98 protein-coding genes, 2 tRNA genes and 1 riboswitch (2 of these 101 cut by a window edge) are annotated in these 115,049 nt (G+C 60.9%); of the genes, 43 read left to right on the top strand and 57 right to left on the bottom strand.

The genetic code is table 11. The features are described from left to right. The 13 genes from HNO86_RS02840 to ureC all read left to right on the top strand — a co-directional run. Positions 1-6: the end of an ABC transporter substrate-binding protein gene (locus HNO86_RS02840; RefSeq protein WP_175375513.1), read on the top strand. 942 nt of this gene lie to the left of the window's left edge; the window shows 6 of its 948 coding nt (coding positions 943-948); its start codon lies off the left edge, out of view; its stop codon occupies positions 4-6. Beyond that, positions 3-1,013: an iron ABC transporter permease gene (locus HNO86_RS02835; protein WP_175375512.1), complete on the top strand. Its 1,011-nt coding sequence runs from the start codon at positions 3-5 to the stop codon at positions 1,011-1,013. Before HNO86_RS02840 ends, HNO86_RS02835 begins: the two co-directional genes overlap by 4 nt. A 323-nt stretch (positions 1,014-1,336) precedes the next feature. Beyond that, a complete protein-coding gene (gene urtA, locus HNO86_RS02830; protein WP_175375511.1) occupies positions 1,337-2,602 on the top strand; it encodes an urea ABC transporter substrate-binding protein in 1,266 nt (421 codons plus the stop codon). A gap of 161 nt (positions 2,603-2,763) precedes the next feature. Continuing rightward, positions 2,764-4,266, top strand: a complete 1,503-nt coding sequence (urtB, locus tag HNO86_RS02825; RefSeq protein WP_175375510.1) for an urea ABC transporter permease subunit UrtB — start codon at positions 2,764-2,766, stop codon at positions 4,264-4,266. Next, positions 4,266-5,375 carry an urea ABC transporter permease subunit UrtC gene (gene urtC / locus HNO86_RS02820; RefSeq protein WP_175375509.1) on the top strand — a complete coding sequence of 370 codons (1,110 nt, stop codon included), beginning with the start codon at positions 4,266-4,268 and terminating at the stop codon, positions 5,373-5,375. Before urtB ends, urtC begins: the two co-directional genes overlap by 1 nt. Continuing rightward, positions 5,372-6,241, top strand: coding sequence for an urea ABC transporter ATP-binding protein UrtD (gene urtD, locus HNO86_RS02815; RefSeq protein WP_175375508.1), 870 nt, complete (start codon positions 5,372-5,374; stop codon positions 6,239-6,241). The genes urtC and urtD overlap by 4 nt, the downstream gene beginning before the upstream one ends. 140 nt (positions 6,242-6,381) lie before the next feature. Then, on the top strand, positions 6,382-7,080 hold the full coding sequence (gene urtE / locus HNO86_RS02810; RefSeq protein ID WP_175375507.1) for an urea ABC transporter ATP-binding subunit UrtE: 699 nt from the start codon (positions 6,382-6,384) through the stop codon (positions 7,078-7,080). 226 nt (positions 7,081-7,306) lie between these two features. Next, positions 7,307-8,146, top strand: coding sequence for an urease accessory protein UreD (locus HNO86_RS02805; RefSeq protein ID WP_175375506.1), 840 nt, complete (start codon positions 7,307-7,309; stop codon positions 8,144-8,146). Positions 8,147-8,349: 203 nt separating this feature from the next. Then, a complete protein-coding gene (gene ureA / locus HNO86_RS02800) occupies positions 8,350-8,652 on the top strand; it encodes an urease subunit gamma (RefSeq protein WP_175375505.1) in 303 nt (100 codons plus the stop codon). A 9-nt stretch (positions 8,653-8,661) separates the two neighbouring features. Beyond that, the gene (locus tag HNO86_RS02795; RefSeq protein ID WP_175375504.1) at positions 8,662-9,195 is read left to right on the top strand and encodes a GNAT family N-acetyltransferase; all 534 of its coding nucleotides are present in this window, start codon (positions 8,662-8,664) and stop codon (positions 9,193-9,195) included. Positions 9,196-9,201: 6 nt separating this feature from the next. Then, on the top strand, positions 9,202-9,735 hold the full coding sequence (locus HNO86_RS02790; RefSeq protein WP_175375503.1) for a GNAT family N-acetyltransferase: 534 nt from the start codon (positions 9,202-9,204) through the stop codon (positions 9,733-9,735). Beyond that, the gene (locus tag HNO86_RS02785) at positions 9,735-10,040 is read left to right on the top strand and encodes an urease subunit beta (protein WP_175375502.1); all 306 of its coding nucleotides are present in this window, start codon (positions 9,735-9,737) and stop codon (positions 10,038-10,040) included. Before HNO86_RS02790 ends, HNO86_RS02785 begins: the two co-directional genes overlap by 1 nt. Positions 10,041-10,188: 148 nt before the next feature. Then, positions 10,189-11,889, top strand: coding sequence for an urease subunit alpha (ureC, locus tag HNO86_RS02780; protein ID WP_175375501.1), 1,701 nt, complete (start codon positions 10,189-10,191; stop codon positions 11,887-11,889). A gap of 106 nt (positions 11,890-11,995) precedes the next feature. On the opposite strand, the gene HNO86_RS02775 is transcribed toward ureC, so the two are convergent. Both HNO86_RS02775 and HNO86_RS02770 read right to left on the bottom strand, forming a co-directional pair. Then, positions 11,996-17,128 (bottom strand): NEL-type E3 ubiquitin ligase domain-containing protein, encoded by a 5,133-nt coding sequence (locus HNO86_RS02775; RefSeq protein ID WP_175375500.1) that lies wholly within the window; start codon positions 17,126-17,128, stop codon positions 11,996-11,998. A gap of 123 nt (positions 17,129-17,251) precedes the next feature. Beyond that, positions 17,252-24,877, bottom strand: a complete 7,626-nt coding sequence (locus HNO86_RS02770) for an NEL-type E3 ubiquitin ligase domain-containing protein (RefSeq protein ID WP_175375499.1) — start codon at positions 24,875-24,877, stop codon at positions 17,252-17,254. 249 nt (positions 24,878-25,126) lie between these two features. Here HNO86_RS02770 and HNO86_RS02765 point away from each other — a divergent pair, with 249 nt between their 5' ends. Continuing rightward, positions 25,127-25,951 (top strand): RHS repeat-associated core domain-containing protein, encoded by an 825-nt coding sequence (locus tag HNO86_RS02765; RefSeq protein WP_175375498.1) that lies wholly within the window; start codon positions 25,127-25,129, stop codon positions 25,949-25,951. Between the two features lie 87 nt (positions 25,952-26,038). Here the strand turns inward: HNO86_RS02765 and HNO86_RS02760 are convergent, their stop codons facing one another. Continuing rightward, entirely contained in the window at positions 26,039-26,344 is a 306-nt protein-coding gene (locus HNO86_RS02760; RefSeq protein WP_175375497.1) for a chaperone modulator CbpM, read from the bottom strand. A 17-nt stretch (positions 26,345-26,361) separates the two neighbouring features. Next, on the bottom strand, positions 26,362-27,303 hold the full coding sequence (locus HNO86_RS02755) for a DnaJ C-terminal domain-containing protein (protein ID WP_175375496.1): 942 nt from the start codon (positions 27,301-27,303) through the stop codon (positions 26,362-26,364). 296 nt (positions 27,304-27,599) lie between these two features. Between HNO86_RS02755 and HNO86_RS02750 the strand changes: the two genes are divergently transcribed. Then, positions 27,600-28,865 carry an Hsp70 family protein gene (locus HNO86_RS02750; protein ID WP_175375495.1) on the top strand — a complete coding sequence of 422 codons (1,266 nt, stop codon included), beginning with the start codon at positions 27,600-27,602 and terminating at the stop codon, positions 28,863-28,865. Positions 28,866-28,992: 127 nt separating this feature from the next. Here HNO86_RS02750 and HNO86_RS02745 read toward each other — a convergent pair whose 3' ends face one another. The 3 genes from HNO86_RS02745 to HNO86_RS02735 all read right to left on the bottom strand — a co-directional run bounded on the left by HNO86_RS02745 (position 28,993) and on the right by HNO86_RS02735 (position 31,343). Beyond that, a complete protein-coding gene (locus tag HNO86_RS02745) occupies positions 28,993-30,006 on the bottom strand; it encodes an AI-2E family transporter (protein ID WP_175375494.1) in 1,014 nt (337 codons plus the stop codon). 172 nt (positions 30,007-30,178) lie between these two features. Then, on the bottom strand, positions 30,179-30,484 hold the full coding sequence (locus HNO86_RS02740) for a PsiF family protein (protein WP_175375493.1): 306 nt from the start codon (positions 30,482-30,484) through the stop codon (positions 30,179-30,181). 64 nt (positions 30,485-30,548) lie between these two features. Then, complete coding sequence (locus tag HNO86_RS02735; protein WP_175375492.1) at positions 30,549-31,343, bottom strand: helix-turn-helix transcriptional regulator; 795 nt, start codon at positions 31,341-31,343, stop codon at positions 30,549-30,551. Positions 31,344-31,439: 96 nt separating this feature from the next. On the opposite strand from HNO86_RS02735, the gene HNO86_RS02730 reads away from it, so the two are divergent. Continuing rightward, the gene (locus HNO86_RS02730; protein WP_175375491.1) at positions 31,440-32,327 is read left to right on the top strand and encodes a DMT family transporter; all 888 of its coding nucleotides are present in this window, start codon (positions 31,440-31,442) and stop codon (positions 32,325-32,327) included. A 77-nt stretch (positions 32,328-32,404) separates the two neighbouring features. Here HNO86_RS02730 and HNO86_RS02725 read toward each other — a convergent pair whose 3' ends face one another. The 3 genes from HNO86_RS02725 to HNO86_RS02715 form a co-directional block, all read right to left on the bottom strand. After that, positions 32,405-33,295, bottom strand: coding sequence for a triacylglycerol lipase (locus HNO86_RS02725; RefSeq protein ID WP_175375490.1), 891 nt, complete (start codon positions 33,293-33,295; stop codon positions 32,405-32,407). A gap of 107 nt (positions 33,296-33,402) precedes the next feature. Further along, positions 33,403-33,708, bottom strand: a complete 306-nt coding sequence (locus tag HNO86_RS02720; RefSeq protein WP_095192092.1) for a multidrug efflux SMR transporter — start codon at positions 33,706-33,708, stop codon at positions 33,403-33,405. Beyond that, entirely contained in the window at positions 33,709-34,347 is a 639-nt protein-coding gene (locus HNO86_RS02715) for an FMN-dependent NADH-azoreductase (RefSeq protein ID WP_175375489.1), read from the bottom strand. Between the two features lie 121 nt (positions 34,348-34,468). Here HNO86_RS02715 and HNO86_RS02710 point away from each other — a divergent pair, with 121 nt between their 5' ends. The 3 genes from HNO86_RS02710 to HNO86_RS02700 all read left to right on the top strand — a co-directional run bounded on the left by HNO86_RS02710 (position 34,469) and on the right by HNO86_RS02700 (position 37,088). After that, positions 34,469-35,404 carry a LysR substrate-binding domain-containing protein gene (locus HNO86_RS02710; protein WP_175375488.1) on the top strand — a complete coding sequence of 312 codons (936 nt, stop codon included), beginning with the start codon at positions 34,469-34,471 and terminating at the stop codon, positions 35,402-35,404. Positions 35,405-35,533: 129 nt separating this feature from the next. Then, positions 35,534-36,301 (top strand): hypothetical protein, encoded by a 768-nt coding sequence (locus HNO86_RS02705; protein ID WP_175375487.1) that lies wholly within the window; start codon positions 35,534-35,536, stop codon positions 36,299-36,301. Between the two features lie 76 nt (positions 36,302-36,377). Next, positions 36,378-37,088: a hypothetical protein gene (locus HNO86_RS02700; protein WP_175375486.1), complete on the top strand. Its 711-nt coding sequence runs from the start codon at positions 36,378-36,380 to the stop codon at positions 37,086-37,088. A 54-nt stretch (positions 37,089-37,142) separates the two neighbouring features. Here HNO86_RS02700 and HNO86_RS02695 read toward each other — a convergent pair whose 3' ends face one another. Then, positions 37,143-39,212, bottom strand: coding sequence for an AsmA family protein (locus HNO86_RS02695; protein WP_175375485.1), 2,070 nt, complete (start codon positions 39,210-39,212; stop codon positions 37,143-37,145). A gap of 385 nt (positions 39,213-39,597) precedes the next feature. Between HNO86_RS02695 and HNO86_RS02690 the strand changes: the two genes are divergently transcribed. From HNO86_RS02690 to HNO86_RS02660, 7 genes are all read left to right on the top strand, one after another. Then, on the top strand, positions 39,598-40,047 hold the full coding sequence (locus HNO86_RS02690) for a hypothetical protein (protein ID WP_175375484.1): 450 nt from the start codon (positions 39,598-39,600) through the stop codon (positions 40,045-40,047). 171 nt (positions 40,048-40,218) lie between these two features. Continuing rightward, positions 40,219-40,851, top strand: coding sequence for a TetR family transcriptional regulator (locus HNO86_RS02685; protein WP_175375483.1), 633 nt, complete (start codon positions 40,219-40,221; stop codon positions 40,849-40,851). A 289-nt stretch (positions 40,852-41,140) separates the two neighbouring features. Continuing rightward, entirely contained in the window at positions 41,141-41,641 is a 501-nt protein-coding gene (gene ureE, locus HNO86_RS02680) for an urease accessory protein UreE (RefSeq protein ID WP_175375482.1), read from the top strand. Beyond that, positions 41,638-42,312: an urease accessory protein UreF gene (locus HNO86_RS02675; protein ID WP_175375481.1), complete on the top strand. Its 675-nt coding sequence runs from the start codon at positions 41,638-41,640 to the stop codon at positions 42,310-42,312. The genes ureE and HNO86_RS02675 overlap by 4 nt, the downstream gene beginning before the upstream one ends. 21 nt (positions 42,313-42,333) lie before the next feature. Further along, positions 42,334-42,948, top strand: coding sequence for an urease accessory protein UreG (gene ureG, locus HNO86_RS02670; RefSeq protein WP_137807103.1), 615 nt, complete (start codon positions 42,334-42,336; stop codon positions 42,946-42,948). A gap of 29 nt (positions 42,949-42,977) precedes the next feature. After that, positions 42,978-43,550, top strand: coding sequence for a HupE/UreJ family protein (locus tag HNO86_RS02665; RefSeq protein ID WP_175375480.1), 573 nt, complete (start codon positions 42,978-42,980; stop codon positions 43,548-43,550). Positions 43,551-43,922: 372 nt separating this feature from the next. Further along, positions 43,923-45,056 (top strand): AGE family epimerase/isomerase, encoded by a 1,134-nt coding sequence (locus tag HNO86_RS02660; RefSeq protein WP_175375479.1) that lies wholly within the window; start codon positions 43,923-43,925, stop codon positions 45,054-45,056. Between the two features lie 96 nt (positions 45,057-45,152). Here the strand turns inward: HNO86_RS02660 and HNO86_RS02655 are convergent, their stop codons facing one another. Both HNO86_RS02655 and HNO86_RS02650 read right to left on the bottom strand, forming a co-directional pair. Further along, on the bottom strand, positions 45,153-45,923 hold the full coding sequence (locus tag HNO86_RS02655) for an SDR family oxidoreductase (RefSeq protein WP_175375478.1): 771 nt from the start codon (positions 45,921-45,923) through the stop codon (positions 45,153-45,155). A 385-nt stretch (positions 45,924-46,308) separates the two neighbouring features. Continuing rightward, a complete protein-coding gene (locus HNO86_RS02650; RefSeq protein WP_175375559.1) occupies positions 46,309-46,548 on the bottom strand; it encodes a hypothetical protein in 240 nt (79 codons plus the stop codon). 45 nt (positions 46,549-46,593) lie between these two features. Between HNO86_RS02650 and HNO86_RS02645 the strand changes: the two genes are divergently transcribed. After that, a complete protein-coding gene (locus HNO86_RS02645) occupies positions 46,594-46,791 on the top strand; it encodes a hypothetical protein (protein ID WP_175375477.1) in 198 nt (65 codons plus the stop codon). Between the two features lie 39 nt (positions 46,792-46,830). Here the strand turns inward: HNO86_RS02645 and HNO86_RS02640 are convergent, their stop codons facing one another. The 7 genes from HNO86_RS02640 to HNO86_RS02610 all read right to left on the bottom strand — a co-directional run bounded on the left by HNO86_RS02640 (position 46,831) and on the right by HNO86_RS02610 (position 55,142). Further along, entirely contained in the window at positions 46,831-47,547 is a 717-nt protein-coding gene (locus HNO86_RS02640; protein ID WP_175375476.1) for an ABC transporter ATP-binding protein, read from the bottom strand. Then, positions 47,544-48,416 carry an ABC transporter ATP-binding protein gene (locus HNO86_RS02635; protein WP_175375475.1) on the bottom strand — a complete coding sequence of 291 codons (873 nt, stop codon included), beginning with the start codon at positions 48,414-48,416 and terminating at the stop codon, positions 47,544-47,546. The genes HNO86_RS02640 and HNO86_RS02635 overlap by 4 nt, the downstream gene beginning before the upstream one ends. Beyond that, positions 48,413-49,696: a high-affinity branched-chain amino acid ABC transporter permease LivM gene (gene livM / locus HNO86_RS02630; RefSeq protein WP_175375474.1), complete on the bottom strand. Its 1,284-nt coding sequence runs from the start codon at positions 49,694-49,696 to the stop codon at positions 48,413-48,415. The genes HNO86_RS02635 and livM overlap by 4 nt, the downstream gene beginning before the upstream one ends. A gap of 3 nt (positions 49,697-49,699) precedes the next feature. Beyond that, positions 49,700-50,614, bottom strand: a complete 915-nt coding sequence (locus HNO86_RS02625) for a branched-chain amino acid ABC transporter permease LivH (protein ID WP_110966091.1) — start codon at positions 50,612-50,614, stop codon at positions 49,700-49,702. Between the two features lie 170 nt (positions 50,615-50,784). Continuing rightward, the gene (locus HNO86_RS02620; RefSeq protein ID WP_175375473.1) at positions 50,785-51,918 is read right to left on the bottom strand and encodes an ABC transporter substrate-binding protein; all 1,134 of its coding nucleotides are present in this window, start codon (positions 51,916-51,918) and stop codon (positions 50,785-50,787) included. A 363-nt stretch (positions 51,919-52,281) separates the two neighbouring features. Then, positions 52,282-53,565 (bottom strand): FAD-binding oxidoreductase, encoded by a 1,284-nt coding sequence (locus tag HNO86_RS02615; protein ID WP_175375472.1) that lies wholly within the window; start codon positions 53,563-53,565, stop codon positions 52,282-52,284. Between the two features lie 86 nt (positions 53,566-53,651). Next, positions 53,652-55,142 carry an aldehyde dehydrogenase family protein gene (locus HNO86_RS02610; protein WP_175375471.1) on the bottom strand — a complete coding sequence of 497 codons (1,491 nt, stop codon included), beginning with the start codon at positions 55,140-55,142 and terminating at the stop codon, positions 53,652-53,654. Positions 55,143-55,317: 175 nt separating this feature from the next. On the opposite strand from HNO86_RS02610, the gene HNO86_RS02605 reads away from it, so the two are divergent. The 3 genes from HNO86_RS02605 (at position 55,318) to nadE (ending at position 58,459) form a co-directional block, all read left to right on the top strand. Next, a complete protein-coding gene (locus tag HNO86_RS02605; RefSeq protein WP_175375470.1) occupies positions 55,318-56,223 on the top strand; it encodes a LysR family transcriptional regulator in 906 nt (301 codons plus the stop codon). 168 nt (positions 56,224-56,391) lie between these two features. Then, entirely contained in the window at positions 56,392-57,627 is a 1,236-nt protein-coding gene (pncB, locus tag HNO86_RS02600; RefSeq protein WP_175375469.1) for a nicotinate phosphoribosyltransferase, read from the top strand. A 4-nt stretch (positions 57,628-57,631) separates the two neighbouring features. Continuing rightward, entirely contained in the window at positions 57,632-58,459 is an 828-nt protein-coding gene (nadE, locus tag HNO86_RS02595; protein ID WP_175375468.1) for an ammonia-dependent NAD(+) synthetase, read from the top strand. Between the two features lie 152 nt (positions 58,460-58,611). Here nadE and azu read toward each other — a convergent pair whose 3' ends face one another. Next, positions 58,612-59,058: an azurin gene (azu, locus tag HNO86_RS02590; protein ID WP_175375467.1), complete on the bottom strand. Its 447-nt coding sequence runs from the start codon at positions 59,056-59,058 to the stop codon at positions 58,612-58,614. A 344-nt stretch (positions 59,059-59,402) separates the two neighbouring features. On the opposite strand from azu, the gene HNO86_RS02585 reads away from it, so the two are divergent. Then, positions 59,403-59,990 carry a TIGR00730 family Rossman fold protein gene (locus HNO86_RS02585; protein WP_175375466.1) on the top strand — a complete coding sequence of 196 codons (588 nt, stop codon included), beginning with the start codon at positions 59,403-59,405 and terminating at the stop codon, positions 59,988-59,990. A gap of 64 nt (positions 59,991-60,054) precedes the next feature. On the opposite strand, the gene HNO86_RS02580 is transcribed toward HNO86_RS02585, so the two are convergent. From HNO86_RS02580 to rnr, 8 genes are all read right to left on the bottom strand, one after another. After that, positions 60,055-62,361: a YgiQ family radical SAM protein gene (locus HNO86_RS02580; RefSeq protein WP_175375465.1), complete on the bottom strand. Its 2,307-nt coding sequence runs from the start codon at positions 62,359-62,361 to the stop codon at positions 60,055-60,057. Between the two features lie 189 nt (positions 62,362-62,550). Beyond that, positions 62,551-63,948 (bottom strand): replicative DNA helicase, encoded by a 1,398-nt coding sequence (gene dnaB / locus HNO86_RS02575; protein ID WP_175375464.1) that lies wholly within the window; start codon positions 63,946-63,948, stop codon positions 62,551-62,553. Between the two features lie 132 nt (positions 63,949-64,080). Further along, positions 64,081-64,527 carry a 50S ribosomal protein L9 gene (rplI, locus tag HNO86_RS02570; protein ID WP_175375463.1) on the bottom strand — a complete coding sequence of 149 codons (447 nt, stop codon included), beginning with the start codon at positions 64,525-64,527 and terminating at the stop codon, positions 64,081-64,083. Between the two features lie 21 nt (positions 64,528-64,548). Continuing rightward, positions 64,549-65,442 carry a hypothetical protein gene (locus tag HNO86_RS02565; RefSeq protein ID WP_175375462.1) on the bottom strand — a complete coding sequence of 298 codons (894 nt, stop codon included), beginning with the start codon at positions 65,440-65,442 and terminating at the stop codon, positions 64,549-64,551. 36 nt (positions 65,443-65,478) lie between these two features. Continuing rightward, positions 65,479-65,709, bottom strand: coding sequence for a 30S ribosomal protein S18 (gene rpsR / locus HNO86_RS02560; protein ID WP_002551829.1), 231 nt, complete (start codon positions 65,707-65,709; stop codon positions 65,479-65,481). Between the two features lie 28 nt (positions 65,710-65,737). Continuing rightward, positions 65,738-66,160, bottom strand: coding sequence for a 30S ribosomal protein S6 (gene rpsF / locus HNO86_RS02555; protein WP_003221133.1), 423 nt, complete (start codon positions 66,158-66,160; stop codon positions 65,738-65,740). Positions 66,161-66,434: 274 nt separating this feature from the next. Then, entirely contained in the window at positions 66,435-67,202 is a 768-nt protein-coding gene (gene rlmB, locus HNO86_RS02550) for a 23S rRNA (guanosine(2251)-2'-O)-methyltransferase RlmB (RefSeq protein WP_175375461.1), read from the bottom strand. Further along, positions 67,199-69,826, bottom strand: coding sequence for a ribonuclease R (gene rnr, locus HNO86_RS02545; RefSeq protein ID WP_175375460.1), 2,628 nt, complete (start codon positions 69,824-69,826; stop codon positions 67,199-67,201). The genes rlmB and rnr overlap by 4 nt, the downstream gene beginning before the upstream one ends. Positions 69,827-70,051: 225 nt before the next feature. Between rnr and HNO86_RS02540 the strand changes: the two genes are divergently transcribed. The 4 genes from HNO86_RS02540 (at position 70,052) to HNO86_RS02525 (ending at position 73,260) form a co-directional block, all read left to right on the top strand. Next, positions 70,052-70,138: transfer RNA gene (locus tag HNO86_RS02540), tRNA-Leu, on the top strand. A gap of 181 nt (positions 70,139-70,319) precedes the next feature. Beyond that, positions 70,320-70,406 (top strand) — tRNA-Leu (locus tag HNO86_RS02535). A gap of 281 nt (positions 70,407-70,687) precedes the next feature. Next, on the top strand, positions 70,688-71,698 hold the full coding sequence (locus HNO86_RS02530) for an iron ABC transporter substrate-binding protein (RefSeq protein WP_175375459.1): 1,011 nt from the start codon (positions 70,688-70,690) through the stop codon (positions 71,696-71,698). After that, positions 71,698-73,260, top strand: a complete 1,563-nt coding sequence (locus tag HNO86_RS02525; protein ID WP_175375458.1) for an iron ABC transporter permease — start codon at positions 71,698-71,700, stop codon at positions 73,258-73,260. The genes HNO86_RS02530 and HNO86_RS02525 overlap by 1 nt, the downstream gene beginning before the upstream one ends. Before the next feature lie 89 nt (positions 73,261-73,349). Here HNO86_RS02525 and HNO86_RS02520 read toward each other — a convergent pair whose 3' ends face one another. The 12 genes from HNO86_RS02520 to HNO86_RS02465 form a co-directional block, all read right to left on the bottom strand. Then, positions 73,350-75,284 (bottom strand): methyl-accepting chemotaxis protein, encoded by a 1,935-nt coding sequence (locus HNO86_RS02520; RefSeq protein WP_175375457.1) that lies wholly within the window; start codon positions 75,282-75,284, stop codon positions 73,350-73,352. 149 nt (positions 75,285-75,433) lie between these two features. Then, a complete protein-coding gene (locus tag HNO86_RS02515; RefSeq protein ID WP_175375456.1) occupies positions 75,434-76,726 on the bottom strand; it encodes an adenylosuccinate synthase in 1,293 nt (430 codons plus the stop codon). Between the two features lie 54 nt (positions 76,727-76,780). Then, on the bottom strand, positions 76,781-77,968 hold the full coding sequence (locus tag HNO86_RS02510; RefSeq protein WP_175375455.1) for an ATP phosphoribosyltransferase regulatory subunit: 1,188 nt from the start codon (positions 77,966-77,968) through the stop codon (positions 76,781-76,783). A 311-nt stretch (positions 77,969-78,279) separates the two neighbouring features. Continuing rightward, positions 78,280-79,149: a protease modulator HflC gene (gene hflC, locus HNO86_RS02505; RefSeq protein WP_095192129.1), complete on the bottom strand. Its 870-nt coding sequence runs from the start codon at positions 79,147-79,149 to the stop codon at positions 78,280-78,282. Continuing rightward, positions 79,149-80,327, bottom strand: coding sequence for an FtsH protease activity modulator HflK (gene hflK, locus HNO86_RS02500; RefSeq protein ID WP_175375454.1), 1,179 nt, complete (start codon positions 80,325-80,327; stop codon positions 79,149-79,151). Before hflK ends, hflC begins: the two co-directional genes overlap by 1 nt. 96 nt (positions 80,328-80,423) lie before the next feature. After that, positions 80,424-81,725: a ribosome rescue GTPase HflX gene (hflX, locus tag HNO86_RS02495; protein WP_175375453.1), complete on the bottom strand. Its 1,302-nt coding sequence runs from the start codon at positions 81,723-81,725 to the stop codon at positions 80,424-80,426. Between the two features lie 12 nt (positions 81,726-81,737). Continuing rightward, positions 81,738-81,998 carry an RNA chaperone Hfq gene (gene hfq, locus HNO86_RS02490; protein ID WP_110966069.1) on the bottom strand — a complete coding sequence of 87 codons (261 nt, stop codon included), beginning with the start codon at positions 81,996-81,998 and terminating at the stop codon, positions 81,738-81,740. Positions 81,999-82,092: 94 nt separating this feature from the next. Then, positions 82,093-83,064 (bottom strand): tRNA (adenosine(37)-N6)-dimethylallyltransferase MiaA, encoded by a 972-nt coding sequence (gene miaA / locus HNO86_RS02485; protein WP_175375452.1) that lies wholly within the window; start codon positions 83,062-83,064, stop codon positions 82,093-82,095. Then, positions 83,064-84,974: a DNA mismatch repair endonuclease MutL gene (gene mutL / locus HNO86_RS02480; RefSeq protein WP_175375451.1), complete on the bottom strand. Its 1,911-nt coding sequence runs from the start codon at positions 84,972-84,974 to the stop codon at positions 83,064-83,066. The genes miaA and mutL overlap by 1 nt, the downstream gene beginning before the upstream one ends. Then, on the bottom strand, positions 84,971-86,401 hold the full coding sequence (locus HNO86_RS02475) for an N-acetylmuramoyl-L-alanine amidase (RefSeq protein WP_175375450.1): 1,431 nt from the start codon (positions 86,399-86,401) through the stop codon (positions 84,971-84,973). Before HNO86_RS02475 ends, mutL begins: the two co-directional genes overlap by 4 nt. Beyond that, entirely contained in the window at positions 86,402-86,872 is a 471-nt protein-coding gene (gene tsaE, locus HNO86_RS02470) for a tRNA (adenosine(37)-N6)-threonylcarbamoyltransferase complex ATPase subunit type 1 TsaE (protein WP_175375449.1), read from the bottom strand. Beyond that, on the bottom strand, positions 86,860-88,359 hold the full coding sequence (locus HNO86_RS02465; RefSeq protein WP_175375448.1) for an NAD(P)H-hydrate dehydratase: 1,500 nt from the start codon (positions 88,357-88,359) through the stop codon (positions 86,860-86,862). Before HNO86_RS02465 ends, tsaE begins: the two co-directional genes overlap by 13 nt. 64 nt (positions 88,360-88,423) lie before the next feature. On the opposite strand from HNO86_RS02465, the gene queG reads away from it, so the two are divergent. After that, complete coding sequence (gene queG / locus HNO86_RS02460; RefSeq protein ID WP_175375447.1) at positions 88,424-89,488, top strand: tRNA epoxyqueuosine(34) reductase QueG; 1,065 nt, start codon at positions 88,424-88,426, stop codon at positions 89,486-89,488. Positions 89,489-89,517: 29 nt separating this feature from the next. On the opposite strand, the gene HNO86_RS02455 is transcribed toward queG, so the two are convergent. Further along, positions 89,518-90,129: a trimeric intracellular cation channel family protein gene (locus HNO86_RS02455; RefSeq protein WP_175375446.1), complete on the bottom strand. Its 612-nt coding sequence runs from the start codon at positions 90,127-90,129 to the stop codon at positions 89,518-89,520. A gap of 127 nt (positions 90,130-90,256) precedes the next feature. Further along, the gene (gene orn / locus HNO86_RS02450) at positions 90,257-90,799 is read right to left on the bottom strand and encodes an oligoribonuclease (RefSeq protein ID WP_175375445.1); all 543 of its coding nucleotides are present in this window, start codon (positions 90,797-90,799) and stop codon (positions 90,257-90,259) included. Positions 90,800-90,908: 109 nt separating this feature from the next. On the opposite strand from orn, the gene rsgA reads away from it, so the two are divergent. Continuing rightward, entirely contained in the window at positions 90,909-91,940 is a 1,032-nt protein-coding gene (gene rsgA, locus HNO86_RS02445; RefSeq protein ID WP_175375444.1) for a small ribosomal subunit biogenesis GTPase RsgA, read from the top strand. A gap of 106 nt (positions 91,941-92,046) precedes the next feature. On the opposite strand, the gene motB is transcribed toward rsgA, so the two are convergent. Together motB and motA are read right to left on the bottom strand one after the other, a co-directional pair. Continuing rightward, on the bottom strand, positions 92,047-93,075 hold the full coding sequence (gene motB / locus HNO86_RS02440) for a flagellar motor protein MotB (RefSeq protein WP_175375443.1): 1,029 nt from the start codon (positions 93,073-93,075) through the stop codon (positions 92,047-92,049). 162 nt (positions 93,076-93,237) lie between these two features. Further along, a complete protein-coding gene (gene motA / locus HNO86_RS02435; RefSeq protein WP_175375442.1) occupies positions 93,238-94,089 on the bottom strand; it encodes a flagellar motor stator protein MotA in 852 nt (283 codons plus the stop codon). A gap of 166 nt (positions 94,090-94,255) precedes the next feature. Here motA and HNO86_RS02430 point away from each other — a divergent pair, with 166 nt between their 5' ends. From HNO86_RS02430 to asd, 3 genes are read left to right on the top strand one after another with little or no spacing between them, the layout of a single operon-like run. Next, complete coding sequence (locus HNO86_RS02430) at positions 94,256-95,794, top strand: HDOD domain-containing protein (protein WP_175375441.1); 1,539 nt, start codon at positions 94,256-94,258, stop codon at positions 95,792-95,794. Positions 95,795-95,837: 43 nt separating this feature from the next. Continuing rightward, positions 95,838-96,653 (top strand): rhodanese-like domain-containing protein, encoded by an 816-nt coding sequence (locus tag HNO86_RS02425; RefSeq protein WP_175375440.1) that lies wholly within the window; start codon positions 95,838-95,840, stop codon positions 96,651-96,653. A 17-nt stretch (positions 96,654-96,670) separates the two neighbouring features. Then, on the top strand, positions 96,671-97,531 hold the full coding sequence (gene asd, locus HNO86_RS02420) for an archaetidylserine decarboxylase (RefSeq protein WP_175375439.1): 861 nt from the start codon (positions 96,671-96,673) through the stop codon (positions 97,529-97,531). A 63-nt stretch (positions 97,532-97,594) separates the two neighbouring features. On the opposite strand, the gene serB is transcribed toward asd, so the two are convergent. Then, complete coding sequence (gene serB, locus HNO86_RS02415; protein ID WP_175375438.1) at positions 97,595-98,809, bottom strand: phosphoserine phosphatase SerB; 1,215 nt, start codon at positions 98,807-98,809, stop codon at positions 97,595-97,597. Between the two features lie 135 nt (positions 98,810-98,944). Between serB and HNO86_RS02410 the strand changes: the two genes are divergently transcribed. Then, positions 98,945-100,426 carry an AhpA/YtjB family protein gene (locus tag HNO86_RS02410; RefSeq protein ID WP_175375437.1) on the top strand — a complete coding sequence of 494 codons (1,482 nt, stop codon included), beginning with the start codon at positions 98,945-98,947 and terminating at the stop codon, positions 100,424-100,426. Positions 100,427-100,786: 360 nt separating this feature from the next. On the opposite strand, the gene HNO86_RS02405 is transcribed toward HNO86_RS02410, so the two are convergent. The 9 genes from HNO86_RS02405 to HNO86_RS02365 form a co-directional block, all read right to left on the bottom strand. Next, on the bottom strand, positions 100,787-101,503 hold the full coding sequence (locus tag HNO86_RS02405; protein ID WP_175375436.1) for a membrane integrity-associated transporter subunit PqiC: 717 nt from the start codon (positions 101,501-101,503) through the stop codon (positions 100,787-100,789). A gap of 176 nt (positions 101,504-101,679) precedes the next feature. Then, positions 101,680-103,944 carry a DNA topoisomerase IV subunit A gene (gene parC, locus HNO86_RS02400; RefSeq protein ID WP_175375435.1) on the bottom strand — a complete coding sequence of 755 codons (2,265 nt, stop codon included), beginning with the start codon at positions 103,942-103,944 and terminating at the stop codon, positions 101,680-101,682. Between the two features lie 7 nt (positions 103,945-103,951). Further along, a complete protein-coding gene (locus HNO86_RS02395; RefSeq protein WP_175375434.1) occupies positions 103,952-104,476 on the bottom strand; it encodes a TIGR02281 family clan AA aspartic protease in 525 nt (174 codons plus the stop codon). Beyond that, entirely contained in the window at positions 104,473-105,462 is a 990-nt protein-coding gene (locus HNO86_RS02390) for an esterase-like activity of phytase family protein (RefSeq protein ID WP_175375433.1), read from the bottom strand. Before HNO86_RS02390 ends, HNO86_RS02395 begins: the two co-directional genes overlap by 4 nt. After that, complete coding sequence (gene parE, locus HNO86_RS02385) at positions 105,462-107,369, bottom strand: DNA topoisomerase IV subunit B (RefSeq protein ID WP_175375432.1); 1,908 nt, start codon at positions 107,367-107,369, stop codon at positions 105,462-105,464. The genes HNO86_RS02390 and parE overlap by 1 nt, the downstream gene beginning before the upstream one ends. 66 nt (positions 107,370-107,435) lie before the next feature. Further along, on the bottom strand, positions 107,436-108,044 hold the full coding sequence (locus tag HNO86_RS02380) for a YqiA/YcfP family alpha/beta fold hydrolase (protein ID WP_175375431.1): 609 nt from the start codon (positions 108,042-108,044) through the stop codon (positions 107,436-107,438). A gap of 155 nt (positions 108,045-108,199) precedes the next feature. Beyond that, complete coding sequence (gene cpdA, locus HNO86_RS02375) at positions 108,200-109,015, bottom strand: 3',5'-cyclic-AMP phosphodiesterase (RefSeq protein ID WP_175375558.1); 816 nt, start codon at positions 109,013-109,015, stop codon at positions 108,200-108,202. Positions 109,016-109,120: 105 nt separating this feature from the next. Next, positions 109,121-109,573 carry a DUF1249 domain-containing protein gene (locus tag HNO86_RS02370; RefSeq protein WP_175375430.1) on the bottom strand — a complete coding sequence of 151 codons (453 nt, stop codon included), beginning with the start codon at positions 109,571-109,573 and terminating at the stop codon, positions 109,121-109,123. Continuing rightward, on the bottom strand, positions 109,564-110,181 hold the full coding sequence (locus HNO86_RS02365; protein ID WP_175375429.1) for an NUDIX domain-containing protein: 618 nt from the start codon (positions 110,179-110,181) through the stop codon (positions 109,564-109,566). Before HNO86_RS02365 ends, HNO86_RS02370 begins: the two co-directional genes overlap by 10 nt. A gap of 221 nt (positions 110,182-110,402) precedes the next feature. On the opposite strand from HNO86_RS02365, the gene HNO86_RS02360 reads away from it, so the two are divergent. Further along, the gene (locus HNO86_RS02360; protein ID WP_175375428.1) at positions 110,403-111,149 is read left to right on the top strand and encodes an RsiV family protein; all 747 of its coding nucleotides are present in this window, start codon (positions 110,403-110,405) and stop codon (positions 111,147-111,149) included. Here HNO86_RS02360 and cytX read toward each other — a convergent pair. Together cytX and thiC are read right to left on the bottom strand one after the other, a co-directional pair. Further along, positions 111,118-112,410 (bottom strand): putative hydroxymethylpyrimidine transporter CytX, encoded by a 1,293-nt coding sequence (cytX, locus tag HNO86_RS02355; protein ID WP_175375427.1) that lies wholly within the window; start codon positions 112,408-112,410, stop codon positions 111,118-111,120. The genes HNO86_RS02360 and cytX overlap by 32 nt on opposite strands. A gap of 103 nt (positions 112,411-112,513) precedes the next feature. Further along, positions 112,514-114,403 (bottom strand): phosphomethylpyrimidine synthase ThiC, encoded by a 1,890-nt coding sequence (gene thiC / locus HNO86_RS02350; RefSeq protein ID WP_175375426.1) that lies wholly within the window; start codon positions 114,401-114,403, stop codon positions 112,514-112,516. Positions 114,404-114,566: 163 nt separating this feature from the next. Beyond that, positions 114,567-114,672: riboswitch (TPP riboswitch) on the bottom strand. Between the two features lie 193 nt (positions 114,673-114,865). Here thiC and HNO86_RS02345 point away from each other — a divergent pair. After that, positions 114,866-115,049 carry the beginning of a TolC family outer membrane protein gene (locus HNO86_RS02345; RefSeq protein ID WP_175375425.1) on the top strand. The gene runs 1,250 nt beyond the window's last position, so the window shows 184 of its 1,434 coding nt (coding positions 1-184); the start codon lies at positions 114,866-114,868; its stop codon lies beyond the right edge, outside the window.

Below are 115,049 nucleotides of genomic sequence, written 5' to 3'. Positions count from 1 at the left end.
GGATGATCGATCGTCGCTATACGTTGTTACTGATGGCCCTCGGCGCGCTGTTGCTGGTGTCGTGTGTGGTGTCGCTGGGTTTTGGTCCGGCGCGGGTGCCGGTGGACGTGGTCTGGCGAATACTGCTGCACAAGCTGTTCGGTTTCGGCGTGCCCGACTGGAGCGCCGGACAGGAGCACATTGTCTGGCTGATCCGTGTGCCGCGCATGCTGCTCGGTGCACTGGTCGGTGCCGGATTGGCGTTGATCGGTGCGGTGCTGCAAGCCGTAACGCGCAACCCGCTGGCTGATCCGCACTTGCTCGGCGTCACCTCTGGCGCGACCCTGGGCGCGGTGATCGTGGTGCTGCATGTGGGGGAAATCGTCGGCCTGCTGACCTTGCCCATCGCCGCCTTCATCGGTGCCCTGTTGAGCATGCTGATGGTATTGCTAATCGCCAGTCGCCATGGCCGCCTGGACAGTGATCGTCTGCTGCTATGCGGCGTGGCGGTGTCGTTCGTGATGATGGCGATTGCCAACCTGTTGCTGTTTCTCGGCGATCACCGCGCCAGCTCCGCGGTGATGTTCTGGATGCTCGGCGGTCTCGGGCTGGCGCGCTGGGAATTGCTCGCCGTACCGGCTGTCAGTGTATTGCTCGGCTTGGTCTTGCTGCTGGGTATGGCCAGGTCGTTGAACGCCTTGATGACGGGCGAACAGACGGCTGTGACGCTGGGGTTGAACGCTCGAACGGTGCGGTTGTGGGTGTTTGTGATTGCCTCGCTGATGACTGGAGTGCTTGTGTCCATCAGCGGCTCCATCGGTTTTGTCGGGCTGATGGTGCCGCATATTGCGCGGCGGCTGGTCGGAGCCGAACACCGTCGACTGCTGCCAGTGTGCGTATTGATCGGCAGCCTGTTTCTCGTTTGGGTAGACGTTGCCGCACGAACGATGATCGCCCCGGAAGACTTGCCCATCGGTGTTGCCACCGCCGCCATCGGCGGTCTGTTCTTCATCGGTCTGATGCGTCGCCGCTGATACATACGTCTCAGAACCTGTGGGAGCAGGCTTGTCCGCGATGAGGCCGGCATGTCCGACATCATCGTCACAGACCCACCGCCATCGCGGGCAAGCCCGCTCCCACAGGTTACATGCAAGCCGACAGATCTGCGCCCCAACGTGGCGCAGCGCGGCGCACCACTGCACCGACCTCGTCCCTTCATGGTGCGCCGCCCACCCGCACAACCGCTCTAAACCGGCACTTCAACACCTTCTCAAAACCGGGCACAGCCCTTGCTAAAGACCCTTCAGTCGTCCGCATCTGCCAACCAGAAAAATTAAACGTTCATGGAGATCGCACAATGAAGCGTCGCAGTTTGATCAAGGCTTTCACGCTCTCGGCCAGCATTGCCGCAATGGGGTTGACCTGGACTGTCCAGGCCGCCGAAACCATCAAGGTCGGGATTCTGCATTCGTTGTCCGGGACCATGGCGATCTCCGAAACGTCGCTCAAGGACATGGCCTTGATGACCATCGACGAGATCAACGCCAAGGGTGGCGTCAACGGCAAGATGCTGGAGCCTGTGGTCGTGGACCCGGCCTCGAACTGGCCGCTGTTCGCCGAGAAAAGCCGGCAGTTGCTGACCCAGGACAAGGTCGCGGTGGTGTTCGGTTGCTGGACCTCCGTGTCGCGCAAATCGGTGCTGCCGGTGTTCGAGGAACTCAACGGCCTGCTGTTCTACCCGGTGCAGTACGAAGGCGAAGAGATGTCGCCGAACGTGTTCTACACCGGCGCCGCGCCGAACCAGCAGGCTATCCCGGCCGTGGAATACCTGATGAGTGAGGAAGGCGGCGGCGCCAAGCGCTACTTCCTGCTGGGCACCGACTACGTCTACCCGCGCACCACCAACAAGATCCTGCGCTCGTTCCTGCATTCCAAGGGCGTGGCCGACAAGGACATCGAAGAGGTCTACACCCCGTTCGGCCACAGCGACTATCAAACCATCGTCGCCAACATCAAGAAGTTCTCGGCCGGCGGCAAGACCGCGGTCATCTCCACGGTCAACGGCGACTCCAACGTGCCGTTCTACAAAGAGCTGGCCAACCAGGGCCTGAAGGCCACAGACGTTCCGGTGGTGGCGTTCTCGGTGGGCGAAGAAGAACTGCGCGGCATCGACACCAAGCCGCTGGTGGGCAACCTTGCGGCGTGGAACTACTTCGAGTCGGTGGAGAATCCGGTGAACAAGAAGTTCGTCGATGACTGGAAGGCCTACGCGAAGAAACACAACCTGCCGGGCGCCGACAAAGCGGTGACCAACGATCCGATGGAAGCCACCTACGTGGGCATTCACATGTGGGCGCAGGCGGCGGAAAAAGCCAAGTCCACCGACGTCGACAAGGTCCGCGAAGCCCTCGCCGGCCAGACCTTCGCCGCCCCGTCGGGCTACACCCTGACCATGGACAAGACCAACCATCACCTGCACAAGCCGGTGATGATCGGCGAGATTCAGGCCGACGGTCAGTTCAACGTCGTCTGGCAGACCGAAGGGCCGCTGCGCGCCCAGCCGTGGAGCCCGTTCATCCCGGGTAACGACAAGAAGCCGGAGTATGCGGTGAAGAGCAACTGAGCCATTGGATGTCGGGTGTGAACACCGTGCTCATGCCCGACACAATTCCCTGTGGGAGCTGGCTTGCCAGCGATGGCATCACCTCGGTACATCAAACACACCGAGTCGCCTGCATCGCTGGCAAGCCAGCTCCCACAATGTCCGCGTCAAGGCGACTGTCTATGTCCACTGCCCTTTATCGCTTCATTCTTGCCATCGCACTTTTGCTGCCGATGGCCACTTTTGCGGGCGACGCCGAAGACTTCGTCGCCGCCAACCCCACCCAGCAAGCCAGACTCCTGGAAGCCTGGGCCGCACAACCCGACCCTGCGCGCATCGAACTGATCAACGCCCTGCAACAAGGCGAAATGACCGTCGATGGCCAGCCGAAAACCCTGCGTCTGAACAACCGCCTGCGCGGTCTGATCGACACTGCCCTGGCCAGCCACCAGTTGCTCGCCGCCGACGCCAAACTGCGTCTGGCCGCCGCGCAGCAATTGCAGAAAAGCGCGAAACCCGCGCAGCTGAAATTCCTCGACCGGCAACTCGCCGGCGAAACCGATGAAAACGTCCACGCCGCCCTGAGCCTGGCCCTGGCCAATCTGCAACTGGTGGACGCCGACCCGGCGATACGTCTTGCCGCCGTGCGCCTGCTCGGCGAAACCGGTGACCCGCTCGCCCGCACCCGCCTCGAAAGCCTGCTGGAACCCGGCGCCGAAACCGACGCCACTGTGCGCACCGCCGTGGAAACCAGCCTCGCCCAGGTCAAACGCAAACTGCTGATGGGCGAACTCCTCGGCCAGGCTTTCAGCGGCATGTCTCTGGGTTCGATCCTGTTGCTCGCCGCTCTGGGTCTGGCGATCACCTTCGGCCTGCTCGGGGTGATCAACATGGCCCACGGCGAGATGCTGATGCTCGGCGCCTACACAACCTACGTGGTGCAGCTGATGTTCCAGCGCTTCGCCCCACAGGCCATCGAGTTCTATCCGTTGATCGCGCTGCCCGTGGCGTTCTTCGTCACCGCCGCCATCGGCATGGCGCTGGAGCGCACGGTGATTCGTCACCTCTACGGTCGTCCCCTGGAAACCCTGCTCGCCACCTGGGGCATCAGCCTGATGCTGATTCAGCTGGTGCGCCTGGTGTTCGGCGCGCAGAACGTCGAGGTGGCCAACCCGGCGTGGCTGTCGGGCGGGATTCAGGTGCTGCCCAACCTGGTGCTGCCGTACAACCGCATCGTCATCATCGCCTTCGCCCTGTTTGTCGTGGTGCTGACCTGGCTGTTGCTGAACAAGACCCGCCTGGGCCTGAACGTGCGCGCGGTCACCCAGAACCGCAACATGGCCGCCTGCTGCGGCGTGCCCACCGGGCGCGTCGACATGCTCGCCTTCGGCCTCGGCTCGGGCATCGCCGGCCTCGGTGGCGTGGCGCTGAGCCAGATCGGCAACGTCGGCCCGGACCTCGGCCAGAGCTACATCATCGACTCGTTCCTGGTGGTGGTGCTCGGTGGTGTCGGTCAATTGGCCGGTAGCGTGTTCGCGGCCTTCGGGCTGGGCATCGCCAACAAGTTTCTCGAACCGCAGATCGGTGCCGTACTCGGCAAGATCCTCATCCTCGCGCTGATCATTCTGTTCATCCAGAAACGTCCGCAAGGTCTCTTCGCACTCAAGGGAAGGGTGATCGACTGATGAATCAGCCTCTATTGGTCACGGCCACGCAAAAGGCCGGCCCCAAAGTCACCATAGCCGTCGGCGTCGTAGTCCTCGCCTTGTTGCTGGCGTTGCCACTGCTGTCGCTGTTGCCGGCGGACAGCGCGCTGCATGTTTCGGCCTACACCCTGACGCTGGTGGGCAAGATCCTTTGTTATGCCATCGTCGCCCTGGCGCTGGACCTGGTCTGGGGATACGCAGGTCTCCTGTCCCTCGGCCACGGCCTGTTCTTCGCCCTCGGCGGTTACGCGATGGGCATGTACCTGATGCGCCAGGCGTCGGGCGATGGCTTGCCGGCGTTCATGACATTCCTGTCGTGGACCGAGTTGCCTTGGTACTGGACGGGTACCAGCAGCTTTCTCTGGGCCATGTGCCTGGTGGTCCTGGCACCGGGGTTGCTGGCGCTGGTGTTCGGTTTCTTCGCCTTCCGCTCGCGGATCAAGGGCGTGTATTTCTCGATCATGACTCAGGCCCTGACCTTCGCCGCAATGCTGCTGTTCTTTCGCAACGAGACCGGGTTTGGCGGTAACAACGGCTTCACCAATTTCCGCACGATTCTCGGCTTCGGCATCGCCGAACCGGGCACCCGCGCGGTGCTGTTCCTGGCCACGGTGTTGTTGCTGGTGACCAGCCTGTACATCGGCTGGCGTCTTGCACAGAGCAAGTTCGGCCGAGTGCTGACGGCCCTGCGCGACGCGGAGAATCGCCTGATGTTCTGCGGCTACGACCCGCGGGGCTTCAAGCTGTTCGTGTGGGTGTTGAGTGCGGTGTTGTGCGGTCTGGCCGGCGCGCTGTACGTGCCGCAGGTGGGCATCATCAACCCGAGTGAAATGTCACCGACCAACTCCATCGAAGCCGCCGTCTGGGTGGCACTCGGCGGTCGCGGCACCCTGATCGGGCCGCTGCTCGGCGCAGGCGTGGTCAACGGCATGAAGAGCTGGTTCACCGTGGCCTTCCCCGAATACTGGCTGTTCTTCCTCGGTGCGTTGTTCATCGTCGTGACCCTGTACCTGCCTAAAGGCGTGATCGGTCTGTTGAAAAAGCGGCCTTTGGAAAAGCGGCCTTTGGAAAAGAGAGGTGAACAATGAGAACCCTGGCCACCGGTGAGTTCATGCTCGAACCGGTCTTTTATCCACCGCAGCCGAACAAGGATGCGGGCAGCAGTCGCGATGCCATCGGCCTCGGCCAGCGCGTCGGTCCCGGCCTGGATACGCGTCACGGCACCATCCTGACCCTGGAAGACATCAGCGTCAGCTTCGACGGTTTCAAGGCGCTCAATGATTTGAACCTGTACATCGGCGTCGGCGAGCTGCGCTGCATCATCGGCCCCAATGGCGCAGGCAAGACCACACTGATGGACGTGATCACCGGCAAGACTCGCCCCAGCCAAGGCAAGGCCTGGTTCGGCGAAACCCTGGACCTGACGCAGATGAGCGAAGTGCAAATCGCTCAGGCCGGCATCGGCCGCAAGTTCCAGAAGCCAACGGTGTTCGAGGCCCTGAGCGTGTTCGAGAACTTGGAGCTGGCGCAGAAAACCGACAAGTCGGTGTGGGCCAGTCTGCGGGCTCGCCTGAGTGGTGAACAGAAAGATCGCATCAGCGACGTGCTGGAGACCATTCGCCTGGGCACCTCGGTCAATCGCCCGGCCGGCCTGCTCTCCCACGGGCAGAAGCAGTTCCTGGAAATCGGCATGTTGCTGATGCAGGACCCGCAACTGCTGCTGCTCGACGAACCGGTGGCAGGCATGACCGACGCCGAGACTGAATTCACCGCCGAGCTGTTCAAGTCCCTGGCGGGCAAGCATTCGCTGATGGTGGTGGAACACGACATGGGCTTCGTCGGCTCGATTGCCGACCACGTCACCGTGTTGCACCAGGGCAGCGTGCTGGCCGAAGGGTCGCTGGAACAGGTGCAGGACAATGAGCGGGTGATCGAGGTTTATCTCGGTCGCTGAGATTTGCGAACACAAAAACTGTGGGAGCTGGCTTGCCAGCGATGGGGCCGGCACCCGCAACATGAATGTTGGCTGATCCACCGCGATCGCTGGCAAGCCAGCTCCCACAGGGTTCTGCGTGGAACAGAAGGAATTTTGACATGCTGCAAGTCGAAAAACTGCACCAATACTACGGCGGAAGCCACATCCTGCGCGGCCTGAGCTTCGACGTGAAGGTCGGCGAAGTCACCTGCCTGCTCGGGCGCAACGGCGTGGGCAAGACCACCCTGCTCAAGTGCCTGATGGGCCTGTTGCCCGCCAGGGAAGGCGCGGTGAACTGGGAGGGCAAGCCTATCACCAGCTTCAAGCCACACCAACGGGTCCACGCCGGGATCGCCTACGTGCCCCAGGGCCGGGAAATCTTCGGCCGGCTGACCGTGGAAGAAAACCTGCTGATGGGCCTGTCGCGCTTTCCCGGCAGCGAAGCCAAGGAAGTCCCGGCCTTCATCTACGAGCTGTTCCCGGTGCTGCTGCAGATGAAACACCGACGCGGCGGCGACCTGTCCGGCGGCCAACAACAGCAACTCGCCATCGGCCGCGCACTGGCCAGCCGCCCGCGCCTGCTGATCCTTGATGAACCTACCGAGGGCATCCAGCCGTCGGTGATCAAGGAGATCGGCGCGGTGATCAAGAAACTCGCAGCCCGGGGCGACATGGCGATTCTGCTGGTGGAGCAGTTTTATGATTTCGCGGCGGAACTGGCTGACCAGTATCTGGTGATGTCCCGTGGTGAAATCGTGCAGCAGGGGCGTGGTGAAAACATGGAAACCGAGGGTGTGCGCGGGCTGGTCACGATCTAAGCTCGTGAACCATTTTGTTGCATCACACACCGCAAGACGCCTCGTTCTGGTGCACCCAAAGATCAGCAGCCATCCTCCCGCCCAAGCCAAACCACGATCCCTGTAGCAGCTGGCGAAGCCTTCGCAGCCGGACGCAGGCTTCGCCAGCTGCTACAAGGGCATTCGCATTCCGGCCTGCGGCATAGCCTTTGCAACCGCTCGAACAAGCCCACCACAAGCACTCACCATGACTCTTCCCGCTTCCGGCGCCTTGTTCACCCCCAGCTGGCACGCCGAGCTGGATCTGGGCTACGCCCGATTCGGCGACAGCACGCGTCCGGTTCAGCGTCGGCACAAGGGGCCGCTGCGGGTGCAGAAGCATCTGTATGCCGAAGGGCCCGAGGTGTGCCAGCACATCATCGTCCATCCGCCGGGCGGTATCGCCGGGGGTGATCGCCTGGACATTTCAGCCAGCGTCGGCCGCGACGCCTGGGCACAGATCACCAGCCCCGGCGCCGCCAAGTGGTATCGCGCCGCAAGCGCCGCGTATCAGCGCCTGGCCTTGAAAGTGGCGGCCGGTGCCACACTGGAATGGTTGCCTCAGGAGACGATCGTTTTCAGTGCAGCCCAGGCAGAGTTGCGCACCTGCATCGACCTTGAAGGCGATGCCCGGTTGTTCTATTGGGACGTGGTGGCCCTGGGTCGTCCGGCCAGCGGAGAACGCTTTGACAGCGGGCATTTTCAGGCACAGCTGGATATCCGCCGCAACGGTCGGTTGCTCTGGCATGAGCGTCAGCGCATTGTCGGCGGTGACGGGTTGCTCGACTCGCCCATTGGCCTGGACGGGCAGCCGGTGTTTGCGACCCTGTTGGTGACGGGCGAGATTGAGAGCGAACTGTTGGAACAGTGTCGTTCGCTGCCCAATGAGGTGCGTGGGGATCTGACTCAGTTGCCGGGGTTGCTGGTTGCCCGCTGCCTGGCCAGAGAGGCGCTGTTGGCGCGCGGCTGGTTGATTGAATTGTGGCGACTGCTCAGGCCGGCCCTGCTCGGCCGCGAAGCCGTCCCGCCGCGAATATGGAGCACCTGACATGCCGTTGCACACAATCGATGTAGCAGCTGGCGAAGCCTGCGTCCGGCTGCGAAGCAGCCGCAAAACATGAATGCGAGGTCTGCCTGAATCACCGCGTTGGCTGATTTCACGACTGCTTCGCAGCCGGACGCAGGCTTCGCCAGATGCTACAGAAAACGATTCGCTTACGATTTCTTATATGCCGAGATGGATTTTCAACGATGGACCTGACCCCACGTGAAAAAGACAAGCTGCTGATCTTCACCGCCGGCCTCGTGGCCGAGCGGCGGCTGGCTCGCGGTTTGAAGCTCAATTATCCGGAGGCCATGGCCTATATTTCCGCGGCGCTGCTCGAAGGCGCCCGTGACGGCCAGACCGTGGCCGAGCTGATGCACTACGGCACTACCCTGCTGGATCGCGATCAAGTAATGGAAGGCATCCCGGAAATGATCCCGGAGATCCAGGTCGAAGCCACCTTTCCCGACGGCACCAAACTGGTCACCGTCCATCAACCGATTGCCTGAGACACCCTCATGACCTACACCATCCGCGATGCCGTACCCGCCGATCTGCCGGCCCTGCGCGACATCTACAACGACGCCGTGCTCAACACCACCGCGATCTGGAACGAACAACCCGTGGACCTCGGCAACCGCCAGGCCTGGTTCGACGCCCGCCAGGCCCAGGCCTATCCGATCCTGGTGATCGTCGACGCTGAAAACACCGTGCTGGGCTACGCCTCCTTCGGCGACTGGCGGCCGTTCGAGGGCTTTCGCCACACGGTCGAGCACTCGGTCTACGTGCGCAGCGACCAGCGCGGCAACGGCCTGGGTCCCAAGCTGATGGACGTGCTGATCGAGCGCGCCAAAGGCTGCGGCAAACACGTGATGGTCGCCGCCATCGAAAGCGGCAACGCCGCGTCCATTCGCCTGCACGAGCGCATCGGTTTCATCACCACCGGGCAGATGCCGCAGGTCGGCATCAAGTTCGGTCGCTGGCTGGACCTGACCTTCATGCAACTGACCCTCAATCCTGGCGCCGAACCTCCACTGGCCAGCAAGGAGTGACACCCTATGAACCCCGCCCAACTGCGACGCGTCAATGTTGAAAGCTTTGCGCACTATCGTCAGGGTTTGATTGACCTGCTGCTCGATGCCGTCGGTTATGGCGCCAGCGTTGGCTTCATGGCCGATCTGGACGCCAACCAGGCCCATGCGTATTTCGATGAAGTCCAGGACAACCTGAAGAAAGGCCATGTGTTGCTTTGGGTGGTGGTCAAGGATGAACAGGTGCAGGCCAGCGTGCAGCTCGGTCTGTGCCAGAAAGCCAACGGCCTGAACCGTGCCGAAGTGCAGAAGATGCTGGTGCGCGAACACGCACGGCGCCGTGGCCTGGGTCAGCAGTTGATGGCGGCGCTGGAACAGGCGGCCCTGCAACACAAGCGCGGCATGCTCTATCTCGACACCGAGGCCGGCTCCCCCGCCGAAGATTTCTACAAGACGCTGGGCTACACCCGCGCCGGTGAAATCCCCGATTACGCCTGCGACCCCAACGGTCGCTACAAACCCACCGCGCTCTATTACAAGATTCTCCAGGGGGCCCATTGATGATTCCCGGTGAATATCAGATCCAGTCGGGCGACATCGAGCTCAATGCCGGCCGCCGCACCCTCAGCCTGACCGTCGCCAACAGTGGCGACCGGCCGATCCAGGTCGGTTCGCACTATCACTTTTTCGAAACCAACGACGCCCTGACGTTCGATCGCGCCGCCAGTCGCGGCATGCGCCTGAACATTCCCGCCGGCACCGCGGTGCGCTTCGAGCCGGGGCAGAGTCGGGAGGTGGAGCTGGTGGACCTGGCCGGGCATCGGCGGGTGTTCGGGTTTGCCGGGCGGGTCATGGGTGACCTTTAGGTTTTGCGTTGTCAGTACCGACCTCATCGCGGGCAAGCCCGCTCCCACAGTTGACCGCGCCCCCCTGTAGGAGCTGTCGAGCGCAGCGAGGCTGCGATAGCGAGTAATGCGAGCGGTCTCAAATTCAATTGAATCTCAAGGCGAACGAATGAAAATTTCCCGTCAAGCCTACGCCGACATGTACGGCCCCACCGTCGGTGACAAGGTTCGCCTGGCCGACACCGAGCTGTGGATCGAAGTCGAGAAGGACTTCACCACCTACGGCGAAGAAGTGAAATTCGGGGGTGGCAAAGTCATTCGCGATGGCCAGGGCCAGAGCCAGTTGCTCGCCGCCGAAGTGGTCGACACGCTGATCACCAACGCGCTGATCATCGATCACTGGGGCATCGTCAAGGCCGACGTCGGCCTGAAGGACGGGCGCATCGCGGCCATTGGCAAGGCCGGCAATCCGGACGTCCAGCCCAACGTGAACATCGCCATCGGCGCCAGCACCGAGGTCATCGCCGGAGAAGGCATGATCCTCACCGCTGGCGGCATCGACACACACATTCATTTCATCTGCCCGCAGCAGATCGAAGAAGCGCTGATGAGCGGCGTTACCACCATGATCGGCGGCGGCACGGGGCCGGCCACCGGCACCAACGCCACCACGTGCACCTCAGGCCCCTGGCACCTGGCGCGCATGCTCCAGGCCGCCGATGCGTTCCCGATGAACATCGGCCTGACCGGCAAGGGCAACGCCAGCCTGCCGGAGCCGCTGATCGAACAGGTCAAGGCTGGTGCCATCGGCCTCAAGCTCCACGAAGACTGGGGCACCACGCCGGCGAGCATCGACAATTGCCTGAGCGTGGCCGATCAATATGACGTGCAGGTCGCGATCCACACCGACACCCTCAACGAGTCCGGCTTCGTCGAGACCACCCTCGCCGCCTTCAAGGGCCGCACCATCCACACCTACCACACCGAGGGCGCGGGCGGCGGGCATGCCCCGGACATCATCAAGGCCTGTGGTTTTGCCAATGTGCTGCCGAGTTCGACCAACCCGACCCGGCCGTTCACCCGCAACACCATCGATGAACACCTGGACATGCTGATGGTCTGCCACCACCTGGACCCCAGCATTGCCGAAGACGTGGCTTTTGCCGAAAGCCGCATTCGCCGCGAGACGATTGCCGCCGAAGACATCCTGCATGACCTCGGCGCGTTCTCGATGATCAGCTCCGACAGCCAAGCCATGGGCCGCGTCGGCGAGGTCATCACCCGCACCTGGCAGACCGCCGACAAGATGAAAAAGCAGCGCGGTCCGCTACCAGGCGATGGCGCTGGCAATGACAACTTCCGCGCCAAACGCTACATCGCCAAATACACCATCAACCCGGCGATCACCCACGGCATCAGCCATGAAGTGGGCTCGGTCGAGGTGGGGAAATGGGCGGATCTGGTGCTGTGGCGGCCGGCGTTTTTCGGGGTCAAGCCGACGCTGATTCTCAAGGGCGGGGCCATTGCGGCCAGCCTGATGGGAGACGCCAACGCTTCGATTCCGACACCGCAACCGGTGCACTACCGTCCGATGTTCGCCAGTTACGGCGGCTCGCTGCACGCCACCAGCCTGACGTTCATCAGCCAGGCGGCGCAGGAAGCGGGATTGGCCGAAGCCCTGGGTTTGAAGAAGAAAATCGCTGTGGTCAAAGGCTGCCGCGAAGTGCGGAAAACCGATTTGATCCACAACGATTATTTGCCGAGTATCGACGTCGATCCGCAGACCTATCAGGTTAAGGCCGACGGTGTTCTGCTGTGGTGCGAACCGGCGCAAACGCTGCCGATGGCGCAGCGTTACTTCCTGTTCTGACAGATCGGCCCCTTGTCAGCGAGCCTGCTCGCAATGGACTCATGGACAACACGTTGAGCCTGAAGGTAATCGTTGCCATTAACGTCCATCGCGAGCCAGTGCTTTCCTACAGATTGGCGCGCTGCAAGGCTTCACCGGTCAACTTGGCAATCAGCGCCTTTTCCTGCGCGGCGATCGCCTCCATCTCGGCAAAATACTGCGCATCACTCATGACTACCCCTGGCTTCACTTCGCTGTCAGGCTTGCCCAGAAGTTTTGCCAGCCGGACAACTTCCGAGCGCCAATGAATTTTTTGCACGCTCGACTCGCTGTCCAGCCAGGCTTGTTGCGCTGCCTGCAAGTCCAATAGAGGCTCGCCTCTGGCGCGCAAGGCCGTGAACGCTTGCGAATGCTGTCGCTTGAGGTATTCAACCCAGAAGGGTTGCTCGATGAGTCGCTCCTGCAGCAGCGGCCCCTTTTCCTTTTCCAGCACTCGCTCATAGGCACTTGTGATCATCTCGTCGGTGACACCGTTTGCCCTGAACATCATGTCCCGGGATTGCCAGGGCAGTTCCAGGCGCTGCGCCAATTGAGTGGGATAGACCATATGAATTTCCACCTCATCAATGTCCTCCAGAGTCTGTCCCTGCGCATCCACGTGAGTGACCAGATAACCGTCTTCATCGAGCTCGGTAAACTGATGCCCCTGCGCCAACAGCTCGCTGATCCGCTCCCGAGCGACCTTGCCCAACTCGTCGAGACGCGATTTGCCCCGCGCCAATGTCACTAATCGGGTTTCCATTTCCTCCGCGCCCAAATCGTAGGCTTGAGAAATCAGAACCTCGACGCCCATGGCATTGAACAATTGCGCGCCCGCATCCACGCAGGTTGTTGGGGCGGCAGCCATTCTGAACAGCTTTTCCCTTAGAGCAGTGCTCGCCACCGCGGCTTCAACCATTGACCAGACCTTCCCACACAATTCGATTCGTGCCGCTTCATCGGAAGACTCCGAATCAGCAGACTGGTCGAGTTTTCTCAACTCATTGAAAAATGGCTCCGATCCGGGTTCACGCTCAAGGTCTGCCCAAGCATCCTGCTTTTCCTTCCATTGAGTCTCCGTCAGCCCCGTTTTCCAGAGCTGACTGTCAAATACGCCTTGGGGCGGAGAAGGTCGATCCGACTCGAATCCGACCGATTGGCGATAGTCTCTGATCCTGCGCAGATTTTCGGGGGAAATGGACTCGGATCCTTGGCTGATGAGCGTGCGCGCCAAGACTTCCGCTTCCTTTGATCCCAGCTCCGCCTCTGGGACGATTTCAAGCGTGTTGCCCCTCATATCCAGGTGCATTGTGCGACCCCTGGTCTGCTCAAACAGACCCTCGGGCCATGTATTGATTTCGGTATCGGCCAGCAAAACAAATTGCAAGTTGGGCATAAACCCGATGTCAGGAGGCAACTTCAAAGGATTTCCTTCGAGCGCCAGATATTCGAGTTGAGTCAGCTCGCTCAACTGGTCCACGGCGGGCTCGTCGAACTCGATCAAGTTGTCGGAGAGGTCCAGGTCGATCATGTGAACCATTCGCCCCAAGGGCTCAGGGATCTTTTTCAGTTCATTATCACTGAGGTTCAGCTTGCGCAAACGCTTGAAGTTCTTTAGAAAACCGTCCGCCTCGACAATGCCCGTACCCGATAGATTCACGTAGCTCACGTGATTGAAATTGGCCGACAACGCAGGCAATTCTGCGAGTTGGCCATGAAGGGGAGTGTCGGATAAATCGATGAACTGGCCCTGCCGCCTCCCGGTATTGTTCAGGTCCACCTTTCCCGTGTACCTCCACGCGTCATCGAGGGCCTTGATAATCGCCAGCCGTGCGCTCCGACGCTGGCGAAAAGCTGGCGTCAACCGTTCTTCTTCCGACACGCCCAATAGCTGCGTGTTGCTCCAGTTGTGCAGGGTACGCTTGAGTGACGCATATTCGCGCTCACGGTTTCTCAGATGCGTTTCGCGGCTGGCCCCCCAACTCGCAATACCCGCATCCATCTGCTCCTGCGTGGCTGTCGGGTACAGCTCACGAAAACGTTGCTCGAAACTCGGGCTCCATTTGCTCACGTCAGGATGATCACTCAACGGATATCCGATACGTTCGCCTGACAAGCGCTCGGGTACCCGGAAGAAAGGCTGTAGACGCGGTTGCATCTTCAACAGCGGACGTAGTTGATCACGGGTCAGTTGATGTTCAATGATCTTCGCCCTCAGTTGCGCACCCTGGCCGACATGGGGCAGCCCGATGGCCTCGCGCTGCTTGTCGGGCAATGCGTGTTGTATCGCGCAATAAAGGTCATCGGCGCCATGCAAGTGTTCGTCGCGAGCATTGCGCGTCTCATAGCGACCGTCGTTCATTCGCAGCAGCACTTTACGCTCACCGGGGTCATCTGCACCGACACTGGCACGCAGCTCACCGTCGATGCCACCCTCGCGTATCTCCAGGCGCGTGTCGTCCATCCAGCCCGGCACGTTTTTCAGCGTATTGAGTATCAGGATCTCGGTGTCCCTGTCGGTCATGCCGTCCAGGTACACCCCCTCATAGGCACGGGTCAGGCGCATCTGCTGCTGTAAACGGCGCGCACCTTCGGCAAGGCGCAATGGAACGCGCTTGTCGGTATTTAGAGTGACGAGCTCTGCAGGCGTCGCGTCGGCCAGCAACTCCTCGATCATTGATGCGGGCAAGCTGCCGAAATCTCGCTGCACTACCGCAACGGCCGCGTTGGCGGGTGGCTGTCGCTCGGCATAAAGGCTACGCATTATTCGCGCCCGGCCACTGATCGCCTGCGCTTGCAGTTTTTTTTGTAACGCAGTGATCTGTTCCTCAGGCGTTCTGGGTGTGTAGTGAGGCAGGAGCGATTTGATTTGCGCCTCGTTCAAGGAATCGACGATACGTTCAGGCAGTCGACCATTCATGAGATCGGAACGGGTGACCTTCAGGGTGTTTTGGGGTGAGGCTTCAGGGTTGCCGTACTTGACCGAAGGCCCGTTCAACCTGTCTCCCGAAAATGCTTCTATCGCTTTATCTGCCGGCCATCCCGGCAGTTCGACCGCCAGGGAAGCGGCAAAACCGCACAACGCGCTGGGCAGGGAGCCCTCACCAATCCCCTGAGCGACCTTCGCCGCATCAGCATGGGCCCTGAATCTCCTGATGGTGTCGAGCAGGATGGCCGGGACGGGTTCGCTTTCGACGTGCAAGCGGCGCAAGACGTCGTTTTCAACACCACTGACCTGCCGAATCCGTTCAAGCTCGGTATCGCTCAAACCCTCCACCATAGGACCGAGGCGGCGCATCAGGGTCGTATTACTCCAGCTCAGAGGCCGCTCCAGCTCGTGGCGCCAGGCGCCTTCGCCGTTGTGCGCAAGTTCCGGGGAATAGGCGCCAGGACGAGTCGGATGCTGGATTCGGTATTGCTCACTCACCGGATCCTGCTGGACAAGGTAGTGGTCCTTCTGAAGTGGCAACACCGTTTTCCCCTCGTGCGCATGCAAACCCAACTCGTTCGGGGTGGCCTGCGAGGGCAGGGTGACGGAAGCCTTGTAGGGTTCAAGATCGGGCTTCCACAGCTTCTGCTTACCATCGGCCAACGTGACCGGTTTGAGCTTGTCCACGACCGACGAGACATGGATCTGCGGCAGGATCCCCGCCCCGCCGCCGACAAATGCCACATTCAATGCAACGCTGGAAAAATGCGCCCACATCTCCTTTGGTTCGCCCCGTTCGTACGCCTCGATGCCCTCGAACGCGTCATCGCACATCTGTGCGGCACCGACCGTCAACATGATCGGACCCAACCCGGGGACCACAAAGGCAGCGAGGTTGAACACGTTGGTGACTGCGTCCATATAACTTTCCAGCCGGGCCGTACGGGCATCGCGGTCCTCGTCTTCGGTCGGTACCGCAATGGCCCGCGCATCAGCGTACAGTTTGGCGACAGCCCGTTGACGCAGCTGCTGCCACAGATCGCCTTCGATGGAGGCCCCGCCCACAGGCAAGTTTACGGGCTTGGATTGCAGGGGATAGTCAGACTGGGGAGTGAGTCCGGAAGGCTGATACAGCGTGTTGAACTGCGAGAAAAAAACACCCTGTTGCCGCATCGGTATGAACCGGCTGAAGAAGCGTCGATAGTCACCCTTGTGCAAGCGGGCCACCAGATCGGCTACGAAGTCGGCGCTGGAGGCGTATTCCTTCAAGGGTTGCTGCGGATCATTGGGCAAGTAGACGGCCAGACGCTCGACACGATCGGAGCTCTCGCGGTCAGGCCCGATCAACAATGGTCCAACCAGCTCGATGCCGAAGACCTTCAATGCCTCGAACTTCACCTGCTTGCCGTCCAGTGTCCCGCCACTGCCGCTGGCAATTAATTGTTTGAGCATCTGGCTCATGTCGGCACTGATACCGGACTCGACTTTAGAACCAGCCTTGGTTGCAAACTGTTGGCTGGCCAGTTCAGTGGCCATTGCCAGTTGCTGGCGATGGTGCTCCTGCAGTTGCTGCTCCAGCGATTCGCGCGCTGTGGTGTCCTTGGGCTGCACGATTTCTTCAATGTGTGCTTGATATTTCTTCCCCAGGTCGAGGGTACGGCAAAGCCTGGCAAAGTCGTGGGGAGCAATGGGCCGGGCATTGGACCTGAGCGATTCGAACGTTGGAATGACGTCGCCGTCGTAGCTATCCCAGTCGGTGATGATCTGACAATCATTGCAGCGCAGCGGCTGTTCTTCGTCTGGAGTGAAATTGGCCAGGGCCGCCTCGAGCAAGGAAATGCCTCGATATTCCACATTCAGGCTTTGATCAAGTTGCTGGTCCAATACAAGGAAACCATACAAATCGTCCCTGCTTTTGGGTGCGTATTTGCGGGCAAGAAATACATTTCTGACGTCCAGGTCCTGCTTGAATCGCTCTTTGATTGCGGCTTTGAGCAGCGGCTCGGCAAACTCAAAAACATCCTGGATACGGCCCAGCCGGGCGTCGATCTGATTCAAGGTCTCGCGAAAACGCGTGTGCTGTTCTCCCAGAGCTGTCTTTTGCTCGGGCGTCGCCGTCCGATACCAGGCTGGAAGTTGCATTTCGTGGCTGCCCAGCTCCGCCTGGCGCTGGGTCGAGGCTTGGGAAAACCAGGCGGGGATGCGGTCTTTGAGGAAGTCGTAGTGAACGCCACGAAGGTCGCTGTTGAATGCGCCCTCGGGCTTTGAAGGGAGTTGAGGATTATTGGTCATGACGGGTCATCCGTGACTGATTGGAGCACTCAACCTAACGAACGACACCGACAAATAAACCTAGATATGTACCGCCTCCGTCAAAGATGCCCGACGCCCTATGCGCGACGTCGGGCATCACGATTAACGCGTAGGGCCTCCCGTCATTTCTCTTGATGGACCGGGTCGTTGTGCATCAGGTCTGCCAGGCGTGATTGCCCCGGTCTCTCGTCGAGACAGTTCAATCAGTTTCTGATTACGCTCGACAGTGACATCAATTCCCAACATTTCCATGGCTTGTACATAGTCCTGACCACCAATGTCTTCATGCTCATCTTCGACGCGACTTTGCTTTTCAGCAATGTTTCGCTCAAGGGCACTGAATTCGTCGGGGTATTTTTCCTTGAGGTATTGCACCCAGTAGTCTCGATGGATGAGGTCCTCATAAAACGCCTCGCCATTTTCCAGCTCCATGATCTTCGCGCGTGCCTCTCTCAGGGTTTCCCCGCTGATTGGCCGACCGAAAACCATGTTCCTGGGTTGCCCCGGAAGTTCCAGCCCGTCGCTCCATCCACGGGTCAACCCCAAACGATATTCCAGGCGCACCTCCGCCGGATCAGACCCCGTGCGCAGCGCTGCATTGGCCAGCCTCTCGGCTTGGTCGAGCCGAAACAGCTGCCGGGACAACCGCAGCAAGGCGATGCCTTTCTGATCCAGGCGACCGTCTGCGACACCTCGCAAGGCGTTGTGCTCGAACACCTTGACCTCCAGGTTGCTGAACGTAAGGATCCGCCCATCCACACACGTCCCATGGGAGCTGGCCTGGGCAAACAGGGTTTGCCTGAGTTCGGTGTCACCTGTCGCCGCGCTCACCACATCCCACATCCGTCGGGTCAGATCGGCGCGCGCCAATCTGAATTCGCCGGTATCTTGCAGCCGTGCCAACAAATGGAAAAACGCCGTATTGTCCGGTTCATCCCGAAGTTGGTTCCAAAGGATTCGGTGACTGGCCTGCAGCTCGGGCTCGAGCATTTGCAGCCATGGCTCGACTCGTTCAGGCCCGGCCTCCACCTCACCGATCACCTCGTCAGGCAATACAGCTGCAGGCTCATGTTCATCTTCACTTGAGCTTGCACTATCAATTTCGCTGTCGCTGGCCAGATAGTCGATCTGGTCACGGAGCTCTGCGTCGCTATATCCCATCCACCGTGGGGCACCGAGGGTGTCCATGTAATCGCTGATTCGCTCGAGGTCACTTCGCGACAATTGATTGCCGCTCAGGTCCATGTTCTCCATCAGCGTATTGTGCTGCTCGTTGAAGATATCTTCAGGAATCGATGCGATCCGATTGTCACTGAGATTCAATGTGCGCAGATGCCTGGCCTGCAGAGTTCCCTCCGGACATTCGGTCAGCTCATTGTTGCGCAAATCCAGCTCCTCGAGATGCGGCAGTGAATTGACATCGAAGGTTTGCAGATCGTTTTGTCTCAGATCCAGCGAGCGTAGATGGTCCAGTGATCCCAGGGATGAATACAAAGGCTCGGGATCGGCAAAACCACAGGCACTCAAGTCCAGCCGCTCGAGCTGCACCATGTCGCCGATTGCCTGCGGAAGGGCACGTAATTGCTGACCGCCGAGCTCCAGCACGCGCACATTGGCAAAAGCCCGCAGGAAACCGTTGGAACCTTGTTCGGTGATACGGGTGCCGGTGAGGATCAATTCCCGTACATGAGGGAATTGCACCGGTAATTCAGGCAGATCGCCCAGTTGCAGGCCATTGAATGAGAGGCCACGGTCAGCGACGCCGTCCCAACGCGCCGCCCCTTCGATCCAGCATTCAAGGACTCGCCGCGACGCCAGTCCCCGTGTGTGCGAAGACACAACCCAGCCCGATCCCCGGGACTCGCGAATAAACATCCAACTGTTGAGCTGTCGCGTCAGGGTTTCCAGAGTCCGATGCCAGCCGCCGATTCGCTCACTGATCACCTCATCACTTGCTCCCCGGGCACGCATTTGTTCAATGGCTTGCGAGGCCTCATTGTCAGTGAAACCGGGGTCTATCTGCTGCAAACGTCGGGCGAGCCAGGCCAGGCCTTCTCCCGCCGGCACTTCCTGGGGCATTGGCAAAAGACGCTGGGCGATTGAGCTCGCCGTCTCCTGGGGTGGAAAGAGCGGGGATTCGGTTTCCATCGCAAAACGCTCAAGTGTTCCGGGGAGCAATCCCCTTGCCAGCTCTATCCGCCCACGGGCCGAGCTCAAGGCCGTTAGCGCTTGCGGGGTCAAAGGTGCGCCGGTGAGATTGACATTCAGAATCAGCTCGTCCCTTGCCAGCACCGACTCAGGTAATGCAGTGATCCGGGTGTTGCTCAACTTCAGCCAAGTCAGACCTGGCAGGTTTTCGGCACCGGTGGGCCAGGCGCTCAAGTTCGTTCCGCTGAGGTTCAACGTCTTGAGTTGCCCCATTGCGCTGACATCCAGGTGCTCCAGTGGTGCATAGCGCAAATCCAGGTGTTGCAGCACAGGCAGATCACCAGGTGTGATCGGCGAGTCCATCAGGTTGCTGTTGCTCAGATCCAGCGTTTGAGTCTGACTGAAGCGACCCACGAAACGCCGAACCTGTTCGACAGGTGCGCGCAAACCTGACAGGCGTAATGTGTTGACATGGGAGAACCCGTCACCGGGAAGATCCGGAAGCTCGTTGAACCGTATCCCGGACAGATCAAGTACCGTGGAATGAGACGTAGAGCCATAGCGCCCCATAAGCCCCTCATCCAACGCTGTCTTGTACTCATAAAGCGAATTCATCCGCCGATCGAACTGTTTGAAACGCGCCCGGTTCGTTCCCTCCACCCAGGATTTCCAGAACGGTTGTGCGGCGATCGAATCACGCAGCAGATCGCCTTCTTCCAGCGCCAATACACGCAAGCGGGCACTTTCGATCATCGGCGCGGTGACCCCGGCGATACCGCGAAACTGCATGGTGCGCGATTGCCAGGGCAGGTCCAGCCCACCCTCTTCCTGCGGCTTTGCCAATTCGGTGGTAAACGCAAGGTGGACCTCGACGACATCAATGGAGCCCGTCACGTCGCCATCGGCATTCACTCGACGGAACTGTTCGCCGTTGGCGATACGTTCAGCAATATGTTGCTCGGCAATTCGCTCGATTTCGTCCAGGCGCGATTTGCCCTTGGCCAGTTCGACCAGCTCGGCCTCGATCAATCCCGGATTTGCCAAACCGTAGGCCTCTTGGACCAACACCTTCATGCCCAGGACATTGAACAGTTGCGTCGCGCCATCGACACACTGGGTTCGCGCCACCGACTCGGCGAAAATCGTGGTGCGCAATTCGCTGTCCTTCGCCATGGCTTCCAGCATTCGCCAGACCTTGGCGGTCAGCTCTTGTCGATAGCGGCCACCGGCCTGGAAATCGGCGGATTGCGTCAGGCCCCTGATTTCATCGAAAAACGACTCGGAGTTGTATTCATCCTCGACCGCATCCCAGATCTTCTGCCTCTGCTGCCATTGCTCCGGCATACCCTCGCCCCATTTGACGCTGTCCAGAGTTCCTCGGGGTGGATAGGCGCGGTCGGGGTCCAGGCCGACCGACTCGGAGTACCTTCTGAGCGTGTTCAGATTCTCGGGTGATATCCAATGCGGTTCGCGGCTCAGCAGCGTGCGGGCCAGCAATTCGGCCTGGGCCGAGCCAGGCTCGACATCCGGTATGTGACTGATGGGGTTGAGTCGAAGGTTGAGCTGTATGTTGCGAGGACGAGTTTGCGCGAACAGACCTGTTGGCCACCCATCGATACCGGTGTTCTCCAGGCTCAGCGTGTGCAAGTGGGGCATTTGACTGATATCGGGTAGCAGTCGCAGCGGATTGTCCCTGAGCACCAACGATCCGAGACGGGTCAGCCCGCGCAAGCCTGACAGGTCTGGAGGAGTCAGTTCGATACTGTTGTCAGTGAGCACCAGATCCTCCAGGTAGCGCATGACACTGATTGACGGCGGCAAACGGTCCAGCAGATTGCCACTGAGATCCAGAAAGCGCAGGCCGCGGAAGGGTTCCAGAAAATGCGCCTGGCTGGAGAGCAGATCGGTTCGGCGCATGCTCAGCGAGGTCACGTGATCGAAATTGGCGGTCAGCCTGGGCAAACTGGCGATGTGCCGACTCATCGTGTGCCCGTCGAGGTCGAGCCTTTGCGGCCTTACAATGCCAGGCACGTCGAGCCCCCGCGGCCCCGTCCTTTGCCAGCATTGTTTGAGCGCATTATAGAGCCGCTGCCTGGAGTGGATTTCAATTGCGGCACTCACATCGCCATACCGTTGGCTTAGTGCGGAGTTCACCCAACGCTTGAGGGAAAGTTCGAACTGGACGAATTCGTCCTCCAGCGCCTTCAAGCGTTCCTGGGCCTGAGCGCCGAATCCATCTATCAGCGAATTCAATTCTGCTTGCGAACAACTCGGATACATCCAGCCCAAGCGTTGCTCAATTGTCTCCCGGCTCATCCGCCGCGCGTACCCAGGCATGCCGCCGCGAAGCCGCATACGTTCGGGGTCATAGGCCAATTTACGGTTGGGATGCTGCTCGAGGATCGATGCGAAGCGCTCATGACTCAGTGGCGAGCGCTGCAGCGCCTGTTTGAGTTTTTCACCTTCATAAATCTCGAACCCAAGAGCCTCGCGCTCGCTGTCCGGCAAAGCATGCAACAAGGCATCGTAAAAGCTGTCGGCGCCGTGCAGATGCAGCCCTTGCTCATCCCTTGCCCGATAAAGGCCTCGCCCATCACTGATCAGGACTTTGCGAATCGGAGCGTTTTCGGCACCGACACTGGCCAACAGTTCGCCGTCGAATGTAGAAGCCCTGACTTCCAGACGAAGGCCGCGGGACCAGCCGGGCATGACAGCCAGCGACTCGAGTTCCAGGCGGCGGGTATCGGTGTCGGCTATGGCCTCCAGATAGAGGCCTTCGTATGCCCGACTCAAACGCAAACGAGCTCGTGCCGCTTCGCCCCGCTCATAAAGGCTCAGTGGAACCCGCCGCTTTTGCGACAGACGCCTGAGTTCATCAGCGTTGGCATCGCGCATCATTTCTTCGGCAACCGCCACGGGCAGCTTCGGGTAGCCCTCACGCAGCAACTGCACGTGAGCATCGCCGGAAACGTCCTGTTGGTTGTAAAGCGTCTCGAAGGAGCGTTGGCGATTCGCATCGGCGCAGTCCGCCAGACGCTTGCGCAACTCGCTTATCCGTACTTGCCGGTCGCTGGAGATGCCTTGGCCGAGCAGCTCATGGATCTCTTGTTCATTGAAGTGCTCAATCACCCGTTGCGGCAGCAGCCCGTTGCGCAGTTCGGCACGGGTCAGCTTGATCTGTCGTTCAGGCTGTACCTGGGCATGACTGAAGTTTCGGGATGCGCCTTCCAGCGCTGGACCGTCGAACAGCACGATGGCACGCAACTCGGGCCAGCGAGGCAATTCGATCATGTATTGCGCAGCGGCGTTTTCCAGCGCCTCGGGAATCCGGTTTGCCTGTATCTGTTGTCCCAGTTCGCCGGCCTGGGCATAAAGTTTGAAGCGGCTCAGAGTATCGACCAGTTGAGCGGGCGGTGTTTCATGCTCCACATGCATCCTGCGCAGGGAATTTTCATGTACGCCACTGGCAGTCAACACCTGCTCGAGGGACTCATCGGACACCGTATCCGTCATCGCCCCCAGACGCCTTAGCACTTGGCTCTTGTCCCACCCCAGCGGCTGGTCGATTTCAGTTTTCCAGCTACCGGCGCCGTTATGTTCCACCAGGGGCTGATAAGCGCCTGGACGGTCCGGATGCTTGAGGCGGTGCAAGCCGGTCTCCGGGTCTGTCGCCACCACATAGTGCCTGTCTTCGAGGCGCAGTATGTTCTTGCCCTCATGCCGGTGAAGTCCCAGTGCATCTGGCTGCGATGCAGGTCGCAGGACCACCGGATGTTCGTACGGCGTGAGGTCGGGGTTCCAGAGTCGCTCCTTGCCATCGACCATCACGGGTTTGAGGTTTTCCATGAAGGGAGAAATGGCCAGAGGCGCCTTGGGAATGGCATGCCCCGCGCCCATGAGGGCCAATTGCGCGAAATTGATCAGCACACCATTGACGCAGGACGCAGCTTCGTCCTTATCGCCCTTGCTCCAATCCTCGATGCCTTCAGCCAGCTCCGCCAGCATCTGCGCAACCATGATGCCCAGCACCGCTTCGCCCAATCCGGGGACCAGCATCGCGCCGAAGCTGAACAGGTTCCAGCCGACGTCCAGGTAGCTGGCCAAGCGTTTCCAGCGCGTGGTCGCATCTTCATCGCCAGTGGGCACGGCAATGCAACGGGCGTCACGCATTATCTTGTCTCGACGCTCTTTGAACAGCTCGGTCCAGAGATTGCCGCTCCTGACATTGGTGATGGGTTCTGCGTTGGGATTCTCGATCGCGGTTTCACGCCACCATGGCCCCATGTCGAGCGGTGCGCGCTGATGCCAGGTCATGGTCTTGAGTCGCTCGTTGACCCTCGAAAAAAAATGCCCTTTATCTTTCTGCGCCACGAAACGGCTGAAAAAAGCCTGGTATTGCGGGTCGCGCAGCTGGCTGATCAAGGTCTTCATGAAATCGGCCAGCGAGGCATATTCCCTTAGCGGATGGTCGGGGTCATCCGGCACGTAGGCGATCAGCGGGCCGCTCAATCGGCTTTGTTTATAAATATCGTCCTTGCGCAGCATTTCATCGACAACGCCCGCGGGGCCGTTGGCGAAGAAAGCCTGGATCAACTTGAACTGGTCATATTCACGACCGGGCAGCGACGGGATGCGCCGGGACCAATCTGTCCAGAACTCAACGCTCTTTGGCGTCAAGTCATCGATGGCCTGCTTCATTGCCGACGCCTCACCCACAGCGCTGAACAACACGATTGAAGTCAGACGAAACCCCATCAGCGACAATCGGTGGCTGTGCAGTGGCGCACCATGGAAACGAATATTTTTGTTTTCCTGGATGACCTCCTGCAATCGGTCAAAGGCGTGGGCAGAGATGTCGCCTTTGAGACGCGCGATCAATGCCGATAACTTGAAGGCAGCTTTTTCACTGGCCTGCGCGCGCTGTTGCAATTGCCATTTTGCAACGGTGTCCGTTGGTTCCAGCTTGTTCTTGAGGTGTGTTTGATACTGCCCGCCGATATCCAGCCTGCGGCAAACACTGGCGAATTTTTCCGGGGTGATGGCGTTGACGCGCTTGGGGCTTGTCTGGGGAGTATTGCGAAAGACACCGGAGCCACTTCTGAACGCGCCCTCCAGGGTTTCCGTTTCTTCAAAGTTATGTATAGCGGCAGCCAGTAATGAACTTTGCCGAATACGGCTGGCACCCGTGTCGATGCCGAAAATAATGCGATCCGGAATATAAAGATGCAGGGAAAGTGAGCGGGGATCTTCGTAAGTATTGAAGTTCGCTTGCAAAGCTGTCGCGAGCAACGGCTTGGCGAAAGCATCGATATCGTGTTCCAGGCCGGTCAGCAGCTCATCGACAGCACCTTGCAAGCGCCAGTGGTCGTCGATCAACGCCTTCAAGCGCTGCCGATCCACTGCCGACGCCCTGAAGTACCACTCAGGCATTTTTGCCTGCTGATTCAACAGTGACTCAAGGAGGGCCGGCGGCGCATTTCTTACTGCATCCGGAATGGCCTTCGATACACGTAGTTCATGAACACTCTTTTGAGCTCTGGAGGGGGTAATCGTCGAGCTGCTTCCTTGCAAATCAGACATGGTTCAAACCTTCAAATGGATACGGAGGTCGATAGACTAATCATGCGCTGACAAGCAATGGATATATGCCTCTACCACCCCTGAACGGTGCTTCGTGTATCCCTCCTGCCGCAGGTTTACAGCTGATTTAAAGGATGCGCTCTGTACAGGAGCCGTCTATCGGGGGGCTATCTGTTCTGCTAGTACCCGAAACACGGCATCGAGAGCAGACTGGGGCTGGATCAAATTTCTGCGCTGGATGACCTGGACATGTCTCGTACTTTACTGCTGGCTGCCGACCACCAAAATTCAATACTTGCTGAACTTGCTGCAAGCCAGCCCAATTCCATCGCTTACGCCGCTTATGGGGGAGAGTCCGCACCACAGGCGATTGCCACACACTTGGGGTTCAATGGCCAATTATGCGAAAGGAAGATCGGCTGGTATTTGCTGGGAAAGGGCTATCGGGCTTACAACCCGATTTTGATGCGGTTTCATAGCCCGGACGGTTGGAGTCCGTTTGGGAGCGGTGGACGGAATGCGTATATGTATTGCGCAGGGGATCCGAGGAATTTTACGGATCCGACGGGGCATATGCTTAGCAAAGTCAAACTATTGCTTAAACCGAAGAAAGCTTTAACTGGAGCAGCGAGTACTTCCAGCTTAAGTCCGCTCACTTCCAACGCCGCAGAAATGGCTACTTCAGCCCCACCCCAGACCATACCAGCGCTCGCTAGAGAAACTCACACAAAGCCCATTGTGACCGAAAGCCACTTCATCGACTACGGCCCTTGGCGTGAAACTCCTCTTCCGATTCCGTCAAAGAAAGCTCCTCGTTTTAATGACACTGGTGGACAAGTCAGTATCCTCAGTCCCAATCAGACTCCAGGTAAGCCTTCGAATTATCATGAAGCATGGAAAAGTCAGCCATTTAAATTTCCTTACGCTCCTGTTCCCCCAAGTAGAACACTAAAAAGTGGCGCCACGCGTGAGTACTATGTGACGTACGACGCGAATGGGAATCCAACGCAGAGCAGCGTTCAGAAAATGACTCTGCCCCAACTACAGAGCGGAATCCGAGCCGCAAAGAAGTAGCCCCGAAAATCCGAATCATCAATGATGACGACCAAATTGTCTGCATTCACGGGCAACCGGCTCTAGGAGTAGCAGTGTTGTTAGACGCTACTCCACCACCAACCGCCCCAACCGCTGCTTCAACATCCGATTCTCCGCCCTTAACTGCTGGACCTCTTCCAAAAGGTCCAGCGCCAGGGCAACCCCTTCCCAGTCCAGCTCCAGATCGTTGCGCAGCTTGGCGGCGCGTTTGGCCAGGGCCAGTTCGTAATCGGTGAAGCGCCAGTCCTTGGGCACTGTCCCCTGAGGTTCGAGGATGCCGTGCTCGACGATTTCGATCACGTAGACGTCCGACAGGTCGGTCGCCTCACAGAATTCTGTCAGGTCCAGTTGAACGATCAGGGGTGTGCTCATGATGGGCTACTCCGGATTCAGAAATTTTCTCTCGGGTCGAAGGCGGCTTTCTTTGCCAGCTCCTGCCACAGGGCCTTGATGTCATCGTCGGATTTTTTCGGCATGACGGCCTTCAGCTGCACGAACAGATACCCGCGCTCACCTGCCTTGTTCATCAAGCCATGGCCCTTGGCGCGCATGCGCTGGCCGTTCTGGCTGCCGGCGGGGACCTTGAGGTTGATCTTGCCGGTCAGGGTCGGCACCGCCACTTCAGTACCCAGGGCCAATTCCCACGGTGCCAGCGGCAGCGTGATGATCAGGTTTTCGCCTTCGACGTCGAATTTCGGGTGCGGCGCAAAGCGAATGGTCAGATACAGGTCGCCATTGGCGCCACCGCCAACCCCCGGCGCGCCCTGCCCTTTGAGGCGGATGCGTTCGCCGTCGCTCACCCCGGCGGGGATTTTCACGTTCAGGCTTTTAGGCGTGTTGCTGACGTGCTGGCCCGCCGCGTTGTACTGCGGTACCTGGAAGGTGACCTTCTTCGATTCGTTCGACAGGGTTTCCTCGAGGAATACCCCCAGTTCCATTTCCACGTCCTGGCCTTTGCGCCCGGTGCTGCGACGCGACTGTCCGCCACCAAAGCCGGGGCCACGGTTACCGAAAATGGAACTGAAGAAATCCGAGAAATCGCCCGTGTCCTGACCGCCACCAAAACCACCTCGGCTCTGCCAGCCCGGTGGCCCCTGGAACGGTTGGCCATGCTGGCCATAGCGGCGCAGGTCATCGTATTCGGCGCGCTTGTCGGCACTTTTCAGCGCTTCATAGGCTTCCGAGGCGTCCTTGAACTTGGCTTCGGCGTCCTTTTCCTTGCTGACGTCGGGGTGGTATTTGCGCGCCAGCTTGCGATAGGCCGCCTTGATCGCCTTGTCGTCGGCTGTCGGTTCCACACCGAGTATCTTGTAATAGTCTTTGAAGTCCATCGCGGGAATCACCATCCGTTATCGAAATCGCGCCACCTGCCACAGCATGCGCCTGTTGGGCACGCAGAAGTTGACCGATCTCAGGATTGTGACCGGGCAGCGCATCAGAAGTTTATCGGCAGCAGGCAGGACGACTTGCGTTCGCCCGGGGCTGGCCGGTTGATGCAGGGTAGTTTGGGGGTGATGGCACATCTTTCAAGGCGTTGAGCGGCAAGATTTAGCGGATAACCGGCCTTCGATTCTGCGCCGCACTGACATACACTGCGCGGCCGTTTTTTAACCGGAACCTGAAAGACATGAAAAACGCCTCCCCAGCCCGTGCCTGCGGTATCGACTTCGGCACGTCCAACTCCACCGTCGGCTGGCTTCGCCCCGGCATGGAAACGCTGATTGCGCTGGAGGATGACAAGATCACCCTGCCGTCGGTGGTCTTCTTCAACCTCGAAGAACGCCGCCCGGTCTACGGCCGTCTGGCGCTGCACGAGTACCTGGAAGGCTACGAAGGCCGCCTGATGCGCTCGCTCAAGAGCCTGCTGGGTTCCAAGCTGATCAAGCACGACACCAGCGTGTTGGGCACGGCGATGCCGTTCAAGGATCTGCTGGGCCTGTTCATCGGCCAGCTCAAGAGCCGCGCCGAAGCCACCGCCGGTCGGGAATTCGAACAAGTGGTGCTGGGCCGCCCGGTGTTTTTCGTCGACGAGGACCCGGTGGCCGACAAGGAAGCCGAAGACACCCTGGTGGAAGTGGCGCGCAAGATCGGCTTCAAGGACGTCTCGTTCCAGTACGAACCGATCGCGGCGGCATTCGACTATGAATCGACCATCGAGAAGGAGGAGCTGGTCCTGATCGTCGACATCGGCGGTGGTACGTCCGACTTCTCGCTGGTGCGCCTGTCGCCCGAGCGTCGGACCGTGGCCAACCGTCAGGACGACATCCTGGCCACCGGCGGCGTGCACATCGGCGGTACCGACTTCGACAAGCAGCTGAGCCTGCAGGGCCTGATGCCGCTGTTCGGCTACGGCAGCCGGATGAAGAGCGGCGCCTTCATGCCCACCAGCCACCACATGAACCTGGCGACCTGGCACACCATCAACTCGGTGTACTCGCAGAAGTCGCAGCTGGCCCTGGGCAGCATGCGCTACGACATCGAGGACACCGGCGGCATCGATCGCCTGTTCAAGCTGATCGAACAGCGCGCCGGGCACTGGCTGGCGATGCTGGTGGAAGAAACCAAGATCGAGCTGACCTACTCAGACGTCCGTCAGGTGCCGTTGGACCGCATCGAGCCGGGCCTGAGCGTGGACCTGAGCCGCGCGCTGTTCGAATCGGCCATCGAGAACCTGCTCGAACGCGTGCGCAACAGCGTCAGCCAGCTGCTGACCGATGCCAATGTCGGCTTCGATCAGGTGGATACGGTGTTCTTCACCGGCGGTTCGAGCGGGATTCCGGCGCTGCGCAACAGTGTGTCGGCGATGTTGCCGAATGCTCGGCATGTCGAAGGGAATATCTTCGGCAGCATTGGTAGCGGACTGGCGATTGAGGCGGCGAAGCGTTATGGTTGAGGAGCAGTTGCGAGCTTCAAGCTAAAAGCTAAAAGCTAAAAGCTAAAAGCTGCAAGTAAGAGCGAAGGCAGACCGCATTTGCTCTTGCCTCTACTTGCAGCTTGCAGCTCGCAGCTCGCATCTCCCCCTATACCATCCCCACCTGCTTCAACTCACTCTTCAGATACGCGTAGTAAATCGGCCCCGCCACCACCCCCGGCAAGCCGAACGCCGCTTCGAACACCAGCATCGCCAGCAGCAACTCCCACGACTTGGCACTGATCTGCCCGCCGACGATGCGCGCGTTGAGGAAGTATTCGACCTTGTGGATCACGATCAGGTAACCCAGCGCCGCCACCGCCACCCAGATCGACAGCGAGAGGCCGACGATGGTGATCAGGGTGTTGGACATCAGGTTGCCGATCACCGGCAGCAGGCCGAGCAGGAAGGTCAGGACGATCAGGGTCTTGGTCAGCGGCAGCTTGATGCCGAACATCGGCAGCACCACCGCCAAGAAGATCCCGGTGAAGGCGGTGTTGAGCAGGGAAATCTTGATCTGCGCGAAGACGATATTGCGAAAGGCCTGGACCAGCAGGTGCAGGCGGTCGAACAGCGCGGCGGCCAGCGGCTTGCGCTTGGTCAGGTCCGGCACGCGCTGCAGGGCGATGATCGCGCCGAGCACCATGCCGATCAGCAGCGTCACGAACATGTGCGCCACGTCCTTGCCCACCAGCTGCAAGTCGCTCAGGTGCTTGCTCATCCACTCACCGATCGCCACCCGGAACTCCGCGGCGCTGGCCGGCAGGTAGGCGTCGATGAACGGCGGCAACTGACTGCGGGCGCGGTCGACCACGTGCATGAATTTGTCCAGGGATGCGCCGGGGTTTTCCGCTTCGTGCAGCAGGAAGCTGAAGGCGCCAGCGAAGATCAGGGTCAGCACACTGACCACCAGGGTCCCCAGCAACGCCACCGCCAGCCAGCGCGCACGCCGGCCTTCGATCAGCCGCTGCAATTGCGGGGTGAGCATGTTGACCAGCTCGAACACCAGCAACCCGGCCAGCAGGCTGGGCAACAAGCGCAGGGGGATCACCAGCAGCAGTCCGCCAAAAATGATGATCCAGCTGATCACCAGCAATACATGACGTTGAGAAAACGTTGGCATACAGCCTCAAAACGAACAGCGTAAAAGGATTGGCAGTCTGCCAGCGTTCCGGTGATGAAGCGAGCGCATGAAAACGCGATCGGCGGCGCGCCGAAAAGATCGCAGCCTGCGGCAGCTCCTACAGGGATCGCGTTCTCATGTAGGAGCTGCCGAAGGCTGCGATCTTTTGACTTTATTTTTTCTTGAGGCAATCACTCATGAACGCCTTGCGCTCATCGCCCTTGAGGGCTTTGGTCGCGGCGTCGGCGTTGCAGGTCTTCATTTTTTCCTGCTGCGGAGTCAGGGCCTTGGCGTCGTTGGCTGCCGGAGCCGCTTTGAGGCAGTTGCTCATGAAGGCTTTGCGTTCATCGCCCTTGAGGCTTTTTGCGGTGGCGTCGGCATTGCAGGTGGTCATCTTGTTCTGTTGTTCAGTGGCGGCGAAGCCCTGGGAGCAGAGCAGCAACCCGATCATCAACAAAGGGACACGCAGCATCTTCATGGAGTTTTCTCCTTGTCGCCGCACCGAGGGGGACGGCCATGCTGTGGAGTGTAGACAAAGCCTGTTACACCTTCCTGCTGTCCAGATGGCTGCGTCGATACTGCTCCGGCGTGCACCCGGCCTGACGCTGGAACATCGCGATAAAGGCCGAACCGGTGCTGTAGCCCATGTCGAAGGCGATTTCCTGAATGCTGCGCGGGCTGTCCAGCGCCTCGATGGCGGCGAGAAAGCGCAGGCGCTGGCGCCACTCACCGAAGCTCATGCCCAGCTCGCGGACAAACTGCCGCGCCAGAGTGCGTTCGCTCACATAAATCCGCGCCGCCCAATCCGCCAACGGCCGGTTATCCCCGGGCTCGTTCTGCAGGGCTTCGAGAATCCCCAGCAGGCCAGGACTGCTGGCGTAGGGCAGATAGCACTCGTGCATGGGCGCCTGTTGCAACTGGTCCACCAGCACCTGGGCCAGACGCCGGTCCGCGTCCCGCTCGGGCACTTTTACATCCCGGGCGGCGAAATCCTTGAGGATGGCCTTGAGAATGTCGTTGATGGCCAGCGTACAGGCCTGGGGCGGCAGATCGCGGCAGAGCGACGGCGCCAGACAGACCGCGCGGTAGTTCACCGGTTCGTTGATGTAGAAACTGTGCTCGGTCTCGGGCGGCACCCACACCGCGTATTGCGGCGGCGACAAGTAACGGCTGCCACCGATTTCCATGTGCAGCACGCCATGGGCCACATATTCCAGGGTCCCCCAGGGGTGGCGATGGGGCGAGGCAAAGCGGTGCGCGTCAAAATCGGCGTAGCGGAAGTACACCGGGGCGGGCAATTCGCTGAAGCTCAGAAGGTCGACGTGTTGGCTGGTCATGCTGTCCGAAATCAGGGGCGGGTTGTCTGGATCGAAGTATAGGCCTGTAACCGGACAAGGGATAATTGCCCCTCATTAACGTTCTGGTTTTTCCCGATGCAATACGCATATCCCCTGCTGGCCATCCTTATCTGGGCCGGCAACACCGTCGTCACCAAAATGTCGGCCGGCTCGATCTTCCCCGCGCAGATCGGTTTCTACCGCTGGCTGCTCGCCGGACTGCTGTTCACGCCCTTCATGCTTAAACCGGTGACTGCCCATTGGGCGGTGATTCGCCCCAACCTTGGCAAGGTGTTCATCCTTGGCGTGCTGGGCATGGCGGTCTATCAGAGTCTGGCGTACTTCGCCGCCGGCCTGACTTCGGCCACCAACATGGGGATCATCCTGTCGCTGATGCCGTTGATGTCGCTGGCCATGGCGATCATCAGCCTCGGCCAGCGCCTGACCGCCGGCGCGCTGGTCGGTGCGGTGCTGTCGTTGATCGGGGTGTTGGTGGTGGTCTCGTCCGGCAGCCTCGCGCTGTTGCTGGAGCACGGGGTGAACCTGGGCGACGCGATGATGCTGATCGCCACACTGGCCTACGCGGTCTACAGCACCCTGTTGAAAAAATGGCATCTGAAGTTGCCCAAGCTGGTGCTGCTGTATCTGCAGATACTGGTGGCGGTACTGGTGTTGTTTCCGCTGTTTGTCCTCTCACCGAAAACCGGCCTGACGGCGCAAAACATTCCGCTGGTGCTGTATGCCTGCCTGTTGGCCTCGATGCTCGCACCGCTGGCGTGGATGCAGGCGGTGGTGCGCCTGGGGCCGAGCCGGACCACGCTGTTTTTCAACCTCCTGCCGGTGATGACGGCGCTGATTGCGGCGCTGGTGCTGCGCGAGCAGTTGGCGATGTATCACCTGGTGGGCGGGGTCCTGACCTTGGGTGGGGTGATTGTTTCGGAGCGGTGGACCACCGTGTTGGGTCGCAAGATTAGCGTTGCCTGAAGCAGAAAAGATCGCAGCCTTCGGCCGCTCCTGCACCGATCAATGCAGGAGCGGCCGAAGGCTGCGATCTTTTGATCTTACAAACCGGCCGCCTTGAGCCGGGCCCCATGCTCGACAAACAACCGAATCGGCTCCGCCCCCTTCCCCACCAACCCCAGCGACTGATTGACGATGTCGAAATGGTCCAGCGGGTATTCATCGCCAATCACCGTCCCCAAATGCGAGCTGTAGCGCCCGACCATCCCGTCGCAATGCCCCGCTTCGCGCACGAAGGTCCTGGCGAACAACCGGCAACTGCGGCTGGTGCCATCGAGCAGGTTGCGTCCGCGGTTGGTCTTGCCCGGTTGCAAGGTGCCCGACCAGGAGTAATAGCGCACGCCATTGACTTGCGGCGGCCCATGCCCGCCCCAAGTCTGCGGCAGCCCCTGTGGATAACGTTGATTGAACAGCGCCACCCCTTCGGTGGTGAGCGAATGGTGGGAAGCGTGAATATCCACCGGCAGCTTCGGACCGCGATAACCGGTTTCCAGCAGGCTCATCAGCGCCGCAATCATCCGGATCAGAACGCTCAGCAGCCGACCTCGCACACTGTCATGGGGATAGTGGGTGTGCAGGTAATCGGCGAGCTCCGAACCGTGATTCGGTCCCGCCACCGAGGTCACCGACGCCACTCGGTCCGGTCGCTTGGCCGCCGCATAACGCGCCGTCAGCGCGCCCTGGCTGTGACCGATCAGGTTGACCTTTTCGGCCCCGGTCTCACGCAGGATTTCCTCGATCCGCGCCAGCAATTGCTCGCCGCGCACCTCGCTGGAATGCACAGGCGAGACCTGCACCGCGAACACCCGCGCACCGTCCCGGCGCAGCGCCGGGATGATCCCGTACCAGTACGGATAGAGCAGCACCCGGACAAACCCGAGCATTCCCGGGACCAGCACCAGCGGGTAACGCGTGGCCGAACCGTGCGACATGGGCGGACTTCCTTGTGATCGAAGGCTGGAGCAAGGCGCGATGCAGGACCTGCGCCAAGCATCACCAGCGAAGATGACAACTCGACGACCAGTCTAGGCCATCCGCCTCACTTCAAACCCACGACGCCCGCCACGATCAATCCCACCGACAGCAATTTGACCGCGCTCAGGCTTTCCCCCAGCAGCGCGAAGCCGAGAAACACCGTGCCCAGCGAACCGATGGCGGTCCAGATCGGGTAGGCGATGCTCACCGGCAACTCGCGCATGGCCAGGGTCAGGAAGTACACCCCGCCCACGGCCGCCACCACCGTGATCAGCGACGGCCACAGGCGGGTGAAACCCTCGGCGTACTTCATGCCCATGGCGAAGGTGACTTCGAAGCCGGCGGCAATCAGAAGAAACAGCCAGGCCATCTAGAACTCCCTGGCCAGCGCGACCAGCCGTTGTTCAGCCTCGGCGGCGGACACCGCGAACGTGCGCGCCTCGGACTCTTCGCCCTCGGCGGCGACCACCGTGACATCGGTGATGCCGATGAAACCCAGCGCCGTGCGCAGCAATGGATCGGCATGGTTCATGGCTTCCAGTTCACCGCCCGGACCGAAACCGAAGCCGCCGCGACTGGTGACGATCAGCGCCTTTTTGCCGTGCACCAGCGGCTCGTACTGGGCCACGCCGTTGTCCAGGGTGTGATTGAACGTCAGGCCGATGCGCACGATCTGATCGATCCAGGCCTTCAAGCCGCTGGGCACGCTGAAGTTGTGCATGGGCGTGGAGATCACCAGCAGGTCGTGGCCCAACAACTCGCCGACCAGTTCGTCGCTGAACGCCAGATCTGCCTGCATCGAGAGCGGCCGCGCCTCGGGCTGTGGATAAAACGCCGCGGCCACGAACGCCTCGTTGACCGGCGCAATCAACGCCCGCCCGACTTCACGGCGGGTCAGCGACACCTTCGGATTGCGCGCCTGGAACGCCGACAAGAACGCTTCCGCCAACCGCCGCGAATGCGACCGCTCACCCCGTGGACTGGCATGAATCGCAAGAATCTTACTCATCTGTATCTCCTCAAGGACTAGACTGGAACCACTTGTGGTTTGCAGCTTGAGGCTCGCAGCCGCGTCCCAACAACTGATCAGAAATCAGTCAGGATGAATCCATTTCATCCATGGAGTGTTCATGTTTGCCTCACTGCCGCTGACCGCCCTGCGCGCCTTCGAATCGGCCTCGCGCCTGTTGAGCTTCAAGGCTGCCGCCGAAGAGCTGTCCGTGACCCCCACGGCGGTGTCCCATCAGATCCGTTCGCTGGAAACCTGGCTCGGCGTGCAGTTGTTCGAGCGCCTGCCACGCCAGGTGCGCCTGACCGAAGGCGGCGAGCGACTGTTCCACAGCCTGCACGGTGCTTTTCTGGAGGTGGCGCAAAGCGTCGACACCCTGCGCCCGCAACGCAGCGGTACCAGCCTGACGATTTCCACCACCGCGGCCTTCGCCGCCCTATGGCTCGTGCCGCGCCTGGGCCGTTTCTATGCCCGCCATCCGAACATCAGTCTGCGCCTGGACACTCATTGCGAAGTCATCGACTTGCATCAGGACGCCAGCGTCGACCTGGTGGTGCGCTACAGCCTGGATGACTACCCGAACCTGTATGGGCAATGCCTGTTCGATGAAACCTTCGGTGTTTATGGCTCACCGGAACAAGTGAGCCTGGCCGCCACGCGCGTGCCTACGCTGATCAGCGTGCGTTGGCACAACTCCAAACTCTATGCCCACGGCTGGGAGGCCTGGTGCGCGCAATCCGGCGAGACGTGGCTGAGCGCCCGGCCCGCCATGCGCGAATACGACGAGGAGCATTACGCCCTGCAAGCGGCGATTGCCGGGCAGGGTCTGGTGCTGGCGAGCAATATTCTGGTGTCGGACAACGTCGCCAGCGGCCTGCTGGTGCCCTATCGCGGCGACGTGCAGGTGGATGGCGCCGGATACAGCGCGCTGTGTGTACCGGGACGGGAGCGGCATCCACCGGTTCGGGCGTTTTTTGCGTGGTTGCAGGAAGAGACATCAATATCGGGGCAAGTTGCGTTAACCACCTCAACATTCCGACCTCGTCATATTACTTAAATAACACCCCACCGCTAACAACTTATCGATAACTCAAGTTACAAACATCGCTTTGATTTTTATCAGCACAAACTTACTCTAACTCCTACCAGTCACCCGACTGCATGCAAACACGTAAAGGAATACACCATGAACTTTGAACAACGGCTTGAATTTATTGACTCCCTGCCAGCACTGCCAAAAATAAACATGCCACGAGCATTTACCAGCGCCCCGCTTAATCAACCACCTCACGACCCCAGCAAGGCAACCGCCAGTGTAATGCCCGACACAATAAACACGTTTCTCCCAGGAGCCTCACAACAAATAATTGATGATGTGAATCTCTGCAAGCTAGTAATGAAGCACGCCGCCGACAGTAAATACGACGACAAAAAACAGAAAAAAGAATGGTTTCAAGAGTACGTAACTGGACTTTCAAAGATCGGCTGGGCTTTTCAGAATATGAGCAGCCAGGAATCCACCATCAGACGGGTCGGCTTGACGATGGATCAGGTTGCCTTTGAGATTGCTCGCAATTTGCTTACCGCTGACGCTGCCTCGATCTTGTCTAAAGTTGCGAAAGATGCTGTAGGCGCTGTCAAAGAAAGACCTCAAGCCATCTCTATCTTTAACCGTAACTACAAACTTGGCCTTGAAACCAATTTCGACATTTCGCCTGCCTGGGTCGATAACTACGGCCAGGCGAACATGGTCCTCAACTGCATCTCCCTTAATGCGCGGGAGAGCACTCGCGGGGTACTATTCTGGAAATCCACCACAAAGTCCACAACCGTACAAACCAGCGCAGTGCGGGTTTATCTGGACAACAGAACTTTCTCCGGGCTACGCGCCAAATTGATTAGCAAATATACCGACGCCGCCAATAAATTTATCGACAACCTTCCGGATTTTTAAAAAAATCAAAACAATTAAATCGGCAGGTACCTGCCGATTTAATTTTATCTGACTGCAGAAATCGAGCACAAACATCATGGAAACTTCAAATCACAAGACATACCTGGTCAACGGAAACATTGTTGTCTTTATTGGTACACATGACGAAAGTTTTGAAAAAGACATTTTGACCTCAACCCTTATCGGAGAACTCGTATCAAACTCAAAAAACATCCGCGACCCCGAAAAATCAATATCCGAATACGAAGCTTTGGTCGGAAGATTAGGCTGGGTTCAGAATAGCGAACGATTCAAGAAAATCGAATTTTTCAAAAAGAGCCTTTGGAACCTGGTGGATCTAAGTATAGGGACATCGCTGACCGAAAAAGAAAAACAGACGCTATATAAAGTTTTCTTGCAACTGAAAGAGCCGTCCTCCGAACCACTCGTTATCCAAACCATACTCGACAGATTGAACGCCAACATGATTGCCTTCAGTGATGAAACCAATGGCGCTTTCAAAATTGGAGAAACGATTGCTACATCGACACGACTGACCATTGTTCGAAATGACGCAAGTATCATTACAGTCCAGATCGCGTTCAAAACAAACAAAGGGATCAATATCGATATTCTGGATCAACCGCTTCTCAGCTCCATCAAAAACGGGAAGCCCAATATATGGACCTCGGTCAGTTCACTGGCCGCACGCGAGTACGAAAAGCACAGGGCCCTCGTCATAAAAAAAATCGGCAATCACATCCACACAAGTGTATTGCGCGTCCCAACACCTGATGGTGTAAGTTGACCCAATTAATCGCTCCCGGACTTGGCTTCGAGAGCGATCCCCTCCATACCTCTTTCAGTTCTTGACGGTCTTCGGCGCTTTCCCCGCCTTCATCTGCTCCAGCAACGGCGCGCACTGATTCGGCTCTCCCCCGCTCGGAGCCACCAGTGCCAGCAATCCGGCCGCCGGCGCGGCGATCACGCCCAGCGCCACCATCCCCGCCCCGCGCAACATCAACGGCACGGCTTTGACCCCCGCATCGGGCTTGATGAACTTGCCCCGCACGTACAGCGGCGAGCGCAACGAAATCAGGCGCCAGCCCTTGGATTCCGGGGTTACGGTCAAGTCCAGTTGCTCGGTCGCCATGTTGGCCGTGCCGTCGACGTAGATGATCGCGTTCTCGGTATCGAAGACAAACAGCCGCGTGGTCGCCAGGCCCGTCTTGATGTCGAAGTCGGCGGCAGCACAATTGATCTTCACTTCCTTGTCGCCAAAGATCTTGCCCACGACGTAGTTGCCGACGTTCAAACCGGCCAGCTCCATCAACTCGCGACTGATGGCGCCATCGTTGATCAGCATCTTCAGATTGCCGTTGGCGGTACCCAGCAGCTTGGCCACCGAGTTGCCGCGTCCGCTGATGTCGGCATCGCCGTTGAGCTCACCGAAACTGGTCTTCATCGGCTCGAAGGTGGGGAACAGCTGTTTGAGCTTGAAGCCCCGGGCGGTGAGTTTTGCGTGTCCCTCCAGCGGTTCGGTGTGGCCATTGAGGCGAATCTGCGAATCCAGCTTGCCGCCTGCCACGCCGAAACGCAGCGGTTCGAGGCTGAGCACGCCATCGGTGAGGACCAGGTGGGTATACAGATCGGTGAACGGCAGTTTTTCGCTGTGGACGATGCGTTTGCCGGTGAACTCGACGTCGGCGTCCATATCGCGCCAGCGTTCGGTCTTGAATTCCTCCACCGGCAACACCTTGTCCGCCGGTTGCTTGCTCTCGCCGCCGCGAGCCTTCTGCTTGGCGTTGGAGTCGGCACCGATCAACGGCGCGAGGTCGGCGAACAGCAGCTGATTGGACAGCAGCGCACCGCTGAGTTTTGGCCGCGGCTGGCTGGCGACATAGCTCAGGTTGCCGTGAATATCGCTGGAACCGATGGTGCCGTTGAACGCTTCATAGCGGAACACGGCGCCGCCCGGCTCATGCAGCTTGGCAATCAGGTGGCCGTCGGTGGCATAGGGCGGGGTGTCCGGCAGGGTCACGCCGGTCAGCGGGTAGAGATTGCCCAGGCTGGTACCGGCCAGCTTCAGGCGCAGGTCCAGAGCGCCTAGATTCAGCGGATCGGTCAGGGTGCCGGCCAGTTCGACGCTGGTGTCGGCGATCTTCACCTGGGCCTGCAACGGAAATGGCCGGGCTGCATCCTGCAAGGCCAACAGGCCGCCGATCTTGCCTTGGCCCGCCAGTTTCTGGCCGTGATACTGGCCTTTGACCTTCAGACCAAACGCATAGTCCTGAGGCGCGCCGCCCTTCTCCTGAGCGGTTTTCGCGGCCTTGTCGCCGACGATCTCGCTGAACGGAATGGGTTTGCCCAATGGATCGATCAGCACGTCCAGCCGGGTCTTCAGGTTCTGATCGTCAAGGGTGACATGGCCTTTGTCGAAGCCGATCGCGCCGATGTCCAGCACCCAGGGTGACGGCTCGGCATTGGGGTCTTTCGGGTCGAACTTGAATACCCAGTTGGCGCGCCCGTCCGCCAGACGTTGCAGCTCGGCATTGGGTTCGGTCAGGTCGATGCGCGGGATCACCACCCGCTGCGCCAGCAATGCCAGAGGCGAGATGCGCAGTTCCACACGCTTGAGCGTGGCCATGTTCGGCGCTTTCGACCAGTCCGGGTTGCCCAGACTCAAATCCTCGGCCACCACATGCGGCCACGGCACCCAGGCCCGCCAACCGCCCTCCTCCAGCTCGCGACGCCAGACTACCGAGAGGTTGCCGTTGATCGCGAACGGTCGGTGCAATTCCTCGGAAACCTTGGCGTTGAGGGGCGGTTTGATCCGGTTCCAATCGAAGAACACGATGAACAGCACCAGCACCGCCAGTACGACGACCAGGGTGCTGAAGGTCCAGGCGAGAATTTTACGAGTGCGCGTCATTGCACAGAACTCCTGATACGGCTGGGCGCCCCGACCAAGACGCCCATGAGAAACGCAGGGCCCGAACGGCCCGCCATGAAATCTACGACTGAAAAACGGCGCGCAGGTTTAATCGAAAGCGGCTTTTGGCGCAATCGAACGGTCGATTTCTGCTATGCCTGGCACCCGCAGCGTTACCGGCCCCGCACTTTTGTGCGGCACAAGTGAGTCGAAAATACCCACCTCGGTGCAAAATCGTCGGCCTGAAAGGCCCGGTTTAGAGCCTTCGCCGAGAACAATCAATTCCGTTGATTATTAACATTGCGTTTATGAACTTTTATATCGACTTCTCGGAGGTAACAATTTAACCGTCCCTACTTTATCGCCCTGTCACGGAGCACAGATCATGAAACGCCAATTACTGCTTAGTCTTTCCCTCTCTCTGCTGGCCAGCTCTGCCTTCGCACTGCCGGCCGCTGAACAGGCTACTCCGCAAGTCAAAGACAGCCACTCGGTATTCAGCCAGACCGTCGCCGCCGATGGTTCCGATCGCACTCCGGGTCAGACCCTGGCCGAAGGTGGCAACGATCGCCTGAAAGAAAAAGGCCTGATCGCTGAAGACGGCTACGACCAGACCAAAGGTTCTGTTGCCGCCGATGGCTCTGACCGCACCCCTGGTCAAACTCTGGCCGCCGACGGTTCCGATCGCACCCCCGGTCAAACCCTGGCCGCTGACGGTTCCGATCGCACCCCTGGTCAAACCCTGGCCGCTGACGGTTCCGATCGCACCCCTGGTCAAATCCTGGCCGAAGGTGGTGGTGACCGTGTGATTGAACGCAACAGTTCGATGAGCTAAGCCTGATGGCCGCCTTGAAAAAAAGCCCAATCCCCGGATTGGGCTTTTGATTTTCCGGCCTCCCCGGCCGTTCGATGCCTGACCTCCCCGCCTTTCCCTATCGTTGTTCGACGCCGGCAAAGCCTATTTGCTAGAGTGCGCCGCTCTCCTTTCTTAAGAAACGCCTTAGCGATGCTGCCCCGCGCTGAACAGAAACAACAAACTCGCGTCGCCCTGATGGACGCTGCCCGGCACCTGATGGAAGGTGGCCGCGGATTCGGCAGCCTGAGCCTGCGTGAAGTGGCGAAAACCGCCGGGATCGTCCCGACCGGTTTCTACCGGCATTTCGCCGACATGGACGAACTGGGCCTGGCGCTGGTCTGCGAGGTCGGCCAGACCTTCCGCGAAACCATTCGCCTGGTGCGCCACAACGAGTTTGTCATGGGCGGAATCATCGATGCGTCGGTGCGCATCTTTCTCGACGTGGTCAGCGCCAACCGCTCGCAGTTTCTGTTCCTGGCCCGGGAGCAGTACGGCGGCTCACTCCCCGTGCGTCTGGCCATTGGCCGCCTGCGGGAAAACATCAGCTCCGACCTTGCCGCCGACCTGTCGCTGATGCCCAAGCTGCAGCACCTGGACCACGCCGGCCTGAGCGTGATGGCGGATCTGATCGTCAAAAGCGTGTTCGCCACGTTGCCGGACATCATCGACCCGCCGGCCGAGGCGTTGCCGGAGCACCTGACACCCCAAGCGAAGATTACCCAGCAGTTGCGGTTTATCTTCATCGGGTTGAAGCACTGGCAAGGGCTCGGCAGCACCGAGTAAAACCTGCAGAACCACATTCCCATGTGGGAGCTGCCGAAGGCTGCGATCTTTTGATCTTGCTTTTGAACAATCAAAAGATCGCAGCCTCGTTTCACTCGACAGCTCCTGCACGGGGCATCGCAGTCGCTACAAAATGGTGCACCAGACGAAAAGCCTGCACCAATTCCAATCAGTTCCCACAGCCCTTTGAGCCCCTTCCCACGCTTCCGACGGCCATTTCCTACACCTCCCGCCGATTGGCGCGTCCCTTGCTCTAGCCTCTGCAACGTCCATTGCTGGAAGCTTTCCGATGCTGGTGATCCACCGCAGAATCGACCCTCAACCCGTCTGGGCCGCCGAGTTGCACTTGAACTTCGAAGCGCGGAGCAAAAGCCGTTTGCGCTGTTTCAGTGCCGAGGGCGAAGACGTCGGGTTGTTTTTGGAGCGCGGTCAGTCGCCGCTGTATGACGGCGAGTGCCTGCAAGCCGAAGACGGGCGCATCGTCCGCGTCTGTGCCCGCCCCGAACAGCTGCTGCACGTCACCTGCGCCAACGCCTTTGAACTGACCCGCGCGGCCTATCACCTGGGCAATCGCCACGTTGCCTTGCAGGTGGGCGATGGCTGGCTGCGCCTGCTCGACGATTACGTGCTCAAGGCCATGCTCGAACAGCTGGGCGCCAGCGCCGAATCCATCGAAGCGCCGTTCCAGCCGGAGCACGGCGCCTACGGCGGCGGTCACCACCATTCGCGCCACGGCGATGAAGATTTCAACTATCCACCCAAGCTGCACCAGTTCGGCGTGCGCCTGTGAACCCGGCCTGGGCGCTGCTGCGTCTGGCCAGTCCGCAATTGCCGATTGGCGGCTACAGCTATTCCCAGGGGCTGGAAATGGCGGTGGAAAACGGTCGCGTCCACGACACCGACAGCGCGCGACGCTGGATCAGCGATCAATTGCTGCTCAACCTCGCCCGCTTCGAAGCCCCGCTGCTGCTCGCCCATTGCCTGGCCGCGCAGGAAGAAAACTGGTGCGAACTGCTGCAGCGCTGCGAAGAGCACCGCGCCAGCCGGGAAACCCGTGAGCTGCATCTGGAGAGCCGGCAGATGGGCTACTCCCTGCAACAGTTGCTCAATGGCTTGCCGGAACTGGATGCCGCCGCCCGGGCCTTTCTCGCGCAACGCCCGGAGCCGCACCTGGCGCTGGGCTGGGCCCTGGCGGCCCGTGCCTGGCGGATCAGCCCGCAGGACGCGCTGGCCGCGTGGCTGTGGAGCTGGCTGGAAAACCAGCTGGCAGTGCTGATGAAAACCCTGCCACTGGGCCAGCAGGCCGCCCAGCGCCTGACCAGTGAATTGCTGCCGCTTCTGCAACAGGCACAGCTCAACGCAAGCGTTATCAACCCCGAACACATGGGCAGCGCCGTTTTCGGCCTGTCCCTGGCGTGCATGGCCCACGAGCGCCAGTACAGCCGCCTGTTTCGCTCATAAGTCCCCTGTCTGGAGAACCCCATGAACACACAACCCCTGCGCGTCGGCATCGGCGGCCCGGTCGGCTCCGGCAAGACCGCCCTGACCCTGGCCCTGTGCCTGGCCCTGCGCGAGCGCTACAACCTGGCCGTGGTGACCAACGATATCTACACCCGTGAAGACGCCGACTTTCTGGTGCGCAACCAGGCCCTGGCGCCGGAACGCATCATCGGCGTGGAAACCGGCGGTTGCCCGCACACGGCGATCCGAGAAGACGCCTCGATCAACCTGGAAGCCGTGGACCAACTGAACCGGCGCTTTCCGGGGCTGGACCTGATCCTGGTGGAGTCCGGGGGCGACAACCTGTCGGCGACCTTCAGCCCGGAACTGTCCGACCTGACCATCTATGTGATCGACGTGTCCGCCGGTGACAAGCTGCCGCGCAAGGGCGGCCCGGGGATCTGCAAATCCGATCTGCTGGTGATCAACAAGATCGACCTGGCGCCGCTGGTAGGCGCCTCCCTGACCCTGATGGACAGCGACACCACGCGCATGCGCAACGGCAAGCCGTTCGTCTTCAGCAACCAGAAAACCGGCCAGGGCCTGGAAGAGATCATCGCCTTCATCGAACGCCAGGGCCTGCTGACCGCCGCCTGAGCACCACTTATCAACAAGGAAGCTTATCCATGACACTCAAACGCATTCTCGGCGCCCTGGCCCTGCTGCTGACCCCCGCCCTCGCCTTCGCCCACCCGGGTCATGGCGACAACGGCCTGATCGCCGGCATCAGCCACCCGATCGGCGGGCTCGACCATTTGCTGGCAATGCTGGCGGTGGGCCTGTGGGCGGCGCAGCAGACAGGCGCGGCGCGCTGGGCGCTGCCGTGCACCTTCGTCGGCACCATGCTGCTGGGCGGGGTGCTGGGCTTTGAAGGGTTGAACCTGCCGGCGCTGGAAGGCGGGATCGCGGCGTCCGTGCTGGCCCTGGGGCTGGCGGTAGCGCTGGCGGTGCGTCCGCCGTTGAGCCTGGCGGTGGCCGCAACAGCGTTGTTTGCGCTGTTTCACGGTGTGGCCCATGGCCTGGAATTGCCGGACATGTCGAGCCCGTGGGCGTATGCGGCCGGGTTTGTGGCGGCGACGGCGGCGTTGCATGGGGCGGGTTATCTGCTGGTGCGGGTGTTGCCGCAAGCCGCTGCGCCGTTGGTGAGATTGGCGGGTGCGGCTTCGGCGGCGACTGGGGTGTGGTTGCTAGCGGGTTAGTTTTCCATCGTCTGAGATGGCCTCTTCGCGAGCAAGCCCGCTCCCACAGGTTTTGTGGTGAACACAAAATCTGTGATCCACATCGAACCAATGTAGGAGCGGAACCATAAGTTGCCGTTACCGAAGAAATGGATATGTACCCAAAAGCATCGCGAGCAGGCTCCCACAGTTGGTTCGGGTACATCCAAGGAAATCAGGTCGGCTGTCAGGCCGCCATCGCTGGCAAGCCAGCTCCCACATTGGACCTGTGAACACAAATCCAATGTGGGAGCGGGCTTGCTCGCGAAGACGGTATGACAGACACCGCCGATATCTGGCCGGTCTCTCTGCTAACATGTCGCGCAATCCACCCTGCCGTGACGACGCCAGCCAATGCCGCAAGCCTCCCGCTCCGCCTCCCAGCCTGAATTGACCGCCCTGTTCAGCGATGTGCAACAGCACTTCCTGAATGTGATCGTGCCGCTCTGGCAGGGTCCTGGCTGGAATGCCGACATGGCGTTGCCCCATGAGGCGCTGGATGCCGGGCATCAGCCACTGCCAGCCCAGCGTTATCGCGCCATGGCCTGTGCGCGGCAGCTGTATCTGTTTGCCAGCCTGATCGGCCAGGTGCCGGGCGCCGAAGAGCGCGCGGCGGCGCTGTTCCGCTCGTTGCAGCGGCATTTCCACGATGCCGAGCATGGCGGCTGGTTTTACAGCATCGACCCGCAGGGCGCGCCGCTGGACACCCGCAAAGATCTCTACACCCACGCCTTCATCCTGTTCGCCTGCGCTCACTACTGGGGCAAGGTCCGCGAGCCGCTGGTGGAATCGGTGCTCAACGCCAGCCTCGAAGTGATCGCCCAGCGTTTCGCCACCGACGACGGCCTCTACGAGGCCAGCCTCGACCGCGACTGGTCGTCCCTCGATAGCGGACCGCTGCAAAACCCCTTGATGCACCTGGCCGAAGCCTTCCTCGCCACCCTGTCCGTTCGCGAAGACTGCGCGGTGCAACGGGCGCTCGTCGAGTTATGCACAGGCATGCAGAAGCGTTTTATCGATCCGCAGAAAAGCGTATTGATGGAGAAGCCGCTGGGAGCTGTGGATAACTGGTTCGAACCGGGGCATCAGTTCGAATGGTATTTCCTGCTGGAGTCGTCCGATGTGCTGCGAGGTTCTGCGCTGCACGCATCCTTGGAGCGGGCGTTTGCCTTCACCGAGCAACAGGGTGTGGATAAACAGACCGGCGCGGTGCGGGCCATGCTCGATCTCGGTCCGCAAGGTGGTTCGCGGGATGCGACCCAGCGTATCTGGGCTCAGGCGGAGTACCTGCGGGCCTTGACCTTGCGTCCGGACAGCGAGGCGGCGGTATTGCGTCAGCTGCGCGCATTGCAGCAGCGTTCGCTGCATGCGGGGGGCTGGTATGAGTGCCGTGATGAGCATGGGGAAGTGAGCCGGCGCGACATGCCTTCGACCACGCCTTATCACCTGGCAACCTGTTATCGCGGGTTGGCCGATTATCTTCGCTGAATGACAGAAAGCATTCGCGGGCAAGCCTCGCTCCTACAGATTTCGTGTGAACACCTGTAGGAGCGAGGCTTGCCCGCGAATGGCCGTTATGCGGTCTTAAGCCTTGCCACCACTGCGATCAATCGCAAACCCGGCCCAGCTCTGGCTCACCGGCATCAACTCCAGGGTATTGATGTTGATGTGCGCCGGCGCATTGAGAATCCAGAAGATGGTGTCGGCGATGTCCTGCGGCTGGATCGGTTCGGCGCCGGCGTAGGTGGCGTTGTAACGCTCCTGGTCACCGCCGAAACGCACCAGCGAAAACTCGCTCTCGCACAGGCCCGGGTCGATGTTGCTGACCCGCACGCCGGTGCCTTGCAGATCGCAGCGCAGGCTCAGGGAGAACTGCTGGACGAAGGCCTTGGTCCCGCCATACACGTGGCTGCCCGGGTACGGATAGCTGCCGGCGACCGAGCCGACGTTGACGATACCGGCGCCACGACCGTGGGCGATCAGGCGCGGCAGCAGCAGGCGCGTGGCGTACATCAGGCCCTTGATGTTGGTGTCGACCATGGTGTCCCAGTCGTCCAGGCTGCACTTGGGCGCAGGGTCCGCTCCCAGGGCCAGGCCGGCATTGTTGATCAGCCCGCGCAGCTTGGCGAAGCTCGGCGGCAGGTTGGTAACGGCCTCTTCCATGGCCTTGCGGTCACGCACGTCCAGTACCAGGCCATGCACTTCGGTCTGCTTCGACAGCTCGGCGCACAGCGCGTTGAGGCGTTCCTCACGACGGCCGGTCAGCACCAGTTTCCAGCCAGCCTCGGCAAAACGACGGGCGCAGGCTTCACCAAAACCGGAAGTTGCGCCGGTGATAAACAGGGTGTTGGACATCGTGTTCTCCTTGCTTCGGCTGAGGAACAGCCATTGGAATGGACAATCAGGTGGAAGCATGCCCGGCTGGGCACTCACGGGCAACCACGTACACGTGCACGAGCTGCCGAAGGCTGCGATCTTTTGACTTTAAAGAGCAAGATCAAAAGATCGCAGCCTTCGGCAGCTTCTACACGGGGCGTGTCTGTACAAAAAACAACCAACACTCTGATAGGCAAGCCCGCCGAGGCCTGCAGCCGATTGCGCGCACGTTATCCACAAGCGAATCCACAGTCTCTGGGGGCAAGTGGAAAAGCTGCAAGCCGCTATCCACAAGGCTTTGCGCGGAGTTTGAAAACTTTTTTGCTTGACCCTCATCAACCTGCCGTGTAGCCCTTGGCGACTGTCATGACTGGACGGTCAAGGCGGCGATGGCCGCGAGCCAGTAACTGCGGCCTTCAGCGCGGTCTTTCCAGAGTTTAATCACAGACTTATCCACAGGCTTACCCACACCCGTTGGCGGTACTTTCGCCCTCAAGAAAAGGGTTGACAAAGCCGACCTGAAGACCGCCAAAATCGACTGATCAATAAATAACCACATCGCTGCAAGCCCCGGTTTTAAAGGCTCGCAGCCGAATGCCACCATGTTATTCACAGCCCGCTCCACAGCAAACGGGGACAAGTCAAAAGCGTGACAAAACAGCAGTTTGCAGCGGTTTTATGTCGCACTTCGGTAGCTGCGAAAATTTGTTTTCCACAATTGGCTTTACCTCACGCCATCACTCCTGTAGGAGCTGCCGCAGGCTGCGATCTTTTGACCTTGTTTTTAAAAGGCAACATCAAAAAATCGCAGCCTGCGGCAGCTCCTGCAAAAGCAAAAAAGCCCTGACGCTGTGAACGTCAGGGCTCTTTTGTTCAGCGCTAAGGCTTAGTGCCCGCCAAGATAGGCGTTACGCACATCCTCGTTCACCAGCAGCTCCTTGCCGGTACCACTCATGCGAATCTCGCCGTTGACCATTACATAGGCCCGGTCCGACAGCCTGAGCGCGTGGTTGGCGTTCTGCTCCACCAGAAAGATCGTCATGCCGGTCTTCGCCAGTTCCCGCAAGGTGGCGAAGATCTGTTTCACCACGATCGGCGCCAGGCCCAGGCTTGGCTCGTCGAGCAGCAACAGCTTCGGCCGGCTCATCAGGGCGCGGGCGATGGCGAGCATTTGCTGCTCGCCGCCGGACATGGTCATCGCACGCTGGTTGCGCCGCTCTTCGAGCCGCGGGAACAGCTGGAACATGCGCTGCATGTCTTCCTTGGCGTACTTGTCACCGATCGGGATGGTGCCCATCAGCAGGTTTTCCTCGACGGTCATGTCGGGGAACACCCGCCGCCCTTCCGGCGACTGCGCGATGCCGTTGGAAGCAATGTAGTGCGACGACTTGTGGGTAATGTTCACGCCCTGATAGACGATCTCCCCGTCCGCCGCCCGTGGCTGGCCGAAGATCGACATCAGCAGGGTCGACTTGCCGGCGCCGTTGGAGCCGATCAGGCTGACGGTTTCCCCTTCGTTGATGTGCAGCGAGACTTTCTTCAGGGCCTGGATCGGCCCGTAGAACACATCCAGCTCCTTGAGTTCGAGGATGGGTTTGCTCATACCACCTCCTCTTCGTCGGCGCCCAGGTAAGCGGCAATCACTTTCGGATCGTTGCGGATGTCGTCGGGACCGCCCTCGGCGATGACGACGCCGTGGTCCAGCACCACGATGTGGTCGGAAATGCTCATTACCATGCCCATGTCGTGTTCGATCAGCACCACGGTCAGATCGTGCTCGTCGCGCAGCAGCCGGATCATCGCGCTCAGCGCTTCGGTTTCCTGAGGGTTGAGGCCGGCGGCCGGTTCGTCCAGGCAGATGATCTGCGGACGGGTACACATGGCCCGGGCGATTTCCAGGCGACGCTGCTGACCGTAGGACAGTTCACCGGCCAGACGGTTGGCGCAGTCCACCAGGTCCACCACTTCCAACCAGTAGAAGGCGTGGTCCAGCGCATCGCTTTCGGCCTTGCGATAGCCCTTGGTGTTGAGGATGCCCGCCAGCATGTTGCGGTTGACCCACATGTGCTGGGCCACCAGCAGGTTTTCCAGCACCGACATTTCCTTGAACAGGCGAATGTTCTGGAAAGTCCGCGCCAGACCCGCACGGTTGACCAGATGGGTGCCGCCGAACGCCTTGTACCAGAGGCGACTGCCGAAGGATTTCGGCGAGACGAAGTCGGTCGGCTTGAACGATTCGCCCAACAGCTTGATGACGTTGGTCTGCTGGCCACGCAGGTTGAGTTCGATCTTGCCGCCGGAAGCCTTGTAGAAACCGGTCAGGCAGTTGAACACCGTGGTCTTGCCGGCGCCGTTGGGGCCGATCAGGGCGAAGATCGAGTTGCGTTTGACCTTCAGGCTGACGTCGTTCAGCGCCTTGATGCCGCCGAAGTGCATCATGAGTTTTTCGACGTTGAGTACGACTTCGCTCATGGCGCTACTCCTTTTCGCGGCGTCACACCGGTGCGGCTGATCCGAATCAGTCCGCGCGGTCGCCAGATCATCATCAGCACCATCAGCATCCCGAACAGCAGGACGCGGTATTCGGCAAAGCCACGCAGCAGCTCTGGAGCCACGGTCAGCACGAATGCGGCGATCACTACGCCGATGGTCGAACCCATGCCGCCCAGTACCACGATGGCCAGGATCAGTGCCGATTCGAAGAAGGTGAACGAGGTTGGGTTGACGAACCCCTGGTAGGTGGCGAAGAACACACCGGCCAGGCCCGCGGTCGATGCACCGATGGTGAACGCCGAGAGTTTGACCAGCACGTGGTTCAGGCCCATGGAGCGGCAGGCGATTTCATCTTCGCGCAGCGCTTCCCAGGCACGACCGACCGGCATCTTGACCAGACGGTGCTTGATGTACAGCACGGCCAGCACGACCAGGAACAACACCGCGTAGATGAAGTAGTACTTCACGTCGGGGTTGTAGGCGATACCGAAGAACTCGTGGAACGGAACCCCGCCGTCCTTGGCGCGCTTGCCAAACTCCAGGCCGAAGAAGGTCGGCAGTGGCGCCGGCATGCCGTTCGGGCCGCCGGTCAGCGACAGCCAGTTGTTGAGCACCAGACGAATGATTTCACCGAAGCCCAGGGTCACGATCGCCAGGTAGTCGCCGTGCAGACGCAGCACCGGGAAACCGAGGATGCAACCGGCAAGGCCGGCGGTGATCGCCGCCAGTGGCAGCACGGTCCAGAACCCCAGCCCCAGGTACTGATAACCGAGCGCCAGGCCGTAGGCACCGATGGCGTAGAACGCCACGTAACCCAGGTCGAGCAGACCGGCCAGGCCGACCACGATGTTCAGCCCCAGGCCCAGCAGCACGTAGATCAACCCGAGGATGACCACGCCCAACAGGTAGGAGTTGGAGAAGAACGGCAGCACGATGGCCACGACGATCATCAGCGGGATGATCCAGCGCAGACGTGATTTGTAATCCGGCGGCAGCACGTGCACGCCCGAGCCCGGGCTTTCGAAACTCTGGAGAATCTTTTCACCCTTGGCGGTCTGCAGGAACGTGCTCAGGACGAAACGACCGGCCATGACGATGGCGACGATCCAGGCCACCCGTGAGGTTTCCAAGTTGAAGCCGTAGCCGTCGAGCACGACGCCGACGATTGGCCCGAACACGATCAGGGCGATGAGGCCGGAGAGAATCGCATCAACCAGACTTTTTTTGAGATCAATGGTTTTTTTAGTGGTTGAAGACATCGCTTACACCTTCGACACGAGAGGACGGCCGAGCAGGCCTTGAGGCCGAAAGACCAGAACGAGAACCAGCAGCGAGAAGCTGAAGACGTCTTTGTAGTCCGAGTTGACCAGACCCGAGAACAGCGACTCGGAGATCCCCAGGATGATCCCGCCGAGCATGGCGCCAGGCAGCGAGCCGATCCCGCCGAGTACCGCGGCAGTGAAGGCCTTGATGCCGATGACGAAGCCCGCGTAGAAGTCGAACGTGCCGTAGTTCATGGTGATCAGCACGCCGGCCAGGGCCGCCATCGCTGCACCGATGATGAACACGTAGGAAATCACCCGGTCGGTGTTGATCCCCAGGATCGAGGCCATCTTGCGGTCTTGCTGGGTCGCGCGGCACATGCGGCCGAGCTTGGTGTACTTGATGATGTAGGTCAGCGCCGCCATGCCGGCAAATGCCGCGACCAGAATGAAGATCTTGGTGTAGGTCAACTGGACGAAGCCGGTGCCTACGTCGATGCGCCATGCGCCGGTCAACAGTGTCGGAACACCTTGCTGGCGAGCGCCCTGGGAGATCTGTGCATAGTTTTGCAGGATCAGCGAGATACCGATGGCGCTGATCAGCGGTGCCAGGCGGGTGGAGTTGCGCAGAGGTTTGTAGGCGATGCGTTCGATGACCCAGCCATAGACCCCGGTGACGACAATGGTGAACACCAGTGTGCCGAGCATCAGAAGAGGGAAGGATTCAATACCGAAGTAAGCCAGCAGTGCCAGACTGATTGCCGCGAGGTAAGCGGAAATCATGTAAACCTCGCCGTGGGCGAAGTTGATCATGCCAATGATGCCATAGACCATTGTGTAGCCGATGGCGATCAGGCCATAGACCGACCCGAGGGTCAGGCCGTTGACCAGTTGCTGCAGGAAAATACCATCCATAACGCAATCTCACGCATTTGAGAGACTGCACAGAAGCCGCTTGTGACGGACCGGGGTTCAGCCGCCGACGCAAGACGGTAGTGTGCAGCTCTACGAGAAAAGACAGGTACTGCACGGACATGTTTCAGGATTGCCCGGCGCGCAAGGCGCCGGGCAATCAGCAGGTCATGTCACTTCTGTTTTTCCAGTTGGTGGTATTTACCGTCCTTGTCCCATTGGTAGACCACGTAGTCGGAGACCTTCAGGTCGCCTTTGGCGTCCCAGGTCTTCTCGCCCATCACGGTTTTGACCGGGTTGGCTTTCAGCCACTTGGCAGCGTCTTCGCCCTTGTTGGATTTGGCACCATTGAAGGCGGCAGCGAGAGCCTGGACAGAAGCGTAGGCGTATAGGGTGTAGCCTTCAGGCTCGTAACCAGTCTTGCGGAACGTGTCCACCACGGCCTTGCTGTCCGGCAGCAGACGCGGGTCGGCGCCGAAGGTCATCAGCACGCCATCGACGTATTGCGGGCCGCCAGCGGTGGTCACCAGCTCGTCGGTCACGATGCCGTCGTCAGACATGAACTTCACATCTTTCAAGCCTTCGGTACGCAGTTGTTTGACCAGTGGACCGGCTTCCGGGTGCAGGCCACCGAAGTAGACCACGTCGGCGCCAGCGGCACGGATCTTGGTGACGATGGCGCTGAAGTCTTTCTCGCCGCGGGTCAGGCCTTCGTACAGCACGGGCTTGACGCCGCGTTTTTCCAGCTGTGCCTTGGTGGCGTCAGCCAGGCCCTGGCCGTAGGTGTCCTTGTCGTGCAGCACGACGACTTTCTTGCCCTTGAGCACGTCGACGATGTAGTCGCCGGCCACGATGCCTTGCTGGTCGTCACGTCCGCACATGCGGAACATGGCGCTCAGGCCGCGTTCGGTCACCTGTGGGTTGGTGGAACCTGGAGTGATGGCGATGATTCCGGCTTCGTCGTAGATTTCCGATGCGGGAATAGTGTTGGAAGAGCAGAAGTGACCGACAACGCCGGCGACTTTCTGGTTGGTCAGGTCTTTGGCGACCGTCACAGCCTGTTTAGGTTCGCAGGCGTCGTCGCCCTTGACCAGTACGATTTTTTCCCCGTTGACGCCGCCTGCCGCGTTGACCGCATCGGCCGCCGCCTGTGCACCCTTCATGTACTGCTCGCCAAATGCCGCGTTGGCGCCCGTCATTGGACCCGCTACGCCGATCTTGATGTCAGCCTGAGCAAACGCAGAAACACCCAACGCAGTAGCCACTGCGAGGGCCAAAAAGCCTTTTTTGTAAAACGTCTGGGACATGAGGTGGTGCTCCAAGGTTTTTTTTAATTGGCACTGCGACTTCACTGAATGCTCAGAGCAAGGGCCGTGCCATCGGTTTTTTATTCTTCAAAAAGTCGCTGCATTATTGTTTTTTCGACTGTTTCGGTCCCATTTTCATTGGGCGTGCAACCGTCTAAACCGCGGAAGGTGAAACCATTTATTTTTTGAGGCGCAACCCTGGTGCGCCATCATTGCAACCGCGGCACTAAACGACGTGCAACCAGCCTGTAACAACGCGCGTCACCGAACTGCACACTACCGGTGCGCAACTGCTACAACACGCACCACTACAGGCTAGTCGCTGCGCCGAAAAGCGCCGCTTTCAACAACGAATTTCGATCGTCAGATGACGATCCGCAAGCACTGGCCCGCGTGATACAGCGAGAAACCGGCCTCGTACAGACAACTGCGCAACCCTGCTCCCGTCAGGGGCTGCATCGGTGCGAAGGGAATCGGTAGCGCTTGAGGATTTTTGTTACACAAATAGTCGGCGAACGCCTTGCCGACCACTGTCCCGGTGGTCACGCCACGACCGTTGTACCCGGTAACTGCCACTATGCCCGGGGCCGGTTCGAACAGGCGCATCAGGTGATCGGGGGTGAATGCTATGCGCCCCGTCCAGGTGCATTCCCACTCCACCGGTTTCAGATACGGGAAGTAATGCTGCTGGACGCGGTCGGCCCAGGCCTTGAGGAACCAGGCCGGTTTCTGATTGCCGTTGCCCAGGCTGCCGAGCAACAGACGGCCATCCTTGTCGCGACGAATGCTGCTGAGCACCTGGCGGGTGTCCCAGGAACCCTGTCCGCCGGGCAGGATTTGTTGCGCGGCTTCTTCGGTCAGCGGCACCGAGGCCACTTGATAGTAATAACCGGGGAAGAAGTTGCGCTTGAGTTCGGTCCAGTCGCCTTCGGTGTAGGCGTTGGAGGCGATTACCACCTGCTCGGCCAGCACCGAACCCTGCTCGGTTTGCACCGACCAGCGCTGGCCCTGGCGTTCGAGCCGGGTCACCGGGGAATGGTCGAACACCTGAGCGCCCAGGCTTACAGCGGCCTTGGCCAGTCCGGTGACGTACCCCATCGGATTGAGGGTGCCGGCCCGGCGATCGAGCAGTGCGGCGGCAATTTTTTGGGTGCCCGTGGCTTGTTCACAGGCCTGGCCGGTCAACAGCTCCACCGGCGCGCCGCGACGCTTCCATTGTTCTTCACGACTGCGCAGATCGGCTTCGCCACGGGCGTTGTGCGCCATGTGCAGCGTGCCTTCGCGGCGCAGCTGGCAATCGATGTTGTATTTGTCGACCAGGCTGAACACCAGCGCCGGCGCCGCACCCAGCATGCTATTGAGCTGGCTGCCAACCGCCTTGCCAAACCCGGCTTCGATCTCGTCCGGCGGGATCCACATGCCGGCGTTGACCAGGCCGACGTTGCGCCCCGAACCGCCATGGCCGGCGCGATGGGCTTCCAGCACACAGACCGTCTTGCCCTGTTCCCGCAAATGCACCGCCGCCGACAGCCCGGTAAAACCGGCACCGATGACGCAGACATCGACCGTCAGCTCACCCTTGAGCGCCGCATTGTCGGGTCTTTGCGGCGTCAGTTTTTCCCACAGACACTCTTCGCGTAATGGCATGTTAGCTCCTGGGGAGCAGCTACAAGCCGCAAGCTACAAGCTGCAAGCCAACTGCTTGAAGCTTGTGGCTTGCAGCTTACGGCTGCTCAATCAAACGTAATGCCTTGTGCCAATGGCAGCTCGAGCGAATAGTTCACGGTGTTGGTCTGACGGCGCATGTACGCGCGCCATGCGTCGGAGCCGGATTCGCGGCCACCGCCGGTTTCTTTCTCGCCACCGAACGCACCGCCGATTTCCGCGCCGCTCGGGCCGATGTTGACGTTGGCGATGCCGCAGTCGCTGCCCACCGCCGACATGAACTGCTCGGCTTCACGCACGTCGGTGGTGAAGATGCACGAGGACAGGCCTTGCGGCACGGCGTTGTTCAGACGCAGCGCTTCCTTGAAATCGCTGTAGCCGACCACGTACAGGATCGGGGCGAAGGTTTCGTGGCAGACCACATCGCTCTGCTCCGGCATTTCGACGATGGCTGGCGCGACGTAGTAGGCGTTCGGGAATTTGTCTTCCAGCTGACGCTGACCGCCGAACACCCGGCCACCTTCGCTCAGGGCACGCTCCAGGGCGTCCTGCATGTTGTCGAAGCTTTGCTTGTCGATCAGCGGGCCGATCAGGTTGCCTTCCAGCGGATGGCCGATGCGCACCTTGGAATAGGCGGCCTTGAGGCGGGTGACGATCTCTTCCTTCACCGATTCGTGGGCGATCAGACGACGCAGGGTGGTGCAACGCTGGCCGGCGGTGCCGACGGCGCTGAACAGGATCGCGCGAACGGCCATGTCCAGGTCGGCGCTCGGGCCGAGGATCATCGCGTTGTTGCCGCCCAGTTCCAGAATGCTGCGGGCGAAGCGTGCAGCGACTTTCGGCGCCACTTCACGGCCCATGCGGGTGCTGCCGGTGGCGCTGATAAGGGCGACGCGCGGGTCATCGACCAGGGCTTCGCCGGCGTCGCGACCGCCAATGATCACTTGGCTCAGGTACGGCGGGGCATCGCTGAAGTTCTTCAGCACACGCTCGAACAGCGCCTGGCAGGCCAGCGCGGTCAGCGGGGTCTTTTCCGACGGTTTCCAGACCACCGGGTTGCCGCAGACCAGCGCCAGCGTGGTGTTCCAGGCCCAGACCGCCACCGGGAAGTTGAAGGCACTGATGACACCGACGACGCCCAGCGGATGCCAGGTTTCACGCATGTGGTGACCAGGACGCTCGGAGGCGATGGTCAGGCCGTACAGCTGGCGCGACAGGCCGACGGCGAAGTCGCAGATGTCGATCATTTCCTGAACTTCACCCAGGCCTTCCTGAGTGATCTTGCCGGCTTCCCAAGACACCAGCTCGCCCAGATCGGCCTTGTATTCGCGCAGGACTTCACCGAATTGACGCACCAGTTCGCCACGGCGCGGCGCCGGAACCTTGCGCCACTGTTCGAACGCATGATCCGCGCGACTGATGTGCTGCTCGACTTCAGCGGCGCCTTCCCAGTTCACGGCGGCGATGCGGCTGCCGTCGATGGGCGAATGCACAGGCACTTTGCCGTTCTGGTACAGGGCCGGGTTCACACCAAGACGATCAAGCAATGCGGCAACCATGGGTTACTCCTCAAGCAGAAAACGGTACGGGTGCAGTCGCGCATTCGCGACTGATCAGACCTGTAGTTTTAGCGCTCCCGAGGTTACTCAACAAACGACCATTAAGAGAGATATCATTCCGTTTATTCATGCTGTGCATTGCAGGCAATAAAGAGACAAGAACAAAGGACCGCCCATGCTGAACAAACGCTATCTGCCCTCGATCGCTGCGCTGCAGTGTTTCGAAGCCGTGACCCGGCATCTGAGCTTCACCCGGGCCGCCGAAGAGCTGAATCTGACCCAGAGCGCCGTCAGCAAGCAGGTGGCGCAATTGGAAGAGTTGTTGCAGCACTTGTTGTTCCGCCGGGTGCGCCGCCGCCTGCAAATGACCCCGGCCGGGGATTTGTACCTGGTGGAAGTCCGAAAAATCCTCACCCAGGTCGAGATGTCGACCCATTACCTGCGCTCCTACGGCGGCGAGACGGAAGTCCTGCGGGTTTCCACGCCCCCGACCTTCGGCGCCCGCTGGCTGGTGCCACGCCTCAAGGGCTGGCGCCTGCGTCACCCCTCGATTCATCTGGACCTGTGCAGCGAGCAGGAAGCGGACGACCTGCTGCAAGGGCGCAGCGACCTGGCGTTCTACTTCGGCCAGGGCTCACGGCCGGGCACCGAATGCCTGAAACTGTTCAGCGAGGAACTGGTGCCGGTCTGCTCCCCCGCCAGCCTGCCCGCCGAGCCCTTCACCGACCCGACGCAACTGGCCGACCTGGTCCTTTTGCAAAACGCCTCCCGCCCCCAGGCCTGGCATGACTGGTTCGACAATCAGGGCTACCACACCGAGCACAGCTACCACGGCCCACGCTTCGAAACCTTCTATATGTGTATCCGCGCCGCGCAGGTCGGCTGCGGCGTGGCGCTGCTGCCACGGTTCCTGGTGGAAGAGGAACTGGCCGAGGGCAAGCTGGTCATTCCATGGAAGCATGCAATGCCGAGCACCGACGCCTATTACCTGGCCTACCCGGAGCATTCGGCGGAAGTGCCGAAGGTGCGGGATTTCGTGAAGTGGATGTTGGAGCAGATCGATACACCTACCACCGTGTAGGAGCTGCCGAAGGCTGCGATCTTTTGATCTTGCTCTTTGAACAGAATTAAAAGATCGCAGCCTCGTTTCACTCGACAGCTCCTACAGGGCTTCGTCAGTACAAAAAACGCTGGCATTTCCCGGCACCGATATGCGCCACTATCGCTATTCAATGTGGAGACCCCCTTTATGAGCGAGAGTGTGTTTGCCGATCGCATCGTGCAGAACCTGCTCGACACCGACTTTTACAAGCTGACGATGATGCAGGCGGTGCTGCACAACTACCCCAACGTGGAAGTCGAATGGGAGTTTCGTTGCCGTAACAGCGAGGATTTGCGTCCGTACCTTCAGGAAATCCGCCTGCAGATCGAGCGCCTGGCCGAGTTGAGCCTGAGCGCCGATCAGTTGAGCTTCCTGGAGCGCATTACCTTTCTCAAGCCCGACTTCCTGCGCTTTCTCGGCCTGTTCCGCTTCAACCTGCGCTACATCCACACCGGCATCGAAAACGGCGAGCTGTTCATCCGCCTGCGTGGCCCGTGGCTGCATGTGATCCTGTTTGAAGTGCCGATCCTGGCCATGGTCAGCGAAGTGCGTAACCGCTATCGCCACAGCGAAATCGTCCTGGAGCAGGCCCGCGAACAGCTGTATCGCAAGTTCGACTGGCTGAGCGCCAACGCCAGCGCCGACGAGCTGTCCGAACTGCAGGTCGCCGATTTCGGCACCCGCCGTCGATTCTCCTACCGCGTGCAGGAAGAAGTGGTGAACGTGCTCAAACACGATTTCCCCGGACGCTTCGTCGGCACCAGCAACGTGCACCTGTCCCGGGAGCTGGACATGAAACCCCTGGGCACCATGGCCCACGAGTGGATCATGGCCCACCAGCAACTGGGGCCACGGCTGATCGACAGCCAGATTGCCGCCCTCGATTGCTGGGTTCGCGAGTACCGCGGCCTGCTGGGGATCGCCCTGACCGATTGCATCACCAGCGATGCGTTCCTGGGCGATTTCGACCTGTTTTTCGCCAAGCTCTTCGACGGTCTGCGCCACGACTCCGGCGATGCGGTGCTGTGGGCGGAAAAGGCCATCGCGCACTATCACAAGCTGGGCATCGACCCGATGAGCAAGACCCTGACCTTCTCCGACAGCCTGACGCTGCCCAAGGCCCTGGATATATTCCGTGCGCTACGGGGCCGGATCAATGTCAGCTTCGGTATCGGCACCAACCTGACGTGTGATATTCCGGGTGTCGAACCGATGAGCATCGTGCTTAAAATGACCGCCTGCAACGGTGCGCCCGTGGCCAAGATCTCCGACGAGCCCGGCAAGACGCACTGCAAAGACCCGAATTTCGTCGCCTATTTGCGACACGTTTTCCAAGTACCTGCCCCCCTTTCCGGCACATCCGGTCCATCTAGCAAGGAGTGAATTCATGCAAGCCGTACAGCGTGAGATTGCTGAGCAGCTCAAGGTTCAACCGCCGTTCGCCGACGAGGCCGCTCTGGAGGCGGAAGTCGCCCGGCGCATTACCTTCATTCAGGACTGCCTGGTCAACTCCGGGCTCAAGACTCTGGTGCTGGGCATCAGTGGCGGTGTCGATTCCCTGACCGCGGGCCTTTTGGCCCAGCGCGCCATGCGCGAACTGCGTCAACGCACGGGCGACGACAGCTACAAGTTCATCGCCGTGCGCCTGCCGTACGAAACCCAGTTCGATGAACACGACGCCCAGGCCTCGGTGGATTTCATCAAGCCCGATGAGCGCCACACTGTGAACATCGGCCCGTCGGTCAAGGCCCTGGCCAATGAAGTCGCGGCATTCGAAGGCAAACACGCGGTCTCGGTGGACTTCGTGCTCGGCAACACCAAGGCGCGCATGCGCATGGTCGCCCAGTACACCATCGCCGGCGCGACCCAGGGCCTGGTGATCGGCACCGACCACGCGGCGGAAGCGGTAATGGGCTTCTTCACCAAGTTTGGTGACGGCGCCTGCGACCTGGCACCGCTCAGCGGCCTGGTGAAAAACCAGGTCCGGGCGATCGCCCGCAGCTTCGGCGCGCCGGAATCGCTGGTGGAAAAAGTCCCGACCGCCGACCTGGAAGACCTGTCGCCAGGCAAACCGGACGAAGCCTCCCACGGCGTGACCTACGCCGAGATCGACGCCTTCCTGCACGGCAACCCGGTGCGCGAGGAAGCATTCAAGATCATTTGCGATACGTACAGAAAAACCCAGCACAAGCGCGTGATGCCGTTCGCGCCGTGAAGTGCTGACCTTTATGTAGGAGCTGCCGAAGGCTGCGATCTTTTGATCTTGTTTCTAAAAAATCAAAAGATCGCAGCCTCGTTTCACTCGACAGCTCCTACACGAGCAAAAAAAAGCGCCTGTAAGGGCGCTTTTTTATGACGACAATTCGATCACTTCAGCGTGACAGTGCCTTTCATCATCGAGATATGGCCCGGGAACGAGCAGAAGAAGCCGTATTTCTCGTTGGCATCGAGCTTGGACACATCGAAGGTCACCGAGTCTGTCTCCTTGGCACCGATGATCTTGGTGTGCGCGATGACGCGGGCGTCGCCGTCTTTCAGGTAGTTCTTGTCGATACCGGCGCCCAGGCCGTCAGTGGCGATTGGCTGCATGTCGGCTTCTTTGCTCAACACCCAGTTATGGCCCATGACGTTCTTCGGCAAGCTGCCGGAGTGGGTCAGTTCGACGGTGAAGGTTTTGCAGCTCTTGTCGATTTCAATGGCCTTCGTGTTGAAGGACATCTGGTCTGTGGAGTCAACGGTGACTTTGCACTCCGCAGCCATCAATTGGCTGCTGGCCAGTGTCAACAGGGATACCGCAACGAGTTTGGCAAACATGGTGAATCTCCAAGGCAGGGTTATCGGGAATTGCGAATGGACAGAAGACTGCCTGAAAACTTCGCAAGTTCATATGACCTGAATCAAAAATTGTATACAACTTTTGGGCTATAGCCCCCATCGAGACAATCTACCAGCCAGGTTTCTGCCCCGGACCTATGATCGAGCCATCATCACTGACTGGAGCTTTCGACATGTACCTCAACAGCCTGTTGTGCAGCCTGCTCGCCGCCTACGCCTGTGGCGCCAGCGGCACCTATGAAACGCCAAAACGGGAAGTTTAGTCCTTGGAGCGCGGTACGCATGCCTTTACTCTGTGGCCCTGATCGACCCTGGAGTAAGGCATGTCTTTAGCATCCGTTTGTGTATTTTGTGGGGCCAGCACCGGCACCCATCCGGCTTACCGTGAAGCAGCCGTGGCCCTGGGCCGCGCCTTGGCCGAACGCAAGATGACCCTGGTCTATGGCGGTGGCGCCGTGGGCCTGATGGGTATTGTGGCCGACGCCGCGCTGGCGGCCGGTGGCGAAGTGATCGGCATCATCCCGCAAAGCCTCAAGGACAAGGAAATCGGCCACAGCGGCCTGACCCGCCTGGAAGTGGTCGACGGCATGCACGCGCGCAAGGCGCGGATGGCCGAACTCAGCGACGCCTTCATCGCCCTGCCGGGTGGCCTGGGCACGCTGGAAGAATTATTCGAAGTCTGGACCTGGGGCCAGTTGGGATACCACGGCAAGCCGTTGGGCCTGCTGGAAGTGAACGGTTTCTACAGCAAACTCACCGGTTTTCTCGATCACATCGTCGAAGAAGGTTTCGTGCGCGGGGCGCATCGCGACATGCTGCAGGTGAGCGAATCGCCGCAGACGCTGCTGGATTCGCTGGAGAACTGGCGCCCGAGCGTCGCGCCGAAGTGGGTCGAGCAAAAGCCCGACTGAAGATTCCCCCTCCCCTGCAGGAGGCATTCCCACGCGGAGCGTGGGAACGATCAGGAGATGAGGCTTAGCGCGGCACCACCGGCTTGCGCCCGGCCTTCTGCCCTTTGCCGCCTTTGGCCGCTTCCTTGCGCTCCTTGGCCGCCTGCTGGTTGCGGGCGAATGCCGCCGCCTTGGCCTGTTCACGCTTGTCCCACGGGTTGCCGCCGTCGCTGGCGCGCGGTGGCAGGCCAGTGTGCTGGGTCAGGATCTTGGTGGTCTTTTCACCGGAAACCTTATGACTGCCAGCCGGCGTCGAGTTCTTGCGACGGGCGCTCTGGTAGCTGTCGGTCGACGGCTGATGCAGCGGGATCAGCTGGTTCTTGCCCGGGCCGATCAGGTCGCCGCGCCCCATGCGAGTCAAGGCTTCACGCAGCATCGGCCAGCCTTTCGGATCGTGATAACGCAGGAACGCCTTGTGCAGGCGACGCTGCTCTTCGCTCTTGACGATGGTCACCGGGTCGCTCTTGTAGGTGACCTTGCGCAGCGGGTTCTTGCCCGAGTGGTACATCGCGGTGGCGCTGGCCATCGGCGACGGGTAGAACGCCTGCACCTGGTCGGCACGGAAACCGTTGCCCTTGAGCCACAGCGCCAGGTTCATCATGTCTTCGTCGGTGGTGCCAGGGTGCGCGGCGATGAAGTACGGAATCAGGTACTGCTCTTTGCCCGCTTCCTTGGAGAACTTCTCGAACATGCGCTTGAACCGGTCATAGGTACCAATGCCCGGTTTCATCATCTGGTTGAGCGGACCTTCCTCGGTGTGTTCCGGGGCGATCTTCAGGTAACCACCGACGTGGTGGGTCACCAGCTCCTTCACATACTCCGGCGACTCGACCGCGAGGTCGTAACGCAGACCGGACGCGATCAGGATCTTCTTCACACCCGGCAAGGCGCGGGCGCTGCGATACAGCTGGATCAGCGAAGAGTGGTCGGTGTTCAGGTTCGGGCAGATGCCAGGGAACACGCACGACGGCTTGCGGCACGCGGATTCGATTTCCGGGCTCTTGCAGGCGATGCGATACATGTTCGCGGTCGGGCCGCCGAGGTCGGAAATCACGCCGGTAAAACCCGGGACCTTGTCGCGAATTTCTTCGATTTCGCGAATGATCGACTCTTCGGAACGGTTCTGGATGATCCGGCCTTCGTGCTCGGTGATCGAGCAGAAAGTGCAGCCACCGAAGCAGCCACGCATGATGTTCACCGAGAAACGGATCATGTCGTAGGCCGGGATTTTCTCCTTGCCATACGCAGGATGCGGAATACGCGCGTAAGGCATGCCGAACACGTAGTCCATTTCTTCGGTGGTCATCGGAATGGGCGGCGGGTTGAACCAGACGTCGACCTCACCATGCTTCTGCACCAGCGCACGGGCGTTACCCGGGTTGGTTTCCAGGTGCAGCACGCGGTTGGCGTGGGCGTAGAGCACCGGGTCGTTGCGGACCTTCTCTACCGACGGCAGACGGATCACGGTCTTGTCGCGGGTCATCTTCGGGCTTGCCAGGATCTGCACGACCTTGGCTTCCTGCGGGTCCTCAACCGGCCCCTTTTCCTGCTCGATGGCGCAGGCTTGGGTGTCCTGAGTATTGACGTACGGGTTGATGATCTTGTCGATCTTGCCCGGACGGTCGATGCGCGTGGAATCGACTTCGTACCAGTCTTTCGGCGTGTCGCGACGGATGAACGCGGTGCCGCGCACATCGGTGATGTCTTCGATCTTCTGGCCGTAGGACAGGCGCTGGGCGACTTCGACGATCGCACGCTCGGCGTTGCCGTAGAGCAGGATGTCGGCGCTGGCGTCGATCAGGATCGAGTTGCGCACCCGGTCCTGCCAGTAGTCGTAGTGGGCGATGCGGCGCAGGGAGGCTTCGATGCCGCCGAGCACGATCGGCACGTGCTTGTAGGCTTCCTTGCAGCGCTGGCTGTAGACCAGGCTCGCGCGGTCCGGACGCTTGCCCGCCATGCCGCCTGGCGTGTAGGCGTCGTCGGAACGGATTTTCTTGTCGGCGGTGTAGCGGTTGATCATCGAGTCCATGTTGCCGGCCGCGACGCCGAAAAACAGGTTCGGCTCGCCCAGCTTCATGAAGTCGTCTTTGGATTGCCAGTCAGGCTGGGCAATGATCCCGACGCGGAAGCCCTGGGCCTCCAGCAGACGGCCGATGATCGCCATGCCGAACGACGGGTGATCGACGTAGGCATCACCGGTGACGATGATGATGTCGCAGGAATCCCAGCCAAGCTGATCCATCTCCTCCCTGCTCATCGGCAGGAATGGCGCTGGCCCGAAACATTCGGCCCAGTACTTGGGATAGTCAAATAACGGCTTGGCTGATTGCATGTCGATAACCGGTGTTGGCTTTCATTGAATTTCGCGGGCGCGGAATATAGCACAAATTTTGATCAATTCCGACGGCTGTGGTCGGAAATTGCGGTGACCCATTCGCGGGCAAGCCTCGCTCCTACAGGTCAGCGCGATCTGTAGGAGCGAGGCTTGCCCGCGAAGAGGCCAGGTCAGACGATGAAGATCTTATTCGTCATCATCGAAGTTATAGCTACCCGGCGCCAGGTTCTCGAACCGGGTGTATTTACCGATGAACGCCAACCGGATAAAGCCGATCGGGCCGTTACGCTGCTTGCCGATGATGATCTCGGCGATGCCCTTGTGCTCGGTTTCCGGGTGATACACCTCGTCGCGGTACACGAACATGATCACGTCGGCGTCCTGCTCGATCGCTCCGGATTCCCGCAAGTCGGAGTTCACCGGGCGCTTGTTCGGCCGCTGTTCCAGGGAGCGGTTGAGCTGGGACAGTGCCACCACCGGGCAGTTGAATTCCTTCGCCAGGGCTTTCAGGGATCGGGAGATCTCGGAAATCTCGTTGGTCCGGTTATCACCGCTGGAGCCCGGGATCTGCATCAACTGCAGGTAGTCGATCATGATCAGGCCGATTTCGCCATGCTCACGCACCAGACGCCGGGTGCGGGCGCGCATCTCGGACGGGCTGATACCGGCGGTATCGTCGATGAACAGCTTGCGGTCGTTGAGCAGGTTCACCGCAGAGGTCAGGCGCGGCCAGTCATCGTCTTCCAGCTGGCCGGAACGGACCTTGGTCTGGTCGATGCGCCCCAGGGACGAGAGCATACGCATGATCAGCGATTCGCCTGGCATCTCGAGGGAGTACACCAGCACCGCCTTGTCGCTGCGCAGTACGGCGTTTTCCACGAGGTTCATCGCAAAGGTTGTCTTACCCATCGACGGACGGCCGGCGACGATGATCAGGTCGGCCGGCTGCAGGCCACTGGTCTTGTCGTCCAGGTCGGTGTAGCCGGTGGACAGGCCGGTAATGCCTTCACCGGTGTTGAACAGGGTGTCGATGCGGTCGATGGCCTTGGTCAGCAAATCGTTGACGCCTACCGGGCCGGTGGTCTTGGGGCGGGCCTCGGCGATCTGGAAGATCTGCCGCTCGGCCTCGTCGAGGATCTCTTCGGCGGTACGGCCTTCGGGGTTGAAGGCGCTGTCGGCGATCTCGTTACTGATGCCGATCAGCTGGCGCAAGGTCGCACGCTGGCGGACGATCTGCGCATAGGCCTTGATGTTGGCGACCGAAGGCGTGTTTTTCGCAAGTTCCCCCAGGTAACCGAGGCCGCCGACCTGGGACGTCTGCCCTTCCTTGTCCAATTGCTCGGCCAGGGTCACGACATCGATCGGCATGTTCTGATCGGCAAGCTTGGAGATCGCACGGAAAATCAGGCGGTGGTCATGTCGATAGAAATCACCGTCGGAGACTTGATCGAGCACGCGCTCCCAGGCGTTGTTGTCCAGCATCAGACCACCAAGTACAGCCTGTTCGGCTTCGATGGAATGCGGCGGCACCTTCAGCGCAGCAGTTTGCAGATCGTATTGCTCGGGAACTGAGATTTCGTTCATGGCCACTTGGTTTTGGGAAAGCAGGGTTGAAAAACAGGCGTTGCCAGAAAGACAAAGGGCACGACCTGTAAACAGGATCGTGCCCGATGTTAACCGGCTGACGGACAAGCCGCCAGCCGGTCAGGGTGTTGCTTAAGCAGCTACTACGACAACGCGTACGGTAGCTTCGACTTCAGCGTGCAGGTGCACGGCTACGTCGTATTCACCAACCTGACGGATGGTGCCGTTCGGCAGGCGAACTTCGCTCTTGGCAACTTCAACGCCGGAGGCGGTCAGTGCGTCAGCGATGTCGTGGGTGCCGATCGAACCGAACAGCTTGCCTTCGTCACCGGCAGTGGCAGTGATGGTCACTTCCAGCTCAGCCAGGTGAGCAGCGCGGCTTTCAGCCGATGCTTTACGGTCAGCTGCAGCTTTTTCCAGCTCAGCGCGACGCTCTTCGAACGCAGCCAGGTTGGCAGCGGTCGCAGCGGTGGCTTTGCCAAAAGGCAGCAGGTAGTTACGACCGTAGCCAGCCTTAACTTTTACTTTGTCGCCCAGGTTGCCCAGGTTGGCGATTTTTTCCAGCAGGATCAGTTCCATTTGGTATTAACCTCTTAACTTTTAACCTTCACCGTTCGCGTTATCGGCGTCTTTCGGCGCCAGACGACCGCGAAAATCAATCAGGCTGTCGACGATGGCCAAGACCACCAGCAACGGATAGATCAGCTGCATGAACAGCAACAGCGTTACGTACAACCCCACCAGCCAGAACCTGGCCAGTCGCTTTTGCGCCACCAGCCCGTGAATCAGGGCCAGCCCGGCGAAAACCAGCGGTACGCTGCACAACGGCACAAGCATGGACATCTGGGCACCGAAGTTCGGTGACACAACCATGCCCGCCAGCAGCAACATCGCGGGCCCCAGCGGGATTCTCACGGCGCGAAACTCGCGACCGAAACCACCTGGGTTGTACAACAACGCCTGCCAGTAGCGCCCGACAATCAGGCTCAGCACACTGACGATTTGCAGCAAGGCCGCTATCAGGCCGGTCAGGATAGGTGCAATCAGGGCCGCGAAACGCGCTTGCTCGTCTACCGACATCTGCTGGTAGACCTGACCGAGTAGCGACGGCATGACTTTGATCAAAGCCTGCGCCAGCATCTCGATCTGGGGACCAAAAGCCGTCCCCAGCACCACTGAAAACACCACTCCCATCGCTATGCTGACCAGCAGCACGCGGAGCCAGGACTCGCTTGCGCGCAAAACCAACGCAAGGCTCGCAGACCCCAGCAGCACCAGAAGTGCCCGTGGGTCGTCGGAGTACAGCCACCAGATCAACGCCGGCAGCAGTCCCAGAGCAAGAACGCCCAGGGCGTCCTTCATTCCGCGCCGCAGGAGCACAAGGCATCCGGCGGCAGCACCCAACCAATACAACAGCGGCAACGCCGCGCATCCAGCCACTACCAGAGTGGCCTGCATACGGCCCCGCATGATGAACTCAGCTAAGGCACGCATACATTCAATCCTTTGCTACGTGTCGACTGCCCGGTCTCAGCGGCCGTGGCTGTCGGTGTAGGCCAGCAGGGCCAGGAAGCGGGCGCGCTTGATAGCGGTGGCCAGCTGACGCTGATAACGAGCTTTGGTACCGGTGATGCGGCTTGGAACGATTTTGCCGGTCTCGGATACGTAGGCTTTCAGAGTGTTGAGATCTTTGTAGTCGATCTCTTTCACGTCTTCAGCGGTGAAGCGGCAGAATTTACGACGACGGAAGAAACGTGCCATTTGATAGGCTCCTTAAAAGGTCCGTGGATTACTCGTCAGCGTTATCGCTGTTGTCGCTGTCATCACCCTCAACGCCATCAGCGTCGGAGTGCTCAGGACGGTCGCGACGCTCACGGCGCTCACTGCGGTTTTCTTCAGCCTTGAGCATCTCGGACTGGCCGGTAACGGCTTCGTCGCGACGGATGACCAGGTTACGGATCACTGCATCGTTGTAACGGAAGTTGTCTTCCAGCTCGGCCAGGGCCTTGCCGGTGCACTCAACGTTCAGCATCACGTAGTGAGCCTTGTGAACATTGTTGATTGCGTAGGCCAGTTGACGACGGCCCCAGTCTTCCAGACGGTGGATTTTGCCGCCGTCTTCTTCGATCAGCTTGGTGTAACGCTCAACCATGCCGCCGACTTGCTCGCTCTGGTCAGGGTGGACCAGAAAGATGATTTCGTAATGACGCATGAATGCTCCTTACGGGTTGTAGCCTGCCGCTCAAAAGCGATCAGACAAGGAGTGAATGACACTTGTGGACTTGCGTGGACGAGGCACATGCGCGCCTGCCGTCACAGCAAGGGGCGCAATTGTAGAGAAGGGGCGTGGGAGGTGCAAGGTAATTGGTGATTATTTGAACAATGACACCCAAATCTGTAGGAGCTGCCGAAGGCTGCGATCTTTTGATCTTTAAAAATCAAAAGATCGCAGCCTTCGGCAGCTCCTACAGGGGGATCGCGATCGGTCAGGGCTTTTTGGCGGCAGCCTTGGCCTTGGCGCCGCGCTGGCGCTGGGCTTCGAACAGGCACACGCCCGTTGCCACCGACACGTTGAGGCTGCTGACGCTGCCGGCCATCGGCAGGTGCACCAGGTAGTCGCAATGCTCGCGCGTCAGGCGGCGCATGCCCTTGCCTTCGGCACCCATGATCAGAATGGTCGGGCCGGTCAGGTCCTGCTCGTAGAGGCTGGTTTGCGCCTCCCCTGCCGTACCGACAATCCACAGACCGCGCTGCTGGAGCTTTTCCAGGGTGCGGGCCAGGTTGGTCACGGCGACCAGCGGAATCACTTCGGCGGCGCCGCAGGCGACTTTTCGCACGGTCGGCGTCAGAGTGGCCGACTTGTCCTTCGGCACGATCACCGCCAGCGCGCCCGCCGCATCGGCGGAACGCAGGCAAGCACCGAGGTTGTGCGGGTCGGTCACGCCATCGAGCACCAGCAGCAGCGGCGCGCCTTCGGTGCGATCGAGCAGCTCGTCGAGCATCGCTTCGCCCCAGACCTGGCTCGGGCTGACTTCCGCGACCACGCCCTGGTGCACGCCCTCGACCCAGGCGTCCATTTCCCGGCGCTCGGCCTGACCGACCTGGACACGGTTCTCGTTGGCCAGCTCGATCAGCGCCTGCACCCGCGGATCACTGCGGCCTTCGGCCAGCCAGATCTGCTTGACGCGCTTGGGGTGGTGACGCAGCAACGCTTCTACAGCATGTACGCCGTAGATTTTTTCCAACTGACTCATGACTTCGCCTTGGGTTTACGTGCCCCGCCGCTCTTGGCCGGGGCCGAGCCCGCTTTTGGCGGACCTTTACGATGTTTGCTCGGTTTGCCAGGTTTGCCACCGACAGCCTTGTCGGATGCCGAGCGACTGCTCTTTCCCGAAGAGGTCGCTTTGCCACTGCTCTTGGCTTCGGACAGCAACGCCTTTTTCAGCTCGCGACTCTTGCGAACTTCGGCGTTTTTCGCCGCGGCATCGCTCGAACGGTAGGCCTCGACAGGCTTTTCCTTGGCAGGACGACGGCCGATTTTTGCCGGTGCAGGTTCCGCTGCGGTTTTTGCCGCTGGAGCCGACGTTTCGGTACTGCGCTTCTTGCGGCCGATCGGCGCATTGATGGTCTTTTCAGCCATCTCGAAGTCGATCTTGCGTTCGTCGAGATCGACGCGCATGACCCGCACTTCAACGGTATCGCCCAGACGGAAGCTGCGACCGGTGCGCTCACCCGCCAGGCGGTGGTGCACAGGGTCGAAGTGGTAGTAGTCGCCCGGCAGCGCGGTGACGTGCACCAGACCTTCGACATAGATGTCGGTCAGCTCGACGAACAGGCCGAAACCGGTCACGGCGGTGATCACACCCGGGAACGACTCGCCCACGCGATCTTTCATGAACTCGCACTTGAGCCAGTTCACCACGTCGCGGGTCGCTTCATCGGCACGACGCTCGCTCATCGAGCATTGTTCGCCGAGTTGCTCCAGCGCCGCCTCGTCGTACGGATAGATGCGCGCCTTCGGAATGGTCATCGCACCGGCACGGCGAACGTGCGGGGTGTCCTGCCTGGAATGGATCACGCTGCGAATCGCGCGGTGCGTGAGCAGGTCCGGGTAACGACGGATCGGCGAGGTGAAGTGGGTGTAGGCCTCGTAATTCAGACCGAAGTGGCCCTGGTTATCGGAGGTGTACACCGCCTGGCTCAACGAGCGCAGCATCACGGTCTGGATCAGGTGGAAGTCCGGACGGTCCTTGATGCCTGCCAACAGTGCCTGGTAGTCCTTCGGCGACGGACCGTCCTTGCCTTTATGCAGGGACAGACCCAGCTCGCCCAGGAAGGCGCGCAGTTTTTCCAGACGCTCCGGCGGCGGGCCGTCGTGAACACGGTACAGCGCAGGGATTTCGTGCTTCTGCAGGAATTCGGCGGTGGCCACGTTGGCGGCCAGCATGCACTCCTCGATCAGCTTGTGCGCATCGTTGCGCACGGTCGGCCGGATTTCGGCGATCTTGCGCTCGGAGCCGAAGATGATTCGGGTTTCCTGGGTTTCGAAGTCGATCGCGCCGCGCACGTGACGGGCCGCCAGCAACACCTTGTACAGCGCATACAGCTGCTTGAGGTGCGGCACGAGGTCGGTGTATTCGCCACGCAGCTTGCGCGCTTCGGCCAGTTTCGGCGTTTCGAGCATGGCGCTGACCTTGTTGTAGGTCAGGCGCGCATGGGAGTGGATCACCGCTTCGTAGAAGCAGTAGTCGGTCATTTCGCCGGATTTGGAGATGGTCATCTCGCAGACCATGGCCAGACGGTCGACCAGCGGGTTCAGCGAGCACAGGCCGTTGGACAGCTGCTCGGGCAGCATCGGGATCACGCGCTCGGGGAAGTACACCGAGTTGCCGCGCACCTGGGCCTCGGCATCCAGCGCCGAACCGAGTTTCACGTAGCTGGAAACGTCGGCAATCGCCACGTACAGCTTCCAGCCGCCGGAGAACAGGCGCAGCTTGCCCGGACGGGCTTCGCAGTAGACCGCGTCATCGAAGTCGCGGGCATCTTCGCCGTCGATGGTGACGAACGGCAGATGGCGCAGGTCGATGCGCTTCTCTTTGTCTTTCTCTTCGACTTCCGGCTTGAGCTTGCCGGCTTCCTTGAGCACGGCGTCCGGCCAGACGTGAGGAATGTCGTAGGTGCGCAGGGCGACATCGATTTCCATGCCCGGCGCCATGTAGTTGCCTACGACTTCGATCACGTCGCCTTGCGGCTGGAAGCGTGGTGTCGGCCAGTGAGTGATCTTCACTTCGACGAACTGACCGATATCAGCATTGGCGTTGCGACCCGGGGTCACCAGCACTTCCTGCTGGATTTTCGGGTTGTCGGCCACGACGAAGCCGATACCGCCCTCTTCGAAATAACGACCCACGATGGTTTCGTGAGCACGGGAGACCACTTCGACGATCATGCCTTCGCGGCGACCACGACGGTCCAGACCGGAAACACGGGCCAGCGCGCGGTCGCCATCGAACACCAGGCGCATCTGCGCCGGACTCAGGAACAGGTCGTCGCTGCCGTCGTCCGGCACCAGGAAACCGAAGCCGTCGCGGTGACCGCTGATGCGGCCCAGGATCAGGTCGAGCTTGTCTACCGGCGCATATGTGCCGCGGCGGGTGTAAATGAGTTGAGCATCGCGCTCCATCGCGCGCAGGCGGCGGCGCAGGGCTTCGATCTGGTCTTCCGTGGTCAGGCCAAATTCTTCGACCAGTTGCTCACGGGCAGCAGGCGAACCACGATCAGCAAGGTGCTGAAGGATCAGTTCGCGGCTAGGGATGGGGTTTTCATATTTTTCCGCTTCACGAGCGGCCTCGGGATCGAGGGATTGCCAATCGGCCATTAGAGAGTTTTCACCTTGTCTATATGCGGGTTAGTTTGGCATAGGCGTAATGAAACAGGAAATTTCGGACTATATAGAGGCCATATGACGCCTTGTATCGACGCATCCAAAGCGTTTTGAACACCGCTGGTAAAAAAAATCATTTTTTTGGGCGACGGGGGTTTACAGTTAAAAAAGCGCTCCGTATAGTGCGCGCCATCGACACGCAGACATGCTGTTGATGATGCCCAGGTGGTGAAATTGGTAGACACGCCAGCTTCAGGTGCTGGTGACCTTACGGTCGTGGAAGTTCGAGTCTTCTCCTGGGCACCAATTTCGAGTGTGAGACTAGATCAGTTTCAGGACTCACACAAAAAACCCGCGAAAGCGGGTTTTTTGCATTCTGGACGAGCATTTTGTCAGAACTGATTTATTAAAATTAAATCAGGGGTTTACAGATCAAAATGCGGTCCGTATAGTGCGCCCCATCAACAGCGACATCGCTGAAGATGAAGCCCAGATGGTGAAATTGGTAGACACGCCAGCTTCAGGTGCTGGTGACCTTACGGTCGTGGAAGTTCGAGTCTTCTTCTGGGCACCAATTCAAATTCAAGGTTACGATCTTGAATCTCACAAAAACCCGCGAAAGCGGGTTTTTGCGTTTCTGGCCTCCGGAAATTTTCACCTCCCCTGCAGGAGCCGAGCTTGCTCGCGATGGAGGACCAGACACCGCGGGAAACCAGACAGCCTGCATCATCGTTCACCTCCATCGCGAGCTCGGCTCTTACAGAAAAGCCGGCGGCCATGCAAGGCGCATTTGAGAACAAATATCGTTTATCATTGTTGCAAGTTTTTGCAATGCGACAGTGAGGAACCCTGCGAATGATGTTTCGAAATACCCTGCGCCGAGGCTTGACCTTCACCCTGCTCGGCCTGGCTCTCGCCACCCCCCTCACCCAAGCCGCCGACAAGGTTTCCTTGACCCTCTACAACGGCCAGCACAAGGAAGTCGGTGACGCCGTTGCCAAAGCCTTCGAAGCCAAGACCGGGATTCACGTCAACGTGCGCAAGGGCAGCAGCAACCAGCTCGCCAGCCAGATCGTCGAAGAAGGCGATCGCTCCCCCGCCGACGTGATCTACACCGAAGAATCGCCGCCGCTGAACAAACTCGGCGAACAAGGCCTGCTGGCCAAGGCCGATGACGCAACGCTGGCAGTTCTGCCCAAGGACTATGTCGCCAGCAACGGCACCTGGATCGGCGTCACTGCCCGGGTTCGCGTCGTCGCGTTCAACCCCAAGCTGGTCGATGAAAAGGACCTGCCGAAATCGGTGATGGAGTTCTCCGACCCGAAATGGCAAGGCAAGGTCGGTTTCGTGCCCACCAGCGGCGCTTTCCAGGAACAGGCCGTGGCGATCATCAAGGTGCACGGCATGGACGCCGCCGAAGAATGGCTCACCGGCCTGCGGGCATTCGGCAAGACTTACAGCAACAACATGGTCGCCCTCAAAGCCGTGGAAAACGGCGAGATCGCGACCGTGCTGGTCAACAACTACTACTGGTTCGCCCTGCAACGGGAAAAAGGCCAGCTCGACTCGAAACTGCACTATTTCACCGGCGGCGACGTCGGCGGGCTGATCACCGTTTCCAGCGCGGCCGTGCTGAAATCCAGCAAACACCCGCAGGAAGCCCAACAGCTGCTCGCCTACATGGCCAGTGAAGAGGGTCAGCGCGTGATCACCCAGACCACCGCCGAGTACCCGCTGCACAAGGGCATGGAGTCGGATCGTGGCCTCAAGCCATTCAGTGAGCTGGAAGCACCGAAGGTCACGCCGGCCGACCTGGGCAACGCTGAAGAAGCCCTGGACCTGGAACGCGACGTTGGCCTGAACTGATGAGCGCCTCGCTAACCGCCGCTGCGCACGGCGACTACATGCCGCGGCGCAAGCGGCCATCGATCTGGCTGTTGCTGCCGGTTTTGCTGCTGGTCCTGCTCAGCCTGTTGCCGCTGGCCTATGTCGGGCTCAAGGCCTGGCAGGCTGGCTGGGCCGAGGCGCTGCACCTGCTGTGGCGGCCTTATGTGTTCGGCCTGCTGCGCAACACCCTGGCACTGATGGTCGGGGTGACGCTGGCCTGCGGCGTGATCGGCCTGTCGCTGGCGTGGCTGCTGGAACGCAGCAACCTGCCGGGGCGGCGGTTGTGGGGCGTGATCCTGTGCCTGCCGTTCGCCGTGCCGGCGTTTGTCAGCAGCTTCACCTGGGTGTCGCTGAGCGCCCACTTTGAAGGGCTGGGCGGGGCGATCCTGGTGATGACCCTGTCGAAGTACCCGCTGATTTTCCTGCCGGTGGCGGCGACCCTGCGTAACCTCGACCCTTCACTGGAAGAGTCCGGACGCACCCTGGGGCAGAATCGCTGGGGCGTGTTCTTCAAGATCACCCTCCCCTTGCTCTGGCCGTCGCTGCTTGCTGGCTCGCTGTTGATTGCCCTGCACATGCTGGTGGAGTTCGGCGCGCTGTCGATCATTGGCCTGCAGACCTTCACCACCGCGATCTATCAACAGTTCGAACTGGAGTTCAGCAACGCCAACGCGGCGATGCTGTCGGCGGTACTGCTGATTCTGTGCCTGCTGTTGCTCTGGCTGGAATTGCGCGTGCGCGGCAAGGCCCGACATGTGCGTACCGGTCAGGGCGCGGCTCGACAGGCCGAACAGGTTCGCCTGGGGCCATGGGCGTCAGTCGGGCAACTGTATTGCCTGACGCTGGCGATCGTCGGCAGCGGGATTCCGCTGGGCATGCTGGGTTATTGGCTGGCGGTGGGCTCGTCGGCAGCCTTTCCGGTTGCCGCTATCGGTGAGGCATTGCTGTCATCCCTGGCATTGTCTTTGGGCGGCGCGGCGCTGTGCCTGGTGCTGGCGGTGCCCGTCGGGCTGCTGGTGGTGCGCTACAAGGGTCAGCTGGCGATCTGGGCCGAACGCCTGCCGTATCTGCTGCACGCGCTGCCAGGCCTGGTGATTGCCCTGACCCTGGTGTATTTCGCCCTGCATTATGTGCCGGCGCTGTACCAGACTTCGGCACTGCTGCTGATCGCCTATGCGTTGCTGTTTCTGCCACTGGCCCAGGCTCCGATCCGCACGGCCCTTAACAAGGCCGCACCGCAACTGGAAGAGGCCGCCCGCACGCTGGGCGCGTCATCGTTCACCGCCTTTTGCCGGGTGACCTTGCCGATCATCTTCCCGGCACTGGGGGCGGCGTTTGCGCTGGTGTTTCTGGATGCGATGAAGGAGCTGACGGCGACCCTGCTGCTGAGCCCGACCGGGCTCAACACCCTGGCGACCGAGGTCTGGGCACATACCGCGAATGTGGAGTTTGCGGCGGCGGCGCCTTATGCGGCACTGTTGATTGTGGTGTCGGGGTTGCCGGTGTATCTGCTGACGACGCGGATGTATTTGAGCCGCTGACAAAGCAAAAAAGATCGCAGCCTTCGGCAGCTCTTACAGGGGAATGTGCGTTTCCTGCAGGAGCTGCCGAAGGCTGCGATCTTTTGATCTTAAGCCCTGAACTGCCCCAGGCTCGCCTTCAACTGCGCCGCCAGCCCGTCCAGCACCTTGCCACTCGCCGTGGTTGCCACCACGGCCTGAGCCGCCTTCTCGGCCTGGGCATGAATCGTCTCCACGCGACCCCGCACCGCCTGAGCACCTTGGGCCTGATGCGCGGCCGCCTGGGTCGCCAGGCCAATCGCCGCATGCACCTGCTCCACAGAAGCCTGCACCGATTGCTGCAACCGCGCGCTGTCACGCAGCACCAGCAAGCCTTCGCTGGCCTGACGCCCCGCCTGCCCGATGGCCGCCACCGCTTCCCGCGCGCCCTGCTGCAAGGCCACGATGTGCGCCTGAATGTCGCCAGTGGAGCTTTGAGTCTTGCTCGCCAGCGCCCGCACTTCGTCGGCCACCACCGCAAAGCCGCGACCGGTCTCGCCGGCGCGCGCCGCTTCGATGGCCGCGTTCAATGCCAGCAGGTTGGTCTGCTCGGCAATGCCATGAATCACCGTCAGCACCACCTCGATCTGTTCGCTTTGCTGCGCCAGCCGCTCGATCACCTGCGCACCGGTATCGACCTGCCCGGCCAATGCCTCGATCAGGCTACCGACCTTCGCCGACGTCCGGGTGTTTTCATCGGTGGCCTGGCGGATGTCCACCACCTGCTTCAGCGCCGCCTGCATGGCCTGGCTTTCGGATTGCGCCTCGTCCGCCATCTGCGAAAGCGCCCGCAGGCTCTCGGCCACTTCGTCACGCTGCATGCCCGCGGCCGCATCGGCACCGGCATTGCGCAGGGTCATGGCACCGATTTCCACGCCGGTACGCTGCGCCACGTCACCCGCTTCGCGCACGATCGGCTGCAACTTATCCACAAAGCGATTGACCGCCGAGGCCATCGCGCCGATTTCATCCTTGCTGTTGATCTGCACGCGCTTGGTCAGGTCGCCCTCACCGGCCGCCAGATCATCCATGGCGACAATCAGCATCTTCAAGCGATTGACCACGCGACGCCCCAGCACCACGGCGAGCAACAGCAGAACCCCGGCCCCCACTAGCGCCAGGCTCGCACCGATGCGCCAGCGCAGGGTCGCCGCCGCTTCCTGCACGGTACCGGTGGTATTGGCTTTCATCTCGGTGGCGGTGGATTGCGCCGACTGCAGACGCGCCCGCATGGCCGCCGCGCTGTCGGCCGCAGCGCCCTTGAGGCTGTCGCCCACCAACTGGTCGCTGCTGGCGATCAGCGCGGAGAAACGCTTGTCCAGCGCGGCAAGGTCGGTTTCCACCGAGGCGGTCGAAACCCCCATCAGGACTTTGCCGATCTCCACGCCATTGGGGTTGATGGACGATTCGACGTAGTAGACCGAAGGATCGGACTTGGCCGCATCCAGCACCTTGTCCAGCGCTCGCTCGCCCTGCCCCTTCTCAAGCAAGGCCTTGTTGATCGGGTTTTCCCGGTTCAGGTAGCGCGTCAGGTGCTGGCCGGTCGCGTCGTCATAGACCACGAACAGCACATTCGGATTGCGCTGCGCCCGGCGGGCGAATTCGGAGAGGGTTGGAATGTCGTTGTCCCACATGGCGCGGGGTGCGACCGAAGCCAGGAGCTGCGCCATATCGTTGGCGGAGTCCTTCAGGTCTTTTTCCAGGGTAGCACGCAACTGTGCCTGCTCTTCTTCCAGGCGCGAGGACAAGCCGGCCGTCAGCCGTTGCCGCGTGCTGGCAGAAAGGTTGTCGAGGCTGGAGGTGACTTCACGCCCCGCCTGCTCCAGTTCGCCGGAAAGTTTTTGACTGTCAGCTCCCAGGCGCGAACCCAGATCGGCTTCCAATGCGGTTACCGTGCTCCGGGTCAGAGCAACGGCTACCAGCACCTGCACCAAAAGGGCGATACCGAGAGTAACGAATACAGGCCGCAAAAGACGGCTTTGTAACAGGGAGAGAACGGCCGACATGGAAATCCCTCTGCTTTGGCGCCATTAAATTGATAGCACGCCGGAAGCAATGCTTTTTTCAATGTTCGCTGCAAAGGTCATGCCGCGCGACGGGCATATACGACAAAGGCCCCGATTAAGGGGCCTTTGTGTTTTACATCAACAACTTATCAGGCGAACGGGTGACGCAGAACGATGGTTTCGTTGCGGTCCGGACCTGTCGAAATAATGTCGATCGGCGCGCCGACCAACTCTTCGAGACGGGTGATGTAGTTGCGTGCCGCCTGCGGCAGCTCTTCCAGGGTCTTGGCGCCCAGGGTGGATTCTTTCCAGCCCGGCATCTCTTCGTACACCGGCTCCAGGCCGATGTAGCTGTCGGCGTCGGTCGGCGCGTCGATCACTGCACCGTCCTGGTTCTTGTAGCCAACGCAGATGTTGATGGTTTCCAGGCCGTCCAGTACGTCCAGCTTGGTCAGGCACAGGCCCGAGATGCTGTTGACGTCGATGGCGCGACGCAGGATGACGGCATCGAACCAGCCGCAACGACGGGCACGACCGGTGGTAGCACCGAATTCGTGGCCACGCTTGGCCAGGAACGCACCCACGTCGTCGAACAGTTCGGTCGGGAACGGACCGGAACCGACGCGAGTGGTGTAGGCCTTGGTGATACCCAGGATGTAGTCGATGAACATCGGGCCCACACCGGAACCGGTGGCGATGCCGCCAGCGGTGGTGTTGGAGCTGGTGACGTACGGGTAGGTACCGTGGTCGATGTCCAGCAGGGAGCCCTGGGCGCCTTCGAACATGATGTCCTTGCCGGCGCGACGCAGTTCGTGCAGCTCGGCGGTGACGTCGAGCATCAGCGGCTTGAGCAGCTCGGCATATTCCATGCACTCGTCCAGAGTCTTCTGGAAGTCGATCGCAGGCTCTTTGTAGTAATTGACCAGCACGAAGTTGTGGTAATCGAGCAACTCGCCCAGCTTGGCGGCGAAACGCTCGCGGTGGAACAGGTCACCGATACGCAGGCCGCGACGTGCAACCTTGTCTTCGTAGGCCGGGCCGATGCCGCGACCGGTGGTGCCGATCTTGTGCTCGCCACGGGCCTTTTCACGGGCCTGGTCCAGCGCTACGTGGTAGGACAGGATCAGCGGGCAGGAAGGGCTGATGCGCAGGCGCTCGCGCACCGGTACGCCTTTCTCTTCCAGCTTGTTGATTTCCCGCAGCAGGGCGTCAGGTGCAACCACCACGCCGTTGCCGATCAGGCACTCTACGCCTTCGCGCAACACGCCCGACGGAATCAGGTGCAAGACGGTTTTTTCGCCGTCGATCACCAGCGTGTGTCCAGCGTTGTGGCCACCCTGGTAGCGCACTACGGCGGCAGCATGTTCGGTCAGCAGATCAACGATCTTGCCTTTGCCCTCATCACCCCACTGGGTGCCCAGGACTACGACATTCTTACCCATAACACTTGTCCTCATTCGCGCAAACTTGGTGCCGGCGGCGGCCGGCAGGAAAACTCAAGAAGCCAGTGGCGATACTTGCCAAAGCCCGTTCTGCTGAATCAATTGCCGGTCGCAGTCCGCTTCACGGGCGGCGGCCAAAGGTTGCCCAGGCAAGGCCTGAACGACACGCTGACCCTCACTGCGCAACTGGCAAACCTGCTGCCAGAGTGCCGCATCCGTACTGTCAGGCATCCAGATACCGCCAGACGGTAGCTCGATCTCAGCACGCCCCAGGGTCACCAGGGTTTTCAAATCGGTAGAGAAGCCGGTTGCCGGACGGGCGCGACCGAAGTCGGCGCCGATGTCGTCGTAACGACCGCCCTGGGCAATGGACTGGCCAACGCCCGGCACGAACACCGCGAACACCACACCGGTGTGGTAGTGGTAGCCACGCAGCTCGCCAAGGTCGAAGTACAACGGCAGTTCCGGGAAACGCACGGACAGACGCTCGGCAATCGCCAGCAGGTCGTCCAGAGCCGCCAGCACCGGAGCCGGCGCCTTCGCCAGGCGCTCGCGAGCCGCTTCCAGCACTTCGCGACCACCGCACAGATCCACCAGCGCGCGCAGCATGTCCGACAGATCCGCTGGCAGACCTTCAGTCAAGGTAATGACCTCGTCGATGGCCTTGCGCTGCAATGCATCGAACAATTGCTGCTCGACTTCACCGGACAAGCCGGCGGCGCGCGCCAGCCCGCGGTAGATGCCGACATGCCCAAGGTCCATGTGCACGTCCGGCACATCGGCCAGTTGCAGCATGGCCAGCATCAGGCTGATCACTTCGACGTCGCTGCTCGGGCTGGCATCGCCGTACAGCTCGGCGCCCAGCTGGATCGGGCTGCGCGAGGACGACAGGGCGCGCGGCTGGGCGTGCAGTACGCTGCCGGCATAGCACAAGCGGTTGGGGCCTTCGCGACGCAGGGTATGCGCATCGATACGCGCTACTTGCGGCGTAATGTCGGCACGGAAACCCATCTGCCGACCCGATTGCGGGTCGATGACCTTGAAGGTGCGCAGATCCAGGTCCTGACCTGCGCCGGTCAGCAGGGATTCCAGGTACTCGATATGGGGAGTCACGACGAACTCGTAACCCCAGCTCTGGAACAGATCCAACACCTGACGACGCGCGACTTCTATGCGCGCCGCCTCCGGTGGCAGTACTTCTTCGATGCCATCTGGCAGCAGCCAGCGGTCTACCGTTGCCATTACGCCATTCCCCTTTGATCCGGGCGGCAAGCCGTTGGGCGAGCCTTGAGTGAAGCAGAAAATGATCCGCCCAGCGAAAGCAGCGCGCATGGGCGACGAAGCGAAAAGCCTGAAATAGGCTTCGCCAAGCACTTTCCTCGTAAACCTGTCGAGCCATCAGGCCCTGGCATCCGCACAAAAACAGCAATCAAACATGCAGACGCAAAAAAGCCGGGAATTTCCCGGCTGCCGCATCATACACACGTTTTCCCAAAGGATCACCCCGCCAGAGGTTTTAACCGCCGGGCGGGGTGATTTGAGTCAACGCCGTATCAAGGCTTGGCTTTTTCCAGGTAGTGGAAGAAGTCACTGCTTGGGTCCAGGACCATGACGTCGGATTTGTTCGCGAAGCTTTCACGGTAAGCACGCAGGCTACGGTAGAACGCGTAGAACTCCTGATCCTGACCGTAGGCCTTGGAGTAGATCGCAGCGGCCTGGGCGTCGCCGTCACCGCGAATCTCTTCGGATTCACGATAGGCTTCAGCCAGCAGCACGCGGCGTTGACGATCGGCGTCGGCACGGATGCCTTCAGCCAGCTCGTTACCCTTGGCGCGGTGCTCGCGAGCTTCACGCTCACGCTCGGTGCTCATACGTTCGAACACGCTGCGGTTCACTTCCTTGGGCAGGTCGATGGTCTTGACGCGAACGTCGACCACTTCGATACCCAGTTCCTTTTCAGCCATCTTGTTCAGCGACGCGGTGATGTCGGCCATCAGCGCATCACGCTCACCCGATACCACTTCGTGCAGGGTGCGCTTACCGAACTGGTCACGCAGGCCCGATTCCAGACGGCGGGACAGACGCTCGTCGGCAATCTGCTTGAGGCCGGAAGTCGCGGTGTAGAAACGCTCGGCGTCCTTCACACGCCACTTGGCGTAGGCATCGACCATCACGGCTTTCTTTTCCAGGGTCAGGAAGCGTTGTGTCGGCGCATCCAGCGTCATCAGGCGAGCGTCGAATTTGCGCACCTGGTTAACGTAAGGCACCTTCACATGCAGGCCTGGCTGAACATCGGTCTGGACCACGCGACCGAACTGCAGCAACACCGCGCGCTCGGTCTGAGCCACGATGTAGAAGCAGTTCCAGGCAGCGATGGCCACGACGACGCCGACAATAAGGGCGATCAGCGATTTATTGCTCATCAGCGACTCTCCCTGGTACGTGCTGGCTGTTGTTGCAGATCAGCTGCTGCACGCGCATTCGCTTCATTGCTGCTGGCTGCCGCACTGCTCATCGGCGAGCTGGTGCTGCGGCCACTGCTGTCGATCATCTTGTCCAGCGGCAGGTAGAGCAGGTTGCTCTGGCCGTTCTTGTTGCCGGTCACAAGAACCTTGCTGGTGCTGCTGAAGACTTCCTGCATGGTGTCCAGGTACAGACGCTGGCGGGTCACTTCAGGTGCCTTGCGATACTCGGCGACCAGCTTGGTGAAGCGATCACCCTCACCCTTGGCGCGGGAGATGGTTTCATCTCGGTAACCGTTGGCATCTTCGAGAATGCGCTGGGCCTGACCACGGGCCTCCGGCACGACGCCGTTGGCATAGGTTTCAGCCTGGTTGCGCGAACGCTGCTCGTCTTCACGGGCACGGATCACGTCATCGAAGGCTTCCTGCACTTCACGCGGTGCCGCTGCGCTCTGTACGTTGACCTGGGTCACGGTGATACCCGTGCGGTAGGTGTCCATGAAGCGTTGCAGACGCTCCTTGATTTCGCTGGCCATCTGCTCACGACCTTCGGTCAGCACCTGGTCCATCGCGGTGGAACCCACCACATGGCGCAGGGCGCTGTCGGTCGCGTGCTGCAGGCTGATCTCCGGCTGATCGACGCTCAGCACGAAGTCCTGCAGGTTGCTGATCTTGTACTGCACGGTCAGCGGCACTTCGACGATGTTCTCGTCTTCGGTCAGCATCTGGCCCTGCTTGGTGTACGCACGCTCACGCGTGACGTTTTCCATGTACTTCTTGTCGATCGGCGGGAAATAGATGTTCAGGCCAGGACCGACGGTCTCGTAGTACTTGCCGAAGCGCAGCACCACGGCTTGCTCCTGCTCGTCGACGACATAGACCGCGCTGTACAGCCAGACTGCGGCGGCAACGACCAGGCCGATGCCGAGCAGACCGCCGAAGCCGCCACTCTTGCCCGAACCACCACCGTCATCCCCACCACGTTTCTTACCACCACCGAACAACCCGTTCAGGCTTTCCTGCAGCTTTCGGAAGGCCTCGTCGAGATCCGGCGGCCCCTTGCGATCGCCGTTGTTACGACGCTTGCCACCCCAAGGATCCTGATTATTCGAGTTGCCACCCGGCTCATTCCAAGCCATAGCGCTCTCCATCTGATAAAGCAAAGACGCACCCACGGCGCGCCGACCAATGCTACAGAATGCCTGTCACCACGACACAACCGCTTTTTCAGGCTTTTATTGCAAAGTGTGTTGCTCGATGAAGTCCAGCGGTTGCAAACCTTCGCGGCTCACCAGTCGATTCAATTCGACTCGCGGCAAGCGAACGGCCAGCAGGCTGATGCCTTCCTCGTCGTGTTCTTCCTTTTGTACCGCACCGACTTCGAAAAACTGCGCACGCAGTCGAGCAAAACGTTGCGGCAAGCGCAAGGTACCTACAAACAAATCCTCGCCGAGCAGTTCGGCCACGGCCTGCTTGAGCAGGTCCAGACCGGAACCGTCCTTGGCCGACAACCAGACCCGCTGCGGCTTGCCATCGGCATCACGCTGGATCTGCGGCTCAACACCCTCGAGTAAATCGAGTTTGTTGTATACCTCAAGTATCGGCAAGTCTTGGGCCCCGATCTCGCCGAGCACCACCATCACCTGTTCGATCTGCGACATGCGATCGGGCTCATGGGAGTCGATCACGTGCAGCAGCAGGTCGGAGTTGCTCGACTCTTCGAGCGTAGCCCGAAAAGCCTCGACCAGTTTGTGCGGCAGGTGGCGAATGAAGCCCACGGTGTCGGCCAGCACGATCGGCCCGAGGTCATCGAGCTCGAGTCGACGCAAAGTCGGGTCGAGGGTGGCGAACAGCTGGTCGGCGGCGAAGACGTCGGATTCGGTGACGGAATTGAACAGCGTCGATTTGCCGGCGTTGGTGTAGCCCACCAGTGAAACCGTCGGGATCTCCGCGCGCTTGCGGCCGCGACGCGACTGCTCGCGCTGGCTGCGGACCTTTTCCAGGCGCCCCTTGATCTGCCGCAGGCGAACCCGCAACAGGCGTCGGTCGGTTTCCAGCTGGGTTTCACCCGGACCACGCAGACCGATACCACCTTTCTGGCGCTCAAGGTGAGTCCAGCCACGCACCAGCCGCGTACTCATGTGCTCAAGCTGGGCCAGTTCGACCTGGAGCTTGCCTTCATGGGTGCGGGCGCGTTGGGCGAAGATATCGAGAATCAGACCCGTGCGGTCGATCACGCGACACTCGAAAACACGTTCGAGGTTACGTTCCTGACTGGGCGTGAGGATGTGATTGAAAATCACCAGATCGACCTGTTCGGCCTTGACCAGGTCGCGCAGTTCCTCGACCTTGCCACTGCCAATCAGGTATTTGGCGGTTGGCCGATTGCGCGGCACGTTGAAAAACGCGGCGGTCTCGGCGCCAGCCGACGTTGCCAACTCCTGAAACTCCTGCGGATCTTCGCGCGCCTCAGGGTCCTGACCATCCAAGTGAACGAGAATGGCTCGCTCACCACCACCGTGGCGCTCAAAGAACAAAGGAGACTCCTATCAGGCGTTACCTGGCTCAGCATCACCAGATTCGTTATCACCTGCGCTTGGCAGACGAATCGGGCGAACCGGCACTACTGTAGAGATAGCGTGTTTGTAGACCATCTGGCTTACGGTGTTTTTCAGCAGAATAACGAACTGGTCGAAAGACTCGATCGTGCCTTGCAGTTTGATACCGTTGACCAGGTAGATGGACACCCCAACTTTCTCTTTACGTAAAGTGTTCAAGTAAGGGTCTTGTAGCGAATGCCCTTTTGACATGTGCCGCACTCCTTTAAGGATTCAATAATAAAAATAGGTAAACAGATGACTTGTGGCCGTCACACCCCCAAGGATAGACGGCAATTGCAAGGACTCAGCTCAATATGGAGATGGTCCCCAAGTATTTCAAGGCGCGCGGCAGATTGTCGCAATCCAGGCTGTCCAGCCAATGTAAATCAGCCCAACTGCGCAACCATGTGAACTGACGCTTGGCCAATTGGCGCGTGGCGATGATTCCCCGCTCCTGCATCTCGGCCGCCGTCAGCTTGCCATCCAGGTAATCCCAGACTTGTCGGTAGCCTACCGCACGTATAGACGGCAACCCGGCATGCAGGTCACTTCGCTCACGCAGGGCTACGACCTCGTCGATGAATCCCTGTTCCAACATTAAAGTGAATCTTTGTTTAATTCGCTCGTGCAGTACCTGGCGATTTGCCGGGGCAATGGCCAAGTTCGCGACAGTATAGGGCAATTGTTGCCGTCCCGAAGCCGCAGCTTCAGTACTTTGCGCAGATTGTTGCAGGCGCAGGTCAGTCATGCTTTGACCACTGACGCGATAAACTTCCAGTGCTCGACTGAGTCGCTGCGGATCGTTCGGGTGAATGCGCGCGGCAGACACCGGATCGATCACCGCCAATTGATCATGCAGGGCCTGCCAGCCAAGGCGCGCGGCTTCTTCTTCGATCTGCGCACGGACTTGCGGATCGGCTGCCGGCATGTCCGCCAGACCTTCGATCAACGCCTTGTAGTAGAGCATCGTGCCGCCTACCAACAGCGGAATTTTTCCCCGCGACGTGATATCGGCCATCGCTTCGAGGGCATCGCGGCGAAAATCCGCTGCCGAATAGCTCTCCGCCGGGTCGAGAATGTCGATCAGACGGTGCGGAAATTCCGCCAGCAGCTCCTTGGATGGCTTGGCCGTGCCGATGTCCATGCCACGGTAGACCAGGGCCGAATCGACACTGATCAGCTCGCAGGGCAGTACCTTGGTGAGCTCGATGGCCAGATCGGTCTTGCCCGCCGCGGTCGGGCCCATCAGGAAAATCGCGGGTGGGAACTGGCTCATCAACGACCGCGCAAGAACAGTTTGTCCAGATCATCCAGACCCAATTGAGTCCAGGTTGGCCGGCCATGGTTGCATTGGCCGCTGCGTTCGGTGTTTTCCATGTCCCGCAGCAGACCGTTCATTTCCGGAATCGCCAGGCGCCGGTTCGCTCGCACCGCGCCGTGGCAGGCCATGGTCCCGAGCAATTCGTTCAGGTGCGCCTGAATGCGGTCGCTGGTGCCGTATTCCATCAGATCGGCCAGGACGTCGCCCACCAAACGGTTGGCTTCAGCCTGCTTGAGCAGGGCCGGAATCTGCCGGATCGCCAGGGTTTCCGGGCCCAGGCGCTGCAATTCGAAGCCCAGGCGCTGGAACCAGGCGGCGTGTTCTTCGGCGCAATCGGCTTCACGTTGACTGACCGCCAGCGACTCGGGCACCAGCAGCGGCTGGCCGCTCAAGCCTTCGCTGGCCATCGCGATTTTCAGGCGTTCGTACATGATCCGCTCGTGTGCGGCGTGCATGTCCACCAGCACCAGACCCTGGGCGTTTTCCGAAAGTATGTAGATACCTTTGAGCTGCGCCAGCGCATAGCCCAGCGGCGGAATATCGCCCTGCCCGGCGGGCAAGGCGGTCGCGTTGGTTTCGGGCAGCGGCGCGTAGAACTCGCGATAGGCCGCCTGCGCTTCAGCGGCAGGAACCGGGGACTGCGGACGCGGGGTGTACTGATACTGATACCCGCCACCTGAACCCGCGCCCGACGGCGTATTGAAGGAAGGTTGCGCCTGCGGCTGCTCCAGAAGCGCATTGGCCGCCAGGCTCATTTCACCCTGGGGTCCGAACTCGCCAGCCTCCAGACCCGTCGGCCGCACGATGGCGGTCGCAACCGGCGCGGCCAGCTGATCTTCAGGCCGCACATCACCCAACGCGCGATGCAGGGTGCCATAAAGGAAGTCGTGAACCATGCGCCCTTCACGGAAGCGCACTTCGTGCTTGGTCGGGTGCACGTTGACGTCGACGCCGGTCGGGTCGACCTCGAAAAACAGCACGAACGTCGGGTGCCGGCCATTGAACAGCACGTCGCGATAGGCCTGGCGCACCGCGTGGGCGACCAGTTTGTCGCGCACCGCACGGCCGTTGACAAAGAAATACTGCAGATCCGCCTGGCTGCGGTTGAACGTCGGCAACCCGACCCAACCCCACAAATGCAGGCCATTGCGCTCGATTTCGATCGGCAGCGCCTGCTCAAGGAAGCCGGGCCCGCAAATTGCCGCTACCCGTCGGGCACGGGCGGCATCGTCACGGGCTTCGTGCAGGCTGAGGATGGTCTTGCCGTTATGGCGCAAATGGAACGCCACGTCGAAGCGTGCCAGGGCCAGGCGCCGAATCACCTCCTGCAGATGATCGAATTCGGTTTTTTCGGTCTTGAGAAACTTGCGCCGCGCCGGGGTATTGAAAAACAGGTCGCGTACTTCGACGGACGTCCCCACCGGATGCGCGGCCGGCTGGACCCGGGGCGACATTTCGCGACCTTCGGTTTCGACCTGCCAGGCCTGATCGGCATCGCGGGTACGCGAGGTCAGGGTCAGGCGCGCAACGGAGCTGATCGATGCCAGCGCCTCGCCGCGAAAGCCCAGGCTCATCACCTGTTCGAGGTCTTCCAGATTGCGGATTTTGCTGGTGGCGTGACGGGCCAGGGCCAGAGGCAGGTCATCGGCGGAAATGCCGCTGCCGTCATCCCGCACCCGCAGCAACTTGACGCCGCCCTGCTCCACGTCGACATCGATACGCCGGGCGCCGGAGTCGAGGCTGTTTTCCAGCAACTCCTTGATCACCGACGCCGGACGCTCGACCACCTCACCGGCGGCGATCTGGTTCGCCAGCCGTGGGCTGAGCAGCTCGATGCGAGCACTGTTGATCACGGCCTCACTCATTCCTTGGCCGCCAGTTCCGTACCCGGAATGGTCAAATGTTGACCTACTTTGAGCTCATCGCTGGAAAGTTTGTTCGCGCTACGCAGCGCAGCTGGCGAGATCTGATAACGCACGGCAATCATCGCCAGGGTTTCGCCCGGGCTCACCCGGTGGTCACGCGGCCCCTGGGCAATCTTGCCGGAGTCGCGCAGCCAGGCGATGTAAGTGCCCGGCGGCGGGTTCTGCTGGAAGAACTGGCGCACGCCGCTGCTGATGGAACGCGCCAGCGCCTGCTGGTGGCTCGAAGCGGCAAGCTTGGAGGCTTCGTTGGCGTTGGAGATGAACCCGGTTTCCACCAGGATCGACGGAATGTCCGGCGACTTCAGCACCATGAACCCGGCCTGTTCGACCCGCTGCTTGTGCAGCGGCGTGACCCGGCCGATGTTGCTCAGGACTTTCTGGCCGACGTTGAGGCTGGAGGTCAGGGACGCGGTCATCGACAGGTCCAGCAGCACGCCAGCGAGCATGCGGTCCTTGTCATCGAGGCTGACGTTGCCGGCACCACCGATCAGGTCGGAGCGGTTTTCACTGTCGGCCAGCCAGCGCGCGGTCTCGGACGTGGCGCCGCGATCGGACAGGGCGAACACCGAAGCGCCGAAAGCGGCAGTCGAAGGCGCGGCGTCGGCGTGAATGGAAACGAACAGGTCGGCGCCCTTCTTGCGGGCGATCTCGGTACGTCCGCGCAGCGGGATGAAGTAGTCGCCGGTACGGGTCAGTTCGGCGCGGAAGCCTTTCATGCCGTTGACCTGACGCTGCAATTCGCGGGCGATCTGCAGCACCACGTCTTTTTCACGCTGACCGCGAGAGCCGGAAGCACCCGGGTCTTCACCGCCGTGACCGGCGTCGATCACCACAATGATGTCGCGCTTGCCGGCCGGTGCCGGTGGCAGCTTGATTGCCGGCTCCGCAGGCGTGACCGGCACCGCCGGAACAGTGGCCACCGACGGGCTTGGCGCAGGCGGTGGCGCGGCATCCGCCGGGTTATCGAACAGGTCGACCACCAGTCGGTTGCCGTACTGGGCATTCGGGGCCAGGGAGAAGCTTTTCGGCGTGACGGCCTTTTTCAGGTCGATGACCACCCGCAGGTCGGTCGGTGTGCGCTGTGCGGAGCGCATCGCCGTGATCGGGGTATTGGCGCTGTTGATGTTCAGCGGCGCGCCCAGGGTGGCGCCGTTGATGTCGATGACCAGACGATCCGGGGCCGTCAGGGTAAAGACGCTGTGTTGCACGGGGCCGCTCAGGTCGAACACCAGTCGCGTGTTGTCCGGCGCCCGCCACAGGCGCACGCTGTTGACCTTGGTCTCGGCCATGGCGTCTACGGTTACAGCCAGAAACAACACCCCAACGGCAGCAACCAACGCGCGAAAGCGCATACCTAACCCCATCATCTATATAGATTCCAATGCCAAAGCGGCACACCAGGACTCGCCACGCGAACCCTGGGACAAAATTTTCAGCGAACGCCCGCTGTCTTGCGGGCTAATGGTAATGGTCAGGTCGGGCTTTGGCAAAAAGCCTGCACCTTTATCCGGCCACTCGATCAGGCACAGGGCGTCGTCTTCGAAATAGTCGCGGATACCGAGGAATTCCAGCTCCTCCGGGTCGACCAGACGGTACAGGTCGAAGTGGAAGGCGCGAATGTCGCCGATTTCATAGGGCTCGACCAGGGTAAAGGTCGGGCTTTTCACCGCGCCGACGTGCCCAAGCCCCCGAATAATGCCCCGGGACAGGGTGGTCTTGCCCATCCCCAGGTTGCCCTCGAGAAAAATCAGGCCGTGCCCTTTCGTGATCTGTGCGATACGCGTGCCGAACGCGGTCATCGCCTCTTCATCCGCCAGGTACAGGGTTACTTCAGACACGGTGCATGCTCCTCCAACAACTGACGAATGGCTGGTATCAGATCACTGGCCGCCAGCCCACGGCCGAATTTACCTTGTTGCTCACCGGCATTGGCATGCAGCCAGACCGCCAGGCAGGCTGCGTCGAAAGCCTCCATGCCCTGGGCCAGCAGCGCGCCGACCAAGCCGGCGAGCACATCACCCAAACCCGCGGTGGCCATGGCCGGGTGCCCCTGATGACATACCGCCAACCGTCCGTCGGGACTGGCGATCAGGCTGCCGGCTCCCTTTAGGATCACGACCGTCGAGTATTTTTTGCTCAGCGCATGGGCGGCGGCCGGGCGATTGGCCTGAATTTGGGCGGTGCTGATACCGAGCAGTCGCGCCGCTTCCCCGGGATGCGGCGTGATCACGCAATCCCTGGGCACATTCACCCGTTCTTCGGCCAGCTGGTTCAGCGCATCGGCATCCCAGACTTGCGGCAACGGTGCGTTGGCGGCTGCGGACAACAGGCCACGCCCCCAGGCAGCCTGTCCAAGGCCGGGACCGACGACCAGCACAGAAACTTTTTGAAGCAATTCCATCAGCTGATTGGCCGACGAAGTCCCCAGCACCATCGCTTCGGGGATTCTGGCCAGGGCGGCGGGCACATGCTCGCTGCGAGTCGCCACCGAGACCATGCCCGCGCCGCTGCGCAACGCACTTTGCGCGCTCAGCAGGATCGCCCCGCCCAAACCGCGATCACCACCGATCAGCAGCAGATGGCCGAATTTGCCTTTATGGGAGGTCGGTGGCCGGGCGGCCAGGCGCGGCAGATTGCCGGAAGTCAGGCGCAGCGCGCTGATTGGCGAAGCTTCTAGCAGTTGCGGATCGGCGTGCAGGTCGTTGAAAACCAGCTCCCCCACTACATCCGGCGCATCGCCGGTGAACAGGCCCAGTTTCAAGCCGATGAAAGTGACGGTCAGATCGGCCTGCACTGCGCAGCCGAGGATGCGACCGGTATCGGCGCACAGCCCGGAAGGGATATCCACCGCCGCGACCGGCAGGCCACTGGCGTTGATCGCGGCAATCACACTGGCGTAGGGCTCGCGCACCTCGCCGCTCAGGCCGATGCCGAGCAAGGCGTCCAGCACCAGGCCGCGCAATTCGGCTTGCACCGTCCAGGGCTCGATGGAAACTTTTTCCCCCAGGGCTTCGGCATGGGCGCAAGCCGCGTCACCGCGCAACAGTTGCGGATCGCCCGCCGCCAAGACCCGTACCGTCCAACCGGCACGCTTGGCCAGCACCGCCACCAGATAACCGTCGCCAGCGTTATTGCCGTGCCCGGCAACCACGGTCAGTTCGTTCGCCGCCGGCCACTGGCGCACCAGCGCGCGCCATGTGGCCCGCGCGGCCCGCTGCATCAATTCGAAGCCCGGCGTACCGGCCGCAATCACGCTCGCATCCAGTGCTCGCACTTGCGCGGCGCTGTACAGCGCGTCGGGGAAATCATCTTTAGTGTGCGGCATGCGTCTTCGGGCTCCGATGTCTGGCAGAATTATACGCACCTCAGCTCCCGGTTTCTCTCGCCTCATGCCCGCCATTACCACAGACCTGCCCGCCCTCGCCCAATCCATCAAGGACTGGGGCCGCGAACTGGGCTTCCAGCAAGTCGGCATCAGCGGCCTGGACCTGGCCGAACACGAGCAGCACCTGCAACGCTGGCTCGAGGCGGGCTACCACGGCGAAATGGACTACATGGGCGCCCATGGCAGCAAGCGCTCGCACCCCGAAGAGCTGGTACCGGGCACGTTGCGCGTGGTTTCGCTGCGCATGGACTACCTGTCGGGCGACACCCAAATGGCGCAGCTGCTGGCCCAACCGGAAAAAGCCTACGTCTCGCGTTATGCCTTGGGCCGCGATTACCACAAATTGATCCGTAAACGCGTGCAGCAACTGGCAGAAAAAATTCAGGCGCAGATCGGCCCGTTCGGTTTTCGCGCCTTCGTCGACAGCGCTCCGGTGCTGGAGAAAGCCATTGCGGAACAGGCCGGCCTGGGTTGGATCGGCAAGAACACCCTGGTCTTGAATCGAAAGGCGGGAAGTTATTTCTTCCTTGCCGAGCTGTTCGTCGATTTGCCACTGCCCGTGGACCCGCCCCACGCCACTGAACATTGCGGTCGATGCAGCGCCTGCCTGGACATCTGCCCGACCAATGCCTTCGTTGGCCCTTATGTGCTGGATGCCAGGCGCTGCATTTCCTACTTGACCATCGAGCTCAAGGGCGCAATTCCCGAGGATCTGCGACCGTTGATCGGCAATCGGGTATTCGGTTGCGATGACTGTCAGATCGTCTGCCCGTGGAACCGTTTTGCCCGGCCGTCCGGGGAGAGCGATTTCAAACCACGGCACAACCTGGACAACGCCGATCTGGCCGAATTGTTCATGTGGGATGAAGACAAATTTCTCGGCAGCACCGAAGGTTCGCCGTTGCGTCGGACGGGTTATGTGAACTGGCTGCGCAATCTGGCGGTGGGGCTGGGCAATGCGCCGTCGACGATTCCGGTGATTGAGGCTCTAAAGGCCCGCCGCGATCATCCTTCGGAAATGGTCCGCGAACACGTCGAATGGGCCCTCAAACAACACGGCCTCCTGTAGGAGCGAGCAGGCTCGCACACAGAGAAACATCAGGCTTCGTCGTTGTAGACGAACTTGGGCATTTCCCAGTGGAAACGGATCGCCAGCAAGCGCAGCAGGAAGCCGCCGAACAGCGTGATCAGTAGCGCCTGCTCGCTCGGCACGTTCAGATACAGGCAGAGCATGTAGCACCAGGCCGCCGCGAAAGAGACGCTGGCGTAGAGCTCGCGACGGAAGATCAGCGGAATGTCGTTGCAGAAGATATCCCGCAGGATACCGCCGAACACCCCGGTGATCACCCCGCTGACGGATGCGACCAGCATGCCGTGGCCCATTTCCAGGGCGGTCATGCAGCCGATCAGGGTGAAGGCCACCAGACCGACGGCGTCGAGCACCAGAAACAGCGAGCGCAGGTGGCGCATCCAGCGGGCGGTAAACACCGTGAACATCGCCGCGATGCTGGTCAGCACCAGGTATTCCGGGTGCTTGACCCAGGTCAGCGGATAGTGACCGAGCAGCACATCCCGCACCGAACCGCCGCCCAATGCCGTGACGCAGGCGATCAGCACCACACCGAACCAGTCCATGCCGCGACGGCCCGCGGACAGGGCGCCAGTCATGGCTTCGGCGGTGATGGCGATCAGGTAGAGCATCAACAGCATGGTGGCGATCCTTGCGAAAAAGGCGCGCAGTCTACGCATTTCACCACTGGGTTGTGTAGGCGCTGCCGAGGGGGGCGATTTTTTAGATCAAGATCAAAAGATCGCAGCCTTCGGCAGCTCCTACAGATCAGAACTTGATGAAGTGCTTGCGGTAGTGCTGCAGCTCGGCGATGGATTCGCGGATGTCGTCCAGGGCCAGGTGGGTGCTGCCCTTCTTGAAGCTGTCGCGCACGTCCGGCGCCCAGCGTGCCGCCAGCTCCTTGAGCGTCGAGACGTCGAGGTTGCGGTAGTGGAAGAAGCTTTCCAGGGATTTCATGTGCGTATAAAGGAAGCGACGGTCCTGGCAGATGCTGTTGCCGCAGATCGGCGACTTGCCCCGTGGCACCCACTTTTCCAGGAACTCGATGGTCTGGGCTTCGGCTTGCGCCATGCTGATGCGGCTTTCGCGCACGCGCTGGGTCAGGCCCGAGTTGCCGTGGGTGCGGGTGTTCCACTCGTCCATGGTGGCCAGGACTTCGTCGCTGTGGTGGATGGCGATGACCGGACCTTCGGCCAGGGTGTTCAGGTCACTGTCGGTAACGATGGTGGCCATTTCGATGATGACGTCGGTGTCCGGGTTCAGACCGGTCATTTCCAGGTCGATCCAGATCAGGTTTTGCGAACTTTGCATGTGTCGGCTCCTAGGCAATGCTGCGCAGTTTAGCCTAGGCCGGTGGCCGGGCGTGCTAAACTCGCGGCCGTTTTACCTAATCGCTGCATTCTTTCAATACGGAACACCCATGGCCAAACGCCAACTCAATCGTCGCCAAAGCTGGCGCATCGAAAAGATTCAGGGCGAACGCGCTGCCCGCGCCGCCAAACGCGAGTCCTCGGCTGTCCAGGCACTGGAGGGCGGTGATCTGGGCCCGGAACAGCACGGCCTGGTGATCGCGCACTTCGGTGTGCAGGTCGAAGTCGAGGCCCGCGATGGCGAACACGCAGGCCAAGTGTTCCGTTGCTACCTGCGCGCCAACCTGCCGGCGCTGGTGACCGGCGATCAGGTGGTCTGGCGTGCCGGCAACCAGGGCATCGGCGTGATCGTCGCGCAACTGCCGCGCCACACCGAACTGTGCCGTCCGGACAGCCGCGGCCTGCTCAAGCCGGTGGCGGCCAACGTCGACATGATCGTCATCGTGTTCGCGCCGCTGCCCGAGCCCCACGCCAACCTGATCGACCGCTACCTTGTCGCCGCCGAACACGCGGGCATCAAGCCGCTGCTGTTGCTGAACAAGTACGACCTGATCGACGAAAATAACGCCCCGGCGCTGAATGCCTTGCTGGGCGTCTATCGCACCCTGGGTTATCCGGTGCTGGAGGTGTCGGCCCACCACGGCAACGGCATGGAGCTGCTGCAACAGAAGCTGGACGGACGCATCAGCGTGTTCGTCGGCCAGTCCGGCGTCGGCAAGTCGTCGCTGGTCAACAGCCTGCTGCCGGACGTCGAAACCCGCGTCGGGCCGTTGTCCGAGCTGTCCGGCCAGGGCACCCACACCACCACGACCGCGCGTTTGTTCCACTTCCCCGGCGGCGGTGAGCTGATAGACTCCCCGGGCATCCGTGAATTCGGCCTGGGCCATGTCAGCCGTGCCGATGTCGAGGCCGGTTTCATCGAGTTCAACGACCTGCTCGGCACCTGTCGCTTCCGCGACTGCAAGCACGACCGCGAACCCGGTTGCGCCCTGCTCAAGGCCCTGGAAGACGGCCGCGTGCAGCAACAGCGGATGAACAGCTACCGCTCGATCATCGCCAGCCTGCCGGAGAATGGCTACTGAGCCTTGGTTTTAGAAACGAAAAAGCCGCGATGATCTCGCGGCTTTTTCGTTTCTGAATGCATTCCCCCTGTAGGAGCTGCCGAAGGCTGCGCCTACAGGGAAAGCGTCAAGGCTGCTTCGGCGCCTCACCCGGCTTTGGCGGCGGGTTGTCGAACAGGTTCAACCGCTCGCGCAGCTCATGGGCCGGCAACGGCTCCTTGTCCGCCGGCAACGCGTTCGGATCGGCAGGTGGCGCAGCCGGTTCTGCGCCCGGTGTTGCCGGCGGCGTCTGCGGAGCCGGTTCCGCGCCTTGCGAACCTTCGATGGCCCGCTGGGCCTTCTTGGTCAGCACGATGATGTCGATACGACGGTTGACCGGATTGAACGGATGCTCGCGGTCAAACAGCGCCGACGATGCATAACCCACGACCCGCGCCACTTGCTGATCCGGATAACTGCCCGCCACCAGCGCACGGCGAGCGGCGTTGGCGCGGTTGGCCGAAAGCTCCCAGTTACCGAAGTCGCCGGTGCCGCTGTACGGCTTGGCATCGGTGTGACCGCTGATGCTGATCTTGTTCGGCACCGCCTTGATGGTGTCAGCCATGGCCAGCAGGATGTCTTCGAAATACGGTTTCAGACGCGCAGAGCCCGAGTCGAACATCGGCCGGTTCTCGGCGTCCACGATCTGGATGCGCAAGCCGTCCGGGGTGATCTCGAACATGATCTGGTCTTTGAACTTCTGCAGCTGCGGATTCTCTTCGACCTTGTTCTGCAATTCCTGCAGCAACAGTTCGAGACGCTCCTTCTCCACCATCTCGGCCATGCCTTCGACCTGTTCGGCGTCGACCGTGACCTTGTCCGGCTGCGGCTGGGACTTCACCTCGGGGTTGAGGGTGTTTTCCGGCGCCAGGGTCGGCGTGCCGCCCAGGTCGATGATGTAAGGCGTGCCGCTTTCGGAGAAGCCGATCGGGTCCTTGAAGTAACCGGCGATGGCGATCTTCTGCTCCGGCGTTGCGGTGGACAGCAGCCACAACACCAGGAAGAACGCCATCATCGCCGTGGCGAAGTCGGCGAAGGCGATTTTCCAGGCGCCCCCGTGATGCCCGCCGGCGATGCGCTTGACGCGCTTGACGATAATCGGCTGGTTATTTTCCATGGAGAGTGCTCTGTCTCACAAATACTGTTCCTTTTTGACGGTGTCTGTTGTCGCCATACGGCGTTGCCGCTCCTCGCCATAGCGAGCTATGACTCGTCGCGGCGCCTTGTCTGGCGACACCAGCCACTCGCCAAAAAAGGAACGTATTTGCGAAACAAAGCACTATCGACCGCGAACCGCTTGTTCCAGCTCCGCGAAGCTAGGACGGTGCGCCGGGTACAGAACCTTGCGCCCGAACTCCACGGCCAGCGACGGCGGCATGCCGGAAGCCGAAGCCACCAGCGACGCCTTGATGGCTTCGTAGATGTTCAGTTCTTCCTTGGCATCGTGGGCCAGGGAATGGGCCAGCGGGCCGAAGAAGCCGTAGGCGGCGAGAATACCGAAGAAGGTACCTACCAGTGCCGCACCTACGTGCAGGCCGATGGACTTCTGGTCGCCGTCGCCCAGGGAAGCCATGGTCACCACGATACCCAGTACCGCCGCAACGATACCGAAGCCGGGCATGCCGTCGGCGATGCCGTTGACCGCGTGGGAAGGATGCTCCAGTTCTTCTTTGAGGCTGTACAGCTCCATGTCGAACAGGCCTTCGAGTTCGTGGGGAGCCATGTTGCCGGAGGACATGATGCGCAGGTAATCGCAGATGAACGCGGTCATGCGCTCGTCTTTCAGGACCGAAGGGTACTTGGCGAAGATCGGGCTCGCGGCAGCATCTTCGATGTCGCCTTCGATGGCCATCATGCCTTCGCGACGACTCTTGTTGAGGATCTCGTAGATCAGGCCCAGCACTTCAAGATAGAAGGCGTGGCTGAAACGCGAACCGAACATGCTCAGGGACTTCTTGAGCACGTGCATGGTCATATAGCCAGGGTTGGCCTGCAGGAATGCGCCTAGGGCCGCACCACCGATGATCATGACCTCGAAGGGCTGGATCAGGGCGGCGATTTTGCCGTGGGAAAGCACGTATCCGCCGAGCACGCTCGCGAATACGACGATGATGCCGATTATTTTAGCCATAGGTAGGGGAGCACTTACTGAGTCGGGTTCAAGGTCATATTCGGAAGTTAATAAATCTCTTCTTCTACTTATCGGCAAAACTGCGCCAGACTAAAGGCAGTTCAGGCGAAAAGCCAATTTGACCCACTCTGGGCCCCGGGAATGCTGACGATGATCGCCTCCAGACATGGCTAACGAAACCAACGCTGCGACTCAAAAACCGACAACCCTCGAAGGTTGGGTCAAACTTCTGGATGGCGTGCGACTGCCGATTCCCCAGGCCAGCCACGACCGTGTCTGCCGGGCGATCCGCGACAGTCGCAGCTCGTTGCGCAACATTGCCGAACTGATGCAGGACAGCCCCGCCCTGGCGCTGAGCATCTTTCGCGAAGCCAACCGGCACAACCACGGCAGTTTGAGCGAGCCTGCGGAAAACCTCGAAGTCGCGATCAGTCGCCTGGGCCTCAAGCGCACCGAAGAGTTGCTCGAACGCCTGCCCGCCGTGCCCCAGAACGAAATCCCCAAGGCCCTGCGCCAACTGCAGATGATCAGCCAGCACGCCACGCAACAGGCCAACGGCTTTTTCGCCAGTCGCCTGGCGCGGCTGTGGCAGGACATCCACTGGGGCAGCCTGCTGTTTCTTTCGCCATTGTGGCCATTGGCGCTGACCCATCCGCAGTTGCTCGAGGACTGGGAGCTGCGGGTCATCCATAAGGGCGAGTCGGCACGCAAAGTCGAAAAACAGCTGTTTGGCGTGCGCCTGCTGAAAATCGGCCTGGCGATGGTGGACCTCTGGCGCCTGCCGATCTGGGTCCAGCAGGGTTACAAGCTGCTGCTGAGCGAGCAACGGGAACTGGTGAAAGTGCTGCGCATCGCCCGCGACAGCGAACACCCGCTGCGCCAGCAGAACCGCCTGGACGAAGACCCGACCCTGCGCACCTGGCTCAATCAGCCGGCCAACACCGTGCTGCTGGCCAACGGACTGGCGCTCTCGGCGCAACAGGCCTGGGACAGCCCGCACAGCCAGCGCTGGCAGTATCTGACCAGCCTTTATCTGCAAATTTCGATGGACGAGGTGCAACAGCAGTTGCACCAACAGGCGGCCAACAGTGCGCGTCACCACGCCATGCCCGACCTGTGGCACCCCGCCGTCGCGCTGCTCTGGCCATGGGGCACGAACCGGGTCCATGCCGGCCTGCTGCCGGCCGCGGCGCCTACCGCCGAAGACCTGGCCAAGTGGCGCAGCCAGTGCGCCGAACTACTGGTCGAACCGAGCCGCTTCACCAACGCCATGCACCTGACCACCTCGGCCCGCGATGCCCTGATTGCCTGCGGCATGCGACGGGTGATGATCCTGATGGCCGACCGCACCCACGCCAACCTGCGGGTCCACCAGACGGCGGGCCTGCCAAAGGAAGCCGCCGGCCTGAATTTCGTGGTCAGCCAGAGCAACGTGCTGCAACGTTTGCTGGCGCAACAGGCGCAGGTGCGGATCACACCGGACAACAACGCGCAATTTTCCGCGCGCCTGCCCAACGGCCTGCGGGCGCAGTTCGGCGGTGAACATCTGTTGATGCGATCGCTGGTCAACAACGGCCGGGTGATCATGATCGTCGTTGCCGATCAGGGTGGCGGACCGTTTTCCGAGATCACCGTACAAGCCTTTGGCAAAACCGCGCAGTGCATCGAGAAGGCACTGCACAGCTTTAGTCAGCGCGGCAAATAAGCCTGCGTTACAATCCCCGTTTTTTGTGCTCTGGAGACCTCACATGTCTGACTTCTCTGGCTTGCCGCTGGTCATCGAGCCGAGCGACTTGCTCCCTCGCCTCGAATCCCGCGAGCTGATTCTGGTCGACCTGACCAGCAGCGCCCGCTACACCGAAGGGCACATTCCCGGTGCACGCTTCGTCGACCCGAAACGCACCCAACTCGGCCAGGCGCCCGCGCCGGGGCTGATGCCGCCGCAAGCGGCGCTCGAGGCCCTGTTCGGCGAACTGGGCCATAATCCCGACGCAGTCTACGTGGTGTATGACGACGAAGGCGGTGGCTGGGCCGGACGTTTCATCTGGTTGCTGGATGTGATCGGTCACCACAAGTACCACTACATCGACGGTGGCCTGCCGGCCTGGCTGGCCGAAGGCTTGCCGATGTCGATCCAGGTCCCGACGCCGGTGGGCGGCCCGGTGCCGTTGACCCTGCACAACGAACCCACCGCTACCCGTGAATATCTGCAAAGCCGACTCGGCGCCGCTGACCTGGCGATCTGGGATGCGCGCGGGCCGCTGGAGTTCTCCGGCGAGAAAGTCCTGGCCGCCAAGGGCGGACACATCCCGGGCGCGGTCAACTTCGAATGGACCGCCGGCATGGATCAGGCGCGCAACCTGCGCATCCGTACCGACATGCCGCAGATCCTGGAACAACTGGGGATCAGCAAAGACAAAGAAGTCATCACCCACTGCCAGACCCATCATCGCTCTGGCTTCACTTATCTGGTGGCCAAGTCCCTCGGTTATCCGCGGGTCAAGGGCTACGCCGGCTCCTGGGGCGAATGGGGCAATCATCCCGACACCCCTGTAGAGATTTAAGGTCTTAAGGACAATTAATGAACAAGCGTCTGTTTATCATCAGCCAGTACCTGCTGCCCCACCACTTGCTCTCGCGCCTGGCCGGCTGCATCGCCGAGTGCCGCGTGCGCTGGTTCAAGAATGCGTTCACCGCCTGGTTCGCCAAGCGCTATCAGGTGGACATGTCCCAGGCGCTGGTCGAAGACCTGACCGCCTACGAACACTTCAACGCCTTCTTCACCCGCGCCCTCAAAGACGGCGCGCGTCCGCTGGACGAAACCCCGGGCGCGATCCTGAGCCCGGCCGATGGCGCGATCAGCCAGCTCGGCCCGATCGAACACGGTCGCGTGTTCCAGGCCAAGGGCCACAGCTTCAGCGTGCTGGAGTTGCTCGGTGGCGACGCCGCCAACGCCGCGCCGTTCATGGGCGGTGATTTTGCGACCATCTACCTGTCGCCGAAGGACTACCACCGCGTGCACATGCCGCTGGCGGGCACTCTGCGTGAAATGGTCTACATCCCCGGGCGGATTTTCTCGGTGAACCAGACCACCGCCGAAAACGTTCCGGAACTGTTCGCCCGCAACGAGCGTGTGGCGTGCATTTTCGACACCGAGCGCGGGCCGATGGCCGTGGTGCTGGTGGGTGCGATGATCGTCGCGTCGATCGAAACCGTATGGGCTGGCCTGGTCACTCCACCGAAGCGCGAACTGAAAACCTTCCGCTACGACGAGGCCGCCCGCGCGCCGATCCACCTGGAAAAAGGTGCGGAGCTGGGTCGTTTCAAACTGGGTTCGACCGCTGTCGTGCTGTTCGGGCCGGATCAGGTGAAATGGGCTGAAGAACTGGCGGCGGGATCGCCGGTGCAGATGGGTCAGGGCCTGGGCACGCCAAAGGCCTGAGTCTGACGCAAACCCATGTGGGAGCGGGCCTTTGTGGCGAGCTCCCACATGGGGTTTGCAGTGTTAGAGCTGCCCGTCGCGATCGCGGAAGCCCAGCAGGTACAGCACACCATCCAGCCCCAGGGTCGAGATCGCCTGCTTGGCCGACTGTTTGACCAGCGGCTTGGCGCGGAACGCGACGCCCAGTCCGGCAATCGCCAGCATCGGCAAATCGTTGGCGCCGTCGCCGACCGCAATGGTCTGCTCCAGACGCAAACCTTCCTTGACCGCCAACTCCTTGAGCAGATCAGCCTTGCGCTGCGCATCGACAATCGGCTCGACCGCGACACCGGTCACCTTGCCGTCCACCACTTCCAGCTCGTTGGCGAACACATAATCGATGCCCAGCTTGGCCTGCAATTGCTTGGCGAAGTAGGTGAAGCCGCCTGACAGAATGGCGGTCTTGTAGCCCAGGCGCTTGAGTTCGGCGAACAGGGTTTCGGCGCCCTCGGTCAGACGCAACGAAGCGCCGATCGAGTCCAGCACGCTGACATCCAGGCCCTTGAGCAAGGCCAGGCGCTCCTTGAAGCTGGCCCGGAAATCCAGTTCACCAGCCATGGCCCGCTCGGTGATTTCCGAGACCTTGTCGCCCACGCCGGCGGCCTTGGCCAGTTCGTCGATGACTTCGGCTTCGATCAGGGTCGAGTCCATGTCGAACACCGCCAGACGGCGATTACGACGGAACAGCGAATCTTCCTGGAAGGCGATGTCGACGTTCAGCTCCTGGGCCACGCTGAGGAATTCGGCGCGCAGGGCCTGCGGATCGGCCGCTTCGCCACGCACGGAAAACTCGATGCAGCCCTTGCCCTTGTCGGCCGGAGTATCCAGCGGCATGCGCCCGGACAGGCGATCGATGTGATCGATGTTCAGGCCGTACTTGGCGGTGATCGAGCTCACGGCCTGCAATTGACCGGCGGTCACCTTGCGGGTCAGCAGCGTCACGATGTGGCGCTTCTTGCCCTGGTTGCCGACCCACTGCTGGTAATCCTGCTCGGAAACGGGCGTGAAGCGCACCTGTTGATCCAGTTCATAACCTTTGAACAGGATGTCCTTGAGGACCGACTTGCCCTGTTCGGTGTCGGGAATTTCAACCAGGATGCCGAACGACAGGGTGTCGTGGATCACCGCCTGACCGATGTCGAGAATGTTCACACCACCCTGGGCCAGAACGCCGGTAATGGCCGCAGTCAGACCCGGACGATCGGATCCGGTGATGTTTATCAGGACGATTTCGCGCAAGGCGCACCCCCGCAAGTGGAAAAAAACCGCATTCTACCCACTTTCAGTGACCATCGGGCACCGCGAGCGCTTTGCCGGTCTAGGGCCTGTCGCTATACTGCGCGTCAACTTCACGGACAAAAGAGCCGAGCTCAAGTGAACCGGCCCACGCCAGTAAAAACCGATAACTTCTTCCTGCTGATCTTCCGGGCACTGCGCCACCGCCGTGTACCGATTGCATTGCGCATTGCCAGCCATAACGTGATCCTGGTCGCCCTGGCCCTGGTGATCTATGCCGGTGTGATGGGCTTGCAGTTCAAGCAGGCCATGCACGAGCAGGCGGATGCGCTGGGTGAAAGCCTGACCACGCAGACCGCCACCTCCGCCACCGAGCTGCTGGTGTCCAACGACATTCTCAGCCTCAATGTGCTGCTCAATAACCTGACCAAGAACAAGCTGGTGGCCCACGCTGCCATCTACAGCATGGATAACCGCATCCTTGCCGAAGCCGGTCAGCGTCCCAAGCACGGCCTGCTGGGCGAGGCCGAAGGCATCTATCAGAGCAAGATCACCTTCCAGGACGTGACCGCCGGCCAGCTGCGCATCAGCCTGGACATGGACCAGTTCCAGCAGCCGATGACCATCAGCCTGCAGAGCATGGGCATCCTGAGCGCGATCCTGCTGGCACTGTCGCTGGCCTTGAGCCTGCGCCTGGGCCGTCACATCACCACGCCTCTGTTGCAGTTGCGGGTGTGGTTGCGCCGTATCGACGAGCACACCCCTGGCATCGAGCGTCAGGACGAGATCGGCGACCTGGCGCGCCAGCTGCACGCCGACTTCGCACCGGAACCTGCCGAACCGGAGCCTGAACCGGAGCCCGAGTTCGACGACAACGGTTACGACGATGCAGAACCTGGCTTTGACGAAGGCCGTCCGTTGACCGCCGTCAAGGCTGCGCCACGGCGCGCGGTCAGCACCGTCGATGATGATGACGATGATGCGTTCGCCGATCTGCTCGATGAGTCAGAGGACAGCCCGGTAAAAACGCCGGTCAAATCCAATGTGCCGCAACACAGTGCCGTTCTGGCCGTGCAGCTGGGTTCTCAGGAGCAACTGCGTCGCCTGCCCCGCACTCGCCTGGAAGAACTGCTCAAGCGCTACCGCGACTGCCTTGATCAGGCCGCGTCGCTCTACCAGAGCGAGCTGCACACCCTGAACGATGGCAGCACGCTGATGCTGTTCCACACCGAGGACAGCGGCGACGACTACCTGACCAACGCCATTTGCTGCGGTGAGCTGCTGCGGGCGCTGGGTCATCAGTTACAGATCGAAGTCGCCGACAGCGGCATCACCCTGCAATTGCAGTTGGGCCTGACCCTGGGTGACGAGCTGTTCGGCCTGAGCCAGATCGACCTGCTGCTGACCGACCCGGCCCAGGACGCCCTGGCCCTGTCGCAGCACAGCCGTAACCTGCTGCTGGTGGAGCGCAAGATCAGCGACGATGCGTTGATTCGCCAGCGTGCGCGTATCCGGCCGATCGCCAGCCCTGAGGGGGCTTGCTGTGTGGAGCGGTTGATGGAGCCTTATCCGTCGATGCTTGAGCGGCAATTGGCGCGGATGCATGAGCGCCGGGCCTGACAGCCAGCCTTGATGTAGAAAAGCCCGCAGATGAGCGATTGTCTGCGGGCTTTTTTGTTGTCTGGAGTGGCGCTATCGCGGGCAAGCTCGCTCCCACAGGGTTGTTGTGTTGAACACAAATATTGCGGGCGACACCGCCCCCTGCAGGAGCTGCCGAAGGCTGCGATCTTTTGGCTTCTTTGTTGGCTGCACCGGCCTCTTCGCGGGCAAGCCCGCTCCTGCACGGGTGGACGTAGCTGAGTCCGTGCTCCTGTAGGAGCGAGGCTTGCCCGCGAAGGGGCCGGAACAGCCACTGAAAATCTCAACCCTGCAGAAACAACAAAGCCCGCACAAGGCGGGCTTTGGAATGAATCAACGACCTTAGAAGCGGAACACTTCCATATCCGTGCGGATCGGCGCTGCCATCGGGATCTTCGGCTGTTTTTCCGCCTCGGCGGCAGGCGCCACAGGCTTGGCGGGTGCCTTGCGCGGTGCTGCTTCGGCCACCGGTGGCTGGTTGGCCAGCGGCTTGAGCGCCACCGACAGCTGTTCAGCGAGTTTCTGCAGCAACGCACCCTGCGCCTGAACCTGGGCGGCCGTGGTGCCGGCGTGTTGTTCCTGAAGGTGAATGATGCGGTTGTCACGCACCTGACCACGACGGTCAATCAAACGCCACTGCGCATCGAGGATCGCCGGTTGCTTCTGGCCCGAGTCCAGGCGAGTGATGGTCAGCAAAACCTGAACATCCGGGGTGAAGCCTGCGGTAGCCGGCGCCAGCACAACGCGTTGGCTGTCCAAGCGACCGGACACCTGACGCAACAGCAATTGATCAATGTCCGAAGACAGGCTACCCGCCCAGCGACCATCGGTCGAAGCCTGCAGGCTGCCGTCAGGCTGACGCTGCAGCAGGGTTTCACGCTGTAGATAGTCTGCAACGGTTACCGGACCCAGCAAAACTGCCATGCCCGCGCTTTGCGCAGGCTGAACCGGACTTCCGCTGTCCAGTTGATACAACGACACCGGCTGGTGCACGCTGCAACCCGCCAAGCCAAGAAGGCCGGCGAGCATGAGAATAAAAGGAAGGCGCAGAGCAGTCATCGTCCCATCCAGGTGATCGCCATAAGGCCGACCACAGTGAAAATACTCAATAAATATGAAGAACGCTCGGCCACGCCGGCGCTTGAAAGGGCATATCATCCGTGAATATGCGCTCCGACTCCAGCGCCAAAGCGCCGAACTACGCGTTAAATCGTAGATCCGGCGCTCTAGGACGCTTAATTGAGGTTTTCGACGAGCAGCGCATCCACCCGCTGGAAGCCACGTGGCAATTTGTTGCCACGACGCCCACGTTCACCCTTGTAGTGTTCGAGGTCGTCCGCTTTCAGCGACAAGGTACGTTTTCCGGCCTGCAGCACCAAGGTGGCGCCTTCCGGTATGACGGCGATGTCCGTGACAAACTCTTCGCGAGTGGCTACCCGCTCACCGGAAATCCCGATGATCTTGTTGCCTTTGCCCTTACCTAATTGTGGCAGATCGCTGATCTTGAAGATCAGCAGGCGACCTTCGGTGGTCACCGACGCCAGCCAGTTCTGCTCGCGATCGGCCACCGGGCGCGGCGCGATCACTTTGGCGTTGTTCGGCAGGCTCAACAGCGCCTTGCCCGCCTTGTTCTTGGCCTGCAGGTCTTCACCCTTGACCACGAAACCGTAACCGGCGTCGGAAGCGATGACATACAGCGCATCGTCTTCAGGCATCAGCACGCATTCGAAACTCGCCCCTGGCGGTGGCGTCAGACGACCGGTCAGCGGTTCGCCCTGGCCACGGGCCGAAGGCAAGGTATGCGCGGCCACCGAATAGCTGCGACCGGTGGAGTCGATAAACACCGCAAACTGGTTGGAGCGCCCCGCCGCCGAGGTCTTGAAGCCATCGCCGGCCTTGTAGGAAAGACCGGTGGCGTCGATTTCATGACCCTTGGCCGAACGTACCCAGCCTTTTTCCGATAGCACGACGGTGATTTTCTCGTTCGGCAGCAGCTCGGTTTCGGTCAGGGCCTTGGCTTCGGCGCGCTCGACGATTGGCGACCGACGGTCGTCGCCATAAGTTTCGGCGTCCTTGATCAGCTCGCTGCGCACCAGCTTCTTCAGCTTGGCTTCGCTGCTCAGCAGGGCTTGCAGCTTGGCTTGTTCCTTGAGCAGTTCGTCCTGCTCGGAGCGCAGCTTCATTTCTTCCAGTCGCGCCAACTGACGCAAACGGGTGTCGAGGATGTAGTCGGCCTGGATTTCGCTCAGGGCGAAACGCTCGATCAGCTTGGCCCGCGGTTGATCCTCGGTACGGATAATGTGGATCACTTCATCCAGGTTGAGGTAAGCGATCAGCAAACCGTCCAACAGGTGCAGGCGACGCTCGACCTTGTCGAGGCGGAATTGCAGGCGGCGACGGACGGTCAGCACACGGAATTCCAGCCATTCCACCAGCAACGCGCGCAGGTTCTTCAGCTGCGGCTTGCCGTCCAGGCCGATGATGTTGACGTTGACCCGGTAGCTGGACTCCAGATCGGTGGTGGCGAACAGGTGCTGCATCAGCGCTTCATGATCGACGCGGCTGTTGACCGGGATGATCACGATGCGGCACGGGTTCTCGTGGTCCGACTCGTCACGCAGGTCCGCCACTTGCGGCGCCTTGGACGGCTTGGCCTGCATCATCGCGGCGATCTGCTCCAGGACCTTGGCCCCGGATACCTGATGCGGCAGCGCGGTGACGACGATATCGCCGTCTTCGATGTGATAAACGGCGCGCATGCGCACCGAACCACGACCGGTTTCGTAGATTTTCTGCAGTTCGGCGCGCGGCGTGATGATTTCCGCTTCGGTCGGATAATCCGGGCCCTGGATGTGTTCGCAGAGCTGCTCGACCGTGGCCTTGGGCTCATCGAGCAGGCGCACGCAGGCGCTGGCGACTTCCCGCAGGTTGTGCGGCGGAACGTCGGTGGCCATGCCCACGGCGATGCCGGTGGTGCCGTTGAGGAGGATGTTCGGCAGACGCGCCGGCAACACCAGAGGCTCGTCGAGGGTGCCGTCGAAGTTCGGGCCCCAGTCGGCGGTGCCCTGACCCAGTTCGCTGAGCAGCACCTCGGAATAGCGCGACAGCCGCGCTTCGGTATAACGCATGGCGGCGAAGGATTTGGGATCGTCCGGCGCACCCCAGTTGCCCTGGCCGTCCACCAGCGTGTAGCGATAGCTGAACGGCTGGGCCATCAGGACCATGGCTTCGTAGCAGGCCGAATCGCCGTGGGGGTGGAACTTGCCGAGCACGTCACCGACGGTACGCGCCGATTTCTTGTGCTTGGAGTCGGCATCCAGACCCAACTCGCTCATGGCATAGACGATGCGCCGTTGTACGGGCTTCAGGCCGTCGCCGATATGCGGCAGGGCACGGTCCATGATCACGTACATGGAGTAGTTGAGGTAGGCATTTTCGGTGAAGTCAGCCAGCGATCGGCGTTCTACGCCATCTAAGCTGTCTGCAAGAATGTCGCTCATGCGGGCCTCATCGGTTCGTTGTCTGGCGCAGCAGCATGGTGCCACCGCGCTGGGTAAATTCAAGTTTGTTCAGGGCGCTCATGCCGAGCAGCACCTGGTCGCCATGCAGGCCGGGTGCCACCAGTGCACGGACGTCCCGCAGCACGATGTCGCCCAGTTGCAGGCGGTCGATACGGGTGCGATAGCCCTGGCTCAGGCCATTGGCCGTGCTCAAGGTCACACCGAAACCTTCTTCCAGCTTCAGGCGCTCGGCCAATTGCGCCGGGATCGCCACGTCAGTCGCCCCGGTGTCGAGCATGAAGTCCACCGGCTGGCCGTTGATATGGCCGCTGGCGACGAAATGCCCCTGGGCGTTGCTGGCCAGTTTCACCTCGATGAAACCATCGCCCTGCTCCGAGCTGACCACCACATTCGGGTTCTGCTGGCGCTCTTCCCACTGGCCAAAAAATCGCGTCGCCAGAAACAGCGCGGCACACCACGCCAGCACCAGCATCACCCGACCGGCACGCTGCCCCGGGGTTTGCCGGCTCACGGCTTGGCGCTCCAGCCGCCCTCGGGCGCGGCGAAACGCCAGACGATCGGGCGATCCTCGCCATCGGCGCGGGCATCGTTGTTGTTGTCGATGCCAATCCAGGCGCCCTGTTCGTCGATGACCAAAGCTTCCGCCAACCCGAACGACTGTGGATAACGACGATGTTCCTGCAACGCATCCTCGGCAAACGACCAGCAGCGCTCGACCTTGGCTGTCACCGTGTCACGACGGCAGATCTCGTACGCATTGCGTTCGAGGGTAAACAGCTTGCCGTTGTACAGCGACAGGTCGGCGAAATCCCGGGGCATCGGCTTGGCGCCCGGAAACTGCGCAGGCTGCATTTCCTTTCCGGCTTCGCTCAGCAGCACGCAGCCGCCATCGCAATCCCAGACCGTCTGCTTGCGCTTGATCAGCAGCAATCCGCGGCTCTCGCGCTCGGCGGCCAACCACAGTTGGTCACCTTCAGGATTGATCGCCAGGCCTTCGAACACCGCATTGAAGTTCAGCAACATGCCCCTGGCCCGCGCTTCACGAACCATCAGCGGCGAAATCTTCAGCCAGGAAGTCGGCCCCGTTGGCGGAATCTGCAGCACGGCGGCATGGGCCTCGCTGACCACGTAGCGATTGCCGGCGCTGTCGCAGGTAATGCCTTCGAAATCCAGATCGCCGCCCCGCACGAACGAGGCGACCCAGGCGCGAGCGCGCAGGCCCCAGGGCAAACCACTATCGGGCACCGGCGGGACACCAATGCCCACGGTTTCAGCGTGCCAGACACCGTCGCCAGTGGGCAGACGGTAAATCTGGTCGTCGTCGCGATCGGAAACCGCCCACAGCTCCTTGCCGCATTGGGCCAGCCCCGACAGGTTGCCGCCGCGCATGCCATCGACGGCATGCTCGGACAACAGTCGCAGTTGGGGTGCCGGTTCGGCAGAGACCGTGATCGAGGTCAGCAGCAACGCACACGCCAGGGCCAGGCCCTGACGCATCAGCTCAGCACCTCGGCCAGGTTGCCCTTGGACTCCAGCCAGGTTTTGCGGTCGCCGGCGCGTTTTTTCGCCAGCAGCATGTCCATCATTTCCGAGGTCGTGGCGAAATCTTCGCCCAGGGTCAGTTGCACCAGACGTCGGGTGTTCGGATCCATGGTGGTTTCACGCAGCTGCGGCGGGTTCATTTCGCCCAGGCCCTTGAATCGGGTGACCTGTGGCTTGCCGCGTTTCTTCTCGGCAACCAGACGGTCGAGGATGCCATCGCGCTCGGCTTCGTCCAGGGCGTAGTAGATTTCCTTGCCCAGGTCGATGCGGTACAGCGGCGGCATGGCGACGTAGACGTGACCGGCTTCGACCAGCGCGCGGAAATGCTGGACGAACAATGCGCACAGCAGCGTCGCGATGTGCAGTCCGTCGGAGTCGGCGTCGGCGAGAATGCAGATCTTGCCGTAGCGCAACTGGCTCATGTCCGCTGCGCCCGGATCGACACCGATCGCCACGGCGATGTTGTGCACTTCCTGGCTGGCGAGCACTTCGCTGCCGTCGACTTCCCAGGTGTTGAGGATCTTGCCGCGCAACGGCAGGATCGCCTGGAACTCTTTATCCCGCGCCTGCTTGGCCGAACCGCCGGCGGAGTCACCTTCCACCAGGAACAGCTCGGAACGCATCGGGTCCTGCCCGGCGCAGTCGGCGAGCTTGCCCGGCAATGCCGGTCCCTGGGTGATGCGCTTGCGCTCGACTTTCTTGCTGGCCTTCAGACGACGGCCGGCGTTGTTGATCGCCAGTTCCGCCAGCGCCAGGCCGGTTTCCGGATGGGCGTTGAGCCACAGGCTGAAGGCGTCCTTGACCACACCGGAAACGAACGCCGCCGCTTCACGGGACGACAAACGCTCCTTGGTCTGGCCGGAGAATTGCGGCTCCTGCATCTTCATCGACAGTACGAAGGCGATGCGCTCCCACACGTCTTCCGGCGCCAGCTTCACGCCGCGAGGCAGCAGGTTGCGGAACTCGCAGAACTCGCGCATGGCGTCGAGCAGGCCCTGGCGCAGGCCGTTGACGTGGGTACCGCCCTGGGCCGTCGGGATCAGGTTGACGTAGCTTTCCTGCACCGCGTCGCCACCTTCCGGCAGCCACAGCAGCGCCCAGTCCACCGCTTCCTTGTTGCCGGCCAGGCTGCCGCAGAACGGTTCGTTCGGCAGGCGTTCGAATTCGCTGACGGCATCGACCAGATAGGAACGCAGGCCGTCTTCGTAATGCCATTCGACTTTCTCGCCGGTGGCCTTGTCTTCAAAGCTGACCAGCAGTCCCGGGCACAGTACGGCCTTGGCTTTGAGCACGTGCTTGAGGCGGCTGATGGAGAATTTCGGCGAATCGAAGTACTTCGGGTCCGGGGAGAAGAACACGCTGGTCCCGGTGTTGCGTTTGCCGACGCTGCCGACGATTTCAAGCTCGGTGGCCTTGAAGCCATCGGCGAAGGTCATCTGGTATTCGTTGCCGTCGCGTTTGACGCGCACCCGCACTTCGGTCGACAGGGCGTTGACTACGGAAATACCCACCCCGTGCAGACCGCCGGAGAACTGGTAGTTCTTGTTGGAGAATTTGCCGCCCGCGTGGAGCTTGGTGAGGATCAGTTCGACGCCCGACACGCCTTCTTCGGGGTGAATGTCCACCGGCATGCCGCGACCGTCGTCACTGACTTCCAGCGAGTGGTCGGCGTGCAGGATGACCTGCACCGATTTGGCGTGCCCGGCCAGCGCTTCGTCGACGCTGTTGTCGATGACTTCCTGGGCGAGGTGGTTCGGTCGACTGGTGTCGGTGTACATGCCGGGGCGCTTGCGCACCGGGTCGAGGCCCGAGAGGACTTCGATGGCGTCGGCGTTATAGGAGCTAGCGCTGGGAGTGGCCATGGGGTCTCGTCGTCCTTCAGTGAAAAGCTGTTCAGTGAAAAAAATTCAGTGCCAAAAGTGGCAGGGTCACAGTGCCGCGAAATCGATCGCCTGATACTGATCCGCGCCAATGCCGGCAAAACTCAGCATCGCCGGAAGGCGTTCGGCAAAACCCTGGAAACCATGGTCGCCACCGGCCTGGATTCGCAAGGCGCAGGCCCGGTAATACTGCTGGGCGAGGCGATAGTCCAACGTTTCGTCCCCGGTCTGCAACCACACCTGATAACGACGCGGATCCTGCGGCGCCGGCACTTCCAGCTCGGCCAGGGCCGTCACGTGGTCGTGGGTCAGTTCCCAGGCCTCATCGGTATACAGGTTTTTCTGCGTTCCCAGAAATCCGTCGAACATCCGGTGCGGACTGACAGCAGGGTTGATCAACAGGGCTTTCAGACCATGACGCTCGGCCAGATGAGTCGCATAGTAGCCGCCGAGCGAGCTGCCGACCAGCAGCGGCCGACCGAGCTCGGCAATCGCCTGTTCCAGCTGGCCGATGGCCTGGCGCGGGTGGTGATGCAAGGCCGGCACCCGCAGATGATCGATCAGGCCCAGGCGTTCCATCACTTCGCTCAACACCGTGGCCTTTTTCGAGGCGGGCGCGCTGTTGAAGCCGTGGATGTAAAGGATCGAGCCGGACATGGGGACTCCCTGCGGGTCACGTAAAGAAGGAGGGAGTTTACTGTAGGAGCTGTCGAGTGCAACGAGGCTGCGATCTTTTGATCTTGCCTGCAAAAGACAAAGTCAAAAGATCGCAGCCTCGTTGCACTCGACAGCTCCTACAGGGGGGAGGTGTGTCAGTAACCGTTGGAACCGTAATCGACCTGGAAGTCGAACCCGGTCACCCGCTCCACGCCGGTTTCCAGTCGCCCATCCGGCAACAACCGCAACCATCGATACCCCGGCGCCTGCTCCCCGACCTTGAAATCCTCGCTACCCGGTTCGAACTGAATGCAGGTCGAGGGCGAAGCGATCAGGCGCACGTCGTTACGAAACTGATCGATCTCCTGGTGCACATGACCCCAGAGCACCGCGCGCACCTGTGGAAAACGATCCAGCACGGCAAACAACGCGTCGGGATTGCGCAGGCCGATCGGCTCCATCCAGGCACAGCCGATCGATACCGGATGGTGATGGAAGCACACCAGATGATGACGCTGCGGCGCCTCGCTCAACGAACGCGCCAGCAGCTGCAGCTGATCGTCCTGCAAATACCCCGGCACCGAACCCGGCACGGCCGAATCGAGCAGGGTTACGCGCCAGTTGCCGATGTCCACCACCGACTCCAGCAAGGCACTGCCCACCACGGCTTCGGCCATGATTTGCGGTTCGTCGTGATTGCCGGGAATCCAGCGCGCCGGCGCATCGAGCTGCCGGGTCGCGTCGCGAAACTGCTGGTAGGACTCCAGCGTGCCGTCCTGGGACAGGTCGCCGGTGGCCAGGATCAGATCGATCCGCGGCTGCTGCGCGCGCACCAGTTCGATGACTTTCTGCAGGCTGTCACGGGTATTCATGCCCAGCAGCGCACCGTCTGCCTCGGCAAACAGGTGGCTGTCGGAGAGTTGCACCAGCAGCGCCGGATCGGCGGTGGTCAATGTGGATACGCTCGGCAAGGCGTTCTCCCAGGGCGTGATCACGGGATGGGGTCAGTGGCGCAATTATGCTGGGGGACGAGGGAAAAGGGGAATCGGGCGAACCTGACGCAGTTCACAAGAACGTTAACGTACCACTTCGTACTCATGCCCCAGCGCCAGGCAATGGCTCAGCCATTCGCCCAGGAACATGTTCAGCTGAGCCTTCTCGTCAGGCTGATGCATGAAGGCATTGGGGTAAGGATAGATGCCGCGAAAGCGCCGCGCATGTTCGGCGCTGACCACTTCGGCCATGCAGGCGTCGTGATAGACCTGCACTTCCAGTTGCGGTACCGGCAGCCAGGGCAGGCTGTGTTCCTGGCGCACTTGCAGGGTGGTGGTGTACGGACAGACCTGCAGCACTTCCAGCGCCAGCACGCCGAGCATCTGGTCGCCATGGGTCACGGCGATACGCCGTGCCGCAGGCTCGGTGCGCATGTCCGGCAGCAGTCGCATCAAGCGCGCGTAGTTCGCCTCGCAGGACGCTTGCAGCCCCGCCAGATCCACCCGATAGCGCTCGCGCAGCTTGTTTACGACCATAGCCCCCTCACTTCAACGCGGTTCAAAGCCAGCCATTGCAAGGCAATGATCGTGGCCGCGTTGGCAATACGTCCGTCGCGCACGGCTTGCAGGGCATCTTCGAACGCCCAGACCGAGACACGAATGTCTTCTGCTTCTTCCTCCAGCCCATGCAGGCCGCCGACCCCGGCAGTCTCGCAACGCCCCAGGTACAGGTGTACGAATTCATCACTGCCGCCGGGAGATGGGAAATATTTGGTCATCGGCCACAGTGCCCCGAATACCACCCCAGCTTCCTCCTGACCTTCGCGGTGAGCAACTTCTTCCGGTTGTTCATCCTTGTCGATCAGACCAGCGACCAGTTCGAGCAGCCACGGATTGTCGGCCTTGCCCAGGCTGCCGACGCGAAACTGCTCGATCAGCACCACTTCATCGCGCTGCGGATCGTAAGGCAGCACGCACACCGCATCGTGACGGACGAACAACTCGCGGCTGATTTCACGGCTCATGCCTCCGGCGAACAATTCATGTCGCAAGTGCACGCGATCGAGCTTGTAGAAGCCCTCGAAGCACTTTTCGCGCCGAACGATATCGACGGCGGTCGGAATGGCATTGGCAAAATCAGTCATGTCGGTCCTCGTTGCTACACGTCCAAACGAGGTCCTTCTCCTGCAACCTCGACTTCGCGCCATCCTAACGCGCCCGCGCCGTTTGATGCAGCCCCTTTCCCGTCAGCGGGATAGACGGTGAGGACGAAACCCACTCTAATTAGCTTAGTGGCGAACTGACTGCGCTGTTGAGAGTCGAAGCGGGTAACTTTTTGCCTTTCCCTGTTTTATGAAGGACACCCATGTCGCTTTTTAAAATTGCCTCCGCGGCCGCTATCGCCCTGACTCTGGGCGCCTGCCAGAGCCTGTTCCAGCCCAACTATCGCGTGCCGCTGGAGACCACCCGCGACGCCACCGAACAGTTGAAACCAGGCTGCCCGGACCAGGATTGCCCGCTGGTGAACATCGACACCGTGCACTTTCCCGCCGAGCCTGCGCTGGACAGCATCGTGGAAAAGCGCCTGCTGCAAATGACCCGCACCTCGCCCGACGCTGCGGCCGCGCCGACGCTGGCGGCCTATCGCGAGCAGTTTTTGCGCAACGCAGGTCCCAAATACAGCAGCTATCTGCAGGCGAAAGTACGCGAGCAGCATGACGGTCTGGTGATTGTCGAATTGTCCAGCTACCTGGACACCGGCGGTGCCCATGGCACGCCGGGTCGCGGCTTCATCAACTACTCGCGCCAGGAGCACAAAGTGCTGACGCTGTCGGACATGCTGGTGCCGGGGCAGGAAGAAGCGTTCTGGAAAGCGGCGCAGGTTGCGCACAACAGCTGGTTGATCAGCACCAAGCTCGATCAGGAACCGGAGTTCGTGAAGAGCTGGCCGTTCCAGAAAACCCAGAACGTGGCGCTGACCTATGGCGGGGTGATCCTCAAGTACGAAACCAGCAGCATCGCACCATACGCGCTGGGCCATGTCGAACTGAAGATCCCCTACCCTCGCCTGAACGGCATCCTCAAGCCCGAGCTGTTTCCTGGCCGTAGCTGAAGGCACGACCCAGCACCAGCTGCAGCAGCCCTGCCAGGATCAATGCCGGCAGGGTTGCACCGACGTCCGGATACAGGTTGGCCAGCAGATGATAAGTGCTGATCCCGCCCAGCCAGGCCAGCAGCGCCGGCCAGCGCAATGCGGCTGACGCCACCTGGCCACTGCGCTTGCGCAGGATGAAGTGATCCACCAGCACCACGCCGAACAGCGGCGCGAACACCGAACCGATCAACAGCAGGAAGTTCTGGTACTGGGCCAGCGGCGCCAGCAAAGCGATCAGGGTGCAGACCACACCGATGGCCAGCGCCAGGTGTTCGACTTTCATGCGCAGCAGAATCCCGCTGGACACCGCCGCCGAGTGAATGTCGGCAAAGGCGTTTTCCGATTCGTCGAGCAGGATCAGCAGCAGCGGAATCCCCAGGCCCGCACCGGCCAGCGCCAGCAGCAGGGCATTGACTTCACCGCTCGGCGCGAACGCCAGGGTGTAGGCCACGCCCAGGCTCATCAGCCAGAAGTTACCGATGAAGAAGCCGATGGCGGTGCCACCGAAGACATTTTTCGCGCGCTTGCCGAAACGCGAGTAGTCGGCAATCAGCGGCAGCCACGACAGCGGCATGGCGATGGCGATGTCGAAACCCACGGCGAACGGCATCGAACCGTCACCGGCCTGAGCCCACAACGCCGCCAGGTCTGCCTTGGCGAACAGGTTCCAGGTCAGCCAGGTGCACGCGGCCAGCAGCAGCCAGATGCCCCACTTGCGCAGGATCTGCCGCACGAAAGTCAGCGGACCGCTGACGGCCAGAAGGGTTGCCAGACCGCCGAAGAACAGGGTCCAGAGCATGGGGTTCGACAGCAGGCTGCCTTCGCTGAAGGCACGGGCGCCCAACAGGCTGGCGGCGTCGCGCATGACGATGATTTCGAACGAGCCCCAACCGATCAGTTGCAGCAGGTTCAGCACCGCCGGAACGCTGGCGCCGTGGTTGCCGAGGCTGAGCTTGAGCGCGGCCATCGACGACAGGCCGGTGTCGCTGCCGATCACGCCGACCGCGGCCAGCAGCAGAACGCCGACCAGGGTGCCGAGGAAAATCGCCAGCAACGAACCGGACAGGCCAAGACCGGGCGCGAGCAAGGCGCCGGTCTGCAGGACCATCAGGCCGATGCCCAGGGAGAACCACAGGGAAAACAGATCGCGGCCGCCGAAGACACGTTTGTCGGTCGGCACGGCGATGTCTGGAGAGTAAGTGCTGGGTTGAATGCTCAAGGGTGTTGACTCATAGAGATGATAGCCACAAGCCGCAAGCTTCAAGCTGCAAGAAAAAGCAGGCGTTACGCGTGCTTCTAACTTGCAGCTTGCCGCTTGCCGCTTAAACCTTTTTATAAAGCTGACTGCCTTCCTGCTTGAAGCGCTCGGCCTGTTCGGCCATGCCTTGGGCGACGTCCACGTCGACCGCGTCGATCCGTTGGTTCGCCGCGTATTCGCGCACTTCCTGGGTGATTTTCATCGAGCAGAATTTCGGTCCGCACATGGAGCAGAAGTGCGCGACCTTGGCCGAATCCTTCGGCAGGGTCTCGTCGTGATACGAACGGGCGGTGTCCGGATCCAGACCCAGGTTGAACTGGTCTTCCCAACGGAATTCGAAACGCGCCTTGCTCAGGGCATTGTCGCGGATCTGCGCCCCCGGATGTCCCTTGGCCAGATCGGCGGCATGGGCGGCGATCTTGTAGGTGATGATCCCGGTCTTCACGTCATCCTTGTTCGGCAGGCCCAGGTGCTCCTTGGGCGTCACGTAGCAGAGCATGGCGCAACCGAACCAGCCGATCATCGCCGCACCGATGCCGGAGGTGATGTGGTCATAGCCCGGCGCAATGTCGGTGGTCAGAGGGCCGAGGGTGTAGAACGGCGCCTCGTCGCAGCACTCGAGCTGCTTGTCCATGTTCTCCTTGATCAACTGCATCGGCACGTGGCCCGGGCCTTCGATCATGCACTGCACGTCGTGCTTCCACGCGATCTTGGTCAGCTCGCCGAGGGTCTCCAGCTCGCCGAACTGCGCTTCGTCGTTGGCGTCGGCAATCGAGCCCGGACGCAGGCCATCGCCCAGCGAGAAGCTGACGTCGTAGGCCTTCATGATTTCGCAGATGTCTTCGAAATGGGTGTAGAGGAAGTTTTCCTTGTGGTGCGCCAGGCACCACTTGGCCATGATCGAACCGCCACGGGAGACGATGCCGGTCACGCGCTTGGCGGTCATCGGCACGTAGCGCAGCAGCACGCCGGCGTGGATGGTGAAGTAGTCGACGCCCTGCTCGGCCTGTTCGATCAGCGTGTCGCGGAACAGCTCCCAGGTCAGGTCCTCGGCCACGCCGTTGACCTTCTCCAGGGCCTGGTAGATCGGCACGGTACCGATCGGCACCGGCGAGTTGCGGATGATCCACTCGCGGGTTTCGTGAATGTGCTTGCCGGTGGACAGGTCCATGACCGTGTCCGAGCCCCAGCGAATGCCCCAGGTCAGTTTCGCCACTTCTTCTTCGATGGACGAACCCAGGGCGCTGTTGCCGATGTTGCCGTTGATCTTCACCAGGAAGTTACGGCCGATGATCATCGGTTCCAGTTCGGTGTGGTTGATGTTGGCCGGAATGATCGCGCGACCACGGGCGATCTCGTCACGGACGAATTCGGGGGTGATGATTTTCGGCACGCTGGCGCCGAAGCTGTGGCCGGCGTGTTGCTGGTCCAGCAGGCCGGCCGCGCGGGCCACCTCCAGCTTCATGTTTTCGCGGATGGCGACGTATTCCATCTCGGCGGTGATGATGCCCTGGCGAGCGTAGTGCATCTGGGTGACGTTGGCCCCGGCCTTGGCGCGGCGCGGGTTGTTGACGTGGGCGAAGCGCAGCTTGGTCAGCTCCGGATCGGCGAGGCGTTCCTGGCCGAAGTTCGAGCTCAGGCCGCTCAGGCGCTCGGTGTCGCCACGGGCTTCGATCCACGGCGAGCGCACGTCGGCCAGGCCTTTGCGCACGTCGATGATGACATTGGGGTCGGTGTACGGGCCGGAGGTGTCGTAGACCGTGACGGGCGCGTTGACCTCGCCGCCGAAGTCGGTCGGCGTCACGTCGAGGCTGATTTCGCGCATCGGCACGAGGATGTCGGGACGGGTGCCCTGAACGTAGATTTTTTTCGAACGGGCAAACGGCTGCACCGATTGCTGGTCGACCTTGGCCGAGTCACTCAGGTTGGTGGCGATTTTTTCTTTTATGGTCATCACGGTCTCTCCAGACGGCATCCAGGCAGTGGAATTTTGTCGGAGCGAACCTGTAACGAATGGACGCACGTGCGCTGGGAATGCCAGCTGTGCTGTGCTCAGTGCTCGAGGGGAGTTCGATGGTCGAACCACATCCCGGACGAAGCACAAGAGGACTCGCCGGGTGACGAGAAATCTTGTTCCCTACGCAGGCGTTAACCTGATCAGGTTCAACGGGATCCGAAATTATTCGATCTCAGCCTCATAGCAAGGCACCCCGACAAGAACGTGGCCAGTCTAGACACAACTGGCCGATAACGCCAACACCGCGATAAACACCGTGATGAATGGCGCAATTGCAGGATTGTTGCGCAGCGGGCGCACAACTACACTCGCTACGCCAGGCTGCGCATTGACGCTAAAGACGTCGAGCCGTAGCCTTGGCGCTCAAATTATCTGCGTAATTTTTGTAGGGATCGCCGAATGCTGCGCAAACTCTCACTGGCCGTTGCCGTGTCTTGTGCGTCCAATGGAATGGCCTGGGCAGCTGAGGCGCCCTTATCGACCAGGACCGACCTGGTCAGCGTTTATCAGGAAGCGGTGGACAACAACGCCGACCTCGCCGCTGCCATCGCCCAATATGGCGCACAGAAAGAAGTCGTGCCCC

Source organism: Pseudomonas sp. C1C7, assembly GCF_013359595.1.
In the GTDB taxonomy this organism is placed as follows: Bacteria; Pseudomonadota; Gammaproteobacteria; order Pseudomonadales; family Pseudomonadaceae; genus Aquipseudomonas.
The sequence above is the reverse complement of the archived record's forward strand: the minus strand, read 5'-3'. Positions and strand labels throughout refer to the sequence as shown.

Excerpts from the sequence above, each read along its gene's own strand:
- HNO86_RS02835 (WP_175375512.1), top strand. The coding sequence starts at position 3 with ATGATCGATCGTCGCTATACGTTGTTACTGATGGCCCTCGGCGCGCTG.
- urtA (WP_175375511.1), top strand. The coding sequence starts at position 1,337 with ATGAAGCGTCGCAGTTTGATCAAGGCTTTCACGCTCTCGGCCAGCATT.
- urtB (WP_175375510.1), top strand. The coding sequence starts at position 2,764 with ATGTCCACTGCCCTTTATCGCTTCATTCTTGCCATCGCACTTTTGCTG.
- urtC (WP_175375509.1), top strand. The coding sequence starts at position 4,266 with ATGAATCAGCCTCTATTGGTCACGGCCACGCAAAAGGCCGGCCCCAAA.
- urtD (WP_175375508.1), top strand. The coding sequence starts at position 5,372 with ATGAGAACCCTGGCCACCGGTGAGTTCATGCTCGAACCGGTCTTTTAT.
- urtE (WP_175375507.1), top strand. The coding sequence starts at position 6,382 with ATGCTGCAAGTCGAAAAACTGCACCAATACTACGGCGGAAGCCACATC.
- HNO86_RS02805 (WP_175375506.1), top strand. The coding sequence starts at position 7,307 with ATGACTCTTCCCGCTTCCGGCGCCTTGTTCACCCCCAGCTGGCACGCC.
- ureA (WP_175375505.1), top strand. The coding sequence starts at position 8,350 with ATGGACCTGACCCCACGTGAAAAAGACAAGCTGCTGATCTTCACCGCC.
- HNO86_RS02795 (WP_175375504.1), top strand. The coding sequence starts at position 8,662 with ATGACCTACACCATCCGCGATGCCGTACCCGCCGATCTGCCGGCCCTG.
- HNO86_RS02790 (WP_175375503.1), top strand. The coding sequence starts at position 9,202 with ATGAACCCCGCCCAACTGCGACGCGTCAATGTTGAAAGCTTTGCGCAC.
- HNO86_RS02785 (WP_175375502.1), top strand. The coding sequence starts at position 9,735 with ATGATTCCCGGTGAATATCAGATCCAGTCGGGCGACATCGAGCTCAAT.
- ureC (WP_175375501.1), top strand. The coding sequence starts at position 10,189 with ATGAAAATTTCCCGTCAAGCCTACGCCGACATGTACGGCCCCACCGTC.
- HNO86_RS02775 (WP_175375500.1), bottom strand. The coding sequence starts at position 17,128 with ATGACCAATAATCCTCAACTCCCTTCAAAGCCCGAGGGCGCATTCAAC.
- HNO86_RS02770 (WP_175375499.1), bottom strand. The coding sequence starts at position 24,877 with ATGTCTGATTTGCAAGGAAGCAGCTCGACGATTACCCCCTCCAGAGCT.
- HNO86_RS02765 (WP_175375498.1), top strand. The coding sequence starts at position 25,127 with ATGTCTCGTACTTTACTGCTGGCTGCCGACCACCAAAATTCAATACTT.
- HNO86_RS02760 (WP_175375497.1), bottom strand. The coding sequence starts at position 26,344 with ATGAGCACACCCCTGATCGTTCAACTGGACCTGACAGAATTCTGTGAG.
- HNO86_RS02755 (WP_175375496.1), bottom strand. The coding sequence starts at position 27,303 with ATGGACTTCAAAGACTATTACAAGATACTCGGTGTGGAACCGACAGCC.
- HNO86_RS02750 (WP_175375495.1), top strand. The coding sequence starts at position 27,600 with ATGAAAAACGCCTCCCCAGCCCGTGCCTGCGGTATCGACTTCGGCACG.
- HNO86_RS02745 (WP_175375494.1), bottom strand. The coding sequence starts at position 30,006 with ATGCCAACGTTTTCTCAACGTCATGTATTGCTGGTGATCAGCTGGATC.
- HNO86_RS02740 (WP_175375493.1), bottom strand. The coding sequence starts at position 30,484 with ATGAAGATGCTGCGTGTCCCTTTGTTGATGATCGGGTTGCTGCTCTGC.
- HNO86_RS02735 (WP_175375492.1), bottom strand. The coding sequence starts at position 31,343 with ATGACCAGCCAACACGTCGACCTTCTGAGCTTCAGCGAATTGCCCGCC.
- HNO86_RS02730 (WP_175375491.1), top strand. The coding sequence starts at position 31,440 with ATGCAATACGCATATCCCCTGCTGGCCATCCTTATCTGGGCCGGCAAC.
- HNO86_RS02725 (WP_175375490.1), bottom strand. The coding sequence starts at position 33,295 with ATGTCGCACGGTTCGGCCACGCGTTACCCGCTGGTGCTGGTCCCGGGA.
- HNO86_RS02720 (WP_095192092.1), bottom strand. The coding sequence starts at position 33,708 with ATGGCCTGGCTGTTTCTTCTGATTGCCGCCGGCTTCGAAGTCACCTTC.
- HNO86_RS02715 (WP_175375489.1), bottom strand. The coding sequence starts at position 34,347 with ATGAGTAAGATTCTTGCGATTCATGCCAGTCCACGGGGTGAGCGGTCG.
- HNO86_RS02710 (WP_175375488.1), top strand. The coding sequence starts at position 34,469 with ATGTTTGCCTCACTGCCGCTGACCGCCCTGCGCGCCTTCGAATCGGCC.
- HNO86_RS02705 (WP_175375487.1), top strand. The coding sequence starts at position 35,534 with ATGAACTTTGAACAACGGCTTGAATTTATTGACTCCCTGCCAGCACTG.
- HNO86_RS02700 (WP_175375486.1), top strand. The coding sequence starts at position 36,378 with ATGGAAACTTCAAATCACAAGACATACCTGGTCAACGGAAACATTGTT.
- HNO86_RS02695 (WP_175375485.1), bottom strand. The coding sequence starts at position 39,212 with ATGACGCGCACTCGTAAAATTCTCGCCTGGACCTTCAGCACCCTGGTC.
- HNO86_RS02690 (WP_175375484.1), top strand. The coding sequence starts at position 39,598 with ATGAAACGCCAATTACTGCTTAGTCTTTCCCTCTCTCTGCTGGCCAGC.
- HNO86_RS02685 (WP_175375483.1), top strand. The coding sequence starts at position 40,219 with ATGCTGCCCCGCGCTGAACAGAAACAACAAACTCGCGTCGCCCTGATG.
- ureE (WP_175375482.1), top strand. The coding sequence starts at position 41,141 with ATGCTGGTGATCCACCGCAGAATCGACCCTCAACCCGTCTGGGCCGCC.
- ureG (WP_137807103.1), top strand. The coding sequence starts at position 42,334 with ATGAACACACAACCCCTGCGCGTCGGCATCGGCGGCCCGGTCGGCTCC.
- HNO86_RS02665 (WP_175375480.1), top strand. The coding sequence starts at position 42,978 with ATGACACTCAAACGCATTCTCGGCGCCCTGGCCCTGCTGCTGACCCCC.
- HNO86_RS02660 (WP_175375479.1), top strand. The coding sequence starts at position 43,923 with ATGCCGCAAGCCTCCCGCTCCGCCTCCCAGCCTGAATTGACCGCCCTG.
- HNO86_RS02655 (WP_175375478.1), bottom strand. The coding sequence starts at position 45,923 with ATGTCCAACACCCTGTTTATCACCGGCGCAACTTCCGGTTTTGGTGAA.
- HNO86_RS02650 (WP_175375559.1), bottom strand. The coding sequence starts at position 46,548 with ATGGTGGCATTCGGCTGCGAGCCTTTAAAACCGGGGCTTGCAGCGATG.
- HNO86_RS02640 (WP_175375476.1), bottom strand. The coding sequence starts at position 47,547 with ATGAGCAAACCCATCCTCGAACTCAAGGAGCTGGATGTGTTCTACGGG.
- HNO86_RS02635 (WP_175375475.1), bottom strand. The coding sequence starts at position 48,416 with ATGAGCGAAGTCGTACTCAACGTCGAAAAACTCATGATGCACTTCGGC.
- livM (WP_175375474.1), bottom strand. The coding sequence starts at position 49,696 with ATGTCTTCAACCACTAAAAAAACCATTGATCTCAAAAAAAGTCTGGTT.
- HNO86_RS02625 (WP_110966091.1), bottom strand. The coding sequence starts at position 50,614 with ATGGATGGTATTTTCCTGCAGCAACTGGTCAACGGCCTGACCCTCGGG.
- HNO86_RS02620 (WP_175375473.1), bottom strand. The coding sequence starts at position 51,918 with ATGTCCCAGACGTTTTACAAAAAAGGCTTTTTGGCCCTCGCAGTGGCT.
- HNO86_RS02615 (WP_175375472.1), bottom strand. The coding sequence starts at position 53,565 with ATGCCATTACGCGAAGAGTGTCTGTGGGAAAAACTGACGCCGCAAAGA.
- HNO86_RS02610 (WP_175375471.1), bottom strand. The coding sequence starts at position 55,142 with ATGGTTGCCGCATTGCTTGATCGTCTTGGTGTGAACCCGGCCCTGTAC.
- HNO86_RS02605 (WP_175375470.1), top strand. The coding sequence starts at position 55,318 with ATGCTGAACAAACGCTATCTGCCCTCGATCGCTGCGCTGCAGTGTTTC.
- pncB (WP_175375469.1), top strand. The coding sequence starts at position 56,392 with ATGAGCGAGAGTGTGTTTGCCGATCGCATCGTGCAGAACCTGCTCGAC.
- nadE (WP_175375468.1), top strand. The coding sequence starts at position 57,632 with ATGCAAGCCGTACAGCGTGAGATTGCTGAGCAGCTCAAGGTTCAACCG.
- azu (WP_175375467.1), bottom strand. The coding sequence starts at position 59,058 with ATGTTTGCCAAACTCGTTGCGGTATCCCTGTTGACACTGGCCAGCAGC.
- HNO86_RS02585 (WP_175375466.1), top strand. The coding sequence starts at position 59,403 with ATGTCTTTAGCATCCGTTTGTGTATTTTGTGGGGCCAGCACCGGCACC.
- HNO86_RS02580 (WP_175375465.1), bottom strand. The coding sequence starts at position 62,361 with ATGCAATCAGCCAAGCCGTTATTTGACTATCCCAAGTACTGGGCCGAA.
- dnaB (WP_175375464.1), bottom strand. The coding sequence starts at position 63,948 with ATGAACGAAATCTCAGTTCCCGAGCAATACGATCTGCAAACTGCTGCG.
- rplI (WP_175375463.1), bottom strand. The coding sequence starts at position 64,527 with ATGGAACTGATCCTGCTGGAAAAAATCGCCAACCTGGGCAACCTGGGC.
- HNO86_RS02565 (WP_175375462.1), bottom strand. The coding sequence starts at position 65,442 with ATGCGTGCCTTAGCTGAGTTCATCATGCGGGGCCGTATGCAGGCCACT.
- rpsR (WP_002551829.1), bottom strand. The coding sequence starts at position 65,709 with ATGGCACGTTTCTTCCGTCGTCGTAAATTCTGCCGCTTCACCGCTGAA.
- rpsF (WP_003221133.1), bottom strand. The coding sequence starts at position 66,160 with ATGCGTCATTACGAAATCATCTTTCTGGTCCACCCTGACCAGAGCGAG.
- rlmB (WP_175375461.1), bottom strand. The coding sequence starts at position 67,202 with ATGAGTCAGTTGGAAAAAATCTACGGCGTACATGCTGTAGAAGCGTTG.
- rnr (WP_175375460.1), bottom strand. The coding sequence starts at position 69,826 with ATGGCCGATTGGCAATCCCTCGATCCCGAGGCCGCTCGTGAAGCGGAA.
- HNO86_RS02530 (WP_175375459.1), top strand. The coding sequence starts at position 70,688 with ATGATGTTTCGAAATACCCTGCGCCGAGGCTTGACCTTCACCCTGCTC.
- HNO86_RS02525 (WP_175375458.1), top strand. The coding sequence starts at position 71,698 with ATGAGCGCCTCGCTAACCGCCGCTGCGCACGGCGACTACATGCCGCGG.
- HNO86_RS02520 (WP_175375457.1), bottom strand. The coding sequence starts at position 75,284 with ATGTCGGCCGTTCTCTCCCTGTTACAAAGCCGTCTTTTGCGGCCTGTA.
- HNO86_RS02515 (WP_175375456.1), bottom strand. The coding sequence starts at position 76,726 with ATGGGTAAGAATGTCGTAGTCCTGGGCACCCAGTGGGGTGATGAGGGC.
- HNO86_RS02510 (WP_175375455.1), bottom strand. The coding sequence starts at position 77,968 with ATGGCAACGGTAGACCGCTGGCTGCTGCCAGATGGCATCGAAGAAGTA.
- hflC (WP_095192129.1), bottom strand. The coding sequence starts at position 79,149 with ATGAGCAATAAATCGCTGATCGCCCTTATTGTCGGCGTCGTCGTGGCC.
- hflK (WP_175375454.1), bottom strand. The coding sequence starts at position 80,327 with ATGGCTTGGAATGAGCCGGGTGGCAACTCGAATAATCAGGATCCTTGG.
- hfq (WP_110966069.1), bottom strand. The coding sequence starts at position 81,998 with ATGTCAAAAGGGCATTCGCTACAAGACCCTTACTTGAACACTTTACGT.
- miaA (WP_175375452.1), bottom strand. The coding sequence starts at position 83,064 with ATGAGCCAGTTCCCACCCGCGATTTTCCTGATGGGCCCGACCGCGGCG.
- mutL (WP_175375451.1), bottom strand. The coding sequence starts at position 84,974 with ATGAGTGAGGCCGTGATCAACAGTGCTCGCATCGAGCTGCTCAGCCCA.
- HNO86_RS02475 (WP_175375450.1), bottom strand. The coding sequence starts at position 86,401 with ATGATGGGGTTAGGTATGCGCTTTCGCGCGTTGGTTGCTGCCGTTGGG.
- HNO86_RS02465 (WP_175375448.1), bottom strand. The coding sequence starts at position 88,359 with ATGCCGCACACTAAAGATGATTTCCCCGACGCGCTGTACAGCGCCGCG.
- queG (WP_175375447.1), top strand. The coding sequence starts at position 88,424 with ATGCCCGCCATTACCACAGACCTGCCCGCCCTCGCCCAATCCATCAAG.
- HNO86_RS02455 (WP_175375446.1), bottom strand. The coding sequence starts at position 90,129 with ATGCTGTTGATGCTCTACCTGATCGCCATCACCGCCGAAGCCATGACT.
- orn (WP_175375445.1), bottom strand. The coding sequence starts at position 90,799 with ATGCAAAGTTCGCAAAACCTGATCTGGATCGACCTGGAAATGACCGGT.
- rsgA (WP_175375444.1), top strand. The coding sequence starts at position 90,909 with ATGGCCAAACGCCAACTCAATCGTCGCCAAAGCTGGCGCATCGAAAAG.
- motB (WP_175375443.1), bottom strand. The coding sequence starts at position 93,075 with ATGGAAAATAACCAGCCGATTATCGTCAAGCGCGTCAAGCGCATCGCC.
- motA (WP_175375442.1), bottom strand. The coding sequence starts at position 94,089 with ATGGCTAAAATAATCGGCATCATCGTCGTATTCGCGAGCGTGCTCGGC.
- HNO86_RS02430 (WP_175375441.1), top strand. The coding sequence starts at position 94,256 with ATGGCTAACGAAACCAACGCTGCGACTCAAAAACCGACAACCCTCGAA.
- HNO86_RS02425 (WP_175375440.1), top strand. The coding sequence starts at position 95,838 with ATGTCTGACTTCTCTGGCTTGCCGCTGGTCATCGAGCCGAGCGACTTG.
- asd (WP_175375439.1), top strand. The coding sequence starts at position 96,671 with ATGAACAAGCGTCTGTTTATCATCAGCCAGTACCTGCTGCCCCACCAC.
- HNO86_RS02405 (WP_175375436.1), bottom strand. The coding sequence starts at position 101,503 with ATGACTGCTCTGCGCCTTCCTTTTATTCTCATGCTCGCCGGCCTTCTT.
- parC (WP_175375435.1), bottom strand. The coding sequence starts at position 103,944 with ATGAGCGACATTCTTGCAGACAGCTTAGATGGCGTAGAACGCCGATCG.
- HNO86_RS02390 (WP_175375433.1), bottom strand. The coding sequence starts at position 105,462 with ATGCGTCAGGGCCTGGCCCTGGCGTGTGCGTTGCTGCTGACCTCGATC.
- parE (WP_175375432.1), bottom strand. The coding sequence starts at position 107,369 with ATGGCCACTCCCAGCGCTAGCTCCTATAACGCCGACGCCATCGAAGTC.
- HNO86_RS02380 (WP_175375431.1), bottom strand. The coding sequence starts at position 108,044 with ATGTCCGGCTCGATCCTTTACATCCACGGCTTCAACAGCGCGCCCGCC.
- HNO86_RS02370 (WP_175375430.1), bottom strand. The coding sequence starts at position 109,573 with ATGGTCGTAAACAAGCTGCGCGAGCGCTATCGGGTGGATCTGGCGGGG.
- HNO86_RS02365 (WP_175375429.1), bottom strand. The coding sequence starts at position 110,181 with ATGACTGATTTTGCCAATGCCATTCCGACCGCCGTCGATATCGTTCGG.
- HNO86_RS02360 (WP_175375428.1), top strand. The coding sequence starts at position 110,403 with ATGTCGCTTTTTAAAATTGCCTCCGCGGCCGCTATCGCCCTGACTCTG.
- thiC (WP_175375426.1), bottom strand. The coding sequence starts at position 114,403 with ATGACCATAAAAGAAAAAATCGCCACCAACCTGAGTGACTCGGCCAAG.